Origin of the sequence: Pseudarthrobacter oxydans (assembly GCF_030812335.1) — a bacterium.
Lineage (GTDB): Bacteria > Actinomycetota > Actinomycetes > Actinomycetales > Micrococcaceae > Arthrobacter > Arthrobacter oxydans_B.
Map to the genome: position 1 here is coordinate 1 of NZ_JAUSSN010000011.1, position 115343 is coordinate 115343.

The 115343-nt window shown below is 67.4% G+C and carries 96 protein-coding genes and 2 pseudogenes (1 of these 98 running past the window's edge); 54 read left to right on the forward strand and 44 right to left on the reverse strand.

The window, feature by feature from the left end:
* A pseudogene (locus J2W14_RS17060) lies at positions 1-398 on the forward strand (hypothetical protein); the annotation flags it as partial.
* 11 nt (positions 399-409) lie between these two features.
* Here J2W14_RS17060 and J2W14_RS17065 read toward each other — a convergent pair.
* Positions 410-778: a ClpX C4-type zinc finger protein gene (locus J2W14_RS17065; RefSeq protein ID WP_307464709.1), complete on the reverse strand. Its 369-nt coding sequence runs from the start codon at positions 776-778 to the stop codon at positions 410-412.
* 135 nt (positions 779-913) lie between these two features.
* On the opposite strand from J2W14_RS17065, the gene J2W14_RS17070 reads away from it, so the two are divergent.
* Entirely contained in the window at positions 914-2158 is a 1245-nt protein-coding gene (locus J2W14_RS17070; RefSeq protein WP_307464711.1) for an MFS transporter, read from the forward strand.
* Positions 2159-2176: 18 nt separating this feature from the next.
* Here the strand turns inward: J2W14_RS17070 and J2W14_RS17075 are convergent, their stop codons facing one another.
* The 4 genes from J2W14_RS17075 to J2W14_RS17090 are packed head-to-tail and all read right to left on the reverse strand — an operon-like array spanning position 2177 to position 6093.
* Positions 2177-3265: a glycosyltransferase family 4 protein gene (locus tag J2W14_RS17075; RefSeq protein ID WP_307464714.1), complete on the reverse strand. Its 1089-nt coding sequence runs from the start codon at positions 3263-3265 to the stop codon at positions 2177-2179.
* Positions 3262-4191, reverse strand: coding sequence for an alpha/beta fold hydrolase (locus J2W14_RS17080; RefSeq protein ID WP_307464716.1), 930 nt, complete (start codon positions 4189-4191; stop codon positions 3262-3264). Before J2W14_RS17080 ends, J2W14_RS17075 begins: the two co-directional genes overlap by 4 nt.
* Before the next feature lie 10 nt (positions 4192-4201).
* A complete protein-coding gene (locus tag J2W14_RS17085; protein ID WP_307464718.1) occupies positions 4202-5080 on the reverse strand; it encodes an aldo/keto reductase in 879 nt (292 codons plus the stop codon).
* A gap of 50 nt (positions 5081-5130) precedes the next feature.
* A complete protein-coding gene (locus tag J2W14_RS17090; RefSeq protein ID WP_307464720.1) occupies positions 5131-6093 on the reverse strand; it encodes a sugar-binding transcriptional regulator in 963 nt (320 codons plus the stop codon).
* A 189-nt stretch (positions 6094-6282) separates the two neighbouring features.
* Here J2W14_RS17090 and J2W14_RS17095 point away from each other — a divergent pair, with 189 nt between their 5' ends.
* The 3 genes from J2W14_RS17095 to glpK all read left to right on the forward strand — a co-directional run bounded on the left by J2W14_RS17095 (position 6283) and on the right by glpK (position 10499).
* The gene (locus tag J2W14_RS17095; RefSeq protein ID WP_307464997.1) at positions 6283-8025 is read left to right on the forward strand and encodes a glycerol-3-phosphate dehydrogenase/oxidase; all 1743 of its coding nucleotides are present in this window, start codon (positions 6283-6285) and stop codon (positions 8023-8025) included.
* A 155-nt stretch (positions 8026-8180) separates the two neighbouring features.
* A complete protein-coding gene (locus J2W14_RS17100; protein WP_307464722.1) occupies positions 8181-8933 on the forward strand; it encodes an MIP/aquaporin family protein in 753 nt (250 codons plus the stop codon).
* A 51-nt stretch (positions 8934-8984) separates the two neighbouring features.
* Positions 8985-10499, forward strand: coding sequence for a glycerol kinase GlpK (gene glpK / locus J2W14_RS17105; RefSeq protein ID WP_307464723.1), 1515 nt, complete (start codon positions 8985-8987; stop codon positions 10497-10499).
* Between the two features lie 60 nt (positions 10500-10559).
* Here glpK and J2W14_RS17110 read toward each other — a convergent pair whose 3' ends face one another.
* The 3 genes from J2W14_RS17110 to J2W14_RS17120 are packed head-to-tail and all read right to left on the reverse strand — an operon-like array spanning position 10560 to position 17330.
* Entirely contained in the window at positions 10560-13703 is a 3144-nt protein-coding gene (locus tag J2W14_RS17110) for an efflux RND transporter permease subunit (RefSeq protein WP_307464725.1), read from the reverse strand.
* 1 nt (position 13704) lies between these two features.
* The gene (locus J2W14_RS17115; protein WP_307464727.1) at positions 13705-14157 is read right to left on the reverse strand and encodes a hypothetical protein; all 453 of its coding nucleotides are present in this window, start codon (positions 14155-14157) and stop codon (positions 13705-13707) included.
* The gene (locus J2W14_RS17120) at positions 14154-17330 is read right to left on the reverse strand and encodes an efflux RND transporter permease subunit (protein ID WP_307464728.1); all 3177 of its coding nucleotides are present in this window, start codon (positions 17328-17330) and stop codon (positions 14154-14156) included. Before J2W14_RS17120 ends, J2W14_RS17115 begins: the two co-directional genes overlap by 4 nt.
* A 740-nt stretch (positions 17331-18070) precedes the next feature.
* Here J2W14_RS17120 and leuS point away from each other — a divergent pair.
* From leuS to holA, 5 genes are all read left to right on the forward strand, one after another.
* Entirely contained in the window at positions 18071-20602 is a 2532-nt protein-coding gene (leuS, locus tag J2W14_RS17125) for a leucine--tRNA ligase (RefSeq protein ID WP_307464729.1), read from the forward strand.
* A gap of 82 nt (positions 20603-20684) precedes the next feature.
* Positions 20685-21713, forward strand: coding sequence for a DegV family protein (locus tag J2W14_RS17130; protein WP_307464731.1), 1029 nt, complete (start codon positions 20685-20687; stop codon positions 21711-21713).
* A gap of 153 nt (positions 21714-21866) precedes the next feature.
* Positions 21867-22778, forward strand: a complete 912-nt coding sequence (locus J2W14_RS17135) for a helix-hairpin-helix domain-containing protein (protein ID WP_307464733.1) — start codon at positions 21867-21869, stop codon at positions 22776-22778.
* A gap of 274 nt (positions 22779-23052) precedes the next feature.
* On the forward strand, positions 23053-24798 hold the full coding sequence (locus tag J2W14_RS17140; RefSeq protein WP_307464735.1) for a ComEC/Rec2 family competence protein: 1746 nt from the start codon (positions 23053-23055) through the stop codon (positions 24796-24798).
* The gene (gene holA, locus J2W14_RS17145) at positions 24732-25745 is read left to right on the forward strand and encodes a DNA polymerase III subunit delta (RefSeq protein WP_307464737.1); all 1014 of its coding nucleotides are present in this window, start codon (positions 24732-24734) and stop codon (positions 25743-25745) included. The genes J2W14_RS17140 and holA overlap by 67 nt, the downstream gene beginning before the upstream one ends.
* A gap of 158 nt (positions 25746-25903) precedes the next feature.
* Here the strand turns inward: holA and rpsT are convergent, their stop codons facing one another.
* Together rpsT and J2W14_RS17155 are read right to left on the reverse strand one after the other, a co-directional pair.
* A complete protein-coding gene (gene rpsT / locus J2W14_RS17150) occupies positions 25904-26164 on the reverse strand; it encodes a 30S ribosomal protein S20 (RefSeq protein ID WP_226775157.1) in 261 nt (86 codons plus the stop codon).
* Between the two features lie 173 nt (positions 26165-26337).
* Positions 26338-26967, reverse strand: coding sequence for a type II toxin-antitoxin system PemK/MazF family toxin (locus J2W14_RS17155; protein ID WP_307464740.1), 630 nt, complete (start codon positions 26965-26967; stop codon positions 26338-26340).
* Between the two features lie 190 nt (positions 26968-27157).
* Between J2W14_RS17155 and lepA the strand changes: the two genes are divergently transcribed.
* Complete coding sequence (gene lepA / locus J2W14_RS17160; protein ID WP_307464742.1) at positions 27158-29011, forward strand: translation elongation factor 4; 1854 nt, start codon at positions 27158-27160, stop codon at positions 29009-29011.
* A 36-nt stretch (positions 29012-29047) separates the two neighbouring features.
* Positions 29048-30286 (forward strand): radical SAM family heme chaperone HemW, encoded by a 1239-nt coding sequence (hemW, locus tag J2W14_RS17165; protein WP_307464745.1) that lies wholly within the window; start codon positions 29048-29050, stop codon positions 30284-30286.
* Between the two features lie 96 nt (positions 30287-30382).
* Here the strand turns inward: hemW and J2W14_RS17170 are convergent, their stop codons facing one another.
* The gene (locus J2W14_RS17170) at positions 30383-30802 is read right to left on the reverse strand and encodes a DUF4870 domain-containing protein (protein WP_307464747.1); all 420 of its coding nucleotides are present in this window, start codon (positions 30800-30802) and stop codon (positions 30383-30385) included.
* 143 nt (positions 30803-30945) lie between these two features.
* Positions 30946-31797 carry a DUF3097 domain-containing protein gene (locus tag J2W14_RS17175; protein ID WP_307464749.1) on the reverse strand — a complete coding sequence of 284 codons (852 nt, stop codon included), beginning with the start codon at positions 31795-31797 and terminating at the stop codon, positions 30946-30948.
* 232 nt (positions 31798-32029) lie between these two features.
* Between J2W14_RS17175 and hrcA the strand changes: the two genes are divergently transcribed.
* From hrcA to J2W14_RS17190, 3 genes are all read left to right on the forward strand, one after another.
* Entirely contained in the window at positions 32030-33043 is a 1014-nt protein-coding gene (gene hrcA / locus J2W14_RS17180; protein WP_307464751.1) for a heat-inducible transcriptional repressor HrcA, read from the forward strand.
* Positions 33044-33152: 109 nt separating this feature from the next.
* The gene (gene dnaJ / locus J2W14_RS17185; RefSeq protein WP_307464753.1) at positions 33153-34280 is read left to right on the forward strand and encodes a molecular chaperone DnaJ; all 1128 of its coding nucleotides are present in this window, start codon (positions 33153-33155) and stop codon (positions 34278-34280) included.
* A 2-nt stretch (positions 34281-34282) separates the two neighbouring features.
* Complete coding sequence (locus J2W14_RS17190; RefSeq protein ID WP_307464755.1) at positions 34283-35101, forward strand: 16S rRNA (uracil(1498)-N(3))-methyltransferase; 819 nt, start codon at positions 34283-34285, stop codon at positions 35099-35101.
* 107 nt (positions 35102-35208) lie between these two features.
* Here the strand turns inward: J2W14_RS17190 and J2W14_RS17195 are convergent, their stop codons facing one another.
* The gene (locus tag J2W14_RS17195) at positions 35209-36108 is read right to left on the reverse strand and encodes a GerMN domain-containing protein (RefSeq protein ID WP_307464757.1); all 900 of its coding nucleotides are present in this window, start codon (positions 36106-36108) and stop codon (positions 35209-35211) included.
* Positions 36109-36554: 446 nt separating this feature from the next.
* Between J2W14_RS17195 and J2W14_RS17200 the strand changes: the two genes are divergently transcribed.
* The 5 genes from J2W14_RS17200 (at position 36555) to J2W14_RS17220 (ending at position 42079) form a co-directional block, all read left to right on the forward strand.
* Complete coding sequence (locus tag J2W14_RS17200) at positions 36555-37643, forward strand: PhoH family protein (protein ID WP_307464758.1); 1089 nt, start codon at positions 36555-36557, stop codon at positions 37641-37643.
* Positions 37640-38113 (forward strand): rRNA maturation RNase YbeY, encoded by a 474-nt coding sequence (gene ybeY / locus J2W14_RS17205; RefSeq protein WP_307464760.1) that lies wholly within the window; start codon positions 37640-37642, stop codon positions 38111-38113. The genes J2W14_RS17200 and ybeY overlap by 4 nt, the downstream gene beginning before the upstream one ends.
* Entirely contained in the window at positions 38110-39441 is a 1332-nt protein-coding gene (locus J2W14_RS17210; RefSeq protein ID WP_307464763.1) for a hemolysin family protein, read from the forward strand. Before ybeY ends, J2W14_RS17210 begins: the two co-directional genes overlap by 4 nt.
* Positions 39425-40384 carry a GTPase Era gene (gene era, locus J2W14_RS17215; protein WP_307464765.1) on the forward strand — a complete coding sequence of 320 codons (960 nt, stop codon included), beginning with the start codon at positions 39425-39427 and terminating at the stop codon, positions 40382-40384. The genes J2W14_RS17210 and era overlap by 17 nt, the downstream gene beginning before the upstream one ends.
* Positions 40385-40621: 237 nt before the next feature.
* Complete coding sequence (locus tag J2W14_RS17220; protein WP_307464767.1) at positions 40622-42079, forward strand: LCP family protein; 1458 nt, start codon at positions 40622-40624, stop codon at positions 42077-42079.
* Positions 42080-42132: 53 nt separating this feature from the next.
* On the opposite strand, the gene J2W14_RS17225 is transcribed toward J2W14_RS17220, so the two are convergent.
* Positions 42133-44085 (reverse strand): M13 family metallopeptidase, encoded by a 1953-nt coding sequence (locus tag J2W14_RS17225; RefSeq protein WP_307464768.1) that lies wholly within the window; start codon positions 44083-44085, stop codon positions 42133-42135.
* Between the two features lie 253 nt (positions 44086-44338).
* On the opposite strand from J2W14_RS17225, the gene leuA reads away from it, so the two are divergent.
* The 3 genes from leuA (at position 44339) to J2W14_RS17240 (ending at position 47772) form a co-directional block, all read left to right on the forward strand.
* Positions 44339-46078, forward strand: coding sequence for a 2-isopropylmalate synthase (gene leuA, locus J2W14_RS17230; RefSeq protein WP_307464770.1), 1740 nt, complete (start codon positions 44339-44341; stop codon positions 46076-46078).
* A 108-nt stretch (positions 46079-46186) separates the two neighbouring features.
* Positions 46187-46942, forward strand: coding sequence for a DNA repair protein RecO (gene recO / locus J2W14_RS17235; protein WP_307464772.1), 756 nt, complete (start codon positions 46187-46189; stop codon positions 46940-46942).
* A gap of 2 nt (positions 46943-46944) precedes the next feature.
* The gene (locus tag J2W14_RS17240; protein WP_307464774.1) at positions 46945-47772 is read left to right on the forward strand and encodes an isoprenyl transferase; all 828 of its coding nucleotides are present in this window, start codon (positions 46945-46947) and stop codon (positions 47770-47772) included.
* Positions 47773-47805: 33 nt separating this feature from the next.
* On the opposite strand, the gene J2W14_RS17245 is transcribed toward J2W14_RS17240, so the two are convergent.
* Together J2W14_RS17245 and J2W14_RS17250 are read right to left on the reverse strand one after the other, a co-directional pair.
* Complete coding sequence (locus J2W14_RS17245; protein WP_307464776.1) at positions 47806-48843, reverse strand: alpha/beta hydrolase; 1038 nt, start codon at positions 48841-48843, stop codon at positions 47806-47808.
* Positions 48840-49862 (reverse strand): alpha/beta hydrolase, encoded by a 1023-nt coding sequence (locus J2W14_RS17250; protein WP_307464779.1) that lies wholly within the window; start codon positions 49860-49862, stop codon positions 48840-48842. Before J2W14_RS17250 ends, J2W14_RS17245 begins: the two co-directional genes overlap by 4 nt.
* Positions 49863-49929: 67 nt before the next feature.
* Between J2W14_RS17250 and J2W14_RS17255 the strand changes: the two genes are divergently transcribed.
* On the forward strand, positions 49930-51003 hold the full coding sequence (locus tag J2W14_RS17255) for a quinone-dependent dihydroorotate dehydrogenase (protein ID WP_307464781.1): 1074 nt from the start codon (positions 49930-49932) through the stop codon (positions 51001-51003).
* 136 nt (positions 51004-51139) lie between these two features.
* Here the strand turns inward: J2W14_RS17255 and J2W14_RS17260 are convergent, their stop codons facing one another.
* A complete protein-coding gene (locus J2W14_RS17260; RefSeq protein WP_307464783.1) occupies positions 51140-51739 on the reverse strand; it encodes a DUF3043 domain-containing protein in 600 nt (199 codons plus the stop codon).
* Between the two features lie 106 nt (positions 51740-51845).
* On the opposite strand from J2W14_RS17260, the gene J2W14_RS17265 reads away from it, so the two are divergent.
* From J2W14_RS17265 to J2W14_RS17285, 5 genes are all read left to right on the forward strand, one after another.
* Positions 51846-53276 carry a dipeptidase gene (locus tag J2W14_RS17265; RefSeq protein WP_307464784.1) on the forward strand — a complete coding sequence of 477 codons (1431 nt, stop codon included), beginning with the start codon at positions 51846-51848 and terminating at the stop codon, positions 53274-53276.
* Between the two features lie 172 nt (positions 53277-53448).
* Complete coding sequence (locus tag J2W14_RS17270) at positions 53449-53838, forward strand: HesB/IscA family protein (RefSeq protein WP_307464786.1); 390 nt, start codon at positions 53449-53451, stop codon at positions 53836-53838.
* Positions 53839-54037: 199 nt separating this feature from the next.
* The gene (ctaC, locus tag J2W14_RS17275; protein WP_307464788.1) at positions 54038-54910 is read left to right on the forward strand and encodes an aa3-type cytochrome oxidase subunit II; all 873 of its coding nucleotides are present in this window, start codon (positions 54038-54040) and stop codon (positions 54908-54910) included.
* A gap of 10 nt (positions 54911-54920) precedes the next feature.
* Entirely contained in the window at positions 54921-56645 is a 1725-nt protein-coding gene (gene ctaD / locus J2W14_RS17280; protein WP_307464790.1) for an aa3-type cytochrome oxidase subunit I, read from the forward strand.
* Entirely contained in the window at positions 56642-57043 is a 402-nt protein-coding gene (locus J2W14_RS17285; RefSeq protein ID WP_307464792.1) for a cytochrome c oxidase subunit 4, read from the forward strand. Before ctaD ends, J2W14_RS17285 begins: the two co-directional genes overlap by 4 nt.
* A 105-nt stretch (positions 57044-57148) precedes the next feature.
* Here J2W14_RS17285 and J2W14_RS17290 read toward each other — a convergent pair whose 3' ends face one another.
* The gene (locus tag J2W14_RS17290; protein WP_307464793.1) at positions 57149-57442 is read right to left on the reverse strand and encodes an HPr family phosphocarrier protein; all 294 of its coding nucleotides are present in this window, start codon (positions 57440-57442) and stop codon (positions 57149-57151) included.
* A gap of 191 nt (positions 57443-57633) precedes the next feature.
* On the opposite strand from J2W14_RS17290, the gene J2W14_RS17295 reads away from it, so the two are divergent.
* Positions 57634-58401 (forward strand): GntR family transcriptional regulator, encoded by a 768-nt coding sequence (locus tag J2W14_RS17295; protein ID WP_307464999.1) that lies wholly within the window; start codon positions 57634-57636, stop codon positions 58399-58401.
* Between the two features lie 150 nt (positions 58402-58551).
* On the opposite strand, the gene qcrB is transcribed toward J2W14_RS17295, so the two are convergent.
* From qcrB to ctaE, 4 genes are all read right to left on the reverse strand, one after another.
* Positions 58552-60231, reverse strand: coding sequence for a cytochrome bc1 complex cytochrome b subunit (gene qcrB, locus J2W14_RS17300; protein ID WP_307464795.1), 1680 nt, complete (start codon positions 60229-60231; stop codon positions 58552-58554).
* The gene (gene qcrA, locus J2W14_RS17305) at positions 60209-61279 is read right to left on the reverse strand and encodes a cytochrome bc1 complex Rieske iron-sulfur subunit (protein ID WP_307464797.1); all 1071 of its coding nucleotides are present in this window, start codon (positions 61277-61279) and stop codon (positions 60209-60211) included. The genes qcrB and qcrA overlap by 23 nt, the downstream gene beginning before the upstream one ends.
* Positions 61280-61381: 102 nt before the next feature.
* Positions 61382-62167 carry a cytochrome bc1 complex diheme cytochrome c subunit gene (qcrC, locus tag J2W14_RS17310; RefSeq protein WP_307464799.1) on the reverse strand — a complete coding sequence of 262 codons (786 nt, stop codon included), beginning with the start codon at positions 62165-62167 and terminating at the stop codon, positions 61382-61384.
* Between the two features lie 86 nt (positions 62168-62253).
* Positions 62254-62928 carry an aa3-type cytochrome oxidase subunit III gene (gene ctaE / locus J2W14_RS17315; RefSeq protein WP_442512637.1) on the reverse strand — a complete coding sequence of 225 codons (675 nt, stop codon included), beginning with the start codon at positions 62926-62928 and terminating at the stop codon, positions 62254-62256.
* A 112-nt stretch (positions 62929-63040) separates the two neighbouring features.
* Here ctaE and trpD point away from each other — a divergent pair, with 112 nt between their 5' ends.
* On the forward strand, positions 63041-64099 hold the full coding sequence (gene trpD / locus J2W14_RS17320) for an anthranilate phosphoribosyltransferase (RefSeq protein WP_307464802.1): 1059 nt from the start codon (positions 63041-63043) through the stop codon (positions 64097-64099).
* A 62-nt stretch (positions 64100-64161) separates the two neighbouring features.
* Here the strand turns inward: trpD and J2W14_RS17325 are convergent, their stop codons facing one another.
* Both J2W14_RS17325 and J2W14_RS17330 read right to left on the reverse strand, forming a co-directional pair.
* Positions 64162-64443: an Lrp/AsnC family transcriptional regulator gene (locus J2W14_RS17325; RefSeq protein ID WP_307464804.1), complete on the reverse strand. Its 282-nt coding sequence runs from the start codon at positions 64441-64443 to the stop codon at positions 64162-64164.
* Positions 64444-64542: 99 nt separating this feature from the next.
* Positions 64543-64983 (reverse strand): DUF3054 domain-containing protein, encoded by a 441-nt coding sequence (locus J2W14_RS17330; RefSeq protein ID WP_307464805.1) that lies wholly within the window; start codon positions 64981-64983, stop codon positions 64543-64545.
* A gap of 193 nt (positions 64984-65176) precedes the next feature.
* Here J2W14_RS17330 and J2W14_RS17335 point away from each other — a divergent pair, with 193 nt between their 5' ends.
* A complete protein-coding gene (locus J2W14_RS17335) occupies positions 65177-65653 on the forward strand; it encodes a VOC family protein (protein ID WP_307464807.1) in 477 nt (158 codons plus the stop codon).
* Positions 65654-65810: 157 nt separating this feature from the next.
* On the forward strand, positions 65811-67991 hold the full coding sequence (locus J2W14_RS17340; protein WP_307464808.1) for an elongation factor G-like protein EF-G2: 2181 nt from the start codon (positions 65811-65813) through the stop codon (positions 67989-67991).
* Positions 67992-68137: 146 nt separating this feature from the next.
* On the opposite strand, the pseudogene J2W14_RS17345 reads toward J2W14_RS17340, so the two are convergent.
* A pseudogene (locus J2W14_RS17345) lies at positions 68138-68425 on the reverse strand (phytase); the annotation flags it as partial.
* A 414-nt stretch (positions 68426-68839) separates the two neighbouring features.
* Between J2W14_RS17345 and J2W14_RS17350 the strand changes: the two are divergent.
* Positions 68840-69610, forward strand: a complete 771-nt coding sequence (locus J2W14_RS17350; protein WP_307464810.1) for a sigma-70 family RNA polymerase sigma factor — start codon at positions 68840-68842, stop codon at positions 69608-69610.
* On the opposite strand, the gene J2W14_RS17355 is transcribed toward J2W14_RS17350, so the two are convergent.
* Positions 69568-70509 carry a glycosyltransferase family 9 protein gene (locus J2W14_RS17355; protein WP_307464811.1) on the reverse strand — a complete coding sequence of 314 codons (942 nt, stop codon included), beginning with the start codon at positions 70507-70509 and terminating at the stop codon, positions 69568-69570. The two genes, J2W14_RS17350 and J2W14_RS17355, sit on opposite strands and share 43 nt — an antisense overlap.
* 96 nt (positions 70510-70605) lie before the next feature.
* Here J2W14_RS17355 and J2W14_RS17360 point away from each other — a divergent pair, with 96 nt between their 5' ends.
* The 7 genes from J2W14_RS17360 to J2W14_RS17390 all read left to right on the forward strand — a co-directional run bounded on the left by J2W14_RS17360 (position 70606) and on the right by J2W14_RS17390 (position 77373).
* Positions 70606-71157, forward strand: a complete 552-nt coding sequence (locus J2W14_RS17360; RefSeq protein ID WP_307464813.1) for a D-glycero-alpha-D-manno-heptose-1,7-bisphosphate 7-phosphatase — start codon at positions 70606-70608, stop codon at positions 71155-71157.
* The gene (locus tag J2W14_RS17365; RefSeq protein WP_307464815.1) at positions 71154-72230 is read left to right on the forward strand and encodes a glycosyltransferase family 9 protein; all 1077 of its coding nucleotides are present in this window, start codon (positions 71154-71156) and stop codon (positions 72228-72230) included. The genes J2W14_RS17360 and J2W14_RS17365 overlap by 4 nt, the downstream gene beginning before the upstream one ends.
* Positions 72227-73243: a glycosyltransferase gene (locus J2W14_RS17370; RefSeq protein ID WP_307464818.1), complete on the forward strand. Its 1017-nt coding sequence runs from the start codon at positions 72227-72229 to the stop codon at positions 73241-73243. Before J2W14_RS17365 ends, J2W14_RS17370 begins: the two co-directional genes overlap by 4 nt.
* The gene (locus tag J2W14_RS17375; RefSeq protein WP_307464819.1) at positions 73240-74517 is read left to right on the forward strand and encodes a glycosyltransferase; all 1278 of its coding nucleotides are present in this window, start codon (positions 73240-73242) and stop codon (positions 74515-74517) included. Before J2W14_RS17370 ends, J2W14_RS17375 begins: the two co-directional genes overlap by 4 nt.
* Complete coding sequence (locus tag J2W14_RS17380; RefSeq protein ID WP_370871339.1) at positions 74514-75209, forward strand: D-sedoheptulose-7-phosphate isomerase; 696 nt, start codon at positions 74514-74516, stop codon at positions 75207-75209. Before J2W14_RS17375 ends, J2W14_RS17380 begins: the two co-directional genes overlap by 4 nt.
* Positions 75206-76582, forward strand: coding sequence for a PfkB family carbohydrate kinase (locus tag J2W14_RS17385; RefSeq protein WP_307464821.1), 1377 nt, complete (start codon positions 75206-75208; stop codon positions 76580-76582). Before J2W14_RS17380 ends, J2W14_RS17385 begins: the two co-directional genes overlap by 4 nt.
* A 77-nt stretch (positions 76583-76659) precedes the next feature.
* Positions 76660-77373: an SDR family oxidoreductase gene (locus J2W14_RS17390; protein ID WP_307464823.1), complete on the forward strand. Its 714-nt coding sequence runs from the start codon at positions 76660-76662 to the stop codon at positions 77371-77373.
* Here the strand turns inward: J2W14_RS17390 and J2W14_RS17395 are convergent.
* Positions 77339-78496 carry a glycosyltransferase family 9 protein gene (locus tag J2W14_RS17395; protein WP_307464825.1) on the reverse strand — a complete coding sequence of 386 codons (1158 nt, stop codon included), beginning with the start codon at positions 78494-78496 and terminating at the stop codon, positions 77339-77341. The genes J2W14_RS17390 and J2W14_RS17395 overlap by 35 nt on opposite strands.
* A 353-nt stretch (positions 78497-78849) precedes the next feature.
* Between J2W14_RS17395 and rfaE2 the strand changes: the two genes are divergently transcribed.
* Positions 78850-80391, forward strand: coding sequence for a D-glycero-beta-D-manno-heptose 1-phosphate adenylyltransferase (rfaE2, locus tag J2W14_RS17400; RefSeq protein WP_307464827.1), 1542 nt, complete (start codon positions 78850-78852; stop codon positions 80389-80391).
* A gap of 98 nt (positions 80392-80489) precedes the next feature.
* On the opposite strand, the gene J2W14_RS17405 is transcribed toward rfaE2, so the two are convergent.
* Positions 80490-81398: an SRPBCC family protein gene (locus J2W14_RS17405; RefSeq protein ID WP_307464828.1), complete on the reverse strand. Its 909-nt coding sequence runs from the start codon at positions 81396-81398 to the stop codon at positions 80490-80492.
* A gap of 108 nt (positions 81399-81506) precedes the next feature.
* On the reverse strand, positions 81507-82238 hold the full coding sequence (locus tag J2W14_RS17410) for a hypothetical protein (protein WP_307464830.1): 732 nt from the start codon (positions 82236-82238) through the stop codon (positions 81507-81509).
* Between the two features lie 233 nt (positions 82239-82471).
* Between J2W14_RS17410 and arfB the strand changes: the two genes are divergently transcribed.
* Both arfB and J2W14_RS17420 read left to right on the forward strand, forming a co-directional pair.
* Positions 82472-82894, forward strand: a complete 423-nt coding sequence (arfB, locus tag J2W14_RS17415; RefSeq protein WP_307464832.1) for an alternative ribosome rescue aminoacyl-tRNA hydrolase ArfB — start codon at positions 82472-82474, stop codon at positions 82892-82894.
* Positions 82895-84312: 1418 nt separating this feature from the next.
* A complete protein-coding gene (locus tag J2W14_RS17420; protein ID WP_307464834.1) occupies positions 84313-84756 on the forward strand; it encodes a hypothetical protein in 444 nt (147 codons plus the stop codon).
* A 1453-nt stretch (positions 84757-86209) separates the two neighbouring features.
* Here the strand turns inward: J2W14_RS17420 and J2W14_RS17425 are convergent.
* Together J2W14_RS17425 and J2W14_RS17430 are read right to left on the reverse strand one after the other, a co-directional pair.
* Complete coding sequence (locus J2W14_RS17425) at positions 86210-86905, reverse strand: hypothetical protein (RefSeq protein WP_307464835.1); 696 nt, start codon at positions 86903-86905, stop codon at positions 86210-86212.
* A gap of 284 nt (positions 86906-87189) precedes the next feature.
* The gene (locus J2W14_RS17430) at positions 87190-88611 is read right to left on the reverse strand and encodes an FAD-binding oxidoreductase (RefSeq protein ID WP_307464837.1); all 1422 of its coding nucleotides are present in this window, start codon (positions 88609-88611) and stop codon (positions 87190-87192) included.
* Positions 88612-88911: 300 nt separating this feature from the next.
* On the opposite strand from J2W14_RS17430, the gene J2W14_RS17435 reads away from it, so the two are divergent.
* Entirely contained in the window at positions 88912-89748 is an 837-nt protein-coding gene (locus J2W14_RS17435; RefSeq protein WP_307464838.1) for an alpha/beta fold hydrolase, read from the forward strand.
* On the opposite strand, the gene J2W14_RS17440 is transcribed toward J2W14_RS17435, so the two are convergent.
* Positions 89733-92147 carry an excinuclease ABC subunit UvrA gene (locus J2W14_RS17440; RefSeq protein WP_307464840.1) on the reverse strand — a complete coding sequence of 805 codons (2415 nt, stop codon included), beginning with the start codon at positions 92145-92147 and terminating at the stop codon, positions 89733-89735. The genes J2W14_RS17435 and J2W14_RS17440 overlap by 16 nt on opposite strands.
* A gap of 133 nt (positions 92148-92280) precedes the next feature.
* On the opposite strand from J2W14_RS17440, the gene J2W14_RS17445 reads away from it, so the two are divergent.
* From J2W14_RS17445 to J2W14_RS17455, 3 genes are read left to right on the forward strand one after another with little or no spacing between them, the layout of a single operon-like run.
* Entirely contained in the window at positions 92281-93501 is a 1221-nt protein-coding gene (locus J2W14_RS17445; protein WP_307464841.1) for a type III polyketide synthase, read from the forward strand.
* Positions 93502-93549: 48 nt separating this feature from the next.
* Positions 93550-94206, forward strand: coding sequence for a class I SAM-dependent methyltransferase (locus J2W14_RS17450; protein ID WP_370871343.1), 657 nt, complete (start codon positions 93550-93552; stop codon positions 94204-94206).
* Positions 94199-95332: an FAD-dependent oxidoreductase gene (locus tag J2W14_RS17455; RefSeq protein ID WP_307464845.1), complete on the forward strand. Its 1134-nt coding sequence runs from the start codon at positions 94199-94201 to the stop codon at positions 95330-95332. The genes J2W14_RS17450 and J2W14_RS17455 overlap by 8 nt, the downstream gene beginning before the upstream one ends.
* 62 nt (positions 95333-95394) lie before the next feature.
* Here J2W14_RS17455 and J2W14_RS17460 read toward each other — a convergent pair whose 3' ends face one another.
* Positions 95395-95805, reverse strand: a complete 411-nt coding sequence (locus tag J2W14_RS17460) for a nuclear transport factor 2 family protein (RefSeq protein WP_307464848.1) — start codon at positions 95803-95805, stop codon at positions 95395-95397.
* A 71-nt stretch (positions 95806-95876) separates the two neighbouring features.
* Between J2W14_RS17460 and J2W14_RS17465 the strand changes: the two genes are divergently transcribed.
* Positions 95877-96977, forward strand: coding sequence for a hypothetical protein (locus J2W14_RS17465; protein WP_307464849.1), 1101 nt, complete (start codon positions 95877-95879; stop codon positions 96975-96977).
* Positions 96978-96986: 9 nt separating this feature from the next.
* On the forward strand, positions 96987-97649 hold the full coding sequence (locus J2W14_RS17470; protein WP_307464852.1) for a peptide deformylase: 663 nt from the start codon (positions 96987-96989) through the stop codon (positions 97647-97649).
* A 63-nt stretch (positions 97650-97712) separates the two neighbouring features.
* Here the strand turns inward: J2W14_RS17470 and J2W14_RS17475 are convergent, their stop codons facing one another.
* On the reverse strand, positions 97713-99800 hold the full coding sequence (locus J2W14_RS17475; protein ID WP_307464853.1) for a S9 family peptidase: 2088 nt from the start codon (positions 99798-99800) through the stop codon (positions 97713-97715).
* Positions 99801-99919: 119 nt separating this feature from the next.
* Between J2W14_RS17475 and J2W14_RS17480 the strand changes: the two genes are divergently transcribed.
* The 4 genes from J2W14_RS17480 to J2W14_RS17495 all read left to right on the forward strand — a co-directional run bounded on the left by J2W14_RS17480 (position 99920) and on the right by J2W14_RS17495 (position 103159).
* On the forward strand, positions 99920-100795 hold the full coding sequence (locus J2W14_RS17480; RefSeq protein ID WP_307464855.1) for a methyltransferase domain-containing protein: 876 nt from the start codon (positions 99920-99922) through the stop codon (positions 100793-100795).
* A gap of 158 nt (positions 100796-100953) precedes the next feature.
* Positions 100954-101415: an NfeD family protein gene (locus J2W14_RS17485; RefSeq protein WP_307464857.1), complete on the forward strand. Its 462-nt coding sequence runs from the start codon at positions 100954-100956 to the stop codon at positions 101413-101415.
* 96 nt (positions 101416-101511) lie between these two features.
* The gene (locus J2W14_RS17490) at positions 101512-102510 is read left to right on the forward strand and encodes an SPFH domain-containing protein (RefSeq protein WP_307464858.1); all 999 of its coding nucleotides are present in this window, start codon (positions 101512-101514) and stop codon (positions 102508-102510) included.
* Between the two features lie 301 nt (positions 102511-102811).
* Positions 102812-103159 carry an RNA polymerase-binding protein RbpA gene (locus tag J2W14_RS17495; protein ID WP_024367218.1) on the forward strand — a complete coding sequence of 116 codons (348 nt, stop codon included), beginning with the start codon at positions 102812-102814 and terminating at the stop codon, positions 103157-103159.
* 111 nt (positions 103160-103270) lie between these two features.
* On the opposite strand, the gene J2W14_RS17500 is transcribed toward J2W14_RS17495, so the two are convergent.
* The 10 genes from J2W14_RS17500 to pafA all read right to left on the reverse strand — a co-directional run.
* Positions 103271-104020, reverse strand: a complete 750-nt coding sequence (locus J2W14_RS17500; RefSeq protein ID WP_307464861.1) for a polyprenol monophosphomannose synthase — start codon at positions 104018-104020, stop codon at positions 103271-103273.
* A 440-nt stretch (positions 104021-104460) separates the two neighbouring features.
* Positions 104461-106134 carry an amidohydrolase gene (locus J2W14_RS17505; protein WP_307464863.1) on the reverse strand — a complete coding sequence of 558 codons (1674 nt, stop codon included), beginning with the start codon at positions 106132-106134 and terminating at the stop codon, positions 104461-104463.
* Positions 106135-106222: 88 nt separating this feature from the next.
* Positions 106223-109117, reverse strand: a complete 2895-nt coding sequence (locus J2W14_RS17510) for a DEAD/DEAH box helicase (protein ID WP_307464865.1) — start codon at positions 109115-109117, stop codon at positions 106223-106225.
* Positions 109118-109141: 24 nt separating this feature from the next.
* Positions 109142-109936 (reverse strand): twin-arginine translocase subunit TatC, encoded by a 795-nt coding sequence (gene tatC, locus J2W14_RS17515; RefSeq protein WP_307464867.1) that lies wholly within the window; start codon positions 109934-109936, stop codon positions 109142-109144.
* A 49-nt stretch (positions 109937-109985) separates the two neighbouring features.
* Positions 109986-110255: a Sec-independent protein translocase subunit TatA gene (tatA, locus tag J2W14_RS17520; RefSeq protein ID WP_307464869.1), complete on the reverse strand. Its 270-nt coding sequence runs from the start codon at positions 110253-110255 to the stop codon at positions 109986-109988.
* Positions 110256-110290: 35 nt separating this feature from the next.
* Complete coding sequence (locus tag J2W14_RS17525; RefSeq protein WP_307464871.1) at positions 110291-110668, reverse strand: hypothetical protein; 378 nt, start codon at positions 110666-110668, stop codon at positions 110291-110293.
* 26 nt (positions 110669-110694) lie between these two features.
* Positions 110695-112707 (reverse strand): helix-turn-helix transcriptional regulator, encoded by a 2013-nt coding sequence (locus J2W14_RS17530; RefSeq protein WP_307464872.1) that lies wholly within the window; start codon positions 112705-112707, stop codon positions 110695-110697.
* A gap of 149 nt (positions 112708-112856) precedes the next feature.
* Positions 112857-113252 carry an FKBP-type peptidyl-prolyl cis-trans isomerase gene (locus J2W14_RS17535; protein WP_307464873.1) on the reverse strand — a complete coding sequence of 132 codons (396 nt, stop codon included), beginning with the start codon at positions 113250-113252 and terminating at the stop codon, positions 112857-112859.
* A 44-nt stretch (positions 113253-113296) separates the two neighbouring features.
* Positions 113297-114235, reverse strand: coding sequence for an FKBP-type peptidyl-prolyl cis-trans isomerase (locus tag J2W14_RS17540; protein ID WP_307464875.1), 939 nt, complete (start codon positions 114233-114235; stop codon positions 113297-113299).
* 112 nt (positions 114236-114347) lie between these two features.
* Positions 114348-115343 carry the 3' portion of a Pup--protein ligase gene (gene pafA / locus J2W14_RS17545; RefSeq protein ID WP_307464876.1) on the reverse strand. 369 nt of this gene lie beyond the right edge of the window, so only the last 996 of its 1365 coding nucleotides appear in the window; its start codon lies beyond the right edge, outside the window — the gene reads right to left on this strand; it ends in the stop codon at positions 114348-114350.

The following is a 115343-nucleotide window of genomic DNA, read 5'->3' on the forward strand; positions in this document are numbered from 1 at the left end:
CCAGCAAAGACAAACCACCCGGCTGGACCTCACCCTCCGGCCGGTACTATCCCAGCGAACAGCAGGACTGGGAACCACCCGACTGGCCACCAAACATTTTGAAGGCCGGCGAAGGCTTCGACGAAGAAGGCCCGCCCGCGCACCCGGGCTGGGATCCCGACCTGGACCTGCCCGCGCACCCGGGCTGGGATCCCGACCTGGACCTGCCCGCGCACCGGGGCTGGGATCCCGACGTGGACGCGCCCCCGGACCCCGGCCGGGACCCCAACTTGGAACTGCCGCCGGACCCTTTCCCTGACTGGTACTTGTTCGCGGCCGGGCACCAATTCCCTGCAGCAGTCCCGGCGGATCCGCCCTGGCCAGCGCCCTTGAAGGCCCTTTCCAGGGATGTCATCTAGTCCAATCTGGCTCAGCGGCCATCCGGGGACCGAAAGCGTTCCCACGCTGACTGGCGGGTCATGCCCAATGCAGCGCCAATGCGTGCCCAGCTGATACTTCTTTGTCGGGCGATCCCCACCCAGGCACATAGCCGCTGTTCGACTTGCGCGGCGACTGCGGAAACTTCCGGCAGGTGTGCGAGCAGTTCTTCATCAGTCATTTTCGCCCAGGGATCCTCTGCCGGTGAGCTGTCCGTGCCGCTCAAGAGCTTGACGGATGACCTGGCGCAGTCCCCGCAGATGGCGACACCCGGACCAGCCACCAGGCGACGCATACTGCTGGCTGGTCTTGCACAGAAGCTGCACATCACCGGGCCTTCAAGTGGCAGTTCGACTTCCACGTCATTCTCCTTGAGCACGTTGGCTAAAGATATTCAGTGTAGTTGACTTGTCAGGCTGATCCTGACACATTGTCAGGCGTGACCTTACAGCCAGTCGTAGATGCAGGGAGCCGGCCGCCCAACAAAACACCACTGATGCGGCTGGTTGCGTTCCGGAAGCTGTGGATGTCCAGCGCGTTCGAGGGTGCGGGCGATGGAGGAAGCCGCGTCGTGATCCCGATCATTGCTGTCTCGATGCTTGGTGGTGGCGCTCTGGAAGTGGGAATCATCAACGCCCTGAGCCTGAGTGCCTTCCTTGTCCTGGGCGTCCCAATCGGTGTCTGGGTGGACAGGCTTCGCCGACGGCGGCTGATGATCGCTGCGGACGTGTTCCGGGTACTGGTCGTCCTTAGCGTTCCGACGGCCTTCATGACAGGTGCGATGTCGATCGGGCATCTGCTGGTCTGCGTGGCGCTGCTCAGCGTCGCCGATGTCGTGTTCACCACCGCCCATGGAGCCTTCGTCCCTTCCGTAGTGGACCGCGAGCAGGTCAGCGACGCCCACGCCCGGCTGCAATCGGCCGCCAGTCTGGTCGCCGTCGGCTCCCCGTCCCTGACGGCGGCGCTGCTCATCGTCATCGCGGCACCGTTCGCCCTGGTATCGGCGGGGATCTCCTACGCTTTGTCCGCCCTGACCCTCGCGAGCATCCAGGTCGGTGAGGACGTCAAGCCGCCCCGGCACCACGAAGGGTTCTGGCCGGCGGCACGTGCCGGGCTGTCCTTCACCATCCACCACCCGGTGCTCAGAGGTCTCTTCCTGTCCGGCATGGTCCTCAACGCGGCCACCATGTTCGGCAGCGCCGCCACCGCGGTCTACGCCCTCGGCGTCCTGGGGCTCAGCGCCGCTGTTTTTGCGCTGCTTAGCACCTTCGCCGCCCTGGGCGGTTTGGCGGCCTCCTTCGCAGCACCGGCCATCCTGAAGAAATTGGGCATCGGGACGACCAGGATTCTCGCCGGCATCGCCTGCGTCCCGATCGTCGCGCTGACGCCCCTGGCCGCGGTCCTGCCGTGGTTCCCGGCCCTCTGGCTCGGCGCCTCCACGTTTGGGTGGGCCTTCCTCGTCGTGGTCATCTCGGTGGCAGGAGCCGGCCTCGTCCCGCGCATCGCTCCGGCCCACAGGCTAGGAACCGTCATGGCGAGCAGCCGACTCTTTGTCCTCGGAATTATGCCGCTCGCCAGCCTCGCCGGGGGCGCGCTGGCCGCATGGATAGGTGTCCAACCCGTGCTCTGGATCTGGGCCCTGCTCGCCGGTGCCTCTGTCGTCCCGATCGTCTTTTCGCCGATGCGGACCTGGCGGGAACTTCCGGCGGAATCAGACGCCGAAGCCCCCGTTACCGGCTGACTCCGGACGAGGCAGCAATCAGAAGCCCGGGCGGCGTGCGCGCAGCGCCACGGCCTCTTCGGCGACGTCCAGCAGCCTGCGGGCCGACTCGTCCCAGCTGAAGTCCGCGGCGCGTTCCACCGAGCGGCGGGACCGGGCCTTCCACAGGTCCGGTTCCTCAAGCTTCCGGACCGCGGCGGCGAACTCCGCCGGGGAATCAGCGTGGACGTAGCTGACGGCGTCGCCGCCCACCTCGCGGAAGATCGGGATGTCGCTGGCGATCACGGGCGTGCCGTGCGACATAGCTTCAACGAGGGGCAGACCGTAGCCCTCCGCCTTGGACAGGCTAATCAGCGCCGTGGTGCGGCCCAGCATGGCCTCATACTCGGCGTCGGTCACGCCGTTGTGGAAGACGATGTCGGCGCCCGCCGGTGCCAGGGCTTCGAGTTCGGCCCGGCGATCGGGGGTGATCCGGCTGAGTAGGTGCAGGGTCATGTCCGGGAGCTCCGCCATGCCCCGGATCATGGTCTCGACGTTCTTGTATGGCATGAAGGAACCCATGTACAGCAGCGTCTTGTCCGCCCCCGCTCCGGGGTCCCGCGGCGTATGGCCGTGTTGCGGGGCGTTCCCGACGATCCGGACGGGACGCTGGGTCAGCCGGTACTTCGAGATCAGCGCGGCGGTCGTGGAACTGATGGTGGCGACGACGTCGGCCCGGTTCAGCAGCAGCCGCTGCGGCCAGAATGCCTTGTGGTACAGCCGCCAGAGGACCCGGACCGGAGCCGGCAGGAAGCCGGGGGGTGCCGGGTGTTCGTAGTAGATCAGGTCATGCAGGGTCAGCACCAGGGCGTACTTCCGGCCCCAGCTGCCCATGGTCTGCATCGGACACACGACAACGTCGGCGCCGAGCTTGTTGACCCGCCCCGCGACGAACAGCTCGGCCGGGGACAGGGGGCTGTTGATTAGGGTGTACGGCACATCCGGAAGCAGGGCCAGCTGGCGGACGTCGCTGATCAGCATGGAGACATCGGCGATTTTTGCCGTCGCCTCGATCAGGCTGGACCCGTAGCGGCTGATGCCGTCATGGTGGTCCAGCCGGGTGAAGCGGGCATCGATGAGGATTTTCACGCGGAATGGTCCTTCAGGAAGCTGCGGATAAAGCCCGCGGCGGGTTCCGGGGTTTCGTAGTGGATCAGGTGGCCGACGCCGGGGATGACGTCGAGGTGCGCGTCCGGCAGCAGGGCCAGCAGCGTGTGCTGGTCCGGCAGTGCGGCGATCTCGTCCTTTTCCCCGGCGATCAGCAGCACGGGAAGGGTCAGGCTGCCGGCCACTTCCGCCACGTTGCTGCCGACCGAGGCCTTGAACGCTTCCAGCAGGCTCTCCCGGTCCGCAAACGCGGAGAAATAGGCGCTGTGCTGGGCATGCACAAAACGGCGGAGCTGCTTGTCCCGGGTCTTCGCCATCGTCTCGCTCATGACCCGGACGATCAGCTGGCTGCGCAGCAGGCCCTGCCCCAGGCCGCGGGGAAGGCGCGCGGCGGCTTCGTAGTACAGGACGGCGAACTTGGTCATGAGCCCCTTGGGCCCCTCCAGCGCGGGGGCGGCGATCGGGTTGACCAGGATCAGCTCGGAGACCGTGCCAGGGTGCGCCGCCACGTAGTGGCTCGCGACAATGGAGCCAAAGGAGTGGCCCAGCAGGACCGTGTCGGGCCCCAGACCCAGGGCGCCCATGAAGTCCGCGACGAACCGGCCGTAGCGCTCAACGCTGTGTTCGGCACCGACGAAGGCGGCAGAGCTGCCGAAGCCGGGGAGGTCCGGCATGATCAGCCGCATCTCGGGGAGCTGGTCGGCCACGCGGAGCAGGCCATGGTGGTCGCCGCGGAAGCCGTGGATGACCAGGATGGTCCGGGTCTCCGGAGTCACCCGGACCGGCTCGTAGCTCCAGTACGCGACCCTGGTGCCGTCAAGAACCACCTCGGAGGCATGGGTGCGGGCCTCGAGCCCGGCGCTGAACAGGGGAGTGGTGGGGGAAGGCTCGGTGGCCACGTGTTCCATTCGATAAGTCCTAGTTGACTGAGTCCGGGTTGGATCCGGTGCGGAAGCCACGTTCCAGACCGGACAGGGCGTCCATGGCGGCGGCGTCGAGGCTGAATCCGAAGACGTTCAGGTTTTCTTTGATCCGGGCGTAGGAGCTCGCTTTGGGGATGGCGACATGGCCGAGCTGGACATGCCAGCGGAGGATGATTTGCGCCGGTGTCTTGCCGTGCGCCGCGGCGAGGTCGAGCACCACCGGATCCTGCAGGACCTGGCCGCGGCCCAACGGACTCCACGCCTCCGTGGTGATGCCGAGCTCGCCGTGCAGGGTGCGCAGCTCCTCCTGCTGGAGCCAGGGGTGCAGTTCGATCTGGTTGACGGCCGGGACGACTTCCGCGGTCTGCAGCAGACGGTCCAGGTGGGCCGGCTGGAAATTCGAGACCCCGATGGCCCGCGCCCTGCCTTCCCGGTAGAGCGTCTCCATCGCGCGGTAGCTCTCGGGATACAGCCCGCGCTGCGGACAGGGCCAGTGGATCAGGTAAAGATCCACATATTCCAGTCCGAGGTTCGACATGGACGTGTCGAAGGCACGCAGGGTGGCGTCATAGCCCTGGTCGTCGTTCCAGAGCTTGGTGGTGACAAACAGGTCCTCGCGTGAGAGCGAAGGGGAGGACTCGCCGGAACCGCCGCGGGCGTCGTCGGTGCTCACGAAACTCGACAGCGAGCCAATGCCCCGGCCAACGCCCGTCTCGTTGCCGTACATGGCGGCGGTGTCGAAGTGCCGGTAGCCGGCCTCCAGTGCCATGGTCACGAGTCCGGCGGCTTCCGCGGGGGGTACTTTGTAGAGTCCGAACCCCAACTGGTCGATCAGTACTCCGTTGTTGAGGCTAAGCCGCGGCGAGGGTTTCATAGCATCGACTTTACCGACTCCGCCGGCGGGACTGCCCACGGCGGGCCGGTTCAGGACAACCCGTCAAAGCTGACCAGCCGGCGGGCGCTGGCCTCGTCGAGGATCAGGTCTGTGGCCAGCCCCGCGGCCAGGGCGCCGCGCAGGCCGTTGATCTTGGAAGCGCCCGACACCACACAGATCCGACGCCGGACCTGGCGCAACTGCGCCAGGTCCGGGCCGGTGGAGCGTTCGTTGAGGGTGATGCCGTCAGAGGATCCGTCTGCGCGGAAGAAGACGGTCGCCACATCGCCCACGACGTCCGAGGAGGCCAGGACCGCCAGGTCGTCTTCGTCGAGGTAGCCGCCCGCGTAGACGTGGCTGGGGTAGTCGGCGTCGACCGAGCCGACGCCGAATATGGCGATGCTCATGCGGGCCTGCAGTTCAAGGATCCGTTGCACACTGCGCTCATTCCACATGGCCCGCTTCGTCGCGGCGTGGTCGAAGAACGCCGGGACCGGGAACTGTTCCACCCGCGCCCCGTAGGCGCTGCCAAAGCGCCGCATGATGTCTGAGGCGTAGGTGATGCCCGTGGTTTGCATGTTGCCTGCGCCGTTGAGTTGCACGATCACACTGTCATGGGTGATCTTCCGGGTCAGGTGCCGGCTGACAGCGCTCAGGGTGGAGCCCCACGCGACGCCGATGATGGCATTGGAGTCGACCAGCGGGCCGATGGTACGCGCGGCCTGCATCGCTACACGGTCCAGTGTTTCCGCCTCATTCAGCGTGTCCACTACCGGAACGACGTGCACATCGACCTTGTATTCGGCGCGGATCATGCTTGCCAGTTCGGGGCCCGTGTCCAGCGGACTGCGGATCTGGATCTGCACCAGCCCCGATTCCCGAGCCGAGGAAAGCAGCCGGGACACGGTGGACCGGGACGTGCGGAGCTCGCGGGCAATCGCGTCCATGGTCAGGTCCTGCAGGTAATACAACTGGGCCGCGCGAAGGGCGTCGGAACTGCGTGAGGGTGTCATCCCATTTCCGTTCTGCACGTTTGTGCATAGTGCTTGACTCCATTTTCCATTAGTCCAAACAATAGTGTTGAACGGCGCCGCGTGGCGCGCCGCACAGGACCAAACCCAGAGGAGCAGTTCTTGGGACAGAAGGATTCAGCCCGCACCCAGGCGTCGGCCGGCGAGCGAGCATCGGTGCAGAAGCTGCGGATGCGGCCCCACGCCCAGGTGCTGATCATCGGCGGCGGCATTAACGGAGTGGGCACGTTCCGGGACCTGGCCCTGCAGGGTGTGGACGTCGCCCTCGTGGAGCGCGGTGATTACTGCCAGGGGGCCAGCGGCGCCTCCTCACACATGATCCATGGCGGCATCCGCTACCTCGAGAACGGCGAGTTCCGACTCGTCCAGGAATCGGTGGTGGAACGGAACCGGCTGCTGCGCATCGCCCCGCACTACGTCAAGCCGCTGCAGACCACCATCCCCATCTTCAGCACCTTCTCCGGCATCCTCGCCGCTCCGCTGCGTTTCCTGACGCACAGGCAGCAGGGCGCCCCGAAGGAACGCGGGGCCGTCCTGATCAAGCTCGGCCTGAGCATGTACGACTTCTTCTCCCGTGACGGCGGCGCCGTCCCCCGCCACCAGTTCCGCGGCCGCAAGCGGGCCCTGGCGGAACTGCCGCGCCTGCACCCGGGCATCAAGTATGCCGCTACATATTTTGACGCCTCCGTCCACAACCCGGAGCGCCTGACCCTGGACGTGCTCCAGGACGGTGAGAAGGCCGGCGCCGCCGGCGCCAGTGACGCCCGCGCCAGCAACTACCTCTCCCTCGTCTCCGTCCGGGACAGTGCAGGAACCGGGCGCCCCGGAAGCACCGTGGAACTCCGCGACGAGCTCACCGGTGAACTGTTCGACTTCTCCGCGGACGTCATCGTCAACACCACCGGCGCCTGGGTCGACCAGACCAACCAGGCGATGGGCGCGGCGTCGGCGTTCATGGGCGGCACCAAGGGATCGCACATCGTGCTGGACCACCCGGAGCTGCTGGCGGCCTGCAACGGTCGCGAGATCTTCTTCGAACACACCGACGGCCGGATCGTGCTGATCTACCCGATGGGGGACCGGGTCCTGGTGGGCACCACGGACGTCGACGCCGACATGGCGGAGGACGCCGTGTGCACCGAGGGGGAGATCGACTACTTCTTCGACCTGATCGGCCACGTCTTCCCGGACATTCCAGTGGACCGGGAGCAGATCGTCTACACCTTCTCCGGTGTCCGCCCGCTGCCCCGGCACGACGCCACCCAGCCCGGCTTCGTCAGCCGCGACTACCGGATCGAACGCCGCGCCGGCGCCACACCGGCCGCTGGAGCAGGACATGGCGGCGGCGCCGTCGTGCTCAGCCTCGTCGGCGGAAAGTGGACCACGTTCCGGGCCCTCGCCGAACACCTGAGTAACGACGTCCTCGCCGAACTCGGGATGGAGCGGAAGGTCTCGACGGCGAAACTCGCCATCGGCGGCGGCGCCGGCTTCCCCGACAGCGAGGACGGCGTGCAGCGCTGGATCAAGGCGCACATGACCGCCGGACGCGACGCGGACCGCACGGCCGGGCTGCTGACCCGGTACGGCACCCGCGCCGAGGAAGTCATCGGCTTCCTCGACGGCACCCCGGGAGCCGCCCCGGACCGGCTCCTGCACTCGACCCGAGAACTCAGCGTCCGCGAACTGGAGTTCATGGCCCGGAACGAGCAGGTCGGGCACCTGATTGACGTGCTGATCCGCCGCACCTCCCTCGCCTTCCGGGGGCTGGTGACCGGCGAGCTGCTGAACGAGGTCGCCGACATCCTCTCCGGCCCGTTGAGCTGGGACACGGCGACGCGTTCATCCGAGATCACCCACGCTCAGGAGGTGCTCAAACGGTTCCACGGCGTCCAGGTCCACAGCCTGGTCTCCTGATAGACCTCGGCGCCCGGACGGGGGACGTCCGGGCGCAAGGACTGCGTGGTCCCCTGGGGGACCGGCGCAGTGGCCGGCCGGCGGCGCCAACACGTCGCCGGCCCAACAGCCCTCAAACTCGCGAGGGCTGACAACAGAAAATAGAGGAGTCAAAGATGTCTCTTGGAATAGTTTTCCTGTCCGAAGTATTCGGTACCGCAATGCTGACCCTGCTGGGCTGCGGCGTTGTGGCAAACGTTGCACTCAAAGGCACCAAGGGCAACAACGGCGGGTTCCTGATGGTCACCTGGGGATGGGGCATCGCCGTCTTCTCCGGCGTTTACGTTGCCGCCATGTCCGGGGCCCACCTGAATCCCGCCGTGACCTTCGGCCTGCTGCTCAACCGCAAGACGGAATACGCACCGGGTGTCCCGGTCGACGTCGCCTCCACCCTCACCTACTTCGGCGGTGAACTGCTCGGTGCCTTCCTCGGCGCCGTGGTCATGTGGCTGGCCTACAAGCAGCACTTCGACGCTTCTGATACGGAGCCCGCCAGCCAGCTGGCCGTGTTCTCGACCGGTCCGGCCATCCGCTCCGTCCCGTGGAACCTGATCACGGAGATCGTCGGCACCTTCGTCCTCGTCTTCGTCATCCTGACCTTCGGCGGGACGCCTTCGGGGCTTGGCCCGCTCGCCGTGGCCCTGCTCGTTGTCGGTATCGGCGTCTCCCTCGGTGGCCCCACCGGCTACGCCATCAACCCGGCCCGTGACCTTGGCCCCCGCATCGCCCATGCCCTGCTGCCCATGAAGGGCAAGGGATCCTCGGACTGGAGCTACTCCTGGATCCCCGTTGTCGGACCCCTGGTCGGAGGAGGCCTCGCCGGTCTCGTCGCAGCAGTCGTCCCGATCATCGCCACCGCAGCCGCCTAACCCACCCGCTACGCACTCATTCAACTGCCAGCCCAAGACAAGGACGTCAACATGAACCAGTACGTAATCGCCATCGACCAGGGCACCACCAGCACCCGCGCCATCGTGTTCGACCACAGCGGCAACATCGTCTCCTCGGGGCAGATGGAGCACGAACAGATCTTCCCGCAGGCAGGCTGGGTGGAGCACGACCCCGCCGAGATCTGGAACAACACCCGTGAGGTCATCGCCTCCGCGTTGTCCAAGGCAAACCTGACCCGCCACGATATCGCCGCCGTCGGCATCACCAACCAGCGTGAAACCGCGGTCGTCTGGGACAAGACCACCGGCAAGGCCATCTACAACGCGATCGTCTGGCAGGACACCCGCACGCAGCCGATCGTGGACGAGCTGGCCAAGGACGGCGGACCGGAGCGGTTCAAGCAGAAGGTCGGCCTGCCGCTGGCGACCTACTTCTCCGGCACGAAGATCAAGTGGATCCTGGACAATGTCGAGGGTGCCCGCGCCAAGGCCGAGGCCGGGGACCTGGTCTTCGGCAACACCGACTGCTGGGTGCTCTGGAACCTCACCGGCGGGATCGACGGCGGCGTCCACGTCACGGACGTCACCAACGCCTCCAGGACCATGTTCATGGACCTGGAGACGCTCTCCTGGGACCAGGAGATCCTGGACGTCTTCGGCGTTCCGGCCTCCATGATGCCCGCCATCAAGTCCTCCTCCGAGGTCTACGGCACGGTGCACACGTCCCAGCTGCTGCGCGAGGTCCCGGTCGCCGGCATCCTGGGCGACCAGCAGGCCGCGACGTTCGGCCAGGCCGCCTTCGACGCCGGTGAAGCCAAGAACACCTACGGCACCGGCTGCTTCCTCATCTTCAACACCGGTGAGGAAATCGTCCACTCCAAGAACGGGCTGCTGACCACGGTCGGCTACAAGCTCGGCGACGCCGCACCGCACTACGCGCTGGAAGGTTCCATCGCCGTCACCGGTTCGCTGGTGCAGTGGCTGCGTGACAACCTCGGCATGCTCAGCAGCGCCCCGGAGATCGAGACCCTGGCGGCCTCGGTCGAGGACAACGGCGGCGTGTACATCGTGCCGGCGTTCTCCGGCCTGTTCGCCCCGTACTGGCGGTCCGACGCCCGCGGCGCGATTGTCGGGCTGACCCGCTTTGTGAACAAGAACCACATTGCCCGGGCGGCGCTGGAGGCCACCGCCTTCCAGACACGGGAGGTGCTCGACGCCGTCAACGCGGACTCGGGGGTGCCGCTGACGGAGCTGAAGGTCGACGGCGGTATGGTCGCCAACGATGCGCTGATGCAGTTCCAGGCGGATATCCTCGGCGTACCGGTGATCCGGCCCAAGGTCGTGGAGACCACGGCGCTGGGCGCCGCCTACGCCGCCGGTCTGGCCGTCGGCTTCTGGAAGGACCTCGGCGAATGTTCGGCCAACTGGTCCGAGGACAAGCGCTGGGATCCGAAGATGGAACAGTCCGAGCGCGAGCGCCAGATGCGTCTCTGGAAGAAGGCCGTCACCAAGTCCATGGACTGGGTCGACGACGACGTCAAGTAGCCTTCCGGCACAGAGGAGAGCTCCGGTCAGCAAATGCTGGCCGGAGCTCTCCTTTGTGCTCTAGACCGCCGCGACCGGTTCGGGCTGGCGCGGCCCGCGCTGGCGGGCCGGTCCCTTCTTGGCAAAGCGCAGGTAGAGCGAGGGAACAATGAACAGGTTGACCAGCGTCGAGGTGACGAGCCCGCCCAGGATCACCACCGCCATCGGATGTTCAATCTCATGACCCGGAATGTTCCCCATGACCACCAGCGGCACGAGCGCCAGGGCGGTAGCGAGGGTTGTCATCAGGATCGGGGACAACCGCTCGGCCGCTCCGCGCAGCACCAGGACCCGCCCAAAGGGCACTCCCTCGTACTTTTCCAGGTGCTGGCAGTGGTTGATGAGCAGAATTCCGTTGCGGGCTGCGATCCCCATCAGAGTCAGGAAGCCAACTAGCGACCCCAGCGAGAGAATACCGCCGCTCAAATGAGCCGCAATGATGCCGCCCACGAGTGCCGCCGGCAGCGTCAGGATCGTCAGGATCGCCAGCCGCCAGCTGCGGAATGCGGCCTGGAGCAGCAGGAAGACAACGATCACAGCGCCGACCGCGTAAAGCAGCAAGCGCTGCGAGGCGGCCTGGCGCTCTGCGTATTCGCCGAGGACAACGGCTTCGTAACCGACCGGGAACTCAACTGACTTCATTTCCGACTCGAGCTTCTGGACTACCCTGGCCAGGTCGCCTTCCTTGACGTTGGCGCTGACATCGATCCGCCGGGATCCCTCTGAACGCTCGATCACGTTCGGTGTGGGCTTGACCGAAATGGTGGCCACATCGGCCAGCCGGATCTTCTGGCCGCCCGGCGTATCGAGCGGAAGGTTCTCAATACTGGTGACGCTTGTCCGGGTCTCCGGAGCGCTCCACACCTGAACGTCATAGGCCTTGCCGTCCCGGTAGATGTCACCGACTTCTTCGCCTGCCACCAGGGTCGCCGCGGCCCGGCGCACGTCTCCGGGCTTAAGTCCGTAGCGGTTCGCCGCCTCCAGGTTCACTTCCACGTTGATTTGCGGAATGTTCGCCTGGAGAGCGACCTTCGCACCCACTGCGCCCTCGATGCCGCCCAGGATGGTCTTGAGCTTGTCAGCCTCCTTGCGCAGCGTATCGAGATCGTCACCGTACACCCGGATGACGACGGCGTAACCGGTGCCGGTCAGGACCTCGCGGATGCGCTCCTTGAGGTACGTCTGAACGTCCCGGACGATGCCGGGGTAGCCGTCAACAACTTCCTGGACTGCCGCGAGGGTTTCGTCATACGGGACGGCGGGGTCGACGCTGATCCAGTTCTCACCAAAGTAAACGCCCACCACTTCGTCGGCGTTAAAGGCCTGTCCCGTGTGCGCCCCGCAGTTGTTCACCCCCGGAATGGTCATGAGTTCCTTGCAGGCCAGCTGGCTGACCCGGACTTCCTCCGAGTTGGAGGTGCCGGGCTGGGTAAGCCAGTGCATCAGGAAATCGCGTTCCTTGAAGGACGGCAGCAACGACTGGCCCAACAGCGGGGCCGCCACGATGCCAATGACGCCAAGCGCGCCCAGGGCAAGGTAGCCCGGAACAGGCCGCAGGACGAGGGGCCGAAGCGCGTTGGCGTACCAGCGCTTGAGCACCCTCACGACCGGCGGGTCGCGATCCTCCAGTTTGGCGTTGCGCAGGAAGATGTACGCCATTGCCGGTGTCACGGTCAGAGCCACCAGCATGGAGGCCATGACCGCGAGGGTATACGAGGTGGCCAGCGGCCTGAAGAACGCCCCCGTCAGCCCGTCCAGGAAGAAGATTGGCACTGTGGCCGCCACGATAATCAAGGTGGCGTAAACGATCGGTCCACGGACCTCGAGCGAGGCATTGACCACCACCCTGGCGGTGCTTTCGGTACCGCCGCTGGCCCGGTGCTGGCGGAGCCGCCGGACGATGTTTTCGACGTCGATGATGGCGTCGTCCACCACCACCCCGACGGCAATCACCAAGCCCGCCAGCACCATGGTATTTATCGTGCCCCCGGTCCAGTACAACACCAAGGCCGCGGCCATCAGGGACAGTGGGATCGCCGTCACACTGACCAGTGCGGTCCGCCACTGGAAGAGAAACAGGCTCAGGACCAGGATCACCAGAAGGGTTCCAAGCAAGAGCGCAACGCCAAGATTGCCCAGGGATTCTTCAATGAAGGTCGCAGGCCGGAAGATCGCGGTGTCCACGGTGATCCCGGTGAGGCCGGGTTCGAGTTGCTTCATCGCGTCCTCGACGCCGCGCGTGACTTCCAGAGTGTTGCCCCATGGGAGCTTCTCGACGATCAGCATCAGGCCCGGACCGCCGTTGATGACCGCGTCGCCGATCAGCTGCTGGTGGTCTTCCACGACATTCGCAACGTCAGAGAGCCGGAGCGGCGTCTGGCCCTCCCGGTCTTCGACCGCGACCTTCGCCAGTTCCTCAGGGGACGTGATGGGCTGGACGTGCCGGATGCCCAGGGCCTGGCTGGGAGTATCGAGGGCTCCGCCGGTGCCGATGAGCGCCCCAGGGGAGTACTGCAGCAGCCCCGCGTCGAGCGCGTCACCGGTGGAGGTCATCACCGTTTCCAGCGAAACGTTGTGGGCCGCCAGCTTGTTGGGATCAACCTGGACCTGAAGCATTTGGAGGCGTTCGCCCCAGATCGCCACGTTGGCCACTCCGGGAACGCGGAGCAGATGGGCCCTGACGTTCCAGTAGGAGATCATGGACATTTCGATCAGGGACCGCGTGTCCGAGGACAGCCCGATCTTCATGACCCGGCTGGTCGAGGAAAGTGGCTGCAGCATCAGCGGCGGCGCGGCCCAGGTGGGGAGGGTCGGTATGACGGTTGCCATCCGCTCTGACACGAGTTGCCTGGCGGTTAGCAGATCCGTGCCGCTCTTGAATTCCATCACGATTGAGGACAGCTGCGGGACCGACTTCGACCTCATGTGGTCAAGGCCCACGATGCCGTTGAAGGCCTCCTCCAGCGGAACAGAAACCAGTTCCTCGACCTCTGCTGCGGTGAGTCCCAGGCAGGCAGTCTGGACTTCGACTTTAGGCGGGGCGAACTCGGGGAAAACGTCCACCGAGGCACCGCTGAGTTGCCCGCCGCCGACAACCATCATCGCCGCGGCGAGGGCAATGATGATCGACCTGAACCTGAGGCTGGCTGCGACTATCCGGCGCATGTCATTTGCCGGTGTTGAACTCGGCGCCGAACAGCTCAGCCGCGCCTACTGTGACCACCTGGGTTCCCGCCGGAGGTCCGGCGGTGGCCGTGACCACGCCGGCCTCCACCCTGCTCACGGCGAGCTCCTGGCGTTCGTAGACCCTCGGCGCCGGGTTGGTGTAAACCCATGTCTTGCCGTTGGCGTCGTACATCAGCGCCCCGTAGGGCAGCTTGATCTCTGTTCCCGAGCCAGCCGTAACCGGCTCGGTTTTCAGTTCCAGCCGATCAATGCCCCGCTGGGTCAGCGTGAGCTTAGCGATGCCGGTGTCAGCGTTCTTTTCCACCTTGGCAGGGGCTTCACCGGCGGCCGGCGGTGCGACGGCGGGCGTAGCGCAGCCCGGCAGGGAGAATGCGAGGGCTGCACAGACGACGGCTGCCAAAGATATGCGCCGTGGGGATTTTAGGCTGGTCATTTTGCTTCCACCTTTTCCTGCATGACGGGCTGAACGGGGACTTCCGCTTCGTAAACTTCCGACCACTCTTCCGGGGCGGTCCGCGGACCGAACCAGACGGCCAGGAGGGGGAACACCAGCAGCGCCACCAGCGTCGCGGTGATGAGGCCGCCAACCACGATCAGCAGCATCGGGGCGACCAGGGCCTCGCCGACGCTGCCGCCAAGCAGAGCCGGCGGTATCATGACCGCGACGGTGATCAGGGCTGCTTTGAGGACTGGCGCCACCCGCTCACGGGCCGCGGTCAGCACCTGTTCCGTACGGGGCGTTTGTGGCGCCGCCCGCCACAACTCGTCTGCCCGGGCTGAGAGCAGCACCGCGTTACGGGCCGTGACGGCCAGCACCGCAGCAACGGCAGTGAGTGAAAGCCAGGAGATCGACGCCGCACCCAGCCACGCGGCGAGGAACGAACCTGACATGGCCGCCGGCAGGGCAAGGAAGACAGCGAGCGCAAGCTTCCAGCTCCGCACCGCGGTCTGGAGCAAAAGCAGGATTCCCACCAGGGCTGCTGCTCCGAGCCACAGCACGAGAGCGTCAGCTGCGCGAAGTTCGCTGTATTTTGCGGGGATTTCGGCGTGGTACTCAAGCGGGAACTGAACCTGCTTTATGGCCGCTTCGATATCGCGGTGGACGTCGGCCAGGGGCCGTTCGGTGATGTCGGCCACGATGTCGATCCGCCTGGAGGTGGCGTCGTGCTGGATGACCACTTCGTTGGGAACCATCCGGACCGCGGCGATCTCGCCCAGCTGGACGTGTCCGCCGTCGGGGGTGTCCAGGAGCAGTTCTCGGATGCTGGTGAGATCATCCCGGACGTTCACCGCACCACGGACCACGACTTCGAACACTTTCTGTTGCTCGAACAAGTTGCCCACGATGACACCCTGCATCAGGGTCGCGGCGGCCCGGCGGGCGTCACCGGGCTTAATGCCCACGCGCTGGGCTGCCTCGAGATTGACTTCGACTTCCACGATCGGGTTCATCGCCGCCGCGTTGATCGTCGGGTTCTGCACGCCGTCGATCTTTTGCAGCGCCTTCCGGACGTCTTCGGCCTTTTCGCGCAGGACCGGCATATCGGTTCCATAGACGCGCACCGCGAAGCGCGGCTCCATGCTGTTGCGCATGTCGCCGACTTCCTGCTGTGAGTAGTTCGTGACGTTGTTGGAGATACCGGGGTAACCCTGGACCACGTCCCGTACCGCTTGCTCAGTTTCGCTGAAATCGGCGTCTGCAGCTATGGACACCCAGAGCTCGGCGGAATTGTTTCCGACCACCTGGTCCGAGGTGATGGCACGGCCGATATGGCCACCCACCCCGCTCACGCCCGGCAGTGCCCGCAGTTCCTCCGAGGCTTTCGAAGCGACCCGGCGGACTTCGTCGGTGGACGTACCGGCCATGGTGTCCCATTGCACCAGCAGCGTCCGGTCCGGAAGCGTCGGGACGACGGGCCGGTTGGCCACCAGCTGGGATCCGGCGGCGAGGCCCAGGGCACCGATGACGGCAACGGCCACCAGGCTGAGGGTGCGGCGTGAACGGGCACCATCGAGGACCTGGTTGTAGCGGGCCCGGGCGCGACGGGTTGCCGCATCCTCGGCCCGGCGTACGGGTTCCCGGGGCAGCAGCATCTGTGCCAGGACCGGCGTCACGGAGAGGCCGACCAGGAGCCCCGCTGCGAGGGCAAGCGCCAGCGACCAGAAGAGCGGATGGAAGAAGGAGCCGCCGACACCGGGTACAAACAGCGTCGGGATGAGGGCAACGACCATGATGAGTGAGGCGTGGAAGAGTGGAGTGCGGACGCCCCGGGCCACGTCCGTGATGCGGGACCTCAGGGTTGCCTCCGTTTCAGTTGCCACCGTGGTCAGGGGTCGGCGGCGCTGTGCCTGGAGGTCCTCCACAACGTCACCGACGATCACGGAAACGCCGAGCAGAATGCCCACGAGCACCGTGATGTTCAGCATCGCGTTTTGGGAGTACAGCACCACGGCCGCCGTCATGACCGTCACTGTGAGGGCTATCAGCGCGATCACAGCGACGCGCCAGGAGCGGAAGAGCAGCCAGAATAGCGCCACCGCAATCAGAAGGCTGAGCAGCAGCGCCGCACCAAGACCGTCCACGGTGTCCTGAACGGCAGTGGCGGGACGGAACACGCTGGTGTCGACGGTGATGCCGGTGAGCCCGGGACCCATGTCCTGCAGGGCTGCCTCGACATCGCGGGTCACATCCACCGCGCTGGTTCCCGGGAATTTTTCAACCACCAGCATCAGGCCTGCATCCTGGCCAACGACTGCGTCGCCGATCAGCGGCTGATGGTCTTCCTTGACGTTTGCAATGTCGCCCAGCACCATCGGCTGGGGCGCGTCCTCCACGCTGACCTTGGCCAGATCCGCCGGGGTGCGGATGGGAAGGACGTGCTGGATGCCCAATCGCTGGCTGGGGGACTCCACGAAACCGCCGGTGCCCGGAGTGGACGCCTCAAGGAAGCTCAAGGGGGAGACCCAGACCGCATTGCCGGCGGTCTTGATGATCTGTTCCAGGGTGATGCCCCGGTCGCGCAACTGGGTGGGAGTGACCTCCACCTGAAGCTGCTGTTCACGCTGGCCCCAAATGGACACGTTCGCTACCCCCGGAATGCCGACCAGGCGCGGTTTGATCTTCCAGCGAGCCAGGACGGACATTTCAATACCGGAGAGTTGCGTGGAATTCAACCGGACCATCAGCACGCGGCTGGTTGAGGACGTCGGCTGCATGATCAGCGGCGGGGACGAGACGTTCGGCAGGGCGTGGGCTTGGGTCATCCGTTCCGCCACCAGCTGCCGGGCGCGGAGCAGGTCGGTGCCCGGCTCAAAGACCAGTTCAATCGATGAAAGCCCCGGTACGGATTTGGACCGGATCTCATCCAGCCAGGCCACCCCGTTGAGGAGGTCGGCCTCCATCGGGGAAGTGATGAGCTGTTCCACCTCAACAGCGGACAGGCCCAGGGCTTCGGTCTGAATCTCAACATGCGCCGGTGCGAACTCCGGCAGGGTATCCACAGCGATGCGGGGAACGTTCACGACCCCGAAGGCAACGAGTCCGCCGGCGAGGGCCAGAACAAGGATACGGAAGTGCAAACTGAAGCGGGTTATCCAGCCGAACATGGCTAGGCCATTTTCTGGTGGCATCCGGCAGCGTCGATGCGCTCCGCCGGGAGAATTAATTTGTGCAGCACTGAAACTCGGAAGGGATTCATGGCAGGCTCCTCAACCCGAAATAAAATGACAAATCCCCGAGGGATCTTGGGAGAATAGTGTGCCTGTTCGCGGTCTTTGGCAAGACCGCTGGATTACGGGTATCGACGGGCATTTGGAGGATTCGGAAGATCAAGGAACTGACATTTCAACGGGTGTTCAGGACTACGTGGAGCGCCCCATATCAACCTCTTGGACGGCCGAAGTACTACCTGCTGAGTTGTGCGAACTACTCGCGCGAAATCTTCCGCCACTCGCCATTCAGGTAAATGGACTAAAAGTAAGTACTGCTGTTCTTCAGGTCCGGTTTATAACAATTCGGGCGCATGCCGCGTCCGCCGATTTCTCTCCTGCGATCCGGGCTGTTCAGCGTCGCCCTGGCCACAGCGGGAACAGGGAGGGGCCAGGCTCCACCCGCCGGGCGGCCGAGGCGCTAAAGTAGTTCTATGCGTACGATCCTTCTGCTTAGTTAGCCGCCCGGCATTCCGAGGAAAATTCGGACTGTCGAGCGGCCGCCCCTCCGTGTCGAGGGGCTTTTGTGCGTCTGGGCCATTTCGGGACCGGCGGCAGGGGGCAGGGGCCGAGCGCAACGGGCCCCGCTAGTACAGACTTGACGGTAATCAGGCTTGAAGAAACAGAAGAGGCCAGCAGTGAGCGTTCAGCCGGAGACAGAAACCGGAACAGCAGGAGTCGGGACGGACGGCCCTGAGGAAGGTGCCTACAGCTTTACGGCAATCGAAGCCAAGTGGCCGCAGGTCTGGGAAGACCTCAAGGTCTTCACGCCCGTCGACGACGGTTCGAAGGAACGGCGGTACGTGCTGGACATGTTCCCGTACCCCTCCGGAGATCTCCACATGGGCCACGCCGAGGCGTTCGCCATGGGCGACGTCGTCGCGCGTTACCTGCGCCAGCAGGGCTACGACGTGCTGCACCCGATCGGCTGGGATTCCTTCGGGCTGCCCGCCGAGAACGCGGCCATCAAGCGCAACGCCCACCCGAGCGAGTGGACCTACGCCAACATCGAGACCCAGGCGGCGTCGTTCAAGCGCTACGCCATCTCCGCCGACTGGTCCCGCCGGATCCACACCTCCGACCCGGAGTACTACCGCTGGACGCAGTGGCTCTTCAAGCGCTTCCACGAGCGCGGCCTGGCCTACCGCAAGAATTCCCCGGTCAACTGGTGCCCCACGGACCAGACCGTGCTGGCCAACGAACAGGTGGTCAACGGTGCCTGTGAGCGCTGCGGCACACCCGTCACCAAGAAGTCGCTGAACCAGTGGTACTTCAAGATCACCGACTACGCCGACCGGCTGCTCGATGACATGGACGAGCTGCGCGGCCACTGGCCCGAACGTGTCCTGGCCATGCAGAAGAACTGGATCGGACGGTCCGAGGGCGCACACGTCACCTTCGTGATCGAAGCCGACGGCGGAAAGCCCGCCAAGGACGTCACGGTGTTCACCACCCGCCCCGACACCCTGTACGGCGCGACGTTCTTCGTCGTCGCCGCGGACGCGCCGATCGCCGTCGAACTGGTCACCGAGGAACACGCCGCAGCCCTGGACGCATACCGCGAGCAGGTCAAGGCGCTCTCCGAAATCGAACGCCAGTCCACCGAGCGGGAAAAGACCGGCGTCTTCACCGGCCGTTACGCCATCAACCCGCTCAACGGCGAAAAGCTGCCCGTCTGGGCGGCCGACTACGTGCTGGCGGACTACGGCACCGGCGCCATCATGGCCGTCCCGGCCCACGACCAGCGCGACCTCGACTTCGCCCGGACCTTCGGCCTGCCCGTACGGGCGGTGCTGGACACCGGCGAAGAGGATCCCGCCGTCAGCGGCACGGCGACCTCCGGCGAGGGAACCCTGATCAACTCAGGTGCCCTGGACGGCCTGCCCAAGGCAGAAGCCATCCCGGCCGCCATCGGGATCCTGGAGCAGCAGGGCACGGGCGAGAAATTCGTGAACTTCCGCCTGCGCGACTGGCTGCTCAGCCGGCAGCGCTTCTGGGGCACCCCGATCCCGATCATCCACTGCCCCGCCTGCGGGGAGGTCCCGGTCCCGGACGAGCAGTTGCCCGTCACCCTGCCGGCCGACCTGCGCGGCGAGGACCTGTCCCCGAAGGGCACGTCGCCGCTGGCCGCCGTCGAAAGCTGGGTCAACGTCGAGTGCCCCAGCTGCCACGGCCCGGCCAAACGGGACACGGACACCATGGACACCTTCGTGGACTCCTCCTGGTACTTCCTGCGCTTCGTCTCGCCGCAGTACACGGACGGCCCGTTCGATCCGGCGAAAATCAACGACTGGATGCCGGTTGGCCAGTACGTGGGCGGCGTGGAGCACGCCATCCTGCACCTGCTCTACGCGCGGTTCTTCACCAAGGTCATCCACGACCTGGGCATGATCGACGCCGACGAGCCGTTCAGCGCGCTCCTGAACCAGGGCCAGGTGCTCAACGGCGGCAAAGCGATGAGCAAGTCCCTGGGCAACGGCGTTGACCTAAGCGAACAGCTGGACAAGTACGGCGTCGACGCCGTCCGGCTCACCATGATCTTCGCCTCCCCGCCGGAGGACGACGTCGACTGGGCCGACGTCTCGCCGTCGGGCTCCGCGAAGTTCCTGGCCCGCGCCTGGCGCCTGGGCCGGGACGTCACGAGCGCCCCCGGCGTCGACTTCGCCACCGGCGACCGTGCCCTGCGTGCCGTTACACACCGCACCATCGCCGACGCGGAAGCCCTGCTGGACCACAACAAGTTCAATGTGGTCGTGGCCAAGCTCATGGAGCTGGTCAACGCGACGCGTAAGACTATTGACGCAGCCGGCGGAGCGGGCGGCGCCGATCCGGCCGTCCGCGAAGCCGTCGAGACCGTTGCGGTCATCCTGAGCCTCTTCGCGCCGTACACGGCCGAGGATCTCTGGAACGTGCTGGGGCACCCCGCCTCGGTGGCCAACGCCGGCTGGCCGACGCACGATGCGGCCCTCCTGGTCCAGGACACGGTGACCGCCGTCGTCCAGGTCCAGGGCAAGGTCCGGGACCGGCTGGAAGTCTCGCCGGAGATCAGCGAGGACGAACTGCGGGAGCTGGCCCTGGCCTCGGAAAACGTCCAGCGCGCCCTCGACGGCCGTGGGATCCGCACGGTGATCGTCCGGGCGCCTAAACTGGTCAACATCGTCCCGGCCTAACCGGGAGGCGGCCGCCGGCACACACCGGCGGCCGGCCGATACCGCGAGTCCGTCAGCACATGCAGACAGCAGGAGGTCCTCCTTGCCCCACCGCGACCCCGCAGGGTGGCTGAAGGAGCGCCTCAGCGGGCTCCGGCAGGCCAAACCGTCAGCAGAAGGGTCCGCCGCCGGTCTCGAGGCCGTCGTGCGGACAGCCGTCGTCACGGACTCCGCCGCGGCACTGCCGGCCGACTGGGTCCATGCCGCCTCCGTCGACGGGCGGCTGTCGATCGTCCCGATGCCGGTGATGGTAGGGGCGGAAATCTACGGTGAGGGCGAGGACGACATCGCCGAGACGATTGCCTTGGCCCTTGCCAGCGGCAAGCCCGTGAAGACCTCGCGCCCGTCGCCCGGACAGTTCGAACATGCGTACCTGGCAGCCCAGCGGAATGGCTATGAGTCCGTCGTGTCGCTTCATATTTCCGGGGAGCTCTCCGGAACGGTGGACTCCGCCCGGCTGGCTGCCGCCCGCGTGGACATTCCGGTGGAGGTCCTGGACTCACGCACCGTCGGCATGGCGCAGGGGATGGGTGTCCAGGGCGCCGTTGCCGCGGCGGCGGAAGGCGCGGCCGCAGCGGACGTGCGTGCGTTCGCCGAGCATGAACTCGCCCGCACCAAGGTGTACTTCTACGTGCCGAGCCTGGAACAGCTGCGCCGTGGGGGACGGATCGGCGCCGCGGCATCACTCTGGGGAACCATGTTCTCGATTAAGCCCATCCTCGCGGTGGAGGACGGCAAAGTCATTCCGCTGGAGAAAGTGCGGTCGGCGGCGAAGGCCATCGCCCGGCTCCAGGAGATCGTTGTGGCCGACGCCGCGGGTCGGCCCCCCGGGCAGGCCCGGCTCGCCGTCCACCATTTCGGCAACCCGGCCGAGGCAGAACAGCTCGCGGCGCAGCTGGCCCAAGCGGTTCCCGGCTGTGCGCCCGTCCAGATCAGCGCCCTTCCCGCCGTGCTGGCGGCCCATGCCGGACTCGGTGTGCTGGCGGTGATCGTGGGGGAGAGCAGCACCCCGGCGGTCCGGGACATGCCCGCAGCGCCCGAGCCCGCCGCTCCGGAGTCAGGCGCGCCGTAGTCCGCCGCGCCGCAGTCCGCCGCGCCGCAGCTTTATCCCGCGGGTACGCGGTATCCACATAAGACCTGCGGGGCCCTGCCCGGCGGTTTTCCGATATCCACATACGACCCGCTGCCCCTGAACGGCGTGGCCGGAGCTTCGTACGATGGGCGCATGCCGCGCCACACTCCTGGAGACCCGCCCGCCGCCGAACCGGGCCGCGCCGACCACAGGCTGGCGGCCGCCGTTCGTCCGGGCGCTGTTCGGATAGGCGCGGGGTCGGCCCTGCTCGACGGACCGCCCTTCGCGTCACGGTCCGGAACGCAGCATGATCCCGGCCCCGACCATTCGCCGGTCCGCAGCCCCCGCATCAGGTGGCGCACCGGGCGCCGCGCCGCGGCGTTGCTGTGCCTGCTGGCCACAACGTTTCTCTGCTGGTTCTGGTGGCAGGCGGCGAACGCCACAGCGGAGGTCAGCCCGCTCAGTTCCATCAACCTAACGGAAGCCGGCGGACCAGAGGACCCGGAGCCTGAAGCTGGACCGTCAGCAGTCCCGGACAATTCTCCAGGCGACGGCGACGGCGACGGCGATAACGGAAACGGGGCCGGAGGGGCCACCCGCGACAGCGTGATCGTGCATGTCGCCGGCGCGGTTGCCCGGGCCGGCATCGTGGAGCTGCCGCGGGGAAGCCGCCTGCACGAGGCCATCGCAGCGGCCGGAGGCGGTGCCCCCGGCGCAGATCCGGACCAGCTCAATCTCGCCGCCGTCCTCGAGGACGGGCAGAAGGTCCTGGTGCCGCGGCAGGGCGAAACCGGGCCGGACGCGTCCGCCCCGGCGAGTGACGCGAGTGACGCGGGCGCCCGGGGAAGCCCGGGCAGCGGCTCCGCCCCCGCGGGAAAGATCAACTTGAACACGGCCGGAGCCGAGGAACTGGCCACCCTCCCGCGGGTGGGCCCGGTCCTTGCCCAACGGATCGTGGACTGGCGCAAGCAGCACGGCAACTTCCAGCGGGTGGAGGAGCTGGACGCCGTGGACGGGTTCGGGCCTAAGCTGCTCGAAGGCCTGCTGCCCCTGGTCCGGGTGTGAGGGCGTGCCGGACATGGAACGTGCGAGTCGCTGGCAACTGTACGTCGATGCGGCGGTCAGCCGGACACCCGGGAACCACCCGGCGCCGGAGCCCGCGGCGGACCCCCAAGCCCCAGGGGACCCCCGAGCCCCGGGGCACACGCAGATTCTGGCGGAATTCCCCCAGGGGGTCCGGCAGCGTCGACGCCATCTGGAGGTCCGCGGCTGGCTAGCGTCATTCGCAGTCCGCGGCCGCGCCGGTCCGGCCCGGGAGGACACCCTCCGCCGGACCGATGTGCGTCTGATTCCCCCGGCGGTCCTGGTCTGGGCAACGGCCGCTGCCGGACACTACATGCATCCCGCGGCGCTTGCCGCCCTCTGTCTGACCCTCGTGGCGTGTTCGGCACTGCTGTTGCTCAGGGCCGTATCCACCGCCTGGGTACGACGGCCCGGGGCACGGCCGCCCGGGGCACCCGCACACCGGAGCTTCCACGCGACGATGGCCGGCGCCCTGCTGCTGGCCGCTGCAGCGGGCGGCCACGGCGCGGCCGACTCCGCCCGCCGGCACGAAGGGGCTGTGGCCGGTGCAGCCGCCGCGAACACAGCCGTTGCGGTGGAAGTGGAGATAACCGGCTCGCCCCGGCAACTCAGGACGCCGGGGCGTTCCGGACTCGCGGACCGGTGGGCGGTCCCGGCCACCCTGATCGACATGACCTTCGACTCGCACCGGGTCCAGGCACAGGCCAGGTTGCTGATCCTGGGCGGCGCCGACTGGGAACATGCAGCCCCGGGTCAGCGGATCCGCACGACCGGCAAACTCAAGCCGCCCGCGCCGGGACAGCCGGAAGCGGCAGTCCTCTCGGCCAGCTCCGCCCCGCTGACACTCGGGGCGGCCGCGCCCTGGCAGCGGGGCCCGGCCGAACTCCGCGACCGTTTCACCAGGGCCGCCGGACACTTCGACGGTGACGCCCGGGGACTCCTGCCGGGCATGGTCACCGGTGACACCCGCCTCTTGGACGCGGAGCTGGACGCGGCCATGAAGTCCGTCGGCATGACCCACCTGACGGCCGTCAGCGGCGCCAACTGTAGCCTCGTCTTGGGCGCCCTCCTGCTGGCCGCCCGAAGCCTGCGGTTCAGCCGGGCGTTCGCAGCGGTCCTCTGCCTCACGGGGCTGGGCCTGTTTGTCCTGATGGTCGGACCGGAGTCCAGTGTCCTGCGGGCCGCCGTAATGGGCGCAATCGGGCTCGTTGCCCTCGCCGGCGGCCGGCCCGGGCGGGGCCTGAGCTTCCTGTGCCTCGCCGTGATTGGACTTGTGCTGGCCCAGCCGGGGCTCTCGACCAGCTTCGGATTCCTGCTCTCCGTGCTGGCGACCCTCGGAATCGTGGTGACGGGCAGGCCGATCATGGCTTGGTTCCCGGCGGCGGTGCCGCGCTGGCTCGCCGCGGGGCTGGCTGTTCCGCTGTCCGCTCAGGCGTTCTGCGGACCGGCGGTCGTCCTCCTGCAGCCGCAATTCTCCACCTATGCCCTGCCCGCCAACATGGCCGCCGCCGTCCTCGTCGCACCGGTCACGCTGCTGGGGACCGCGGCCGTGCCGCTGATGCCACTGGCCCCGGCCCTGGCCGCCGCGCCGCTGGGTATCGCTGCGGCTTTCGCCACCGGGGTCGGAGCAATCGCCCGCTGTTTCGCCGGGCTGCCCGGGGCGGTCCTCCCGTGGCCGGAAGGGGCGTTTGGCGCCGCCACAATGACACTCTTCTCCGCCTGTACCCTCGCCGCCTGGTGGCTGACTTTCCACCCCGCCCGCACCGTCGCGCTGGCCCGGGCGGCGCATGAACGGACAGTGGCCCTGCTCAACCGATTCCTGCCCCGCGGCAACGGCCTGCGGGCACCGCCGGGAGGGTCACGGCCCGGCTTGGTGCACCGCCCGGGCCGTGGCAGGCTTAGAGTCTGCAAACAATTTTCCGGGAGGAAACCTCAGTGGCTGCTGCCCAGACCCCACGCGCACGGTCCGCCGCGTCGAACACCGCCACCTGGCGCGACGTGACCCCGGCCGCCGTCGTGCTGGTCGGCGGACCGGAAGACTACCTGGGGTCCCGAGCAATGGACCGCATCCGGGCGCAGGTCCGCGCCGCAGCCCCCGACGTCGAAGTCACCCGGCTCAATGCCGGCAACTACGAGCCAGGCTCCCTCGCCATGAACGTCAGCCCGTCCCTCTTCGGCGAGCAGAAGCTCATCGAGGTGGAGGGCCTGGAGGGCATGAATGATGCCTTCCTGGCTGACGGGCTGAAGTACCTCGCCCGCCCCGAGCCCGACGCCGTGCTGGTCCTCCGCCACAGCGGCGGCGTGCGCGGCAAGAAGCTCCTGGACGCCGTCAAGGCCGGCGGGTGGCCGGTGGTGGACTGCCAGCCCCTGAAGAAGGACGCCGACAAGGTCGCCTTCGTGACGTCCGAGTTCAGAGCCGCGTCCCGGCGCATCGATCCCGACGCCGTGCACGCCCTGGTCAACGCCGTCGGCGCCCACCTGGCTGAACTTGCCGCCGCCTGCAGCCAGTTGATCGCCGATGCCGCCACCGGAGTGGATACCGCCATGGTGGACCGGTACTACGGGGGCAGGGTGGAAGCCACTGCGTTCAAGGTCGCCGACGCCGCGATGGCCGGCAACGCCCCGCTGGCACTGTCCACCCTGCGCCACGCCCTCGACACCGGGGCCGACCCCGTGCCGCTGGTGGCCGCGCTGGCCTCGAAGCTGCGCACCCTCGCCAAGGTTGCCGGCGCCCAGGGCTCCTCGTCGCAGATTGCCAAGCAGCTGGGCATGCAGCCCTGGCTTGTCGAGCAGGCGCAGCGGGAGGTGCGGCGCTGGACTCCGGAGGGGCTCGTCCGGTCCATCCAGGTGACCGCCGAGGCCGATGCCCAGGTCAAGGGCCTGTCCCGGGATCCGGTCTACGCCGTCGAACACGCCGTGACCGTGATTGCGACGTCCGTGCGCCGCTGACGCCGGGCCCCGCGTGCGCTTCCCCCGGGACGGGCGCCGGCCGGGCCATGATTTGGGCTAACCCGTGATTTTCCCGGCCACAATGTGCGGCTTAACTGGAAGTGGCCGGCACCCGAGGGTGCCGGCCACAATCATCAGTTCAAATGAACTGGAAACCTTTAGAGCGCGTTGACCTTCTTGGAGATGGCCGACTTGCGGTTTGCAGCGTTGTTCTTGTGGAGAACGCCCTTGCTGACAGCCTTGTCCAGCTTGCGGCTGGCGGAAAGCAGCGCGGTCGCCGCAGCATCCTTGTCGGTGGACTCAACGGCGGTGTTGACGGCGCGGATGGCCGTCTTCAGCTCGGACTTGACTGCGTTGTTACGCAGGCGTGCCTTCTCGTTGGTGAGGATGCGCTTCTTCTGGGACTTGATATTAGCCACGTGTGAACTCTCTTTTTCAATGCGGAAAATGGTCTAGAGGGCTTTCAGATTGGCCATTGACTGAGCGGCGTGGGGATACCTATGGCGACCAACCATCTGTGGCCGTCGACCTGCACGGACACACAGCTGTCAATAGTAGCAGAGAGGCCGGCGGAGTGGCGATTTAGCGGCGTTCAGCTCCAGCCGTGGCGGCTCTGCAGGACTGCAGCGACGCGGCGGAAACTTCCGGCGTCGAGGATGGCGCCCTCGCGCCGGACATCACGCGGGTTGATCTGCAGGACACGGTCCAGTTTCGCCTCGCTGGGACGCCATTGCCGGTCCCAAGGGCCGGTGCCGATATCCACGTAGTCGTCGGCGCGGCGCGCGTCGCCGTCGTGGTCCTTGCTGGTCAGCATCAGGCCGAGCAGATAGCGGCCGCTTGTGCCCACCAGCAGCACCGGGCGGTCCTTGCCCTGCGAGTGGTCCTCTTCATACGGCACCCACGTCCAGACGACTTCGCCCGGCTCCGGGCGGCCATTGGGGGAGGGTGCGTAGCTGACCTTGGCCGTTCCGCGGAAATCGCCGGGATAGGCGCTGGCCAGGCCGACGGCGGCGCCCCGGCCTGTCCCCGGGCGTCCGCCGGCTTTCGTGCCGGTCGGTCCCGGCTGGGCCTTCGTCCCGGACCTGGCCCGTGTTCCGGGCTTGGCCTTGGTGCCGGCCGGCCTGGCCGTGCCGGAGCTGCCGGGCGCTGAGCCCGGGCGCCCCTCCAGGAAGCGCAAGGTGCTGCGGATTGCATTGCCGATCGAGCGTAAGTTCCAAGCCATGGGGAAACAATACCGGCAGCGCACCCGGCCGGGCGGCAGCCGGGCGGCCGGCCGGAGGCGGGGATGCACTCCCACGGGCCCGGACGTGGGAGACTATAGGTGCAGAGATGCGGCGCCTCGCAGGCTGGGAAACCAGCCCTGCGCCGATCTGTGCAAAAGCCAACAGTATTGCCAACAGTAAGGACCCTGCGTGTCTCCCATGGCCCGCACCGCCCCGGTGCCCGCGGCAACAGATCCGGACATCATCCGGAACTTCTGCATCATTGCGCACATTGACCACGGCAAGTCCACACTGGCCGACCGGATGCTCCAGTACACCGGCGTGGTCCAGTCCCGTGACATGAAGGCCCAGTACCTGGACCGCATGGACATTGAGCGCGAACGCGGCATCACCATCAAGTCCCAGGCAGTCCGTATGCCCTGGGAGCTCGACGGGGTCAGCTACGCGCTGAACATGATCGACACGCCCGGACACGTTGACTTCACCTACGAGGTTTCCCGCTCGCTCGCGGCCTGCGAAGGCGCCGTGCTGCTGGTCGACGCGGCCCAGGGCATCGAGGCCCAGACCCTCGCCAACCTCTACCTGGCGATGGAAAACAACCTCACCATCATCCCGGTCCTGAACAAGATCGACCTCCCGGCGGCCCAGCCCGAGAAATATGCGGCGGAACTGGCCAACCTGATCGGCGGCGACCCCGACGAGGTGCTCCGCGTCTCCGGCAAGACCGGCATGGGCGTCGAGGTCCTGCTCGACAAGATCGTCCGCGACCTCCCGGCCCCCAAGGGTGACCCCAACGCCCCGGCCCGTGCCATGATCTTCGACTCGGTCTACGACACCTACCGCGGCGTGGTCACCTACGTCCGCGTGGTTGACGGCATGCTGCACCCCCGCGAACGCATCCAGATGATGTCCACCCGCGCCACCCACGAACTCCTCGAGATCGGCGTCAGCTCCCCGGAGCCGACCCCCTCCAAGGGCCTTGGGGTCGGTGAAGTGGGCTACCTCATCACCGGCGTGAAGGACGTCCGCCTGTCCAAGGTCGGCGACACCGTCACCAACCTCGCCAAGCCGGCCTCCGAATCCCTCCCCGGCTACGCCGATGCCAAGCCGATGGTCTTCTCCGGCCTGTATCCGCTGGACGGCACGGACTACCCGGTGCTCCGCGATGCGCTCGAGAAGCTGATGCTCAACGACGCCGCCCTGGTGTACGAACCGGAGACGTCCGCCGCGCTGGGCTTCGGCTTCCGCGTGGGATTCCTGGGCCTGCTGCACCTGGAAATCACCCGCGAGCGGCTCGAACGCGAATACAACCTGGACCTCATTTCCACCGCCCCCAACGTGGAATACGAGGTCACGCTGGAGGACAAGAAGGTCGTCCACGTGACGAACCCCAGCGAATACCCCACCGGCAAGATCGCGGAAGTCCGCGAACCGATGGTCGCCGCCACCATCCTGGCGCCGAACGAGTTTGTCGGCGCCATCATGGAGCTGTGCCAGAGCCGGCGCGGCGTCATGGGCGGCATGGACTACCTCTCCGAGGACCGGGTGGAGATCCGCTACCGCCTGCCGCTGGCCGAGATCGTCTTCGACTTCTTCGACATCCTCAAGTCCAAGACCCGCGGCTACGGCTCGCTGGACTGGAAGGCCGACGGCGACCAGGTCGCCGACCTGGTCAAGGTCGACATCATGCTCCAGGGCGAACAGGTGGATGCCTTCTCCGCCATCACACACCGTGACAAGGCCTACGCCTACGGCGTGATGATGACCGGCAAGCTGCGCGAACTCATTCCGCGGCAGCAGTTCGAGGTCCCGATCCAGGCCGCCATCGGTTCCCGGATCATCGCCCGGGAAAGCATCCGCGCCATCCGCAAGGACGTGCTCGCCAAGTGCTACGGCGGTGACATCACCCGAAAGCGCAAACTGCTGGAAAAGCAGAAGGAAGGCAAGAAGCGCATGAAGATGGTGGGCCGCGTCGAGGTCCCGCAGGAAGCCTTCATCGCCGCCCTCACCACGGACGAATCCAAGGACAAGGCCAAGAAGTAGCGGTGCCAGTGAAAACTATGCAGGCAGGTCCGGACCGTGCCTAGCGCCCTCCCGCTGGGCGACCCGGCGCCGCCGGACGGGCTGTTGCCGGCCCAGGCGCTGGAAGGCGCCGCAGACCGGGCCTTCGGGCTGTATGTACACGTCCCGTTCTGTGCCGTGCGCTGCGGTTACTGCGACTTCAACACCTACACCGCCACGGAGCTCGGCGGCGGGGCCTCCCAAGACGCCTACGCCGGCACCGCCGTCGCGGAGGTCGACTTCGCGGCGGCGGTCCTGCAGCGCAGCGGCCTGCCGGCGCGCCCGCTCAGCACGGTCTTTTTCGGCGGCGGAACACCCACGCTGCTCCCCGCCGCGGACCTGGCCCGGATCCTCACCACCGCCATCGCGGCATGGGGTCTCGAACCCGGCGCGGAGGTCACCACCGAGGCGAACCCGGACTCCGTCACCCCCGATTCCCTGCAGCTGCTGGCCGACGCCGGCTTCACCCGGGTATCCTTCGGCATGCAGTCCGCGGTGCTGCACGTCCTCAAAGTGCTGGACCGCACCCACACTCCCAGCCGGGTGCCCCAGGCGGTCCAGTGGGCCAGGGAGGCCGGCCTCGCCGTCAGCCTTGACCTGATCTACGGGACGCCCGGGGAGTCGCTGGCCGACTGGCGCTACTCGCTGGAGACGGCACTGTCCTACGGTCCCGACCACATCAGCGCCTACGCGCTGATCGTCGAGGAGGGCACCAAACTCGCCGCGCAGATCCGCCGCGGCGAGGTTCCGGGAATCGACGACGACGACCATGCGGCCAAGTACGAACTCGCCGACGAACTCATTTCGGCCGGCGGGCTCTCCTGGTACGAGGTCAGCAACTGGTCCCGCACCCCGGAGCAGGCCTGCCGCCACAACCTCGCCTACTGGCGGGGGGACGACTGGTGGGGGATCGGCCCGGGCGCGCACTCACACGTCGGCGGCGTGCGCTGGTGGAACGTCAAGCACCCCACCGCGTACGCCAACCGCCTCGGGTCCGGGCTCTCGCCGGCCGCCGGCCGGGAAACCCTCGATTCGGAGACCCGTAACGTGGAGCGCGTCATGCTCGAAGCGCGGCTGAACTCCGGGCTGGAGATCGCCAGCCTCGGCGGGCTCGGTGACACCGGGCGGCACGCCGTCGCCGGACTCATCGCCGACGGCCTCGTGGATCCCGTGGCGGCCTTCCGCGGCAGCCTCGTCCTGACGCTCAAGGGCCGGCTGCTCGCCGACGCCGTGGTCCGCAGGATCCTGCCGGACTGACACCGGCCGTTCGGAACTGAACTCAGGCCCGGCGGGAAGGCTCAGATCACGCGACCGTCCAGACCGGACGTCCCGGTCAGGGCAGGGGCTGCGGGCCTACTTGATCCAGCGGAGGTTGTACTCGTAGCGGTGCGGCTGGCCGCGGTTGACGTGGATGCCGGCCGCGACCGAGAAGCACGTCACGGCAATCCAGATGACCGTAGCCAGGACCGCGAAGATGTTGCCCACCACCGGAACGAAGACCAGCAGGTTGCACACCACGGCAGCAATCGTGGGGGGCAGCGTGAAGTTGAGGGCTTCCTTGGACTCCTGCGCCGTGAACGGGCCGCGGTCCTTGAAGATCAGGTAGATCAGCAGCGAGGGAACGCAGCCCAGGATGCCGCCGAAGTGCGCCAGCGTGGCCCACTGCCGGTCCTCGTTTGCCGTCAGCGGCAGCGCATTTGCGGGAACGCCGTGGTACGGGGGCTGGCCATGGCCGGCCTGGTTGCCAGTGTGTTCGCGTGCGTCATCTGCCACGGTGTCGTCCTTCGGATTGCGGTGGTGCGTTGCTGCCTGGAGGTGCCAGGGCTGCGCCGGGAGCGTAGCCGCCTTATCAAGAATACTTGCTCGGGCGCGGAATCACCGATCTTCCCGCTGGCGGAGGTGCGCGGCGGGGCGCTTCAGGGGACGGTGAGGAAGTCGATGACCTCCTCCACCCGGCCCAGCAGGGAGGGTTCCAGATCCGCGTAGCTCCGGACCGCACCAAGAAGCTTCTGCCAGCCCAGGCCGATGTCCTCCTTGGTGCTGTGCGGCCAGCCGAAGGCCATCAGGATCCCGGTCTTCCAGTCCACGCCGCGGGGGATCACCGGCCACCTCTCGATTCCCAGCACGGCGGGCCGGATCGCCTGCCAGACATCCACGTAGGGGTGGCCGACGATCAGGACGTTGCCGGCCGCGCCGGGGGACGCCATAACCGCCGCGGCGATCCGGGATTCCTTGGAATCGGGCACCAAGTGGTCCACCAGGACGCCGAGCCGGCGCCCGGGCCCGGGCCCGAAGGCCGCGACGGCACCGGCCAGGTCATCAATGCCGTGCAGCGGCTCGACGACGATGCCCTCCACCCGGAGATCGTCGCCCCAGACCCGTTCGACGAGCTCGGCGTCGTGCTTGCCCTCCACCCAGATCCGGCTCGCTTTGGCCACCTGGGCGCGCTGGCCGGACACCCGGACGGAGCCGGAGGCGGTTCTGGTGCCGCCGGCGGGTGCCGCGGCGGCCCGGGGCGCCGGCGGCATCAGACGGATCGGCTGGCCCTCCAGCAGGAAGCCGAAGCCGAGGCGGAAGGACCGGGATTTGCCGCGCCGGTCTTCGAGGGCGACCACGACCATACCGCCGGACTTCTCCACCCGGGTGACGGCCCCCACCCAGCCGGACTGCACATCCTCGAGCACCATTCCGCGCTCCACCGGCACTTCAGGCAGTTGGGTCTTGGCGGGGGCGGCCAGGTCCTGGGGGCCCCAATTCTGGTACGACATCGGTTACACACTGCTTTACGCTCGGTTTGCTGCGGCGGGCTGTGCCCGAAAACACCCGCCCCAGGAGGAACGCCCGGAGCGGATTCAATGCTAACAATGCGGCGACTCATATTAGACTGGTTAGCACTTAGGCATGTCGAGTGCTAATCACCATGTCTTGGTGCCGGAACAGTGTCCGGCGCGGCCGGCGACCGGCGGCACCGGATGCGGGACAGTCGAATGGAGGTGGAGCGTGAGCGAACCACGCAAGCTCGAAGTGCTGCGCGCCATCGTGGAGGACTACGTCCATTCACGGGAACCCGTCGGCTCCAAAGCCCTCGTGGAGCGGCACCACCTCGGGGTGTCCAGTGCCACGATCCGCAATGACATGGCGGCCCTGGAAGACGAGGGCCTGATCACGGCGCCGCACACCAGCGCCGGGCGCATCCCCACCGACAAGGGCTACCGGCTCTTCGTGGACCAGATTTCGGCGGTCAAGCCGCTCTCACCGGCGGAACGCCGCGCCATCCAGGCCCTGCTGGAGGGCTCCGATGACCTCGACCACGTCCTCGACCGGACCGTGCGGCTGCTCGCGCAGCTGACCAACCAGGTCGCCGTCGTGCAGTACCCCCACCTGAGCCGGGCCAAGGTCCGGCACATCGAATTCGTCCTGCTGGCGCCCCGCAAGGTGCTCGCAGTGCTGATCGCGGACACCGGCAAGGTGGAACAGCGCGTCATCGACGCGGGGCAGGAACTTTCCGAGGAGGTCCTCTCCGAACTGCGCACACGGTTCCTCGGCAGCCTCTCGGGCACCCCGCTGAACCTGCTGCCGCAGACGCTGCAGTCGGTCATTGCCAGCTGCCCGCCCGCGCGGCGCAGCGCCGCGCAGGCGCTGGCCCGCGGCCTGGAGGCGCTGGCCACCAGCAGCCGCGAGGAGCGCATGGTCATGGCCGGGACCGCCAACCTGGCCCGCTCCAACGTCGACTTCCCGCTCAGCATCGGCCCGGTGCTGGAAGCCCTCGAGGAGCAGGTGGTCATGCTCCGCCTGCTGAGCGACATGGCCGAGGACCCGCGGGGCGTGACGGTGAGCATCGGCCGGGAAAACCCCTACGACGGACTCGCCGAGGCCTCCGTGGTGGCGACCGGCTACGGCCCGGACGCGACAGCGAAAGTCGGTGTGCTGGGCCCCACCCGAATGGACTATCCGACCACCATGGCCGCCGTCCGGGCCGTGGCCCGCTACCTTTCGCGGATTCTCGGCCCCTGACGAACCGCGCAGACCCGGCTGGCCTGACGGCCCGACGGGCCGACACCAGACTTCTTGCCCCTAACAGGCAGTGCCCCACCGGCAGTACAAAAAGGAAGAGATACACATTTTGAGCAGCCATTACGACGTTCTCGGAGTCTCCCGCGAAGCTACCGGAGAAGAGATCAAGAAGGCCTACCGCAAGCTCGCGCGGACCCTCCACCCGGACGTGAACCCGGGGGACGATGCCTCGGACCGCTTCAAGGCCGTCACCCACGCCTATGAGGTGCTGTCCGATCCGCAGAAACGCCGGATCTACGACACCACGGGCAACGAGAACGGCACCGACAACGGCTTCGGCGGCGGTAGCTACGCCGGCCAGGGCTTCGCATTCCAGGACATCTTCGAGACCTTCTTCGGCGCCGGCGGCCAGGCCGGACCGGCTTCCAGGGTCCGCCGCGGCCAGGACGCCCTGATCAGCGTCCGGATCGACCTCCGCGACGCCGTGTTCGGCGTCAACAAAAAAATTGAAGTGGACACGGCCGTCACCTGCCCCACCTGCGACGGCTCGTGCTGCCGTGCGGGCAGCCACCCGGAACGCTGCGACATCTGCGGCGGCAGCGGCCAGGTCCAGCGCGCCGTGCGTTCCATCCTCGGCCAGGTCATGACCACGGCCCCGTGCGGGTCCTGCGAGGGCTTCGGCACCGTCATCAAGGACCCCTGCAACGAATGCGCCGGCCAGGGCCGGATCCGCAGCAGGCGTTCCCTGACGGTCAAGGTTCCCGCCGGTGTCGCCACCGGCACCCGCATCCAGCTGTCCGGGCAGGGCGAGGCCGGACCTGCCGGCGGCCCCGCGGGCGACCTCTACGTCGAGATCCGGGTCAACAACGACGCCACGTACGTGCGCGACGGCGACGACCTGCACGCGAGCCTCAACATCCCCATGACGGCCGCCGCGCTGGGCACCGAGCTGACCCTCGACACCTTCGACGGCCGGCAGGAGATCGATGTCAAGGCCGGCACCCAGTCCGGCGAGGTCATTACGCTCCGCGGGCTCGGCGTCACCCACCTGCGCGGCTACGGCCGCGGCGACCTCAAGGTCCACCTCCAGGTGGACACCCCCGCCAAGCTCGACGCCGCCCAGGAGGATCTGCTCCGCCAGCTCGCCAAGCTGCGCGGGGAACAGTTCAGCGAAGGAAAGCTCGCCGCGAGCGGCGGTGTCTTCGCGAAGCTTCGGGACCGGCTCGGTAACCTGTAGCGGTGAGCAACCCGGTCTTCTTCACCGCCCCCGGCACCCTGGACGGGCTGGCCCCCGGTTCCGTCTTCGTCCTTGACGGTCCCGAGGCCCGCCATGCGGTCACGGTGAAGCGCCTTGGCGTGGGGGAGACCGTGGACATCGCCGACGGCGCCGGAAAACGCCTCACCGGCACCGTGGCCGCCGTCGCGCCCGGCGAACTGTCCCTGGAGTGCACCGGACTCGCCGAAGAGCCCCGGCCCGCGGTGCGGCTCGTCCTGGTCCAGGCCCTCGCGAAAGGCGACCGGGATGAACTCGCCGCCGAAACCGCCACGGAACTGGGGATCGACGCCGTCGTCCCCTGGCAGGCGGAACGGTCGATTGTCCGCTGGAAGGCCGAACGCGCGGCGAAAGCCCACGCCAAGTGGCAGTCCGTCGTCACGGCGGCGGCCAAGCAGGCACGCCGCGCCTGGATTCCCCAGGTCCGCCCCGCCGTCGACGGCGCCGCGCTGCAGGCGGCGGTGGCCGCGGCCGACCTGGCCATCATCCTGCACGAGGACGCCGTGCGTCCGCTGCGCCAGGTGCTGGAGGCCTGGCTCGCGGCCGGCCCGGCCGGCGGCTCCGGCGGCGGCACGGCTGCCGGCGGGACTGCCGTCGACGGGGCAGGCAAGGGCCGCGAGGTGCTGCTGATCGTCGGACCCGAGGGCGGCATCAGCCCGCGGGAAGTGACCCGGCTCTGCGACGCCGGCGCGGTGACGGCCCTGCTGGGGCACCATGTGCTGCGCTCGTCCACGGCCGGTCCGGCCGCCACGGTCCTCGCCAGCGACATCCTCGGCCGCTGGTAGCGCCCGGCGGTCCGGTCCGCCCCTAGAAGGCGATCGACTGCTCCGTAACCGCCGTTCTGAGGGTTCAAAAGGGCCGTTGCGGAGCAGTCGATGGTAGGGGTTTTCCGCTATTTGACCGTGAACCCGCGGGTGTCGACGTTCAGATCCTCGGCCGGGTTGCCCTCGTCGAGCTGCGACACCCGGACCTCATAGTTGCCCGGTCCCAGGCTGACCGAGAGGCCGAACGCTCCCGACTGGCCGGCCTCGGCCGAGGCCGTGACTGTCCCGTCCAGGTACCTGGTCTCGACGCTGCCGTCGATGCGCAGGATCTCCCACTTAAGTTTGCCGCCCGGAGCGGTGCTGCGGCCGGAGATCTTGACGGCGCCGTCCTCCACGGAGGTCCCTTCCTGGGGATCAATGATCCACACGGGGGCGACCATGCCGGCGCTGCGCGCCGTCGGGGAGCCAAGCCGGACGTGGTTGAAGGCGACGTAATCGGTATGCCCGTCCACGAGCACCACCACCTGGATCTGCTGGCCGGCATCGATCAGCCCCGCGCTGGCCGCGGCGGCCGTCGCGGTGTAGACGAGCTGCTGGACCGCGCGCTCGGCCATGGCCGGGTCCACGTTGCTGTTGAAGGCGTCGGCGGACATGTCCACCGTGATGACGTTCTTGCCCGAAATGGAGCTCGCCAGTTCCTTGGGGTTCTGCCACGGGGTGAAGAAGTCCGGATCGAGCGGCTTCTCGGACATCATGACCCGGAGAGCCCGCGTGACCGGGTTGTCCTGTTCCGGAACGTCACGGAACTCCCGGTAGAGGAACATGCTGTCGTTGCTCCGGCCGATCCAGTACACCGGCGCCTTGTTGGACGCCTGCGTCGTTTCCAGCGGCGCGCTCGTGGTCGGCGCCGACGCCTGGGCAGACAGGACCTGCGACGGGGCACTGGAATCCGTTATGCCGGTCTGGGGCGTGGCCACGCAGCCGGTGAGGGCCAGGGCCAGCGCTGCGGGCAGCGCCAGCAGCGGCATGCGCGGACGTGTCCGCCTGCCTGCCGCTGTGTTCCCAGTCCCGCGATCCCTGATGGCCGTTGCCTTCCGCTTTTCGTCTTCTTGGTGTTCTACCGCCTCCGGCCGGACTCAGAAGCCGCGACGGAGGCCGGTTTCCAGCATGGCATATGGGTCCGGCGGGAACGCCGGGATTCGGCCGGCCGGCGGGAACTGCAACGGGAACGATATGAGGCCGATACGAAGTTGATACCTAAAACCGGGAACGGCGCCGTATGACGCCGGGCGGCGGCCCGACAAGCCGTCCCGCCCGGCGCGGTGCGAAGCCCCGCACTGGCGTAAGATAAAAGGACCCGCTGACCCCCGGAACCAGAAGGCGCGCACCACTGTCACATCAAGCGCCGTCGGGGCCGGATCAGCGGACAGACCATTTTCGACTGGAGGGGACCAGAGGCCCGCGGGCCAACACCATGACTGAAGCAGCGAACGGCAAGGCCCGGATCAGCGCCGGAGAGCGCGCCGCAGGTGAATTTCCCCACTCCCTACCAGGGCTGCGGACGGAGGTGGTCCTGTTCGACAACTCCGATCAGATGGTCCAGTCCCTTGGCAGTCATGACGAAGCCCTGCGCTTCATTGAGGCCCAGTTCCCGGCCGTCGACTTCCATGTCCGCGGCAACGAACTCGCCATCAGCGGGCCGGCCGCCGACGTGCCGCGGATCATGCGGCTGCTTAACGAGGTCCGGGGACTCGTCGCCCGGGGCACGGTCGTCACCCCCTCGGTCCTGCAGCAGCTCGTGTCGATGCTCCGGAGCCAGTCCCTGCAGAACCCGGTCGAGGTGCTCACCCACAACATCCTCTCGAGCCGCGGCAAGACGATCCGGCCGAAGACGCTGAACCAGAAGAACTACGTGGACGCCATTGACGACAACACGGTGATCTTCGGAATCGGCCCGGCCGGTACCGGCAAGACGTACCTGGCGATGGCCAAGGCCGTGCAGGCACTGCAGCAAAAGGAAGTCACCAGGATCATCCTGACCCGTCCTGCCGTCGAGGCGGGGGAGCGGCTGGGATTCCTTCCCGGCACGCTCAGTGACAAGATCGACCCTTACCTGCGCCCGCTCTACGACGCCCTGCACGAAATGATGGACCCCGAGTCCATCCCGCGGCTGATCGCGGCCGGCACGATCGAGGTCGCCCCGCTGGCCTACATGCGCGGACGCACGCTCAATGACGCCTTCATCATCCTGGACGAGGCGCAGAACACCACCCCGGAACAGATGAAGATGTTCCTCACCCGGCTGGGCTTCGGCTCCAAAATGGTGGTCACCGGCGACGTCACGCAGGTTGACCTGCCCTTCGGGACCCGGTCCGGCCTCCGCATCGTGGAGGACATCCTGCAGGGCATCGACGACGTCAACTTCACCGTCCTGGACGCCTCCGACGTCGTCCGGCACCGCCTGGTGGGCGACATCGTCAACGCCTACAGCGTCTGGGACGAGATCCAGCGGAACCGGGTCAAGCATTCCGTGGCCCGCGACAAGCGGGAGGAACGCGCGTGAGCATCGAGGTCAACAACGAATCCGGGATCACCGTCGATGAGGCCGAGCTGGTCCAGCTGTCCCGGTTCATTTTTGAACGACTCTTCATCCACCCGCAGGCCGAACTGTCGATCCTCCTCGTGGACGAGCCGGCCATGGAGAAGCTGCATATCGAGCTGATGGACGAGCCGGGCTCGACGGACGTACTCTCGGTGCCCATGGACGAGCTGACGCCGGGCACCCCGGACAAGCCCACGCCGCAGGGCATGCTCGGCGACATCGCCATCTGCCCGCAGGTCGCGGAGGTCCAGGCGATGAACGCCGGCCACTCCACCCAGGACGAGATGCTGCTGCTCACGACCCACGGCATCCTGCACCTGCTCGGCTTCGACCACGCGGAGCCGGAGGAGAAGGAGGAGATGTTCGGCCTCCAGCGCGAACTGCTCGCTGCCTTCACCGGTAAAGACGCCCCCTCCGAGACGATGCAGTGACGCCACTGATTGTTGCCGGCATGGCGCTGGTGTTCCTCAGTTTTGCCGCGTTCCTGACCGCGGCCGAATCCGCCTTCAACTACCTTTCCCGGCACGACGCCGAGGCCGCGATCCTGCACAGCCGCGGTACCGCGCTCAAGCGCATCATGGCCCAGCCCGTGGCGCACATGCGGGCCCTGCGGTTCTGGCGGATCTGGTTCGACATGGCCTCCGCCGTCGCCGTGACGGTGCTGCTGAACAGCCTGCTCGACAACGTCTGGCTCTCCGGGCTGATCGCCACCGGCGTGATGGCCCTGCTCGGCTTCGTGATCGTCGGGGTGTCCCCCCGGCAGCTCGGCCGGGTGCACTCGGCCGGCCTGGTCCGCTTCAGCGCTCCGCTGATCCGCTGGCTCTGCTGGGTGCTGGGTCCCATTCCCGGCTGGCTCGTCACCCTGGGCAGCGCGGTGGCGCCCGGGGCGCCCGCGGACAACGAGGCCTTCTTCAGCGAAGAGGAATTCCGTGAGCTCGTGGACCGGGCCACGGAGTCCGACGTGATCGAGGACAACGAGGCCGAGATGATCCAGTCGGTGTTCGATTTCGGGGACACCCTGGTCCGCTCCGTCATGGTGCCCCGCACCGACATCCTTTGCATCGACTCCGGGTCCAGCCTGCACCGGGCCATGTCGCTGTTCCTGCGCTCGGGCTATTCCCGGATCCCCGTCATCGGCGAGAACACGGACCAGGTCCTGGGCATCGTGTACCTCAAGGATGTGGCCGCGGTCATCCACAACCTCGCCCCCGGGGAGGAGCCGCCGGTGGTTGACGAGCTCGCCCGCGAGGTGCGCTACGTGCCTGACTCCAAACCGGTGAGTGAACTGCTGCGCGAACTGCAGAAGGAATCGACGCACGTCGCGATTGTGATCGACGAATACGGCGGCACGGCCGGGCTTGTCACCCTCGAGGACCTCATCGAGGAAATCGTCGGTGAGATCGTCGACGAATACGACACCGAGAGCGCGGAAGCGGTGGAACTCGGCGACGGAAGCTACCGGGTGAGCGCCCGGATGAGCATCGAGGACCTCGGTGAGCTGTTCGACCTTGAGCTCGACGACGACGAAGTGGACACCGTGGGCGGCCTGCTCGCCAAGGCCCTCGGCCGGGTGCCGATTGTCGGCAGCACCGTCGAGGTCCACGGCCTGTCCCTCCGCGCCGACCGGCTTGAGGGCCGGCGGAACCGCGTCAGCCACATCATTGCCTCGGCCGTACCAACAGTAGAAACTGACCTTGAAGACCTACTCGACGAGGCCGCACCAATCCAACAGGGAGTCTCACGTGAGCAAGCAGAATAAGTCCGACGGCGAAGCGCCCGACGCCGGCTACCGGGCCGGTTTCGCGGTGCTGGTCGGGCGGCCCAACACGGGCAAGTCGACCCTCACCAACGCCCTGGTCGGCCAGAAGGTCGCGATCACCTCGGCCAAACCGCAGACCACGCGCCACACCATCCGCGGCATCGTGCACCGGGAGGACGGGCAGCTGATCCTCGTCGACACTCCGGGCCTGCACCGCCCGCGCACCCTGCTCGGGAAGCGGCTGAACGAACTCGTGGCGGACACCCTCGCCGAGGTCGACGCGATCGGCTTCTGCCTGCCGGCGAACGAGAAGATCGGCCCGGGCGACAAGTTCATCGCCGCCCAGCTCGCCGCCATCGGGAACAAACCGGTCATCGCCATCGTGACGAAGGCCGACACGGTGGACCGCCAGGCCCTCACCGAACAGCTGCTCGCCGTCGACGCCCTGGGCCGCGAGGTCCTCGGCGAGGACGGCTGGAGGGACATCGTCCCGGTCTCCGCCGCCGATGGCTTCCAGGTCAAGACCCTTGCCGACGTGCTGATCGGCCTGATGCCGCCGTCGCCGCCGCTCTACCCGGACGGCCACCTGACGGACGAGCCGGAAGCGGTGATGATCGCCGAACTCATCCGGGAGGCCGCCCTCGAGGGCGTCCGCGACGAACTGCCGCACTCCCTTGCCGTCGTCGTCGACGAGATCGTTCCGCGGGAGGGCAGGCCTGACGACAAGCCCTTCCTCGACGTGCGGGTCAATCTCTACGTGGAACGTCCGTCGCAGAAGGCCATCATCATCGGCAAGGGCGGCGCCCGGCTCCGTGAGGTCGGCACGAACGCCCGCAAGGCGATTGAGGCGCTGCTCGGCGCGCGCATCTACCTGGACCTGCACGTGAAGGTCGCCAAGGACTGGCAGCGGGACCCGAAGCAGCTCGTCAAGCTCGGCTTCTAGCCTTATCCCCGGCGCCGGCGAGGCCCGCGCCGCTCCCATGGAGTCCGCCATCGGGCAATTCCCAGATTCGGACTCTAAAATGGGCTGACCCCTGTTGTGAAAGAAGGCTCAACTGTGTCTCGACCCCGTGAAGACCGCGCAGACGGAACCGGACCCCCGGTTCGGTCAGGTTCTGCTGCCCGGCACACGGATGATCCCGCCGTCGGTCCGGCACGGCACCTGGGACGCATCCGCCGCATGCCCGGCTGGCTGAAGATGGGTACCGCCGTGGTCTCCATCCTGCTGGTGGGTGTCCTCGCGTTCAGCGCCTACTGGGTGCTCCGGTTGCAGGGCAATATCAGCAAGGCATCCCTCGGCGCCGGCAGCGACAAGACCGAAGGCGCCCTGGACGACTCGCGGGACCGGATGCAGATCCTCATTCTGGGCTCGGACACCCGGGACGGAAAGAACTCGAAATACGGCACGTCCGACGACGCCACCGGGTTCGGGCACTCCGACGTCATGATGCTGATGGACATCTCGGCGGACAACAAGCGGGTCAGCGTGGTCAGCTTCCCCCGCGACCTGCTCGTGGACACGCCCGCCTGCACCGACCAGGAAACCAAACAGGAATTCCCGGGGCAGGAGAACGTGATGATCAACGAGGCCATGTCGGAGGCCGGCATCGGCTGCGCCGTCGACACGGTCAACAAATTGACGGGCCTGGAGATTGACCACTTCATGATGGCCGACTTCAACGCCGTCAAGGAGCTCTCGAACACGGTGGGCGGCGTGGAGGTCTGCATCAGCGACGCCGTGTACGACCCGGATTCGAAGCTGCGCCTGCCCAAGGGGACCTCCACGGTCCAGGGCGAGCAGGCACTGGCCTTCCTGCGCACCCGGCACGCCTTCGCCGACGGCGGCGACCTCGGCAGGATCAAGGCACAGCAGGGCTTCCTGTCCGCCCTGACGCGGAAGATGAAGGATGACGGCACGATGTCCAACCCCGGCAAGATGCTGGAGATCGCCGACGTCGTGACCAGGAACCTGACCATCGACGAGGGGCTCGCCTCCATCCCGACGCTGCTGACGGTCGGGAACCGGCTGAAGAACATCGACGTCGAAAAGGTCGCCTTCGTGGCGGTCCCGACCGTGCCCGCCGTGAGCGACCCGAACCGCCTGCAGGTCGCGGAGCCCGCTGCGTCCCAGCTCTTCGCGGCGCTGCGCAAGGACATTGACCTCACGGACCCGACGGCGCCGCCGAGCCCGTCCCCGTCCCCGGACCCCAGTGCCAGCGCCAGCGCCGAGCCGACACCCAGCGAGACGGCCCCCGCCTACGACAAGGCGCTGCAGCCCGTCATGGTCGCGAACGGGTCCGGTGTCCCGGCGCGGACCCAGGAGATCCTCCAGGCCCTCACCACCGGCGGTTTCACCGAACTCGGCCAGCTGGCCGCTCCGCCGGTCGCAGCGACCGCCATCTATTACGGTGCCGGCTATGAGGTTGTGGCCGCCGATGTTGCCGCCCTGCTGGGCATTCCGGCGACGCATGTGCTCCCGGCCGCCGGTGTCGCCGGCGTCCAGGTCTACCTGGGCAGCGACCTGGTGGGCGGCACCCCGGGTGCGGACGCGGGCGTGCAGCTGCCCCCGGACATCGTCAACCAGACCGCCGGTGACGTCGTCTGCCAGCAGGCCAACCCGGCGCTGATCTCCCGGTAGCGGCGCCCCTGAAGCCACACAGAGGGCCGGCCGGACCGTAACGCCGGGGGTGACTACCAGATGCTGACGCGCGCCTCGGCCGGCATCCACATGCCGTCCTGCTCCGCCGTGCCGAAGGCCTCGTGGAAGGCGTCCAGGTTCTTGGCGATCTGGTTGGTGCGGAACTCATTGGGGGAGTGCGGATCCGTGGCGAGCCTGCGGATCGCTTCCTCGGTCCGGATGACCTGCCGCCAGCCGGCAGCCCAGGACGCAAAGAAGCGCTGCGCGCCGGTCAGGCCGTCCAGCACCGGCGGCTCCTGGCCCTCGAGGCTGATCAGGTAGGCCTTGTAGGCAATCGTCAGGCCGCCGAGGTCGCCGATATTCTCGCCCAGGGTCAGTTTGCCGTTGACGGTGTGCCCGGACGCCGCGGCGGGGGAGAGCGCATCGAACTGGGCCACCAGCCTGGCGGCCAGCGATTCGAAGGCGGTGCGGTCCTCTTCCGTCCACCAGTTGCGGAGCAGCCCGCTGCCATCGTACTGGGAGCCCTGGTCGTCAAAGCCGTGGCCGATTTCGTGCCCGATGATGGCGCCGATGCCGCCGTAGTTGACGGCGTCGTCGGCGTCGGCGGTGAAGAAGGGCGGCTGCAGGATCGCCGCGGGGAAAACGATCTCGTTGAGCAGGGGGTGGTAGTAGGCATTTACTGTCTGCGGTGTCATCAGCCACTTTTCCCGGTCCACGGGCTTGCCCACCTCATCAAGGTGCCGGTCGACGTCGGCGTTGTGCGCGCGCTCCACATTGCCGAGCAGATCCGACGGGTCGATTTCCACCGCGGAGTAGTCGATCCACTTGTCCGGGTAGCCGATCTTGGCCCGGAAGGAGTCGAGCTTCTTCAGGGCCTCGTGTTTGGTGTCCTCGCCCATCCAGGCCAGGCCGGTGATGGATTCCCGGTACGCCTCGATCAGGTTCGCGACCAGCGTCACCATCCGGGCCTTGTGCGTCTCCGGGAAGTGCCGGGCCACGTAGATCTGGCCCACGGCCTCGCCCAGCGCGGCCTCGACGACGGCGACCCCGCGCTTCCAGCGGTCCTTGTTCCGCGGAGTGCCGCTGAGGGTGGTGCCGTAAAAGCCGAAGTTGGCGTCCACGAACGCGGAGGAGAGGTACGGTGCGGCCGCGCTGACGACGCGCAGGGCAAGCCATTCCTGCCAGGCGGACAGCGGCTCGGAGTCCAGCAGGGCCGCCGCCCCGGCGAAGAAGTCCGGCGTGCTCACGACCAGTTCGGCGCGCTTCTCCGGCGTGATGGCGGCGGCGTCGAACCAGGCCGTGAGGAGCGGGAAGAGCTCGGTGGCCTGATCGGCGGATTTCAGGTTGTACGTCTTCTGCGGATCCCGCAGGGTGACTTTGTCCCAGTGGTGGCCGGCCAGCGCCGTTTCCAGTGCCACGACCCGGCCGGCCGCCGCCTCCGGGTCGGCGACGCCGGCGAGGGTGAAAACGGTTCCCACATGGTCCTGGTAGGCCTGGACCACCGCGGCGAACTTCTCGTCGCGGTAATACGATTCATCCGGCAGGCCCAGTCCGCCCTGGCCGGTGTAGAGCAGGATCCGGTCCGGGTTGCCGGCGTCGGGGGCGGGATAGATGTAGAAGAGGCCACCCACGTCCGCGCGGAACAGGCGCCCGGAGAGAGCCACGAGGTCGGCGACCGTCTGCGTGGCGAACACCTCGGCGAGCCGCGGCCGGACCGGGTCCAGTCCTTTGGCCTCCACCGCGGCCTCATCCATGAAGCTGTTGTAGAGGTCCCCGATCTTCTGCTCGATCCCGGTGGACTCCGCGCCGCGGGCGGCCGCGTCCAGGATGATCTCCTTCACCGCAAGCTCCGAGCCGTCCCGCAGCGCCGTGAACGTGCCCTCCAGGGGCCGGTCGTCCGGGATCTCGGTGCTCTGGAGCCAGGTGCCGTTGACATGCTGGTACAGGTCATCCTGCGGCCGGACACTGGCGTCGATATTGGGCAGGTCGATCCCCGAAAGTGGCACGGATGCTCCTTTGAGAGGCAGCCCGGGACCGCCGTGTTACGGGTCGCCGGGTCTGCATGGTGGACGTTACGGAGGTGTGGCTCCTTCATCTTACGCACCCGTGTTACTGTGAAAAGGTGCGCGCAGAACTGCTTCTTCTTAGCTGCCGCGGCGAGGCCTCAGACGCGATCTAGCGCAAGGCCCACCCTCGCTGCGGAGTTTGTGTTGCCCGGCCACCCTTTCATCAGGAATCACAGAAAAGGCCCCGATTGTAATGCGAAACGCACAGAAGCCCTCAGGAATGCCCGTCCACCGCTACGTCCCGTTCCAGGACCTGATCACGGTCGAACTGCCGGACCGCACCTGGCCGGACAAGGTCATCACCAAGGCCCCGCGCTGGTGCGCCGTGGACCTGCGTGACGGCAACCAGGCCCTGATCGACCCGATGAGCCCGGCCCGCAAGCTGAAGATGTTCCAGCTGCTGGTCCAGATGGGCTACAAGGAAATCGAAGTCGGGTTCCCCTCCGCCTCGCAGACGGACTTCGACTTCGTCCGCCAGCTGATCGAGGGCAACCACATCCCGGACGACGTCACGATCCAGGTCCTGACCCAGGCCCGCGAGCACCTGATCGAGCGGACCTACGAGTCCCTCGTCGGCGCCAAGCAGGCGATCGTGCACCTGTACAACTCGACGTCGGTCCTGCAGCGCCGGGTCGTCTTCAACCAGGACGAGGACGGCATCCTGGACATTGCCCTGCAGGGTGCGCGGCTGTGCAAAAAGTACGAAGAGACCCTGCAGGACACCCACATCACCTACGAGTACTCGCCGGAATCCTTCACCGGGACCGAGCTGGAGTACGCCGTCCGAGTCTGCAACGCCATCGCCGACGTGTTCGAGGCCTCCGCCGACAGCCAGGTCATCATCAACCTGCCGGCCACGGTGGAAATGGCCACCCCCAACGTCTACGCCGACTCCATAGAGTGGATGAGCCGGAACCTGCACCCGCGGGAGGGCATCATCCTGTCCCTGCACCCGCACAATGACCGCGGCACCGGCGTCGCGGCCGCCGAGCTGGGCTACCTGGCCGGCGCGGACCGGATCGAAGGCTGCCTGTTCGGCAACGGCGAGCGGACCGGCAACGTGGACCTGGTGACGCTGGGCCTGAACATGTTCGTCCAAGGCATCGACCCGATGATCGACTTCTCCGACATCGACGAAGTCCGCCGCACCGTTGAGTACTGCAACCAGCTGCCCGTGGCTGAGCGCGCCCCGTACGGCGGAGACCTCGTCTTCACCGCGTTCTCCGGCTCGCACCAGGACGCCATCAAGAAGGGCCTGGAAGCCCTGGAGAAGGACGCGGCTGCCGCCGGCATGGACGTCGCCGACTACGCCTGGCAGGTCCCGTACCTGCCGGTTGACCCGAAGGACCTCGGCCGCAGCTACGAGGCCGTCATCCGGGTCAACTCCCAGTCGGGCAAGGGCGGCGTCGCCTACCTGCTGAAGAACGAGCACAACCTGGACCTGCCGCGGCGCGCCCAGATCGAGTTCTCCGGGGTCATCCAGAAGCAGACCGACACCGTGGGCGGCGAAGTCAGCGGCGCCCAGCTCTGGCAGGTCTTCCAGGATGAGTACCTGCCCTCCGGCTCCGCCGACGAGCAGTGGGGCCGCTACGCCCTCGGCCCGTTCAGCACCGAGACGGACGAGGACGGTTCCATGACGCTGCACGCCGCGCTCAAGATCGACGGCACCCCGGTGCACCGCACCGGCACCGGCAACGGTCCGATCGCGGCGTTGCTGAGCATCCTGCGCGAAGACGGCGTCGACGTCCGCGTGCTGGACTACAGCGAACATGCCCTGTCCGAAGGCGGCAGCGCCCTCGCCGCGGCCTATGTCGAATGCGCCGTGGGGGAGCGGGTGCTGTGGGGCGTCGGGATCGACGCCAACACGTCCACGTCCTCGCTCAAGGCCGTCATCTCGGCCGTGAACCGCGCCATCCGGGACGCCCGCGCCTGAGCCGGCCCTCATTACTGCGCCGCCGGGTCCTCCGGCGGCGCAGTCTGCCTGAACTGCGGTGTTTCCCGATAGGCAGCGTTTCCTTCAAAGACAGTGCGAAGATTAACCGTGGCCCATCCCTCCTCCTTTGCCTCCCGCGCCTACCGTGATGACGGCGTCATCCTGCGCACCCACAAGCTGGGTGAAGCGGACCGCATCATCACCATCCTCACCAAGCACCACGGCCAGGTCCGCGCGGTGGCCAAGGGCGTCCGGCGCACGAGCAGCCGCTTCGGCGCCCGGCTGGAGCCCTTTATGGTCGCGGACCTCCAACTGATCTCCGGCCGCACCCTGGACATCGTTACGCAGGCGGTAGCCAAAGGGGCCTACGGCGGCAACATCGCCGCGGACTACGGCCGCTACACCGTCGCTGCGGCCATGACGGAGACGGCCGAGAAGCTCACCGACGTCGACGGCGAAGCGGGCACCGCCCAGTACAACCTCCTCGTCGGGGCCCTGGCATCGCTGAGCCGCGGGGACCACAGCCCGGAACTCATCCTCGATTCGTACCTGCTGCGCGCCCTCGCCACCGGCGGCTGGGCGCCGAGCTTCACCGACTGTGCCCGCTGCGGGGCCCGTGGTCCGCACACCGCGTTCTCGGCTCCGCTCGGCGGCATGGTGTGCGCCGACTGCCGCCCGCCGGGATCGCCCGCGCCGGCGGCGGAAACCGTTGTGCTGCTCGGCGCGCTGCTCACCGGGGACTGGGCGACGGCGGACGCGTCCGTCCGCGTGCACCGCCGGGAGGCCGCCGGCCTCGTGGCCAGCTACCTGCAGTGGCATCTGGAACGTGTCCTCAAATCCCTCAAACATGTGGAGCGAACGTAACTGTGGCGTTGGGTAAAAAGAAGAATCCGGTCCGGCAGCGGAGCGCCCCTGTGGTGCACCCGTACCCGCACGCCTCCGGAGCCGTGCCCCCGGCGATTCCGGCGGAGTTCATTCCCCGCCACGTCGCGATCGTGATGGACGGCAACGGACGCTGGGCCAACCAGCGCGGCCTGCCCCGGATCGAAGGCCACAAGGCGGGGGAGCCGGCCCTGCTGGACGTCGTGGCCGGGGCGATCGAGCTCGGCATCGAGTACGTGAGCGTCTACGCCTTCTCCACCGAGAACTGGCGCCGCTCGCCCGAGGAAGTGCGCTTCCTGATGGGATTTAACAAGGATGTGCTACGTCGGCAGCGCAACCAGCTCGATGAGTGGGGCGTCCGGATCCGCTGGTCCGGCCGGCGCCCCCGGCTCTGGGGCTCGGTGATCCGCGAGCTGGAGGAGGCCGAGGACTTCACCCGCGGCAACAGCACGTGCACGTTGAACATGTGTGTTAACTACGGCGGACGCGCCGAAATCGCGGATGCGGTGTCCGCGATCGCGGAGGAAGTCGCCGCCGGGCGGCTGAAACCGGGTGCCATCACCGAAAAGACGATCCAGAAATACCTGGACGAGCCCGACCTTCCCGACGTCGACCTGTTCCTGCGCAGCTCCGGCGAGCAGCGGCTCTCCAACTTCATGCTGTGGCAGTCGGCGTATGCGGAGTTCGTCTTTATGGATACGCTGTGGCCCGACGTGGACCGGCGCACACTGTGGGACGCCGTCGAGATCTACGCCCAGCGGGACCGCCGGTACGGCGGTGCGGTGGACGCGGCCCCTGCCGCCCCGGCCTGACCCCCCAGGGATCCGGCCTGGGTGTCAGCCCCCTCAGCCCGGGTAGAGGCTGAGCCAGAGGACGAGGTCGTCGTAGGCCTCCTGCCGCACCGCGCGGCGGGACAGGAAGATGTCATGGATCGCTCCCGGGTACCGGAAGACCGCCGTCCGGCGGCCCAGCCTGAGCGCGCTGCGTGCCGTTTCCTCGACATCGATCACGGCGTCGAGTCCCATGAGTTCCTCGGACCATTCCGCCTGGATCCGGGTGCGTCCGGACAGCATGACCAGCACCGGCGGGCGGATGTCGAGCCGCTGCGCGACGGCCGCGTGGCCGGCCAGGACTGCCTTCATCCAGCCCGGCCGGACGGGGAACGATTCCCGCGGACGCCACGCGGGATCCAGGACCCATTCGCCGTGCGCGGTGCCGCCCACGCTGTCCCAGTAGCCGGGCATGCTGGGCATCAGGAGCACCCGGCGCGGATCCGCGCGCGCCAGCGGTTCCACCAGATGTACCGCGATGTTCCGGATCAGGCTGCTGCCCTGGAGTTCCAGCCAGGGAGCATTGAGGACCAGCGTGCCCAGCTTCCCCGGATTCCGGTCCGCCCACAGCGCTGCCACGAGACCGCCGAGGGAATGCGCGAGCAGGTGCACCGTCGGCGCCGCGGAGGTGCCGGTGCGGCTGGCGATGTCGGCGCCGATCGCTGCCAGCGCTGCTGCGATGTCCTCGTCGTAGATGGCCAGGTCGGTGGTGTAGCCGGGGGTCTGCCAGTCCCGGAGGCTGCGCCCGAACTTCCGCAGGTCCAGGGCATAGAAGTGGAAGCCGCTGGCAACGAGGTGATCGGCGAGTTCGGCCTGCAGGAAATAGTCCGCCCAGCCGTGCAGGTAGAGAACCACCTTCGCCGGTGCCTGAGTCCCAGGCACGGCCGGGCCCGGAGCCGCCACCCATGCCGCAGTTCCGTCCGGTCCGGCGTGCCGGACCAGGGTCGCGACGACGGGGCCCTCGTCGTCCGGCGCCAGGGGCAGTTCCAGGCGTGCGAAGCGGCTGCCCAGCACATCTTCCCGCCACAGCGGCCGCACTCCGGCGAGCGTCACGCGGGGCCGCCGTCGTCCAGCACGTACGCCCGGAGCCAGCGGGCCAGCCGGGCGTAGGCGTCGGCGCGGACGCGCGGGGCGGACAGGAACACATCATGCAGGGCGCCGTCGATCCGTTCGAGCGTGACGGTCCGGCCCAGGCTGAGCGCCCGCAGGGCGATGGTGTTGACGTCCAGGACCGCGTCGGTGCGCCGCATGGACTCCTTCCAGAACATCCCGGTGGCGCTGGCTCCGGAGATCAGCACCAGAATGGGGACGTCGATGTTCAGTCCCCGCGCCACCCGCGACTGCCCGCTGAGGACCGCGCTCAGCCACCCGGCCCGGACCGGGAACGCCCGGGGCGGGCGGTAGTTGTCATCCAGGGTCCATTCGCCCTCCGCGGCGCTGCTGATGCTGCGCCAGTAAAAGCCGCGTTCGGGCAGCCGGATGACGGCTTCGGGCCGGAACCGCGCGAGCGGCTCCACCATCGTCCGCGCCGCGCGGCGCACGGCCGGACTGCCGTGCATTTCCAGCCACGGGCTGTCGAGGATCAGCTGCGAGACCATGCCCGGATGCCGGCTGGCCCACAGCGCGGCGATCAGCCCGCCGGTGGAGTGCCCCATCAGTGCCACCGTCGGCGCGGCTTCAGCGTCGGAGTGCAGGGAGGCGATGATGCCAATCGCCGCGGTGATCTCGGCGTCGTAGTCGTCCAGGTCGGCCACATAGCCGCCGGGTGCGCCGGCGTGGAGGCTCCGCCCGTGGTTGTGCATGTCAAGGGCGAAGAACGCGAAGCCCTGGCCGGTCCAGAATTCGGCGAGTTCCTCGTTGAAGAAATAGTCACTCCAGCCGTGCAGGAACAGCACGGCGCGGGGCCGGCCCCCGCCGGCTTCACCCTTTCCGGCCGGAGCCCCGCCGGCGGCAGTCCCTGCGCCGGGAACGTGCCGCACCAGCGTGGCGGTCCGCTCGACGCCGTCGGGCCCGGCGGCCGCGACGGTGCAGGCCTCGAAGTCGTCGCCGAGGATATCGGGCACCCAGTCCATGGCTTCATGCTAGCGCCCGGTGGCCTGCGGGTTTGGTCTGGGCGCCCGGAACCGCAAAACTAGAGCCATGCGCGTATATCCGACCTTCTTCCGGCTGGCCTTCTCATGGATGGACGCCGAACGCGCCCACAAGATCGGCTTCAAGGCCATCCGGCTCGTCCACTCCTGCGGCGCCGGACGGGTGCTGCAGAAGTTCACCGCCCCGGCGGCGTCCCTCCAGACCCAGGCGTTCGGCCTGACGTTCCCCTCCCCGTTCGGCCTGGCGGCCGGATTCGACAAGGAGGGCCACGGGATTGAGGCCCTCACCGAGCTGGGGTTCGGCCATGTCGAGGTCGGCACCATCACCGGGCAGGCCCAGCCCGGGAACCCCGCGCCGCGGCTCTTCCGCCTGGTCGAGGACCGTGCCGTGATCAACCGGATGGGTTTCAACAATGACGGCGCCGCCGCCGTGGCGCCCCGCCTGAAGTCCGCCCGCGCCGCCCTGCAGCGCCGCCACCCCGGCGTCCGCCCGGTGATCGGAGTCAACATCGGCAAGAGCAAGGTCGTGGAACTTGAAGACGCCGTGGCCGACTACCTGGTCAGCGCCCGCAGCCTCGCGCCCGCCGCCGACTACCTCGTGGTCAACGTCAGCTCCCCGAACACCCCGGGCCTGCGGCTGCTGCAGGATGTCGAAACCTTGCGCCCGCTGCTGACCGCCGTGGGGGAGGCGGCGGACCAGGCGTCCGGACGCCACGTTCCGCTGCTGGTCAAGATTGCCCCGGACCTCAGCGATGAGGACATCGACGACGTCGCCCGCCTGGCACTGGACCTGAACCTGGACGGTATCATCGCGACCAATACCACCGTCGCCCGCGCCGGGCTCTCCTCCAGCGCCGACAAGGTGGCGGCGTGCGGTGCCGGAGGGCTGTCCGGCGCACCGCTGAAGCGGCGGTCGCTGGAGGTGCTCGCCCGGCTGAAGGCGGCCACCGGTGGCAGACTGACCCTGGTTTCCGTGGGCGGCGTCGAAACCGCGCAGGACGTCCAGCAACGGCTCGACGCCGGCGCCACCCTCGTGCAGGGATACACGGCGTTCCTCTATGAAGGACCGTTCTGGGCCGCCCGGATCAACCGGCTCCTCGCGAAGCACCCGTCCCGGCGCTGAGCCGCCCTACACCGCACCGACCACACCCGTCCCGGCGCTGAGCCGCCCTGCACCGCACCGACCGTCCCCGGCTGCCGGGGGGACGACAAAGCCCCCGGCAGTCAGACTGCCGGGGGCCCTGTGTTGATGGCGTGAGTCAGGCGGGGTATTCGCCGCGTTTGACGAGGGGCTTGGGAAGGCGCAGGCGGCGGAACTGCAGCGAACGCATGGAGCCGTACCAGACGGTGCCGCGTTCCACGTCCCCGAACTTCTCCTCCAGGCGCTTCTTGAGCTTCCGGGACAGGATAAAGACGTCGACGAAGACCGCCAGGAACATCACCCAGAACCCGCCCAGGACGTAAATCATCTGTTCGCTGGTGGACGGGACGAGGAGTGAGACGATCACGAAAATGAGCGCGCCGAACATCAAATATTCGCCGAGGCTGAAGCGGGCGTCCACGTAGTCACGGGCGAAGCGCTTCTGCGGGCCCTTGTCGCGCAGCGGCAGGAACCTCTCGTCGCCGGTGTCCATGGCCTGCCGCATCTTGAGCCGCTGCTCCTGGACCGCTGCCCGCTCGGCGGCCTTCGAAGCCTTGCGGTCCTCGGGCACGAGCGGCCGTTTGCGGGCCGCCACCTGCGCGCTGCGCTTGGGCGTGGGCGCGCCCTTGCCGAGGGCGGTGTCCCGGGCTGCTGCCCCGGCCGCCTGCTGGTCAACTATGTCCTGCGCCGATGGCGCTTCTTTTTTACGTCCAAACACCCCTTCAGAATACCCCGGTGCGGCGCGCGCGAGACCCGGCCCACAGGTCAGATGACGCGCTGTTGCCCTGTTTGAAGTGATCCGCGGCACCGGTAGTGTTCTGGCCATGACTCCATTACCCGCGGGGAACCCGCAAACCGCCACTGCCCGGGTCGGAAATGTCGACACCGAGGCCCTCCGCCAGGCCGTTACCGAATTGTTCGACACCACGATCGCCCAGCTGACGGAGCTCGTCGCCATCCCGGGCATCGCCTGGCCCAGCTTCGACCCCGCACCGCTGAACGCCAGTGCCGACGCCGTCGCCGACCTGGTCCGTGCCAGCGGCTTCGACGAGGTCCTGATCCTGCGCTGCGACAAGGAAGACGGGACCCCGGGCGGCCCCGCCGTCGTCGCCCGCCGTCCGGCCGCCGCAGGCAAGCCGTCCATCCTGCTGTATGCGCACCACGATGTGCAGCCCACCGGAGACCTGGCGCTGTGGGAGACGGAGCCCTTCACCGCCGTCGAACGCGACGGGCGGCTGTACGGGCGCGGCGCGGCCGACGACAAGGCCGGGATCCTCGCGCACATCGCGGCCTACTCGGCCGTGACCCGGGTGCTGGGCGACGACCTGGGCCTCGGCGTGACCTTCTTCTTCGAGGGCGAAGAGGAGGCCGGCTCGCCGACCTTCCGGACCTTCCTCGAAACCCACCGGGAACTGCTGAGCGCCGATGTGATCGTCGTGGCCGACTCCAGCAACTGGAAGGTCGGCATCCCCGCGCTGACCACCAGCCTCCGCGGCCTGGTCGACGGCACCATCGAGGTCAAGGTCCTGGACCACGCCGTCCACTCCGGCATGTTCGGCGGCCCCGTGCTGGATGCCCCGACCCTGCTCTCCCGGCTGATCGCCACCCTGCACGATGATGCGGGCAACGTGGCGATCGCCGGGCTGGCCAGCCGGGACGACGTCACCGTTGACATCTCCGAGGAGCAGTACCGCGCCGACGCCTCGGTGCTCGACGGCGTCCGGCTCGCCGGCACCGGGACGATCGCCTCGCGGATGTGGACCAAACCGGCGCTGTCGATCATCGGCTTCGACGCCCCGGCCGTGGACGTCGCCTCCAACACCCTCCTGCCCCGGGCACGGGCCAAGTTCAGCCTGCGGCTGGCGCCCGGACAGGATCCGGCCGAGGCGATGGACGCCGTCCGCCGGCATGTGGAAGCCAACGCGCCGTTCGGCGCCCACGTCGTCTTCACACCGGGAGAGAGCGGCAACGCCTTCCTCACCGACACCTCCTCCAAGGCGGCCAGCGTCGCGATGTGGGCGCTCGGCGAGGCGTGGGGCGTGCCGGCCGTGGAGACCGGCATCGGCGGCTCCATTCCGTTCATCGCCGACCTGACCGAGCTGTACCCGGACGTGCAGATCCTGGTCACCGGCGTCGAGGACCCCGATTCCCGGGCGCACAGCGCGAACGAGTCCCTCCACCTGGCGGACTTCCGGAACGCCATTGTGGCCGAAGCCCTGATGCTGGCCCGCCTGAATGAGGAAGGACTGGCCTGAGCGGACCGGCCGGCGGTGCGCCCCGGGGAACATCCTGCCGGCCGGGACGGTTACGTCAGGAGTTAGAGCTACAGGGCTGATCGACGTAGCATGTAGCTATAGCCCGTACCGTTCAAGTAGGGGCGGGTGCCGCGGGAGCGGCGCCGCCACCACCGTCGTTAGAAGGTAGGCCATGAGCACTACAACCAATGAAAACAGCGCCGACAGCACCGCCACGGCGGGCGAGGAACTGGCAACGCACGAGGTCAAACTGACCGACGTCGCCGCCGGCAAGGTCCGCAGCCTGCTCGAGCAGGAAGGCCGCACCGATCTGCGCCTCCGCGTGGCCGTGCAGCCCGGCGGTTGCTCTGGCCTGATTTACCAGCTCTACTTCGACGAGCGGCTCCTCGACGGCGACGCCGTCCGCGACTACGACGGCGTCGAAGTTGTGGTCGACAAGATGAGCGTCCCGTACCTCAGCGGTGCCAGCATCGACTTCGAGGACACCATCTCCAAGCAGGGCTTCACCATCGACAATCCCAACGCCGGCGGCTCCTGCGCCTGCGGTGATTCCTTCCACTAAGGCCGGGCTGTCTGCCCGGCCTTAGTGCCGCAGGATTCACAACGAGCGGACCCGGTAAAAAGGTCCCGACGCACGGCGCGGACATGTGGGCGAAAACTCGCGGGGAGCGGTAAGCTCTACACCGAGTAGTAAAACTTTTCGTGTGCCCTGACCGCCATTTTGCGGCCCGGGCAACAGCAACAAGTAGGAAGGGCCGTCTGTGAGTTCGCAGAACCGAACCGGCAGCCGACGCAAACAGATCACTACGATCACTGGCTTGGCACTCGCCGGCGCGTTGGCTTTGACTGGATGTTCACCAGAGGTACAGAAAGGGTGGCTGCCCACCGAGCGTGGCACCACCAACCACACTGACCGCATCATGGACCTCTGGGTCAACTCATGGATTGCCGCCCTGATCGTGGGCGTCATTACCTGGGGCCTGATGATCTGGTGCATCGTCGCCTACCGCCGCCGCAAGGGCACCGTCGGGTTCCCGCGGCAGAACAGCTTCAACCTGCCCCTTGAGGTCTTCTACCTCACGATCCCGCTGTTCATGGTCCTGGTGTTCTTCTACTTCACCGACCGCGACCAGCAGGCGATTGACAACCGCGCCGAGCCGGCCGACGTCGTCGTTGACGTCCGCGGCAAGCAGTGGGCGTGGGACTTCAACTACAAAAAAGGCGACGTCATCCGCGAGGATGTCCACGAAGCCGGCGTCCAGGCGCACCTCACCGGCGAGGAAGTGGACAAGGAAAAGCTGCCCACCCTGTACCTCCCGGTCGACAAGTCGGTTGACCTCGAGCTGAACGCCCGCGACGTCATCCACTCGTTCTGGGTCCCCGCCTTCCTGCAGAAGCGCGACATGATCCCCGGAAAGACCAACTACATCAGGTTCACCCCCACCAAGGAGGGGACCTACGACGGCAAGTGCGCCGAACTCTGTGGCGAATACCACTCCGAAATGCTGTTCCGCGTGAAGGTCGTTTCCGACGCCGAATTCCAGGCGCACCTGGAGAAGCTGCGCCAGGACGGCAACACGGGCCTCCTCGGCGAAGAGTACGACCGCAACCCGGCCCCGACCGAAACCAAGTAAGGGGAGCGACGTGGCAACTACCTATTCACAGCCCACCGGGATCCTTGAGGCTCCCGTAGTACCGAAGTCCAAGGGACGCATCGTCGTCAACTGGATCACCACGACCGACCACAAGACGATCGGGTACATGTACCTGATCGCGTCCTTCGTGTTCTTCTGCTTCGGCGGAGTCATGGCGCTGCTGATCCGCGCCGAACTCTTCGAGCCCGGCATGCAGATCCTGCAGACCAAAGAGCAGTACAACCAGCTGTTCACCATGCACGGCACCGTGATGCTGCTGATGTTCGCGACCCCGCTGTTCGCCGGCTTCGCCAACGTCATGATGCCGCTGCAGATCGGTGCCCCCGACGTCTCCTTCCCGCGGCTGAACGCACTGGCCTTCTGGTTCTTCCTCTTCGGTTCGACCATCGCCGTGTCCGGCTTCATCACGCCGCAGGGTGCGGCGTCGTTTGGCTGGTTCGCGTATGCGCCGCTGTCCAACACCACGTTCAGCCCGGGCGTGGGTGGTGACCTCTGGGTCTTTGGCCTGGCGCTGACCGGTTTCGGTACCATCCTCGGTGCGGTCAACTTCATCACCACCATCATCTGCATGCGCGCCCCGGGCATGACGATGTGGCGGATGCCGATCTTCACCTGGAACATCCTCGTCACCTCCATCCTGGTCCTGATGGCCTTCCCGCCGCTGGCCGCGGCACTCTTCGCCCTCGGTGCGGACCGCCGCTTCGGAGCCCACATCTTCGACCCGGAGAACGGCGGCGCCGTCCTCTGGCAGCACCTGTTCTGGTTCTTCGGACACCCGGAGGTCTACATCATCGCCCTGCCGTTCTTCGGCATTGTCTCGGAGATCTTCCCGGTCTTCAGCCGCAAGCCGATCTTCGGCTACAAGGGCCTGGTCTACGCAACCATCTCCATCGCAGCGCTGTCCGTGACCGTGTGGGCCCACCACATGTACGTCACCGGCTCGGTCCTGCTGCCGTTCTTCTCCTTCATGACGATGCTCATCGCCGTGCCAACCGGCGTGAAGTTCTTCAACTGGATCGGCACCATGTGGCGGGGATCGATTACCTTCGAAACCCCCATGCTGTGGAGCATCGGCTTCCTGGCGACGTTCCTCTTCGGCGGACTGACCGGCATCATCCTGGCCTCCCCGCCGCTGGACTTCCACGTCTCCGACTCCTACTTCGTGGTGGCCCACTTCCACTACGTCGTCTTCGGCACCGTTGTCTTCGCCATGTTCGCCGGCTTCTACTTCTGGTGGCCGAAATGGACCGGCAAGATGCTCAACGAGCGCCTTGGCAAGATCCACTTCTGGATGCTGTTCCTCGGGTTCCACGGCACCTTCCTCATCCAGCACTGGCTGGGCGTTGAGGGCATGCCCCGCCGCTACGCGGACTACATGCCGCAGGACAACTTCACCTGGATGAACCAGTTCTCCACCTACGCCTCCTTCCTGCTGGGCGCCTCGCTGATCCCGTTCTTCTGGAACGTCTACATCACCTGGCGCAGCAACGAGCGGGTCGAAGTGGATGACCCGTGGGGCTTCGGCGCCTCGCTCGAGTGGGCGACCTCCTGCCCGCCGCCGCGCCACAACTTCACCTCGCTGCCGCGGATCCGTTCGGAGCGTCCCGCCCTGGACCTTCACCACCCCGAACTCTCCCAGTCATACACCGTCGAATCTCCTGCCCCGGCAGCAGCAACGCTCGGTAACGCCGACCAGAAGGATCAAGCCCAGTGAAAATCGAATCAAGGCTCTTCGGATTCGGAGTCTTCTTCTTCGTCCCGGTCGCGATCATCTACGGATTCCTGACCGAATGGACCGAGTGGGTCGGCACCCTTGGTGTTCTCCTGCTCGGGGGCCTCTCGCTCATGATCGGCGCCTACCTCGCTTTCACCGCCAAGCGCGTCGGGATGCGTCCCGAGGACCGCAGCGATGCGGAGATCCACGAGGGCGCCGGTGAACAGGGTCACTTCAGCCCCTGGAGCTGGTGGCCGCTGGTCCTCGGCCTGGCCTCGGCCGCAGGATTCCTGGGCCTGGCCATCGGGTTCTGGATCGTCTACATCGCGGCCGGTCTTGCACTGGTCGGCCTGGTCGGCTGGGTCTACGAATACAGCCGCGGAGACCACGCGCACTAACGTCCGTAAGGACACATACTGACCAATAACGACGGCGGGCCCCACCATTTGGTGGGGCCCGCCGTCGTTGATGGCTGGGGAGCCCGTGCAGGGCTGCTGTGGAGCTCAGCGGGACCGGGCGGACTCCAACACTGCCCGGAGGCCGTCCAAGGCCGCCTCGACGTCCCTGGTGCTGCAGCGCTCCGGAATAGCGCCGGGGGCCACGGCCAGTTCCACCTTGCAACCGTACTGGAAGTCCTCGGTCATGACTTCCAGCAGCGAGCGGGCATCCACCGCCGGCCTGCCGTCCCTGCTGATGGTGACGGGCAGCCCGGTTTCCAGGACAGCGCGGACGAAAAGCGCTGCAGGCCTTGCATGCAGTCCGACGTCGGCCTGGACGACTGCGTTCCGTACTGGCAACGGGGCTCCCTTGTCTCAAATGGTGGCGGTGGTGGGGCCGGCGGGGAACCGGCGCATTTAAGCCTAGCCGGGGCAGCGTTCCCGGGCGAACCAAGACAAGCGGGTGGTCTAGACCTGCGGGGGTGTGGCTTAACCTTGAGGTATGACTCATTCCGGAAGGCAGCGCAGTGGCGGCCTCTGACGCGGCACGCATGGTCGGCGAGATCGACCGGAACAACGGCACGCCCATCTACGTCCAATTGCGGGAAATCCTCAGGACCCACATTGTCAGTTCCTGTCCGCCCGGGTCGGCGCTGCCCTCCGAACGGGACCTCGCCGAGCGTTTTGGCCTGGCCCGGATGACGGTGCGCCAGTCCATCGACGCCCTCGTCGGCGAGGAAGTCATCGAGCGCGTGGTGGGCCTGGGCACCTTTGTCCGGAAACCCAAGCTGGACCTGCAGGTCAAGCTGACCTCCTACAGCGAGGAAATGCAGCGGCGCGGCATGGTCCCGGCAGCCAAGGTCCTCAGCTTCGAGCAGATCGGCGCCAGTGCCTTCCTGGCCCGGGAACTCCAGCTCGAGGAGGGGACGCCCCTGGTGCGGTTCCGCCGCCTGCTGCTGGCCGACAACGAGCCCATGAGCGTGGACGAGAACTTCATCCCGGCCCACCGCGTGCCCGGACTGCTCGACGGCGAACCGCCCACTTCCCTCTACAACGTCCTCAGTGAACGCTACGGGCTGGTGATGGAGTGGGGGGAGGACATGATCGAGGCCACGGCCGCCTCGCCGTCCACGGCCCGCCTGCTCAACGTCGAGGTCGGTTCGCCGCTGCTGAAGATCCAGCGCCACGCCTTCGTGGCCCGCGCCATGGTGGACTACTCGGTGTCCTACTACCGGGCCGACCGCTACAAGCTCTGGGTGCCGCTGCAGCGCCCCGGCGTCCGCCCGACCCGCAACTACGCCTCCGGCTACCGCCCGTAACTGCAACGCGGGGTCACGTCGCGCCCGTTGAACCCTTCGGGATGGGCGCGAGGTGACCCCGCGTTGCCTGCCGGAGTCCTGGAGCTCCAGAGGAACGCAGAAAGGCCCGGTCCTGATGGACCGGGCCCTTCTGGTGTTCACTGCAGCTGGCTAGCGACTGAGCGTCTTCTGGGTGTCGCCTGACTCGATTGCCTCGTGGGCGCCGTGGTGGCCGTGGGCCGCCTCGAGCTCAGCGGGCGTGGCCGGGGCAACCCGGTCCTCGAAGAACCACTGCGACAGCTTCGCGCGGCGCTTCTCCTTCTTGTCAACGACGCCGTTGGCGTTCGGCTCCGCGGGAAGCGGAGACGGCGACTCGAAGCCGACGAGCTTGTAGCGCTTGTACTCGTCCAGCGGGGCGTGGACCTCGATGAACTCGCCGTGCGGCAGGCGCACGATACGGCCGGTTTCGCGGCCATGCAGGGCGATCTCGCGGTCCTTGCGCTGCAGGGCCAGGGCAACACGCTTCGTGACAATGAAGGCGATGACCGGGCCGATGAAGAACAGTGCCCGCAGCCAGTAGGTCACATCGTTCAGCGACACGTGGAAGTGCGTGGCGATGAGGTCCGAACCGGCAGCTGCCCACATAACGCAGTACCAGACGAAGCCGGCCATGCCGATGGCCGTGCGCGTCGGGGCGTTGCGCGGACGGTCCAGGACGTGGTGCTCGCGGCCGTCCTTGGTGATCCACCGTTCGATCCACGGGTACATGAACATCACGGTGAAGAGGATTCCCGCCGGCACCAGGGCCGGGAGCAGAACGTTGAAGCTGAAGACCTGGCCGAACCAGACCTGCTCGACGCTCCAGTTACCGATGGTGCCCGGCATGAGACGGAGTGCACCGTCAACGAATCCGATGTACCAGTCAGGCTGGGTGCCGGCCGAGACGGGGGAGGGGTCGTAAGGGCCGTAGTTCCAGATCGGGTTGATGGTGAAGAACCCTGCCATGAGGGCGACAACACCGAATACGATGAAGAAGAATCCGCCGGCCTTGGCCGCGTACACCGGGCCAAGGGGGTAGCCGACGACGTTGCCGTCGTTGCGTCCCGGGCCGGGGTACTGGGTGTGCTTGTGCACGACCACCATAAAGAGGTGCATCACGATCATCAGGAGGATGAGCGCCGGGACCAGCAGGATGTGGAGCATGTACAGGCGGCCGATAACCATGGTGCCGGGGAATTCACCGCCGAAGAGGAAGAACGAAATGTACGTTCCGATCACCGGGATGGACTTGATCACGCCGTCGATGATGCGCAGGCCGTTGCCGGAGAGCAGGTCATCGGGGAGGGAGTAGCCGGTGAAGCCGGCAGCCATCGAGAGGATGAGCAGCACGCTGCCCACCACCCAGTTCATTTCACGGGGCTTGCGGAAAGCGCCGGTGAAGAAGACACGGAGCATGTGCACGGAGACCGAAGCGACAAACAGCAGCGCGGACCAGTGGTGGACCTGCCGCATGAACAGACCGCCGCGGACATCGAAGGAGATGTCCAGCGAAGAGCTGTACGCGACGGACATTTCGACGTTCTTCAGCGGCGTGTAGGAGCCCTGGTAGTGCGTCTCCGCCATCGAGGGGTCGAAGAAGAACGTCAGGAACGTGCCCGAGAGGAGCAGGATGACGAAGGAATACAGCGCCACCTCACCGAACATGAAGGACCAGTGGTCGGGGAAGACCTTGCGGCCGAATTCACGGAGCATCCCGGAACCGCCGACACGCTCGTCAACGAAGTTGGTGATGCGGCCGCCCTTCGTCTTGGCGACGAAGGCGGGGGCACTAGGCGTTGATGTTGCGGACATGCTGCTCACGCTCCCAGTAGCTCGGTCCAACAGGTTCATGGAAGTCGCTGGTGGCGACCAGATAGCCTTCGGAGTCCACCGCGATGGGCAGCTGGGGCAGAGGGCGGCTGGCCGGGCCGAAGATAACCTTGCACTGCTGGGTCAGGTCGAAGGTTGACTGGTGGCACGGGCACAGCAGGTGGTGGGTCTGCTGCTCATACAGGGCAACAGGGCAACCAACGTGGGTGCAGATCTTGGAGTACGCAACAATCCCGTTGTACGCCCAGTCCTCGCGGCCCGGGGAGGGGTGAAGCTCCTCCGGGTTCAGGCGCATGAGCAGAACAACAGACTTGGCCTTCTCGTTCAGCTTGCCTTCGTGCAGTTCGTTCAGCCCATCAGGGATGACGTGGAACGCGGAGCCGATGGTGACATCCGCGGCCTTGATGGGGGTGCCATCGGGGTCGCGGGTGAGCCGCTTGAGCTTGCCGTCCTGGGGGGCCCACATGGTGTGTGCCAGCGTATTGTCCGGACGCGGACCCAGATCACCGAAGATGGCGAGGGCCGGCAGGGGAGCCAGCGCCACGGCGCCCAGCAGGGTGTTGCGGATCAGCGGACGGCGCTTGATGCCGGTTTCCTCGGCGATGTCGTCGACGATCCGGACAGCGGCCTGGCGGTCTTCCTCGGTGCGGATGGCATGGCGCTCTTCCGAGACTTCATGGTCCGGCATGAGGGCTTTGGCCCAGTGCACGATGCCGGTGCCGATGCCAAGCATGGCAAAGGCGGTGCCGAGGCCCAGCAGCATGTTCTGCAGCCGAATCGTAGCGATCCCGGTGTCGTCTCCCAGATCGATGGCGAAGTACGCCACCAGGAATATCAGCGTGCCAACGACCGAGGTCCCGAACAGAAGGGCTACCTGCCGTTCTGCTCGCTTGGCGGCCTTCGGGTCCGTGTCAGCCAGGCGCAAACGATGCGGAGGAAGTCCAGGATCCTGGAACTTCTCCACCTCATTCTGACCAGCCCTAGCTACGGTGCCCGAGTGGTTCGGACTGCCGTCACTATGGTTGCCCATAATTCGCCTCATCCCTCTCTCGTCTCGGCAAGTGCCGAGTTAGCTTTCAATTCAAACTGCTGACGGGTCAGCAGAAAACTCTTACAGGTGCAACAGGTTGGCTTAGGACGTCCGGGACGTCAGCCAGATAGTAAAGGCAATGATGACGCCCAGGCCGGCGATCCAGACAAACAGGCCTTCCGACACCGGTCCCAAAGCACCCAGATCGGCGCCGCCAGGTGAACCGTTGGCTTCGATCTGCTTCAGGAAGGTGATGATGTCGCGTTTGCCCTCGGGGCCGACATTTGAGTCGCTGAAGACCGGCATGTTCTGCGGGCCGGTGACCATGGCTTCGTAGATGTGCTTTTCGGAGACACCGCTCAGGGCCGGAGCGAATTTGCCCCGGGTCAGCGCGCCGCCGGCAGCAGCAGCGTTGTGGCACATGGCGCAGTTCACGCGGAACAGCTCGCCGCCGTTGGCGGCGTCGCCCTGGCCATCAAGGACATGTGCCTCCGGGATGGACGGGCCGGGGCCGAGCGAGGCAACGTAAGCGGAGAGCTGGTGCGTCTGCTCCTCGTTGAACTGGGCGGGCTTCTTGTAGGCCTGCGGGCCGTTCATCTGCATGGGCATGCGGCCGGTGCCGACCTGGAAGTCGACGGCGGCAGCGCCGACGCCAACCAGGGAGGGGCCGTCTTGGGACCCGCTGGCGCCCATGCCGTGGCAGGTGGCGCAGTTGGCGGCAAAGAGTTTGCCGCCTTCCTCTGCGTCATTTGCGCTGAAGCTGGTGGTGGCCTTGGCCTGGTTGACGGTGGTGGCTACGGCGTACAGCCCACCAGTGACCAGGAGGCCCATCAGCAGCAGTGCAATTGCTGCTAGCGGGTGACGTCGCTTCTGCGAGAGTGCCTTCACGTGGTGGTTCCTTTTTTCGATCCTGCGTTGGCTCCGGGAGCCACTTCTTGAAATTCTGCCTCTTGTAGAAAAAGAGTCAAGTCTTGCTACTTGAGGACGTAGATGACCAGGAAGAGGCCGATCCAGACGACGTCGACGAAGTGCCAGTAGTACGAGGTGACAATCGCGGAGGTTGCTTCGAAGTGGCCGAACTTCTTCGCTGCGAAGGAGCGGCCCATGATGAGGAGGAAGGCAACCAGGCCGCCGATAACGTGCAGGCCGTGGAAGCCTGTGGTGATGTAGAACGCCGAACCGTAGGCGTTGGAGGAGAGTGAGACATGCTCGGAAACGAGCATGGCGTACTCAGTCGCCTGGCCGGCCACGAAGAAGGCACCCATGACGAATGTCAGGGTGAACCATTCGTTCATACCCCAGCGGGTGAAGCTGAGGGGGCCGCCGCTTCGTCGCGGCTGAAGCCGCTCAGCGGCGAAGACGCCCATCTGGCAAGTAAAGGAACTTGCCACGAGGACGATCGTGTTGATGAGCGCAAACGGGAAGTTGAGCTTGGCTGTCTCGTCGGCCCACATCTGTCCGGAAGTCGAACGGAGTGTGAAGTACATGGCGAAGAGACCGGCGAAGAACATCAACTCACTGGACAGCCAGACTACGGTTCCTACAGAAACCATGTTCGGGCGATTCAGCGTCGGGTGCGCCGGGGTACTGGGGGCATGGGTCGCAGATGTCACATAGACATTATGTCTATAAAACTCCCTCCTGCCCAACGCAAACCGCGTTTTGGGGGGACTTTTTCTACAAAGACGCGAATTCGCGCGGAAAAGTTCCCGGACCCGTCCACATTGGTCTTTGCAGTGCGCACCTCGATAGCATCAGAACGTGACTTCTCAGGCATCTGCACAGGCGGCAGTCAACACGTGGCCGCGGCTCATCAACGCTCTCATTGACGGGACGGATCTCACCACCGGCAACACGGAGTGGGCGATGAACTCGATCATGTCGGGGGAGGCCACCCCGGCCCAGGTCGCGGGATTCCTCGTGGCCCTGCGGTCCAAGGGCGAGACCGTGGATGAACTGGTCGGCCTCGTCGAGGCGATGATCGCGAACGCGAGCCCCATTGAGATAGCAGGGCAGAAGCTGGACATCGTCGGAACCGGGGGAGACCAGCAGAACACGGTGAATATTTCCACCATGGCAGCGCTGATCGCGGCCGGCGCCGGCGCCAAGGTGGTTAAGCACGGCAACCGTGCAGCGTCGTCGACTTCCGGGTCCGCGGATGTCCTCGAGGCCCTGGGGGTCCGGCTGGACCTGCCGATCCCGCGGGTGGCTCTCAACGCGGAAGAGGCGGGCATCACGTTCTGCTTCGCCCAGGTGTTCCACCCCTCGATGCGCCATGCCGCCGTCGCCCGCCGGGAACTCGGCGTGCCGACGGCCTTTAACTTCCTGGGCCCCATGATCAACCCGGCCCACGTTCAGGCCTCGGCCGTGGGGGTGGCCAATGAGCGGATGGCTCCGCTGGTGGCCGGAGTCCTGGCCAAACGCGGCAGCCGCGGGCTGGTGTTCCGTGGGAATGACGGACTCGACGAACTCACCACCACCGGACCGTCCCGGGTCTGGGAAATCCGGAACGGGGCCGTGACCGAGGAAATGTTCGATCCGCGCGACCTCGGCATCCGCCAGGCAACCCTGGAGGAACTGCGCGGCGGGGACGCCGCCGCCAACGCCGCCGTCGTGCGGTCCGTGCTGGCCGGCGGCCCCGGTTCGGCGCGCGATGCTGCCCTGCTCAACGCCGCGGCCGGACTCGTGGCCTTTGACCTGGATGCTGTCGGACCGTTCAGTGAGCGGATGGCCGCCGCGTTGAAGCGCGCGGAAGAGTCCATCGAGTCGGGTGCAGCGGCGGCCGTACTGGACCGGTGGGTCGCACTCTCGCGCAGTTGAACAGTCCGGGGGAACACCAGCCGGCGGGGCGGCTCAGCTGCCGGGCGCCGGCCTGCAGAATCCTACTGTTCGAACCCGAGGGCGAAGGCCGCGTCGAGGTCGTGCTGGGAATAGGCCCGGAAGGCGATCTGGGTGGTGGTGTGGACAACGCCGGGAACCTTGGAGAGTTTGTCCGCGATGACGTCGGCAAGATCGTCGTGCTTCGGGACCCGGGCGATGGCGATGAGATCCCATTCGCCGGTCACCGAGTAGACCTCGCTGATGCCCTGGATGGCGGAGATCTCTTCCGCGGTCTCCGGGATGCGGGAAGCGTCTGTCTTAATCAGGACGAAAGCGGTGACCACGTGTGAGCCTTTCCGGATCTGTTGCGCCGTTGCCGGCCAAGTGCAGGCGCCGGGCGGTACTCCACCGGGCCCCGGCCATGTCCCTGCAAGCCTAGTCCATTACGCCCCGCGGCGGCGTGTGTTGAACCGCCGGACGGCGGCGGCCAGGAGGCGGTATCCGAGCAGCAGAAGGCCCAGGCTGAGCAGCGCCACGATGACGAACGGCAGGACCACGGTCTGCCCGGTGACGGCCCGCAGGAGCATCCCGACAGTGACCGTGCCGAGCCAGACGCCGACGCCGGCCGGCAAGAGGGCCAGGGGCGCGCGCCACACACGCAATGCCAGCCAGGCGAGGGCCGCGCCCACGAGGAAGGGCCACGCCGTGGAGAATACGCCGAGGACGATGTCCCCGCGCTGATGGGCGTCCCGGCCGATGGCCGCGAAGACGAGAATCAAGGCGGCATCAGTGCAGGCTGCCAGCACTGCCGTCCGGCGTGCCGCCGTTCCCGGCGCGGAGGAGGTGGCGGCAGGACGGGGGAGCGGGGGCGTTGCGGAAGGCATGCTCCAAGCGTAGCCCGGCGGGCTGGAGGGAAGCAGATCCGGCGTTCGTCGTTACGGTCACGCGGGGGGAGGCCGGTCAGGCGGGGCCTTTCGTTGTGCCGGTTATCCCGCGGGACTAGGCTCGGGCTGACAACCCCGCGCTGCCGCCGGATTCCGCCTCGCGGCACGGGCCCGACGGAAAGAGGACAAGACCGTGGCCGAGAAGATCACCACCTGCCTGTGGTTCGACAACCAGGCGGAAGAAGCCGCCGGGTTCTACACCTCCGTCTTCGACGGAGGGAAGGTACTGGATGTCTCCCGCTACGGCGAGGGCGGTCCCGGCCCGGCCGGCCAGGCGATCACCGTGCGGTTCGAAATCGAGGGGCGGACCTTCACGGCCTTGAACGGCGGACCGGCCTTCACCTTCAACGAGTCGGTCTCCTTCGTCATCGATTGCGCCAACCAGGCGGAAGTCGACCGCTACTGGGACGCCCTGCTCGCGGGCGGCACCGAAAGCCAGTGCGGCTGGCTCAAGGACCGGTACGGCGTCTCATGGCAGGTGGTCCCCTCCGCGCTGGGCGGGCTGATCGGGGGCCCGGACCCGGAGGGGTCCCAGCGGGCCATGCAGGCCATGCTGGGAATGCGGAAGCTTGATATCGCGGCGCTGCAGCAGGCCTACGACGGTAAGTAGGTAGGGACAGCGGCCCCGCACAGCACCGGCGCTGGGCGGAGTTGGCCGTTGCGTCTTGCCGTCGGTTCCTCCCAGGGTGTCCAATCCATATAGACAGCGGCACGCTTCACGGAGGCCGGCGGTTCGGCTCCCGACGGATGCAATCCAGGAGGTTCCCATGGCCACGAAAGACGCCAAGGTTCCGGCGAAGACCGCCGGCCGGGGCACATCCGAACTCCGGCGCGCCGACGCCTCCGATGTCCGGCCGCCCGAACAGCCGGGGTTGCTCCGGAACGTGGCGCTGGTTGGCCATTCGGGCGCCGGGAAGACGATGCTGGCCGAGGCGCTGCTGGCCGCAACAGGTGTGATTTCGCGGAAGGGCTCTATTACCGAAGGCACCACCGTGAGTGACTCGGAGCCTGCCGCGGTCCACCAGCAGCGCTCCGTCGCACTCTCCGTGGTGCCCGTACTGGTTGGCGATGTCAAGGTGAACCTGCTCGATACGCCGGGCTACCCGGACTTCATCGGCGAACTGCGGGCCGGGCTTCGGGCGGCGGACGCGGCGCTGTTTGTCGTCTCGGCGGTCGACGACATCGATGCTGCCACCACGGCCCTATGGGGAGAATGCCAGCGCGTTGGGGTGCCGCGGGCGGTGGTGATCAGCCGGTTGGACCACCCCAGGGCGGACTTCGACGCGGCGCTGGAGAAATGCCAGCGGGCGTTCGGCGACACGGTGCTGCCGCTCTACCTGCCAGTGCGCAACGGGGCGGAGGTCACCGGACTGCTTGGCTTGCTCTCGGGCACTGTCTCGGAAGGGCCGGCGGACGGGGCGCTGCCCCTGTCCCGGAGGGCCGACGACGTCGAACGCGCCGCCTCTGCGGCGGCGCGGGGAGCGCTCATCGAAGGGATCATCGCTGAAAGCGAGGATGAAGCGCTGATGGACCGGTACCTCGGAGGCGAGGACATCCCTGCCGAGGTCCTTATCGGCGACCTGGAGACGGCCGTCGCCCGGGGTTCCTTCCACCCGGTCATCGCCACGTCCGCCGAGACCGGCGTCGGACTGACGGAACTACTGGACGTTGTGGCACGGGCCTTCCCCCCGCCAACCGAACACGGGGGTCCGGCGGTGTCCCACCTTGACGGCACACCGGCCGCCACACCGGACTGCGACGCCGCGGGGCCGCTGCTCGGTGAAGTGGTGCGCACCAGCATCGACCCGTTCCTGGGCCGTGTCTGCCTGGTCCGCCTCTTTTCCGGCACACTGCGCGAGGACACGGCCGTTCATGTGGCCGGGCACGGTCTGGCGGACCGGGGCCACGCCGACCACGACAGTGACGAGCGTGTCTCCCACGTGTATTCGCCGCTGGGATCCAGCCTGCGGCCGGTGCCGTACAGCGTGGCGGGGGACATCTGCGCCCTCACGAAACTGGGGCCGGCCGAGACCGGCGACACGGTATCGGCCAAGGACATGCCGCTGCTGATCCAGCCGTGGGAGTTGCCGGACCCGCTGCTGCCTGTTGCCGTCGAGGCGGCCTCCCACGGCGACGAGGACGCCCTCGCCCGGAGCCTGGGAAAGGTCGCCGCCGGGGACCCGGCGCTCCGGGTGGAACGGAACGCCGAGACGCACCAGCTCATCCTCTGGTGCATGGGCGAGGCGCACGCGGACGTCGTTCTGGGCAGGCTGCGCGATCAGGGCGTGAACCTGCAGACCGTCGACGTCGTCACCCCGCTGCGGGAGACGTTCGCCGGGCGCGCGGCAGGCCACGGCCGGCACGTCAAGCAGTCCGGCGGCCACGGCCAGTACGCCGTCTGCGATATCGAGGTGGAACCCCTGGAACGCGGCGCCGGTTTTGAATTCGTCGACAAAACCGTGGGAGGGGTCATTCCGGGACCCTTCATCGCCTCGGTGGAGAAGGGCGTGCGGGCGCAGATGCAGAAGGGCGTCTCGGCCGGTTTCCCGGTGGTGGATATCCGTGTGACCCTGCTCGGCGGCAAGGCCCACAGCGTGGATTCTTCGGACGCCGCCTTTCAGGCGGCGGGGGCGTTGGCCTTGCGGGAGGCCGCGGCCGCCGGGAGCATCCAACTGCTGGAACCCGTCTCGGCGGTCACCATCAGCGTGTCGGATGAGCATGTGGGCGCGGTGATGAGCGACCTGTCATCGCGCCGGGCCCGGTTGACCGGAACGACGTCGACCGGGGGAGGCCTGACGGAGATCACGGCCGAAGTGCCGGACCAGGAGCTCCTGCGGTACACGATCGAGCTTCGCGCCCTGACGTCGGGAAGCGGCCGTTTCGACCGAAGCTACCTGCGGCACGAGCCGGTGCCCGCTGCCGCCGCCCGTGCCGCCACCAAGGACTAAGGACCCGTCCGGGACGCACGCCGGCACCCCCGGCAAGTGGCCTATTTGAGGACAGAACTGAGGGGGACGTACTGTCCACGGAACTGCGGCTGGTTCCGGCGTCAGGTTCCGCGCCGTATTTCCAGACGCCGGTGCCCTCCTGCCTACTACAGGTGGCCGAGCTCATCGTCAGCGACGCAGCTCTCGGTGATGCTGCTGACCGGCAGCGTCCTGACGGGGACGGCGTCGACCTTGCCTGCCCCGTCATCGACCAGCTCGAATTGCTCGACCGATCCGGGCCTGTTGGGGGTCACGAAGGCATAGAACTTTCCGCTGGCCCTGCTGCGGTACGTGCAGAAGCCGTAGTTGGGTGCCTCCGTCCCGATGCTGCGGGATGCGACCGGTGACAGGGTCCTGGCTGCGGTGTCCAGGGACCAGAGAGACAGCGTGTTGTTCGACCGGTTGTTGCCCCGACCAGGACCAGTGACGACCCCGACGACGGGAAGCCGGCCCTGAGGTCAGGGTTGCCGATCATGCCGTCAGGCCGGAAGTGGATCAACGTACCGTTCATGTCGAAGACGCCGATCCCCCCGCCGGACGTGGACTTCTTGTCAGCGATGACCACGCTGTTGGCCGGGTCGGCGGGACCGGCCCGGGTTCACAACCGACCAAGGCGGGGGTGCCCAGCGCAGCGGCGGTGAGCAATACCGCTAAAGATCGGACGTGCCGGCCATTGTAAACACCGCGTCACGCTGTTTAGCACACCGGACGGGAACGAAGAAGCATTGAATTATAAGCAAGCTTATGTTTTCCTGCTTCTAAGTCTTGCCACGGGCTTACTCCGAATCCATGGTCAAAGGAACGCGGACATGGTTGATTTCACGGAATTTTCGGCACCAAACGGGCAAATCCGGCAGGCCTTCGAGAACCAGCTCGTCGTGGACTACCTCGATCTGGCGGAGTCCCTGGCAGCTCGCTTCGCAGGCAGGGGCCGCGATCGCGAAGACCTGATCCAGGTGGCCTATCTGGCGCTCGTGAAGGCGGCGCGCGCCTTCGACGAATCCAAAGGCACCAGCTTCCCGGGATTTGCCGCCCCGACCATCACGGGGGAGCTCAAACGCTATCTGCGCGATCGGTGCTGGGTCGTCCGGCCCCCGCGGCGTGTCCAGAACCTCCGTACCCAGCTTCTGCGCGAGGGGCCCGAACTGGCCCAAGCCCTGGGCCGGACTCCGACTGCGGCGGAACTGGCGCAGGAGATGGGCGTTCGTGTCCAGGACATCCGGGAGGCGACGGCGGCCGCGTCCAGCATGCGGCCGGATTCCCTCGAGGCCACCGCCGGCGCTGGCGAGGGTCCGCCGCTGGCGGAGGCTCTCGCGGAACAGGATCCGGCGTTCGAGCGGCTGGACGAGCTCATCTGCCTGACTCAGGCCATTCGGGAACTGCCCGTTGACGAGCGGGAGCTGCTGTACCGCCGGTACTTCTGTGAGGAGAACCAGACCGACCTGGGCAAACGGTTCGGAGTGTCGCAGATGCAAATTTCCCGCCGCCTCTCAGGAGTGCTCGTCCGCCTGCAGCAGCGGCTCTCCGAGGGGGAGTCTCAAAGAAGCCGCAGATCCCGGACCGCGTCGAGCACTTCCTGAGCTGAGACGCCCAACAGTGCCGGGTCCGGATCGGAGGCGAAAATGTCGCCTCGGCGAAGCTCAGCCTTGGTCAAAGCGATGTGCGGCCCGGGCGGTGGACCCCATTCCTCGGGCGTGGCGGGCCCGAACAGCACTACGGAGGGCCGTCCGTAGGCGGAGGCAAGGTGGGCGGCTCCGGTGTCGGCGGAAACCACCAGGCGCGCGCTGGCCACCAGGGCTGCGAATTCCCTCAGCGACTGGGTGCCAGCCAGGACGGCCGGCGATGCTATCCCGGCCCGGCCCGCAACGTCCAGAGCCCGGTCCCTCTCGGCAGCGCCGCCGGTAAAGACCACGGTGTGGCCAGCGGTTTGCAACCGCCGGGAGACGTCGGCGAAGCGGCCGGCAGGCCATAGCCGGCTGCCGTAAGCAGCACCCACATGGACGATCGTGGCCCCGGGCGGTTGCGCGGGGACGTCTGGGTTGGCGATGAACAGGTCCTGCGGGTCGGCGTCGATTCCATGCCACTTTAATAGCCGCGTCCAGCGCTCCCGCTCATGGATGCCATCGCGCCACGGTGGCCCCACGGTCCGCTCCGACCCGTGCGAGATCGTCGTGTTTGGCAGGAGTTCCTCAATGCGGAGCTGGCTCTCGGGCCCGCGGCCGTGCAGGTTGACCGCAATGTCCACCGTCCCGGGCCTCAGGGCCAGAGGCTCGTCCAACCCGTGGGTCGCCAGCAGCTCGAATCCGCCCACCAACGCAACAGCGTCCCCGAGCCAGTTCTGCGCCGCATACAGCAGTTGATGCTGCGGGTACGCCCGGCGTAGGGCATGCAGCGCCGGGACGGCCACCAGCAGGTCGCCGAGCTTTAGCGCCCGCAGGACCAACAGCACCGGTCGGCCATTTCCGCGGAATCCACCCATCGCAGCCGCCCTTCCTGGTTCGTTAATTTCGGAGTCTAGTCCGGCGCCGCGGCTGCGCGTTGTTTAGCCGACGCATCATGGGGGAACGGGGCAGTTATGGAACCTTCTTCCGGACTACGGCTGAAAGCTGTCCTGTTCGACCGGGACGGCACCCTTGTCCGCGACGTGCCCTACAACGGAGATCCGGACAGGGTGCGCCCGATGCCGCAGGCGAGGGTGGTGCTGGACTGCCTCAGGGCCCAGGGCATCGCCACCGGCGTGCTCAGCAACCAGTCCGGGATCGGCCGCGGCGTACTGACCGTCGGCCAGGTCGCCGCTGTGAACGTACGGATTGAACAGCTGCTGGGCCCCTTCGATGTCTGGGATATCTGCCCGCACCGGCCCGAAGACGGCTGTTCGTGCCGCAAACCGGCGCCGGGCCTAATCCGCCGGGCCTGCCGGCGGCTGGGTATCGCACCCGGGGAGGCAGCTTACATCGGAGACATTGGATCAGACATTGAGGCGGCCCGGGCGGCGGGGGTGCGAGGCGTGATGGTCCCCACAGCCTTGACCCTGCCTGCTGAAGTCGACGCCGCACCGGAGGTGGCTGCCGACCTGCGATCCGCGTTGGTCCTGCTGTTGCCGGCAGCCGGTCGGAGCGTCCCGTGAGCCGCGTACTGGTTGCCAGGCTTGACGGAGCGGGCGATGTGCTGCTGGCGGGACCGGCAGTTCGCGCAGTGGCCTTCGGCCGGCGACCGGACGGCGGGGCTCCTAACGATGTCGTCGTCTTGTGCGGTCCGGACGGGGAGTCTGCCGCTTTGCTGCTGCCCGGCACTTCGGAGGTCTACAGCTGGAGCTGCCCGTGGATCGTGAAGCCGGCCCCCGGGGTCGACGGACGGCACCTTGAGACGCTTGCCGCGTTCGTCCGGGACTCCAGGATCGACGAGGCCGTCATCCTGACATCGTTTCATCAATCGCCGTTGCCGCTTGCCCTGCTCCTGCGGCTGGCAGGCGTGGACCGCATCACGGCCGCCTCGACGGACTATGCCGGCAGCCTCCTGGACGTCCGGTTGCGGCCGGGCGAGGACTTCCCCGAAGACCAGCCAGAAGCGGAGCGGGCCCTCGGCATCGCGGCCGCAGCCGGCTTCCGGTTGCCCCCGGGAGACGACGGCAGGCTCCGCGTCAAGGACTATCCCGACGTGCGCCCGTTGGTCGGGGACGAACCCTACGTCGTGGTCCACCCCGGGGCTGCTGCCCCGTCACGGGCCTGGCCCCCGCTGCACCACGCGGCGGCTGTGGAACTGCTCGAAGGAGCAGGGCACCGCGTCGTGGTGACCGGCGGCAGCGGCGAAACCGGACTGACAGCCACAGTCGCCGGACCGTCCGCCTTGGACCTCGGGGGGCGTACAGACTTGAGGACGCTGGCGGGTGTGCTCGCCGGAGCGGAGGCCCTGGTGACTGGGAACACCGGACCGGCGCACCTCGCGGCCGCGGTGGGGACACCGGTGGCGTGCTTGTTCTCCCCGGTCGTGCCCGCGGTCCGCTGGGCACCCTACGGTGTGCCGCTGGAAATCCTCGGAGACCAAAGCGCGCCCTGCAGGCTCAGCCGCGCAACAGAGTGCCCCGTCGCCGGGCACCCGTGCCTGTCCTCCGTGGCTCCCGAGCAACTGGTCGATGCGGTGGAACGACTCATCAGCGGAGTGCCCTCGCTGTCTACCCGCCGAAAGGTGCGCAACCCATGAAAATACTTCTCTGGCATGTCCACGGCTCGTGGACTGATGCGTTCGTCCGCGGCAGCCATGAGTACCTCCTGCCCGTGCTTCCCGGGCGCGGGGCCTGGGGTTTGGGCCGGGCAGGCCGTCCTTGGCCATCGACTGTCCGTGAGGTCCGGCTCGATGCGCTCGATGCGGACAGCGTCGACGCCGTCGTCCTGCAGCGTCCGGAGGAACTGGCGGAGGTGTACCGGGTCCTGGGCCGGAGGCCCGGCAAGGACCTGCCGGCCGCCTACGTGGAACACAACAGCCCCAGAGGGGACGTGCCGAACACAGTTCACCCTCTGGCCGACCAGCAGTCCATTCCGGTTGTCCACGTGACGCACTTCAATGAACTGTTTTGGGACAACGGCTCCGCGCCGACGATCGTGATCGAACACGGCATCCCCGACCCGGGCCCCCGCTACACCGGCGAGATCCCGGAACTCGCCGCCGTTGTCAACGAGCCGGTCCGGCGGCGGAGGGTGGCCGGAACGGACCTTCTGGGCCGATTTGCCGAGGCCGCGCCAGTGCGGATCTTCGGCATGGGCAGCGACGGGCTATCCGACGTCGCGGGTCTCTCGGCACCAAGGCTCACGGTCCGCGGGGACCTGCCAATGGAAGAGCTGCACCGTGAAATGTCACGCTGCCGGGTCTATCTCCATCCCTTTCGCTGGACATCCCTGGGCTTGGCGCTGCTCGAAGCCATGCAGCTCGGAATGCCTGTGGTGGTCTTGGGGACCACGGAGGCGGTGCGCGCGGTGCCGCCTGAAGCGGGAGCGATTTCAACCAATGTGGACGAACTTGTCCGCGCCGCGCGTCTGCTCATCGACGACCCCCAGGAGGCGCGCCGGCGGGGCGCGGTAGCCCGCGAGGTGGCGCTGGACCGCTACGGCCTGCCCGCTTTCCTGGCTGCCTGGGATGCCTTGCTGGGGGAGTTGTCCAACCCGCGGTTTCGGACCGGACGTGTTCTCGAGCCACCCCATGAAAGGACAAGCCAGTGAGGATTTCCATGGTTTCCGAGCATGCCAGCCCGCTGGCGGCCCTCGGCGGTGTTGACGCCGGTGGCCAGAACGTCCATGTGGCGGCCCTGTCCGAGGCGCTGGCGAGGCGGGGCCACCTCGTGACGGTGTACACGAGGCGGGACGCGGACGACCTGCCGCGCAGGGTACGAATCAACCCGCGCCTCGAGGTCGTCCATCTCCCGGCCGGCCCGGCTGCCCCCGTACCCAAGGACGAACTCCTTCCCTTCATGGGGGAGCTGGCCGAGGGCCTCCAACGCGACTGGGAGCACCGGCCGCCAGACCTGGTCCACGGGCATTTCTGGATGTCCGGCCTCGTGGCCCTCGCCGCGGCCCGCCCGGGACCAGCCGGGGTCCCCATCCCGGTGGTCCAGACCTTTCACGCGCTGGGCACGGTCAAACGGCGCCATCAAGGTACCGCAGACACGAGTCCGTTCGAGAGACGGTGGCTGGAACCCACCGTCGGGCGCAGGGCAGACCGGATCATCGCCACCTGCTCCGATGAAGTGGTCGAGCTGAAGGCGATGGGGATCCCGGCGGAGAGAATCTCGATAGCCCCGTGCGGGGTGGACCTGGACCTCTTTCCGGGCTCCGCGCCGGCCGACCGGTGCGACCGAACCCACCGGATTCTCTCGGTGGGGCGTCTAGTGCCGCGCAAGGGCGTCGACGTCATCATTCGGGCCTTGTCGCTCATACGCGCGGCAGGCCTTCGCGACGTCGAACTCCTCGTCGTCGGCGGCGACGGTGACGCCACAGCGACGGAGGCGGACTCCGAAGTCCGCCGCCTGCTGGCCATCGCCGCGGAGCAGGGCGTGCGACAGCAGGTCACCTTTCGGGGACAGGTGCCCCGACAGGCCATGCCGGGCATCGTCCGCAGTGCGGATGCGGTCGTTTGCACCCCCTGGTACGAGCCCTTCGGCATCGTCCCCCTCGAAGCGATGGCCTGTGGCATCCCGGTGGTAGCCGCTGCCGTGGGCGGTCTCAAGGACTCGGTTGTGGACCAGGTCACCGGGCTGCACGTGCCGCCCCGGGATCCGCACGCAACCGCTGGGGCTCTCATCCGGCTACTGTCCGAGCAGGGCCTGCGGCAGGACCTGGGCCGCGCCGGCCAGCAGCGTGCCCGGGCACTTTACAGTTGGGACCGGGTCGCCGCCGAAACGGAGGCGGCCTACCTGCAGACGCTCACCGAGGTCAGCGCCGGCACGCCGCGCGGTGTACCGGGCCGGCTGCATCCAGTGGAAGGAGCAGCGCTGTGACCGCCGAATGGCCTCTGACGGAGCCGCAACTCTGGGACCCGTTCGCGCCCCGGGCCGGGGCGCCGGGAACCCCTGACCGGATGGTCGATGGACGGGCTGTTCCGGACCCCGCCGCGGCCGTCGAGGCCCACCTGTGCAATGTGTTGCCGGCCCTGGAATCCCTGCGCAGCCACTCGCCAAAACTGGTCAGCTGGGGCCAGGAACTCGCCCGCCGGCTGCTGGCCGGGAACCGCTTGCTGGCCGCCGGGAACGGAGGGTCCGCCGCGGAGGCCCAGCACCTCACGGCCGAGCTCGTGGGGCGCTTCGACGGCGAAAGGGCCCCGTTTTCCGCCATATCCCTGCACGCCGACACCTCGGCTGTAACAGCCATCGCCAATGATTACGGGTTCGAAGAACTCTACGCACGGCAGGTTCGGGCGCACGGCCGCCCCCGGGACGTCCTGATGCTCCTCTCCACCAGCGGCAACAGCCCAAATCTGCTCAGGGCCGCGAAAACTGCAAGCCGCATGGGAGTCAGCACCTGGGCCTTGACCGGTCAGGGACCGAACCCGCTGTCACTCAGCTGCGACGAATCAATCGCCATCGATGGGCCCGCGGCCAACGCCCAGGAGTGCCATCTCATCGCCGTGCATGCCATTTGCCGGGCATTCGACGCCGAGGTGCAGGGAACGCGACAGGGGGTACGGCCATGAGGATCGTCGTTGCCGGCGATGTGCTGCTCGACGTTGACCTGGACGGCGCGGCCACCCGGCTCTGCCCTGACGCGCCGGTCCCCGTCGTCGACGTGTCGACCGTGAGGGGGAGAGCTGGAGGCGCCGGCCTGGTGGCCCGGATGCTTGCGGGCGAGGGACACCGGGTATGCCTCGTGACAGCAATTGGCGGGGACGACCCGGGGCGCCGGCTCCTTCAGGAACTAGGCGGAATCACCGTGGTCGCAGGGCGCTCGGGTGCCCCGACCCCGGTCAAGACCCGGCTCCGGGCGGACGGCCACCCGGTGGCCCGGTTCGATGAAGGTTGCCTGGACCGTTCCGAGCCCGAAGTGACACCGGACATGCTGACAGCCGTGGAGGAGGCCGAGGTCCTTGTTGTCGCCGATTACGGGCGGGGCCTGACCTCGAACCCGTCCCTTCGCGCGACCATCGCCCGGCTCGCACACAGCATTCCCGTTATCTGGGACCCGCACCCGGCGGGCGCCGATCCCGTTCCCGGCGTCGCTGTTGTGACGCCGAACCTCTCCGAGGCCCGCGCCGCCGCGGCAGTCATCACGGCGGGGGAGCCGGGCCGGCCTCCCGGGGTAGCAGACATTGCCGGGAGGCTGCTTCGGCATTGGCAAAGCAAAGCGGTCCTGGTCACGCAGGGTGCGAACGGAGCGACGCTCGTGTGCGCTTCGTCGCCGGCGCCCCTGCACCTCCCCGCACCGCGCGCCGCCGTCGCGGATTCCTGCGGGGCGGGCGACAGGCTGGCTGGCAGCCTCGCAGCCCATCTCGTGGCCGGAGAGGGCCTCGAGGAGTCCTGCCGCCGGGCTGTCCGGGACGCCGCCTTGTTCCTGGCAGCAGGCGGGGTCGCCGCCCTGCCTCTTGCGCCGCCGGCGCTGCCGTTTCCGGGGAATGCACCCGACGCGCTGGCTGTGGTCCGCCGCGTACGGGCAAACGGCGGGACCGTGGTGGCGACGGGGGGGTGCTTCGATCTCCTGCATGCCGGGCACGCCCGCACCCTTACGGCCGCCCGGAGCCTGGGGGACTGCCTGATCGTCTGCCTGAACTCAGACGCGTCCGCCCGGCGGATCAAGGGCGCCTCCCGTCCCATCATCGGCCAACAGGACCGGACGGAACTGCTGCTGTCGCTCGAGAGCGTGGACGCGGTCCTCGTTTTTGATGAGGACACCCCGGAACAGGTCCTGGGCCGGCTGCGCCCGGACATCTGGGTGAAAGGCGGGGACTATGACAGCGCCGAACTGCCCGAAGCTGCGCTGGTGGAGAGCTGGGGAGGCCGCTGCCTGGTAGTTCCCTACCACCCCGGGCGCTCCACGACCGGCCTCGCGGCTGCGCTGGCCCGGGTCGGTTGAAAGACAAACCAACTGAAACGAACCGGGTCTGCCGTGCCGTCCGGCAAGACGCAGCCCGGGAAAATGAAAGGAACATCATGAAAAGATTTACGTCACCCGCCCTGCCCGGTGCCGGCCGCGTGGTGGTGAGCGGAGGGGGATCCGGACTCGGCGCCGCCGTCGTGGACGCCGTCCTTGGGGCCGGCGGCACTCCGTTCGTCCTCGACCGCGATGTCCGGAACGTGTCCGCGGCGAAGGCCATCGAGGTGGATGTCGCGGACCGTGCGGCGGTGGTGGCAGCGGTCACGCAGGCGGCGGAGGCTCTGGGCGGGCTGGACGCCGTGGTGACGGCGGCAGGGATTGACCGGTGCGGAAAGCTGGAGGACGTCCCCGCCGACGACTGGGAACAGGTGATCTTTGTCAATCTTCTCGGAACGGTCTCCGTTGTTCGGGCGGCCCTGCCCTACCTGAAGGCTTCGGGGGGCCGCGTGGTCACAGTGGCCTCCACCCTCGGTAAGCGGGCGTTGCCGGAGGCTTCTGCGTATTGTGCGTCCAAGTTTGGCGTGATCGGGTTCAGCCAGGCGCTTGCGGCGGAAACCGGTGCGGAGATCGGGGTGACCACTCTGATTCCGGGCGGCATGAAGACGCGGTTCTTCGATGACCGGGCCGCGCAGTACAAACCCCAGGACGATTCGCGGCTGAACGATCCCGTGAGGGTCGCCCAGGCAGTGATGTTCGCGCTGTCGCAGCCTCCCGGCTGCGAGATCCGTGAACTGCTCATCTGCCACGCGCAGGAGGATTCGTGGCCGTGAACGCCCGCACATCCCGGTAGACGTCGGCCGCGCTGATCCCCGCCAGGAGGGACGAATCGTGCTCGCAGCGGGCAGCCGTCCAGCCCACTTGGGTGATGTCAGCGCCGCATTCAGGGCACCGGGTCGCCCAGGAGAGGTGGATGCGGTGCAGGCTGCGGCCCAGCGGGCCGGCGTTGATGAGGTTTCCCACCCAGTACAGGCTAACGGTCGGAATGCCAAGGGCCTGGGCCAGGTGCCGGGGGCCGCTGTCATTGCCCACGAGTACATCGCAGCTGTCCAGCAGCGCCGCCAGCGTCCCGAGGCCGAACCTGCCGGCCAAGGAAACGACCCGTTCCGACCCGGCGGCCGCCACGACCTCGCCCGCCAGTTGCCGCTCGTCTGCGGTGCCGACGACCACTACACGGCACCCATCGGCGGCGCAGGCCGCGGCGACTTCGCCAAAGCGTTCCGCTGGCCAGCGGCGGCGGGGGTCCGTGGCCCCGGGATGGATTGCCACAACGGGAGTTCCTGGACTGTCATCCTGGCGATGCAGTAGCCCGTCGAGCTGGCCGGCGGTCCTCTCCAGCGGCCGAAGCCGGGCTTCGAGCATGACCGGGGGAGCGCCTGCCAGCCCCGCTACTTCCAGCCCCCGGAGCGGTTCGTGCTGGAAGTAGAGATACGGCACGCTCCGTTCCAGTGGCGCAGCATCTGCCGTCCTTGACCCGACGGTGTGGCGGGCCCCCAGCCGCAGCAGGAACGGATTCGAAAACCGCCCCCCGCCGTGGAGCTGAACGGCCAGGTCGAAGTTTTCACGCTGTAGGGAAGCGACGAACGCCTCAATCGCGGACGGGTCTTCCAGTCCCGGCCGGATGCCCTCTGTTATGGGCAGGACCCGTACATCGCCGACTGGACCCTCGGCGTGACCAAGAAGTTCGGCGTGCCCGGGGGATCCGAGCAGTGTGACATGAGCCCCGGGGTAGGCCGCGGCAAGCGCAGAGACGGCGGGCAGGGCAAACAGGAGATCCCCCAGCCCTCCGCCCCGCAGCACGGCGATCTTCAAGACGTCCGGGAACTTCTCGAGAACAGGGCCGACGCCCCAGCCCTGGATGCTTGCCCCGCCGAATTCCGCCCTGAGGTCTTCCACCCAGCAGTCCTGTCCGTCCGATGCCCATGTGGTCGGCCCACCCTAAATCCCTGCGCCGTGGTTTGGCTAGCACCAGGCGGCGCGACGGTGCCGCGGGGATCCGACTTGTCGGCGGACCCCTCCCGCAAGGTCGATGGCACCCGGCGCGGGGTGTAGAAGCCGCCGTGTGGGGGTAAGAGTCTGCATATGGGGCCCTGTTGCAGGATCGCAGTCCCGGCGGAGGCCCGCCGTGCCAACCGCTTTATGGCGGCCATACCGGGAGGGAATCACATGTCAGCGATAGTCCAGAGTGGCCGCGGTGCCCCGGCGGAAATGCTGAGTACCTTCAATCACCGGCCCGGCTGGGGCATACTATGAGCCGCCCACAACAGCATGACAACGACGCCCTCCGGGCCAGTCTGAGGCAACAGCGCGGCCTGACCGGATGGCTGCCTCGCCAGCTGGCGGCGATGAAGCCGTCCATCGCCGTTGTCGGCGATCTGATGCTCGACGGGTGGTGGTCCGGGTCGATCGACCGGCTCTGCCGGGAAGCGCCGGCCCCGGTGGTGGAAATCGGCCAGCGGCGCTTCGCCCCCGGCGGAGCCGCCAATACGGCCATGAATCTCGCCGCCCTTGGGGCGAAAGTGCGACTCGCCGGGATCACCGGGTGTGACGACGCCGCGGCGGAGCTGCTGGGCCAGCTGAGGGATGCCGGCGTGGACACTACCTATGTGCAGCAGATTCCCGCCGCGGTCACGACCACCAAAATCCGCATCTGCAGTAACGGCCAAGTACTGGTCCGGATGGACGATGTTCAGCACGGCAGCTCGGCGGAGGCCCTGGACCTGCTGGCGCTGTCCATCCCGGAGGTACTGCTGGACCAGCAGGCCGTGGTGGTCTGCGATTACGGCGCCGGAACGCTCAACGGACCGGTCCGGAGCAGACTGGTGGATCTTCTTCCGGGACGCTCGGATGTGCTGGTGGTTGTGGACGCACACCGGCCGCAGGTCTGGGCCGGGGTGAAACCTGACCTGGCTACTCCGAACGCCATGGAAGCGGCTGACATGCTTGGCCTGAAATTCGACGCCGAAACAAACCGGACGGCAGTGGTCGCGGGTCATCGCCAGGAACTACTTGACGCGGCAGGAGCTGATGCTGTGGTTGTCACACTGGACCGGGAAGGTGCTGTCCTGCTGCCCAGGTCCGGGGACGTCCACCGAACCTGGGCGCGGCCGGTCCAGGAAAAGCAGGCCTCCGGGGCCGGTGACACCTTCGTCGCGGCACTGACGCTTGCTCTGGCGACGTCGTTGCCCCTGACCACCAGCGTGGACCTGGCCCAGGCTGCGGCGGATATCGCAGTTCACCGTCCGGGGACCTCCGTGTGCAGCACGGACGACCTCTGCCGGCATCTGGAGGGCTTCGTTGACACCGCCGTCGACGCCGATGAGCTCGCGACACACATCCGACGGCACCGGGAGGAGGGACACCGGATCGTCCTGACTAACGGCTGCTTCGATGTCCTGCACCGAGGCCACACCCGATATCTCAACCAGGCAAAGCAACTGGGCGACGTTCTGGTGGTGGCGCTCAACAGCGACGAATCCGTCCGTCGGCTCAAAGGCCCTGGACGCCCCATCAACAACATCACGGACCGCGCTGCCGTGATCGCCGCGCTCAGTTGTGTGGACTACGTCACCGTCTTCGACACGCCCACGCCCATTCCCCTGATCCAGAAGATCCGGCCGGAGATCTACGCCAAGGGGGGCGACTACACTCCCGAGATGCTGGCGGAAACGGCCGCCGTGGAGGACTACGGGGGCCGGGTCGCCATTCTCGATTACGTCGCGGATCAGTCCACGACTGCGGTTGTGGAGCGGATCCGCAACGGCAACGGCGAACCCAACAGCGGGGACTGACCTGAGTGCCGGTCCCACGTCCGGCCCGAGACGCCCGGTCAAGAGTCCGGCCCGGCGGTTCGTAGGAACAGCCGGGCCGGGCATTAAGTCCGAATGGGTCAGTGCTGGCCCAAGCTTCCTCCGGCCGGAGGGATAGGGCCGGGCCGGTCGCCCAGGCCCCGCTCGCGCTCGCCCTCGCTGGTGGTATCGCTCAGGGCTGTCCCGTCGGATTCGCCTTCGGTGTCAACCAGGCCGTTCGTCTGGTCGAAGGGCTTCGCGTCGGAGCGTCCGACCGTTTCGTCCGCGGGACGGGCCGTGTCGTAAGGAAGTCCCTCGCCGGGGAAGACGCTGCCCGCGGTGCCGGTGGGAGGCACACTTGCCGGCGGCGTGGTGTGGACGGCGCCGGGTGCCGGGTCGTCGGCGGGTTCCTGATGCCGTGTTGCGGCCGCCACCCCTGCGGCGGCCGCGGCCGCGAGTCCGACGCCGGCAACTACTTTGCCGGAGACCCCGGCTTTGCCGCTGTCGCCCCGGGAACCGGCTGCCGCATCAACGCCAGGCGTGCCCGCATGGGCCCCCTCGCTCACGGTTCCGCGCCAGGCGCCTGTCGCGTAGCCCTCATCTTCGATGAAGGTCTTGAACCGGTTCAGGTCGTTCTCGGCCTGTTTGTCCACGACGTTGAGCTTGTCGCCTACTTTTTCGACCATGCCTTCGGGCTCATATTCGAGGGAGAGCTGGACTGAGGTCTGCCCGCCGCCGAGGTCCTCGAAGGACACCGACCCCGCGTTGGTGGCGCCCTCGGTCGCGGCCCACGACACCTTCCGGTCCGGTATCTGCTCCAGGATTCGAGCCTGCCACTGCCGGCGTACTCCCGCGATTTCCGCCACCCACTCAAGGCGGTCGTCGCTGAGCTGCTTGACGCTCTTCACTCCGCCCATGAAGTGGGGAAACTCTTCGAACTGGGTCCACTGGTTATAGGCCACGCTCACCGGAACGTTAACCAGGATCCGCTTTTCAACCTTGGTGCTCACGATGTCTCCTTTGACTGGATTCGGGAACTGACGAGAGACCAACTAAATCGTCAGTATGCTTACCATATCTGCTGGGAGGCGCTCAGGCCAGAGGAGACGTGGGGGTTTTCAACCGCCCGGCGTGGCCGAAGCGCCGGAGGATGCGGCCGCCTGCAGCGGAAGCTTCAGTTTGGACGTCGCGATGGCACTGTCCATTACCACCCGCGTCAGCACGCCAAGGTCGAAGTGTCCCTTGGCCATCGCAAACAGATTCTGGATGGCGATGCCGTAGGCTACCGGCCATTGCTCCGGGTGGGGTGCAGCCTGTCGAACCGAGGGCTGCAAGGAGTCCCAAAGGACCAAATAGCTGCGCGGCGTCCCACTGGCATTGGTTCCCGGAGCGAAACGCGGCACACCGAAGTCAGCCCCGCCCAGGGTGCTCACACTGTGACGGAAAAGCTCGTTGAGGTCTGGCACCTGGCCGCCGTGCTGATTGGCTGCCCCCGCCACCAGACCCCAGACGGAGTACTTGGATTCTGCGAGCGGACGATTGATGGCATCTCCCACGTAGTACTCGTCCCCGTTGGCGCCACCCACGGTCATTACGGAGAGCCCCTGGTACTCCGCGGCGCCCGAGTTGAGCCCTTGCAGCGCCGCGATCTGGCACGCGCGCCCGGCCAGCGCACCAAGCGCGGTCGCCAGGGATTCGACGTGAACGCCACGTTCATCCTTCATGGTCCCAAGCAGCCGCTCAAGGATGATCCGGCCGCCGAGCTGGGCTCCCGCCAACGGGTCGCTGGCGGCAACGGCCGGGGCACCGTCGTGCGGCCCGTCGTTTTTCCGGCTGAACTTTCCGAACATGTTGTCCCCCAACGAGAAGGCCTACCGGGCGGTCACTGGTTGATGCGGTAGACGAATATCCAAGCAATCGAGCCAGCATATGCCGTCAGGAGGACACGATCCAGATATCGGGCCGTGTTGACCCGCGGTGACGGGCGGGACGTCCGTGAGGCACGGGACCGATGTGGTCCGGCGCTGTGAGCCTGCCGGCGGGTGGGGATTTGTTCGCGCCCATAGTGTGCAACGCTGGTTGTATGGATCTGGAGGTGTCGCCCGCGCTCACGATTCCGGCGTCGGAACTCGGCTGGCGGTTCTCGCGGTCCTCCGGTCCCGGCGGTCAACACGTCAACACGTCGGACAGCCGCGTTGAACTTTCGTGGAACGTCGTCGGCTCCGCGGCGCTTTCGGAAGACCAGCGGCTGCTGCTGGTCACGCGTCTCGGAGGACGTCTCGTCGCCGGGGTGATCACGGTGACCGCCTCGGAGCGGCGCTCTCAACTGCGCAACCGTGAGGTCGCCCTGGCCAAGCTCGCCGGTCTCGTGGCAGACGGGCTCGCTCCCGAACCTGCCCGACGCCGTGCGACCAAACCTACCCGGGGCTCGAACCGACGGCGTCTCGCCGCAAAGGAGCAGCGGTCGGCGACAAAGCGGCAACGGCAGCGGCCGTCCGCCGAGTAGCGCCATCGAGCCGGCAGTATTGCGGCCGGGGGGCCGCGGAACTCTTGCAGACGTGAGCGCCGGGGGAGTGGTGATATGGACTCGCATCTTGTGGTTCAACAGTCTCTGGCGGTGGGGGAGTTTCTGCGGCAGCAGCAACGGGCCGTCCGACTCCGCGAGGCACTTGACTTTTTTTCCTGACAATCAAGGCTATATTTCCCAGGGATCAAACCCTAAGCTGGGCCCCACATTCCTCGACCCGGGAGGCTCCTGTGCATCTGTCAGATAGAACCGCCACGACCGCTCAAGCCCGTCACCTGCAAGAGGCGCTCCTGGAGCGTCTGGAGAAAGGCAGGGAATGGGCGACGCCCGCCGTCGAATCCGCCCTCCGCCGCGCTCTGGCGGGGGTTGACAGCGGAATTGATGTGGCATCGCCGCGACTGCAAGCCAGCTTGAGGGCTATTGCCGAAGAACTGGCCGGGGGAGTTGAGACGGTCACCCCCAGACTCCATGAGGGTATCGCGCGGATCATTGCCGATGGCACGCCGCCGGCTTCCACGAGAAAGCACCCAGGGAAAGCGTGGTGGGTTGCCGGCGCTGCCGTGGCGGCTGCGTTGAGCGGGCTGGCAATTTGGCGCGCGTTTCGAAGGCCCGAACCATCGGGAGATCCCAAGCGCCCCTCAGGCACCGAAGACCGCCCGGACCAGATGGGACCTAACCCGCCAAGCCCCCCACACTCGGCGCCCCCGTCCCGCACCTGACATATTGCAGCCCACGTGCAGGGACCTCGGCCGGGGTGCTTCTGATCTCAATGTCGCCTGAATGGAGGCTGAAGCCCCACGGGGGAGAGGTTGCGGCTCCGGATGCTGTCGGCGTAGGCACGCCGCCTGGGACCTCTTTCCAAATGAGGTGGTCTCACCCGCGGCGTTCTTGTGCGCCGTCTTCTCCATGGCGCAGGAAGGCCAGTCCTAGATCTCCGCCCAACTACAGGGGCGGATCAGGGGCGGATGCGGTGCTCCGCGCACGCACTTCCATGGCCTATCTGATCCTGGTCCCGCGGGCCGGGGCTAACCGAGGGGAGGGCGCGTCCATGGGCCGTAGGCCCGCAGACTCCTCAACGGAATTAGATCTACTGGTAACCGTGCATATTCGGCTTCGAACTATTCGGCCCGGTGACCGGCATAGTTCGTGGGCAGCGCTCGCCTGGGTAACACCAGACGAATATGAAACAAAAGCAGTGTCGCCCTTGTGGCCGGAAACACGGTAACCCCGACTCCAACCGTTGCAACCGGGTCGGGCAAATCCGACGGATATGAATCACGAAAAATCATGACTGGAGTAATGACAGGAAGCACTCCTGACTGTGATGATAGTCGTGGCTCGGCCTCACTGGCTGGAGTTCAATGGGGCTGGCACTTCGCTAGCTTGGGAGGATTTGCATGTTTAGAGTCGAAAAAACCGAGGACAGTCTGGTGCCTCGAGTCGCAGATGCCGACGCCGGTGTATATCTCGAATGGTTAGTAACAGGCAGCCGTTACACCACCGAAGTTTTCGAGCTGGTAAATGCTAGTGGGGGAATTCCTTTTACTACCTCGAGAGAATACGGGGTAGATCCTGAAACCGGACGCAAGTCTACCTTGTTCAAATTCATTAGTTTCGGCAGCGCCCCTAGAGCTCAAAGTAGAGCGGAACATCTCGTCAATCGTACGTTTAAAGATGATGACGAAAGGCGATATTGGATGAGGATTGCAACGGAAGCACTGCTAGTCTTCGGAACTTCCTTCAATGGCTTAGAGGCGCCGTATAGCGGATTTACGCGGGTCGAAATGAATGGGCGGAGCTATACTCTTGGAGATTTCGGCTACACGCTAGACCCGAAATAGAACGTTACGGGTCGAACGTGGGGGGAGTGGCTGATTTAGACTAAATACAGCATTTAGGGAAGACTGCTTCAGGTGCAGCAATCACGGTTCAAGCGGGAACTGCACATATCGCTCCGAGTCCTATGCGGCCCTGCAGTTCCCGCTTAGCTGTCGGTTTCCCGTTTGCTGCCCGTCGGCTATTAGAAATACATACCGAATATGGACGCCACGTAAGCAAGGAGCAGTACGTATCCGAGTGCGAAGGTCGTTTGGTAGGGCCATCGAGTGCGGCGAAGTTCCGGTTCACCTACTGAGTGCTGAGCGGCCGTCCGGGGGCGGACCGCCCGAATTGGAGGCAGCTGGACTCGAAAGATGCTCACAGCGAAAACTTGGAGGCTTGCGGCCGCGTAGGCCAGCAAGGGCTGGCCGAGGAAACCGGTGACGGCAGGAAGCAGGAGTTCCACTCCGATGGCTACCACGTTCACTGCCAACTGGAGCCGTTCGAAGAAGTGATCCGCTCGGGATCCTTCCTTGATGGGGAACCGATAGCGTCCGGCTATGCAGACTGCCACTGAAGCAAGGACTATGGCCAGCAGTATCAAAAACCGTTCCATCTGGGTCACCTCCGGCTAGCCGTCGGGGCAGCGCGCTCATGGATACGGGGATCGCAGTGCACTCCAATGAGGTCCCCGCGCACTAGCAGCCACGTCCCCAGGTAGGAGCCTTGCAGATCACCCGTCACGAGACCGACCTTAGTTGTTCGCAGACCCACCATGCGGCAACCGAGGTCAGGCTCGTCAGGATCCCAGAGGAGTCAGACGCGCACCACCTGCGTAGCCGGCCATTGGGACACCGGCGTCGGCGGCGTGTTTGTGAATGACTTGGTAGCAGTACCCAGGTTCTGCATATTCTGCAAGTTCTTCAATCGGATCACTTCTACTTGACATAATGTTGATTATCGGCGTTTAAACGACGGGGTAGAAGTGGATGCCACGGGCGGTGAATGTCCCTTCTGATTCCAGATGTCAGTTTTCGCATTGAACCTGTCAGTGTGCGGATTCTGGGAGATTCTCACTTAAGTTCCCAGCGTGGTTCGTAGTTGTCGAGTACGACCTGCTCGCATGTGGGCTTTGGGAGTCTGCTGGAGCGGGATTTCCTGATGCTTGCCGACTACAACAGCAGCGTTGTCGGCATCGCGTCCCAACCGTTTGTTGTGCTGGCCTAAAGGGTCCAGGGATGCCCGTGGAACGCGAGATGGCCTTGAAGAATCTCGCCACCAATCGCATCCGACGACTTCCCGTGGCCGATCTGTTGATCGACGTCTCTTACTTGCGGGACGGTCCCCGACGCTTCCCTCTCTGGACAACGGGGCTGCTCTGGAGACACTCCCCCGGCTGGATCAGGAATGTTTCGTTCCTCGCCAACGGTCCGGTTCAGGTGGCCTTTCTACAAACCGAGGCGTTGAACTGCCCCCTTAGTCAGTACTTCCGCCCAGCACATCCACGTGCACGTGGTCGAGGTGACGCAGGATCTCGTTGCCGGGGTCAGGTGCGGCGTAGTCCTGCCATTGCCCCCGAGAGCTGTGCGCGCTCCAGAACCGGTCGTCGAAGATGACGTACTGGATGTCCAGGTCCTCGGCATGGGCGACGAGCCAGTGGGCCAGTATCCACCCCTCACGCCGGTTCTCCTCCGTCACCGGGCGGAAGAAGATGTCGATCGCCCGGCCGTCATAGTGCGTCGAGTCCGCTCCGTGCCCCTGTCCGACGCCGCCCGGGGCGAACCCGCCCAGGCTCTGTTCACCGAACACTTCGGTCATGGCTTCGCGCAACTGCTCGGCGCGCGGCGTCAGGCCGGTGACACTCAGCTGCTCTTCCTGGAGGTCGCCGGAGCCTGAGCCCTGGCATGTCAGGCTGGCACCAGCGTCTTCGGGTGGCCCGTCGGCCAGCCGCTGCAACACCGCCCCGTCGATGCCGGAAGTGTCCGGGGTCTCCAGCCCTCGGGCCACGAGCGCTACTGTCGTCGTGGCCAGTTGCGCCTCCTCACGGCGGAGCTTGAACTCTCCCTCCGAAGTTTCGACCGTGCATGCCGGGCCCCCGCGCAGCGGACCGTCCTCGGCGCGCAAGCCGCTGAGCAACCCTGGTCCGAGGAGCACCAGCGTTGAAGCGAGCATCCCGAGCAGGAGAAGGCGCAAGAGCGGCCGGATTGCGCGGCGCCAGCCTCTAGGCGTTGCGCCGCTGGTCATCACGGGTGCAGACGTGTACGCCGCACGCAGGCCTCGTGGGTGCGGGTACGGGCCAGGGCCGATTCGAGGAGTTCAGCGCCAATCACGGAGGTCTTGCCTAAGATGGCGCCCCTTTCGTTCATAGCGATGCTCCAGTTGTGGCAGAGGAAGGGACTGTTGAAGGTTACCTGACGGCCGGCTACCGGTCCCCGGTACGCGCCTGCCTGGCTGTTTCAGGCGGAGGTCGGCACGATGTTGTGGTTGAGGCGGAAAAGGTTGTGCGGGTCGAAACGGTTCTTCAGTGCCACCAGCCGGTCATATGTGTCCGGCCCGTAGGCCTCACGCCCGGCTTCGATGATGTCTTGTCCGGCTTCTGCACCGAGGAAGTTGACGTACTGGCCGTGCTCGCCGAACGGCTGCATGAGAGTGTAGGCGTTCCGGGCGAATGCGCTCAGCCGCTCGTCCTCTGCCGGGTCGGTCCAGAATCCGTAGATGTTCAGCCAGTACTTCGCCGAGCGGTTGGGAAACGCTGTGGCCTCCTCCGGCACGCGCCCGAAGGCCCCTTCCATGTGGTGGATATCGATCCCGGTCCCGAACCAGGTCACCTCGGAGGCGAAACCGACCAGAACGTCGACGGCGTCTTCGTCCATCCGGGAGAATGACAGGTTTTTCCAGTACCCCCGGGCGCCCTTGGGAAAGACGCTGTCCATGGCAGACTGCCACTCCAGCCAGGCGGTCGGCGCGACTTCCTCTTCGTCCGGGGGCGCGGCGGCGCGCAGCTGCTCGATCAGCTCGAGCCCGGGCTGGAGGTTCTCCGAAGCCCAGGCAAAGCCGATGATCATCCACGGCTCCTCCCCCATCTCGAAGTCCGGCGGGAGCACCAGGAAGGAGATGATCGGGTTCATTTCCTCGGGGAGATCCTGCGTCCACCGGGCGAAAGCGCTCAGCGCGCTCTTCCAACGGGTCGGGCGGTAGAAGAAGTTTCCACCCAGTACGGCAGCCGGCAGCGGCCGGGCGCGGAAGGTGAAGGAGGAGACCACCCCGAAGTTCCCGCCCCCGCCGCGCAACCCCCAGAACAGCTCGGGGTTGTCCTGTTCGCTGGCGTGCAGGTGCTCTCCGGTGGCGGTGATGACATCGGCGGAGACCAGATTGTCCAGGCTCAGCCCGTTGGAGCGGGTCAGCCAGCCCACGCCTCCGCCGAGGGTCAGCCCGGCGACCCCGGTGGCGCTGATCACGCCAAGCGGCACGGCCAGTCCGTGAGTGGTGGTGGCCCGGTCCACGTCTGCCAGGGTCGCCCCGGGTTCGACGGTCACGAGCCGGTTTTCCACATCGACTTCCACACCGCGCAACTGGCCAAGATCCAACACGAGGCCGCCGTCGACGGTGCCGTGGCCGGCAATATTGTGCCCGCCCCCGCGAACGGCAAGCGGCAGGCCGGTGCGCCGGGCCGTGTGAATGACGGGATCAATGTCTCCGACGGCTCCCGCGCGGATTACCGCCCGCGGGCGCACGTCGATCATGCCGTTCCATACTGCCCGGGCCTCGTCGTACAACGGATCCTGTGGTTCGATCACCGACCCCGCCAGTTGCCCGCGCAACTCCTCCAGGGCGCGGTCCTCTTCGCCGGCCTGCTCCTCCTGATGCAATGTGCTCATCGGTCTGCTGCCTCCGTGCCAGGGGGGTTGGTACCCCAGGTCCAATAGTGGAATTGATCTCGCCGGGGTCGGCGGTGCAGGGCGATACGTCCAGCCGCCAAGGCACTGGAACAGCTCGCGGTGTCCACAGTATAGATTCGCCCGCGGCGCCGGACAACGGGCAGCAGGCAGCCGCGCCTAGGCACCCCGCGCACAGAAGAGTAAATTACGAATTGACTGCGAGGCGGGCTGCCGAGTGGGGGCTGGTGCCGGCAGCGGCAGGAACGTTCAGCGGCGGCCGGGCGAGACAGGAGGGCCGGAGTGGGCCGGTACGTGAATGCCGGGGAACTTGAAATCTGGACTGAGCAGGTCGGCGAGGGGCCGGATGTACTGCTGATCGGCGGGCTGGGGGACACTGTCGAGTCCTGGCAGTTCCAACTGGACGGGCTGGCGGACCGCTACCGGATGACAGCGTTCGATAACCGGGGTGCGGGCCGCACGGCCATGCCGGCGGGGCAACCGACGGTCGAGGCGATGGCGGACGACGCGGCCGCAGTGCTGCAGGGCCTCAACATCTCCTCAGCGCATGTTGCAGGGTTCTCCGGCGGCAGCATCATCGCCCAGGAGCTTACTCTCCGGCACCCGAAGCTGGTACGAAGCCTGGTGCTGCAGAGCACTTGGCCCGGAATGGACCAGTATATGAAGACGCTCGCCCGGTCCATCCACTGGCAGGCCAAGCTGGCACCGGACGCACGCGCTTTCCTGGAGTTCTTCTTCCTGCTCGTCTACACCCCACGGGCACACAACAGCGGAATGGTAGGCCAGATCATCGAGGACGCCCTCGCCTTCCCGCATCAGCAGTCCACCGAGGATTTCCTGAAGTTCCTGGACGCGTTCGTGGTCCACGAAACGGGAAGCCGGTTGGGCCAGATCAACGCGCCCACCCTTGTCCTTGCCGGCGGAGTGGATCCCATGACCAGGCCGGAACTGGGTGAGGCCGTGGCCCGTCGCATACCGGGCGCACATTTCGAGGTCCTGCCGCTGGAATCCCACCAGCCCTTCCAGGAGATCCCGGACGACTGGAATGCGCGCGTGGACGAGTTCTGGCAGGAGACGGCGAGGCTGAGCACACAGAGACCCGGTCACCGCGCGACGTAAGCCGCCAGGTGCTCGCCGGTGAGGGTGCTGCGGCCGGCGATCAGCTCGGCCGGTGTCCCCTCGAAGACGATCCGGCCGCCGTCGTGGCCGGCGCCCGGGCCGAGGTCGATGATCCAGTCGGCGTGCGCCATGACCGCCTGGTGGTGTTCGATGACGATGACCGACTTGCCGGAGTCCACAAGTCGGTCGAGAAGGCCCAGCAGATTCTGGACATCGGCCAGGTGCAGGCCGGTAGTGGGCTCATCGAGGACGTAGACATCACCCTTCTCGGCCATCTGGGTGGCCAGCTTGACCCGCTGCCGCTCGCCGCCGGACAGAGTGGTCAGCGGCTGTCCCAGGGTCAGGTAGCCCAGCCCGACGTCCACGAGCCGGTCGAGGATCTTGTGCGCCGCCGGCGTCTTCGCCTCGCCGGCACCAAAGAACGCCTCGGCCTCGGTCATCGACAAGGCCAGCACTTCGGCGATGTTGCGGCCGCCCAACTGGTATTCAAGGACTGACGCCTGGAACCTCCGGCCCTCGCAGTCCTCGCAGGTGGACTCGACGGTGGCCATAACACCCAGTTCGGTGAAAATGACGCCCGCGCCGTTGCAGGTGGGACAGGCGCCTTCCGAATTGGAGCTGAACAGGGCCGGTTTCACGCCGTTGGCCTTGGCAAACGCCTTGCGGATCGGCTCAAGAAGGCCGGTGTACGTCGCCGGGTTGCTGCGCCGGGACCCCTTGATCGCCCCCTGGTCGATCACCACCACGCCGTCCCGGCCGGCGACCGAGCCCTGGATCAGCGAGCTCTTGCCAGACCCGGCCACGCCGGTGAGCACGCACAGCATCCCGAGCGGGATATCGACGTCGACATCTTTGAGGTTGTGTGTCGAGGCACCTCGCACCGCGAGCGTCCCGGACGGTTTACGCACCGATTCCTTGACCCTCGCCCGGTCATCGAGGTGGTGTCCGGTGATGGTGTCACTCCCCCGCAGGCCCTCCACGCTTCCCTCAAAGCAGACGCGGCCGCCCTCGGTGCCGGCGCCGGGGCCAAGGTCAATGACGTGGTCGGCGATGGCGATGGTCTCCGGCTTGTGCTCGACGACGAGCACCGTGTTGCCCTTGTCGCGCAGCTGCAGCAGGAGCCGGTTCATCCGCTCGATGTCATGCGGGTGCAGGCCGATCGTCGGCTCGTCGAAGACGTAGGTGACGTCCGTGAGGGACGAACCGAGGTGCCGGATCATCTTGGTGCGCTGGGCCTCTCCCCCGGACAGTGTGCCCGCCGGCCGGTCCAGTGAGAGGTAGCCGAGTCCGATTTCGGCAAACGAGTCGAGCAGGTGCTGCAGGCCCTTGAGGAGCGGCGCGACCGACGGCTCGCTGAGCCCGCGGACCCACCCGGCCAGGTCGCTGATCTGCATCTCGCACAGCTCGGCGATGTTCTTGCCCTGGATCTTCGAGGACCTGGCCTCCGGGCTCAGCCGCGTGCCGTCGCACTCCGGGCAGGCCTGGAACGTGATGGCGCGCTCCACGAACGCCCGGATGTGCGGCTGCATCGCGTCGACGTCCTTGGAGAGCATCGATTTCTGGATCTTCGGGATCAGGCCCTCGTAGGTCAGGTTGATGCCCTCGACCTTGATCTTGGTCGGCTCCTTGTAGAGAAGGTCGTGCATTTCCTTCTTGGTGAAATTCGCGATCGGCTTGTCCATGTCGAAGCCGGCGCCGCTGAAGATGCGGCCGTACCAGCCGTCCATGCTGTAGCCGGGGATCGTCAGGGCACCTCCGGCGAGTGACTTGCTGTCGTCGTAGAGCGCCGTGAGGTCGAAGTCGGAGACGGCGCCCATGCCCTCGCAGCGCGGACACATCCCGCCCAGGTAGACGGCGTTTTGGACAACGCTTTTCTCCACCCTGCCGCCCTTCTCGGTGCTCATCACCCCGCTGGCCTTCCGCGTGGGGACGTTGAAGGAGAACGCCGTGGGGGGCCCCACATGCGGGGAACCCAGCCGGCTGAAGAGGATCCGGAGCATCGCGTTGGCGTCCGTGGCGGTACCCACCGTGGACCTGGGGTTCGCGCCCATCCGCTCCTGGTCGACGATGATCGCCGTCGTCAGCCCCTCCAGGAAGTCGACATCCGGCCGAGACAGGTTGGGCATGAACCCCTGGACAAAGGCGCTGTAGGTCTCGTTGATCATCCGCTGCGACTCAGCGGCGATCGTGGCGAACACGAGCGAGCTCTTGCCCGAGCCTGAGACCCCCGTGAACACCGTCAGCCGGCGTTTCGGGATCTCGATGCTGATGTCTTTGAGGTTGTTCTCGCGGGCGCCCTGCACACGGATCAGATCGTGGCTGTCGGCAACATGCAGCGCACGCGGCTGCCTGTCCGGCTGCGCATCCGGCTGCGTGTCCGACGTCGTAGCCATGCTCATCGTGTCTCCATCTCTTGGGCGGGGCCGCGTCCGCGGTCTCCGCCGGCGTCGTCTGGCTCTATCTAACCAGCTTCGAGCCCGCAGCCGCAGGCGAATCCATTGTCTTCTGCGCCGACCTCACTGAGAATGAACCATGACGGTCTACCTGAGGTCCCTGGAAACTGCTGTCCCGCCCACTGTCCTGATCCAGACGGAGGCACGGGACGTTTTCGCGGCCCAGCCGGGGCTCACCAGGCTAGGCACCCGTCTGGTCAGCACGTGCTTTGATTCCGCCGCGATCGACACCCGCCATACGGCCGTCGCGGAACTGACAAAGAACCACCAGGCCGAGAACCCGCGGTTTTTCAACGCCGGCACGGGGCTGCTCCTGAGCCCCAGCACCAAGGTCCGCAACGACATTTTCGCCACCGAAGCCACCAAACTCTTCATTGAGGCAGCACAGAAAGCCCTGGACGCCTGTCCCGGGATCACTTCCCTGGACATCACCCACCTCGTCACGGTGTCCTGTACCGGGTTCTTCAACCCCGGCCCGGACTACAAAATCGTCCGGGCCCTCGGCCTGGATCCCGCCGTGCAGCGCTACCACCTCGGATTCATGGGCTGTTACGCGGCGTTCCCCGCCCTGCGGGCGGCAAAGTCCTTCTGCGAGGCCGATCCCGACGCCGTCGTCCTGGTCGTATGCGCCGAACTTTGCTCATTGCACGTCCGGACCTCGAACGACCCGGACACCATCATGGGCTCGGCATTGTTTGCCGACGGCGCGGCCGCTGCCCTCGTCACCGCCCAGGAGCGCCCGGACGAACCGGCACTCCTGCAGTTGGACCACTTCGAGACCGTCCTGACCCCGGTCGGCGAGGAATCCATGGCGTGGAACATCGGCGATGAAGGCTTTGAGATGGTCCTGGGGAACTACGTCCCGCACATCATTGATGACCACATCATCGGCGCCCTGGAACCGCTCCTCTCCCGGGAGGGCGCCCTGCAGGGACTCCCCTACCGCGACATCCGGCACTGGGCCATCCACCCCGGCGGCCGAAGCATCCTGGACAAGGTCCAGTCAAGGCTGGAGCTGAGCGACGAGCAGCTGGTCCCGGCCCGTGAGACCCTGCGCAACTACGGGAACATGAGCAGCGCCACCGTGCTCTTCGTGCTCCGGCACATCCTTGATCTGCCGCCGGCGGAGGGTGAGGACGACGGGGCGGAACGGATCTGCTCCATGGCGTTCGGGCCAGGGCTGACGGTGGAAACTGCGCTGTTCACCAAGCTCAGCAGCCCGCGCCGTGAAGACGCGCCAACGCTGGGCGGGGATGCGGCGAAGGCGGAGTCCGCCCAGCCGGAATCGGCCCTGGCCTGAGACCCGGTGCACCTGCTGCGGGAACGTGCGGCGCACGCCGTCGAGGAGATGGACCTGCCCGGCTGTGATCCGGTCCGGCTGGACCGAACCTATGCCCAGTTCGCGCTCGTGAACCGGGCCGTCTCCGGCTGGCGCGGCATCTACCGGAGCCAGCTCAGGCCACGCCTCCGGAAGGGTCCCGCGACGTTGCTGGACATCGGCTGCGGCGGCGGCGACGTGCCGGTGATGCTGTCCCGCTGGGCCGCCCGGGATGGGCTCCAGCTGGAGATCACGGCGATCGATCCGGATCCGCGCGCCAGCCGCTTCGCTGCCGAACGGCACCGGGGCGCAGGCGTGACGTTCCGTCAGTCCACGGCAGCCCAGCTCGCCGGCGAAGGTCTCAGCTTCGACCTCGTGGTGTCCAACCACGTGCTGCACCATCTGCCCGAGGACGAACTCCCGGCGTTCCTGGCCGAGTCCGCCGGGCTCTGCCACGGCAGGGTCATCCACAACGACCTCCGGCGCAGCCCGGCCGCCTATGCCCTCTTCTTCGCCGGCTCCTGGCCCTTCACCGGCTCGTACATCAGGCAGGATGGCCTCACGTCGATCCGCCGCAGCTACACCTCCGCCGAACTCCGGGCGTCCGCTCCCCCGGGCTGGACCGTCATCCGCCGCACCCCCTTCCGCAACCTGCTGGTCCTCGACCGGGACAGGGCTCATGGCTGACGTCCTGGTGATCGGCGGCGGCCCGGTGGGGCTGTTCATGGCCGCGCTGCTGCTCCAGCACGGCGTGAGCGTGCGCGTCCTGGAACAGCGCACCGGCGCCGAACCGCACTCCCGGGCCATCGGCATCCATCCCCCGTCGCTGGACGCGCTGCAGGGCATCGGCGTGGCCCCGGCCATGGTGGCCGAAGGGGTCCCGATCCGGCGCGGCATCGCCGTCGGCGGCGGCCGGACGCTCGCCCGGATGTCCTTTGCCGGGGTCTCAGAGGGCTTCCCGTTCGTCCTTGCCCTGCCACAGTCCCGCACCGAAGCGGTCCTAGAGCAACGCGTCCGGCAGCTCGACCCGGACGCCGTGCACCGCGGCGTTCGGGTCACGGGGCTGCACGACGACGGCGGCCGGGTCACCGCGGACGCCACCGCGGGCGGCTCGGCGGTCCGCTACACGGCGGCCATTGCCATTGCCGCCGACGGTGTCCGGTCCACGGTTCGGCCGCTGCTCGGGACGGCCGTCCGTGCGAAGGATTACCGGGACAGCTACCTGATGGGCGACTTCGCGGACACAACCCGGTTCGGTCCGGACGCGGCCCTGTTCCTGGAATCCGCGGGGATAGTGGAGTCCTTCCCAATGCCGGGGGCGTTGCGGCGCTGGGTGGTGCGCCTCGCGGACCCCGGGGACGGCGGGGACGCCGGCTGGCTCGTTCAAACGATCAGGGAACGCACCGGAATCGACGTCGATCCCGCGAGCAACAGCATGCTGAGCCGGTTTGGCGTCCGGACCCGGCTGGTACGCAGGATGGTGACGGGCCGGACCGTGCTGATCGGCGACGCCGCCCACGAGATCAGCCCGATCGGCGGGCAGGGCATGAACCTGGGCTGGCTGGACGCCGCCGCCCTGGCTCCTTTGGTTCTCGCGTCGCTGGACGGCTCGGACGTGGGGGCGGCGCTACGGAACTTCGAGACCCGCCGCACGGCCGCGGCCGCCCGGGCGGCACGCCAGTCAGAAATCAACATGGCACTGGGCCGTCCCCTGACCGCCGGGCAGTGGGCCGTGCGGAACCGTGCCGTGGCGGCGGCCGCCGCCGTGCCCGCCGTCAACGGGTTCGTGGCCCGCCGGTTCACCATGCAGTAACCGGCGACGGCGGAACGCCGCACACCGCTGGAACGACGGCACCGCCCGAACGACGGCCCGGCTCAGGCAGGCGGGGGCATGAAGTAGCAGTCGTAGCTGTCCTGGCTGACGACCCGGCCGTCCCGGACTTCAAAGACGGACGCGACCCTGGCCCGGATGACCTCACCGGCGTCCCAGTGCGGCAGGTCCATCAGCAGGGTGGCGCTCCACTCGGCCTCCACCACCACACGGCTGCCCTCACACGTCGTGCGCCGCACCACGAACCGCTGCCCGGAGACGACGTCCTGCGTTGCATCCGCCCCGGCCAGGGCCTCGTCCCGGTTCCTGGTTGCACCGGACGGAGCCAGCAGATGCGGCGCCTCGCTCAGGGTGTAGTCCCGGGCCAGGAGCGGGGCGATCTCCGCCGCACCGCCGCCGCCCTCGATAGCGCGCAGCAGCGCGAGGACGCAATCCAAAGGGGCCTGTGAAGTCATGGAACGAGACTATCCGAACGCACCGGCAAGGCCGCGCCCGCACGGGCCTGCGCCCGGAATACACTGGCCCCATGGGCCGCTTCCCCCCGCTCCTGCGACGCCCGGCCGGCGCGAACCGTCACTCCCTGGTCCCCGGATTGGCCGCCAGACTGGCCGCCGCCGGCGCCGCCCTCGCCCTGACCGCCTCCTGCAGCGCCGGTGCATCCGGAACGGGCAGTTCGACCGGCACCGGCAGTTCGACTGGAACCGGCAGTCCGTCGGGCACGCCGACGCCGACGGCAGCGGCCCCGGTCACCGCGGTCATCAATCAGCTCCGCGACAACTACAGCCAGCAGATCATCGCCGTGCAGTTGACCAACAACACCGCCGGGCCGCTGACCGTGCTCAGCGCCGCCGTGACCAGCCCGCTCTTTGCCGGCCCCATCGAGTGGCAGCCGGCGCCCGGCGGCATCGAGCTGCCGCCGGGCCAAACCAAGATCCTGCCGGCACAACTGCGCGCCCCCGCATGCGGAATCCGGACGGCGCCGGCGAACAGGGGCGCGGCCGTGGAACTCCGTATTGCACCGTCCAGCGGCCCCGGTCCCGGTCCCGCCATAGCCGGGCCCGCCACAAGCGTGCCCGCCACAACGGTGCCGGCCACAGCCGGCCACGCCACAACGGTGCCGGCCGCAGCCGGCCCTGCCATAACGGTGCCCGCTGCTGATCCCTATGGGGTGCTGGAACGGAACAACGCGGAAATGTGCCTGGGCCAGGCGGCCGCTGCGGTCGCCGGGCTGCGGCTGGAACCGGAACTCGAGGTCGCTGCCGACGCGCAGAGCGCCGTGCTGACACTTGCCATCACGCCGCGGAGCACCCCCGGGGCCGTGAATCCCGGTTCAACCGCGACCCTGACGATCAACCGGATCGACGGGACCACCTTGCTCGAAGAGGACCCAAGCGCCCCCTGGCCGCGCTCCGTCTCGGTGCACGCTGGCGGCGCCAGCCAGCAGTTCCGGCTGGGGATCCGGCCGGCACGCTGCGATCCGCACGCCGTCGCGGACGACAAAGTGGGCACCCTGCTGCCGTTGCGGGTGTCCGCGGGCGGGCGGGACGGCGTCCTGAAAGTCGACGCCGGAGCGCTGCTGCGTGGACGCATCTACGAGTTCATTACAACGGCTTGCGGACGCCAGTAGTCTGTTGCCATGTTCCCTGACGCCAAGCCCACTGACTTCAGCGCCGCCCGCATCCATGAAACCGTCCAGCAGGTGCTCGCTGCCGGAGTGCTCCCCGCCATTGTCCAGGCCGGGCATCCGGTGTTGCGCCAGCTAGCCGCGCCTTTCGACGGGCAGTTGAGCGGCGCCGAACTGGGCCAACTGATCGACCTGATGCGCAGCGTGATGCACAAGGCGCCCGGCGTGGGCCTGGCGGCGCCCCAACTCGGCATTCCGCTGCAGCTCGCCGTGCTCGAGGACCAGTTCGACGTCGATCCCGAGGTCGCCGCCGCCCGCGGACGGGAGCCGCTGCCGTTCTTCGCCATGCTCAACCCCTTCTACCAGCCGACGAACGCCTCCACTGTGGCGTTCTATGAAGGGTGCCTCTCCGTCAACGGACTTCAGGCCGCCGTGAACCGGCCCGAGTCGGTGCGGCTGGATTTCACCGCGCCGGATGGAACCAGGCAGCAGCGCGAATTCACGGGCTGGCAGGCCCGGATCGTCCAGCACGAAACCGACCACGTGCACGGCATCCTGTATCTGGACCGGGCCGAGCTGCGCTCTATCAGCAGCAACGCCGAATACTCCGCACGCTGGGCGCAGCCCGACATCAGCCTTGCCCGGAAGGAACTTGGGTTCCTCCCGGGCCCGTGACACTCCGGCCGCTCCCCTCAGCCCCGGCTCCCTCAGCCCCGGCTCCCTCAGCCCCGCTCCCCCTCAGCCCCGGGCCGCAGGGGCGGGATTTGCCGCCGTCGGAAGGTGGCTGGACCACCACTGGAGGATCTGGTCGAAGCGCTGCTTGCGGTGGTGCGGCGTCCCGGTCCGTGAGAGTTCATGGTTCTCGCCGGGGAAGACCAGGAACGCGGCCTCCACGCCGAGCTGTTTTAGGGCCGTGAAATACCGCTGGCCCTGCTCCACCGGGCACCGGAGGTCCTCCTCGCTATGGATGATCAAGGACGGTGTGCGCACCTGCTCCACCCGGGCCATCGGGCTTTGCGAAGCCATCTGCTCGGCCGAACGGCCGGTGTACTCCCCGCCGAAGAACCAGCCGATGTCGGAGGAGCCCGTGAAACTCACGGGATCGAGGAACCCGCGTTCCACGATGGCGGCCTTGAAGCGGTGGTCGTGGCTGATGGTCCAGGCGGTGAGGTAGCCGCCGTAGGAACCTCCCATGATGCCGAGCGCAGCGGCGTCGAGTTCCTCGAACTTGCCGAGCGCGCCGTCGAGGAAGGCCAGTACGTCCTCCATGTCCAGGGTGCCCATCTTCTCCTTGATGGCCCGCCCGTGCTGCTGGCCGTAGCCGGCGGACCCGCGGGGGTTGCACATCAGGACGGCGTACCCTGCCGCGGCGTAGACCTGCGCCTCGTCGAAAAGTGCTCCTGTGAACTGCGCAAACGGTCCGCCATGGATGTTCAGCAGGACCGGGTGGGGTCCCTGGCCCGGCGGTTTCACGAGCCAGCCGTGGACGGGGTAGCCGTCGCCGGACGGGACCGTGAGCTCGAGCGGTTCTATGATTCCGGCGCCGGAGCGCAGCGGCGCGGAGAAATCGGTCAGGACACGCAGCTGCCCGCCGTCGACCACGGCGACGTCGCCCGCGGTCGAGGCGTCGGCGAAACTGACCACCAGCGAACCGCCGTTGGCGACGCCACCCGTCACCACACGCTCGCCGCGGACCAGTACCTCGTGCTTCCCGGAGGCCTGGAACTCCAGCAGCTCGACCGTTCCCCGGGCGTTGTTGAGCGGCAGCACCGAGTCGGGACCGCCCGGTTCGAGCCTGCCGTTGCAGCCGAGGTCCATCGTCTCGACGTCGCTCAGGCGGGTGGCGTCGCCACCGCCTGCCGGCATCACGTAGAGCGCGGTGTTGCGCGCCACGAAGTCCTGGCCCGACGGGCCGAGATCCTGGGCGAGGAAGAACAGCCACTGCCCGTCCCGTGACTCGCGGACGGCGTGGACGCTCTGCCGGCCGGTGTTGGCCGGGGCGACCGGTTCCGGCTCCCCTTCTGTTTTCGCTCCTGCGGAGCCCTGCCCCACTGCGATGCGGTAGATGCCGCTCGCGAGATCGTTGTCGCTGCCCTCATGCAGGGCGGCTGTGAAGTAAATGCTGCGCCCGTCGGTGCTGAAGCTCGCGCCGGTGTGGTCGGTGGCAGCGGACGTGAGCTGCCGCGCGGTCGGCAGCAGCCCGGCCGGCGTCCCGCCGGCGTCGGGCTCGGGCCGGCCCGCAAGTGCCGCGGTGCGGGCCTTCAGCGCCCTGCCCTGGGGCGCCACCTTGGGTTCCGCGCCGGGGTCCGGGACGTCGACGAGGAAGAGCTGGACCGGCTTGTCCGCGGTATACCCGACGCCGTTCATCCGGTACTGGTAGTCGGTGATCAGCCGCGCGTCCTCGCCGCCGGCGGAAACCCCCTCGGTACTGCCGTAGCGGCCCTCCTCCGGAGTCCGGGCGCTGTAGACAAGACTCCGGGAATCGGGCGACCAAGCGAACGCCGACACTCCCAGCGGCGCGTCGGTGACGGGCTGCGGCTCGCCGCCGGCGGCCTCCACAATATGGAGCTGGGGTTTGCCGCCGGCCGCGGCGCGCAGGAACGCCAGCACCTGCCCGTCCGGGGAGAAGTCCGGGGCCGTGTCGCGGAACCCGCGGGTCAGGCGGCGCGCGGGCCGGTACGGGTCCAGCGGCACCGTCCACAGCTGGCCAACGTAGGCGTCGGCGTCGAAGTCGGGCCGGATCACGGACACCACGGCACGTGTGCCGTCCGGATGCAGGGCAGGGGCGGAGACGGAATTCAGCAGCGGCAGATGTTCGGATTTCACGTGTGAGAGCCTAGCCCCAGTTTCCCCCACTGTGAAATGGCTCACCCCGGCGGGCGTGGACGCCGGACGGCGCGGCCCTGCCGGCCCGGGCCGGGCACGCCACCCCTAGGATGGACACTATGCCCCCCGCCTCCGCCGCCTCGCTGCTGTGCCCGGTCTGCCGGAACCGCCTCGGATTCAGCGACGACGCCGGCCGCACCCTCGGGTGTCCGGCCGGCCACCGCTTTGACGCGGCGAAACAGGGGTACTTCAACTTCCTCGTCGGCAAAGGCACCGTTTTCGAAGCGGACACGGCAGACATGGTGGCGGCCCGCTTCGATTTCCTCTCCGCCGGCCATTACCGTCCGCTCGCCGCGGCCGTGGCGGAACTGGCGGTCCCGGCCCTCGCCGTCGGAACCGCTGAAACGCCGGGGACGGTGCTCGATGCCGGAACCGGGACCGGCCACTACCTCCGGGCCCTGCTGGACCGTGCGGCGCTGGACCGGACACCCGCCGGGGCTATCGGCCTGGACATCTCGAAGTTCGCGCTCCGCAGGGCCGCAAAACTGAACCCGGAGGCCATCAACCTTGTCGGAGACGTGTGGCAGCCGCTGCCGGTCGCCGACGACGCCGTCGACGTCGTCACCGTGGTCTTCGCGCCCCGCCACGCGGCAGAGTTCGCCCGGGTGCTCCGCCCGGGCGGCCGGCTGGTGGTCGTCACTCCCCGGCCGGGCCACCTCGAGGAGGTGGCAGGCCAGACAGGCATGCTCGGAATCGAACCGGCGAAGGACGAGCGGCTCGCGGCCTCGCTCGCGGGACACTTTTCGGCGCTCTCCGCCGACAACCTCGACGTGCCGCTCCAACTGTCCCCCGGGGATGTCGCCCGGCTGGCGCTCATGGGCCCCGCCGGACACCACCTGGACCGCGGAGCGCTGGCGTCCCTCGCCGCCGGGCTCCCGCCGCTGACCGCCGTCTCGGCCCGGTTCCGGATCAGCGTTTTCGAGCCGCTCCGCTAGTGGCTCCACCAGCGCCAAAGGAGTGTCCGCAGGTAACGACTTGGCCACTTTCACCAAGTGCGTAACCCGGCCCTCCGCAGGCGTTGCCGTTCGGCTTAGGATGGAATCACAGTGACTGAGGGTCTGCACCTGCAGCCCCCGGGGCAAAGGGGGAAAAGATGTTCGAATGGCTACCCGAAAACTGGTGGGCGCTGTGGCTCACGGTGTTCCTGGTGTTTGCCGTGGTGGAGATGATCACCCTCGACCTGTTCTTCATCATGCTCGGCGGCGGCGCCCTCGCCGGACTGGTGGCGGCCCTGGCCGGAGCCGACCTGGGCCTGCAGGTCGTGGCCTTCTGCGTGGTGTCCCTCCTGATGATCGGCTTCGTCCGTCCCGTCGCGCTCAAGCACCTGCATAAAGGTCCGGCCGACCGCCGCAGCAACGTCGAACGGCTGATCGGCGAATCCGCCCTTGTTATGGAGCCGGTGACCGCAACCGGCGGCCTGGTCAAGATCGGCGGCGACGTCTGGAGCGCCCGCTCCGAAACCGGAGTCCTTGCGCCCGGACAGCACGCGATTGTCAGCGCGATCGACGGCGCCACGGCCGTCGTCGCCCCGCAGCCGGAAACCGCCATCCAGTAGCACCCGCAAGAATTCCGGCGGCCGCCACCGGCACCGGGCAAGCGGTGGGAAACCGCCGCACACCATAGCAAGACCAATCTGGGGAATAGGTGATGTATGGATATCGCAGTCGCAATTGTGCTGCTGGTTCTCGTTGCGTTCGTAATAATCGTGCTCGTTCGGGCAGTGCGGATTGTCCCGCAGGCCCGCGCCGGCGTCGTCGAACGGCTGGGCAAGTACCAGCGCACGCTGAACCCCGGCCTCACGATCCTGATCCCGTTCGTGGACCGGCTGCTGCCGCTGCTTGACCTGCGTGAACAGGTGGTCTCCTTCCCGCCGCAGCCGGTGATCACCGAGGACAACCTCGTGGTCTCCATCGACACGGTGGTCTACTTCCAGGTGACCGACGCGCGGGCGGCCACGTACGAGATCGCCAACTACATCCAGGCCGTTGAACAGCTCACCACCACGACACTCCGCAACGTCGTCGGCGGCCTGAACCTCGAAGAGGCCCTGACCTCGCGTGACCAGATCAACGGGCAGCTCCGCGGCGTCCTGGACGAAGCGACCGGCCGTTGGGGCATCCGGGTCTCCCGGGTGGAGCTCAAGGCGATCGATCCGCCCCACTCCATCCAGGACTCGATGGAGAAGCAGATGCGGGCCGAGCGCGACCGCCGCGCCGCGATCCTGACCGCGGAAGGCACCAAGCAGTCCGCCATCCTCACCGCCGAGGGCCAGCGGCAGTCCTCGATCCTGAAGGCCGAAGGCGACGCGAAGGCGGCGATCCTCCGGGCCGACGGCGAGGCCCAGGCCATCCAGAAGGTCTTCGACGCGATCCACAAGGGCAACCCGGACCAGAAGCTCCTCGCCTACCAGTACCTGCAGACCCTCCCGAAGATCGCCGAAGGCTCGGCCAACAAGCTGTGGATCATCCCGAGCGAAGTCGGCGAAGCCCTCAAGGGCATCGGCAACGCGCTGGGCGGCAGCAAGGACGGCCAGTTCAATGACGGGCTGTTCGGCCCCGATTCCGACGCCGCGACGGAACCCGCGGCGACCCGCCCGGCCGCGCCGGCCGCAGGGCCCGCCGCCGGTTTCCCGGGGCACCCGGAGGCCTAGGCGCTTCAACGAAGGAACGGGGAGGCATCCGCGCGGCGGATGCCTCCCCGTTGCGTTGCGCGGAACTCCCCACCCACCCCTGCAGGCTTTACCCGGGGTGCCCTGTTCCCGTATACTTGAATATTTGTCCGGCTGGTTCAGTCCGGCGGAACAATTAAGCTTCGCTAAGCGTTTTATCCTGTGACGATTCATCCGGTTTGGGTCCAGTGAAACGGCGCAATGCAAACAGTAGTCCGGCGCGGTCTCACAGCCCCCGGCTAACGCAGGGCATGACCCTGTGAACCGAATAGAGGGAGAAAAGATGAGCGATCGCAGCCTGCGGGGTATGCGCCTTGGCGCACAGAGCATGGAGACCGAATCCGGTGTCGAGCCGGCTCCGCGCCAGCGGGTCGAGTACCGCTGCGCGGACGGCGAGCAGGTATTCGTGACCTTCTCCTCCGAAGCGGAGATCCCCCCGGTATGGGTGTCGAAGACCGGCAAGGAAGCCTTGCTCGTCGACGGCGAACGCCCCGTGAACCTCAACGAGAAAGCAGTCCGCACGCACTGGGACATGCTCCTGGAACGTCGGTCCCTGCCCGAACTCGAGCAGATCCTCGAAGACCGTCTCACGATCCTGCGTGAACGCCGTGGCGAACGGCGCTCGGCCTAGACAGCCCCGCACCCGCCACTTCAGAGCAAGGGCCGGTCATGCAACGTCATTGACGATGCATGACCGGCCCTTTGCTGTTTCCCTTTCGGGACGAGGTGGTCTGTGGCGGCCCTACCTGGCGGCTTTTTTGCCGGTGAGCTTTCCGGCGAGCGTGTTCCAGCGGGCGGTGAGGCCCCACCGGGTGACATTGATCATCGCTTCGACCACGATGTTTCCGCTCATCTTCGAGTCGCCCAGCTCGCGCTCGACGAACGTGATGGGGCGTTCGACGATCGTCAGGCCGAGCTTGGCGACGCGCCAGGCCAGGTCCACCTGGAAGCCGTAGCCGACCGAGTCGACGGTGTTCAGGTCCAGTTTCTCCAGCGTGCCCCGGCGGAACGCACGGAACCCGCCGGTGACGTCCTTGATCTTGAGGCCCAGCATGATCCGGGCATAGGTGCTGCCCACGCGGGAGATCGCCTGCCGGTACAGCGGCCAGTTGACGACACTGCCGCCGGGCACCCAGCGGGAACCCATGGCCAGGTCGGCACCCTGCTCCACGGCCTCGAGCAACTGCGGAAGCTGCTCCGGCTGGTGCGAGCCGTCGGCGTCCATCTCCACGAGGACGTCGTAACCGGCGTCGAGTCCCCACTTGAAACCGGCGATGTAGGCCGCTCCGAGTCCGGCTTTGCCGGCGCGGTGCAGGACGTGGACCTGGCTGTCCTCAGCGGCGAAGCGGTCCGCCAGCCGCCCGGTCCCGTCGGGGCTGTTGTCGTCGACAACCAGGACATCGGAGCCTGGCACCGCGGTGCGCAGCCGCCCGAGGGTCTTGGGCAACGATTCCAGCTCGTTGTAGGTCGGGATGATCGTGAGGACACGCACAGCGGGGCCTTTCCTTGGAGGGAGCGGTCGAGAGCCGGGCGGTCAGTGCTTAGCTGACACCAGGCGCAACTCTCCATTATAGGGAGTCGCCGGGGCCGCTAAGGCCGATGCCGGTCCCCCGGGCAGGTCCACCCGCCTCGGGCCAGTTGCGGCAGGGCGCGAAAAGCGCCGCCGGAACCGTTTTCTGCTGCGAAGTGGACCCGCCCCCTGGGAGTACCCATGGCCACGATCGAAGAAGCTGCCGCGCTGGCGGCAACCTGGAACTGACCGGGGACGTCCGGAGTCTGCGGCTTACACAACCCTCCGTTGCCCCTCAATGCTACGGGGCGGCCCCGATCTGTCAACCGCTCCGTGACCTGCCGTTTCGTCCGTCATCGCAGGTCAGAGCCGTCTTGTGGCCGGCGAAGTTTCGGGCCGGGCCGGCGCTTCGGCGCCGGCCGTCAGCCCCGGAGCGAGCCGCTGGCGAACAGTTCCCGGCCGTCCTTGACGGTCTGCAGGCACACCGGCTCGGAGCCGGCGTCCAGTGCCGGCAGCAGCGGCGTCCGCGCGCGGGGGTCCGTGCTCCAGGACTGGACCCGGCCGTCGGCCACCTGGACCATGAGTTCCTCGACCTCCCACACGGCGAAGCTGGCGGGGGCGCCGGGTACCAGCTGGCCGGCCATCGGGTTCCGGTACCGGGCGGCCCGCCAGCCGGCGCGGGTGTGGCCGAGGAACGCGGCGCGGGCGGAGATCCGTTCCTCCGGGTTGCTGTGCTGCAGGCAGGCCCGGACGCTGGACCAGGGACGCAAGGGCGTGACCGGGCTGTCACTGCCGAAGCAGATCGGGACTCCCGCGGCGTAGAGGGAGGCGAAGGGGTTCATGCCGCTGCGCCGGGATCCCAGGCGCTGCTGGTAGAGGCCGTCCGCCGCGCCCCAGGCAGCATCGAAGCCGGGCTGCGCGCTGACCGTCACGGAGTAGCTGGCCAGCCGGCGGATGGATTCCGCATCGGCGAGCTCGACATGTTCCAGGCGGTGGCCCGCGGCGCGGACCTTCTGCTCTCCGACGTCGGCCGCCGCCAGGTCCAGCGCGTCCAGTGCGGCGTCGAGGCCGGCGTCGCCGATGACGTGGAAGCCTGCCTGGATCCCCAGCAGCGAGCACGCCGCGAGGTGGGCCGCCGCCTCCGCGGACGAGAGGTAGAGGCTGCCGCGCTCCCCCGCGGCGTCGCTGTAGTCCTCCCGCAGGGCCGCGGGCCGCGAACCGATCGAGCCGTCCAGGTTCAGGTCCCCCGCCAGTCCGAGGACGGGCACGTCCAGGCCGTCGAGGATGGACCGGGCATGTTCCTCGGAGCCGGCCAGTTCGCCCCAGTACGGCAGGATCTCGGGAGCCGCGTCCGGGCCGGTGTTCCAGGCAACGGCGAGCCGGAGGTCCTCGATGCTGCCGATGTGCGGGGCCGCCATTTCCGCCAGGGCCACGTAGCCGTTGGCTGCCGCCTCCGCGAGGGCCCGCTGCTGGTAGCCGCGGAGCGCAGCGGCGGGCAGCCGGCGCGCGGCCAGCCGGGCGGATGTGTGCGCGTCCCGCTTGACCTGGCCGCCCGCCGCGGAGCCGTCCGTATCGTTGCTGCCGGCCGCGCGGAGGCCGGCGGCAGCCGCCAGCGAGGAGGACACGAGCGCCGAGTGCACGTCGACGCGGGAAAGGTAGACCTGCCGCCCGCCGGCGGCGCGTTCCAGTTCCTCGCCGGTGGGCAGGGCGGAGTCCGTCCACTGGGTCTCGTCCCAGCCGTGGCCCAGCACGGTGCCGCCCGCGCCGGAAGCGGAATTGCTGAAGCCGGCAACGGCGTCGAGCAGTTCCCGGGCCGAGCGGACCCCGCCGAGCTGCAGCGAGTCCAGGGCGATTCCCGTTTCGGTGAGATGGACGTGGGAATCGACGAAGCCGGGGGCGAGGAGCGCGCCGTGCAGGTCGATGACCTCCATCGAGGCGTCGGCTATCGAGGTGGCCGCCTGCTCGGAGCCGACCCAGGCGACGGTGTCGCCGTCGACCAGCATCGCCGTCGCAAAGGGGTCGGCGGCGGTGTACACGGAGCCGTTGCGGTACAGCGTTACCTTGTGCGGCGCGGGGGCGGCCGGTGCATCGGTCATGGGTCGGGGACTCCTTATTGCTGGTGGCCGGCGCGGGCCGGACGTGTTCGACGGCGGGATGTTCCGGCCGGGGGGCCGGCCGCGGCGGTCAGGCCACGGAGGAATACGCGACGACGCCGCGCTTGATGAGTTTGATCGCGTCGGCGCACAGCCGCGAGACCCTGGGGTCCAGCGACGGGATCTTCGCCAGCTGGTCCAGCAGGTCGATGACCTGTTTGACCCAGCGGACGAAGTCGCCCGCGGCCAGGTCCGTGCCGCTGAGGACGTCCTGCAGGTGCCGGCCTTTGGCCCACTTGAAAATGGGCCACACGAGGCCGAGTTCGGGTTCACCGGTCAGGGGGAGCTTGCTGGCTTCCTCGACGTCCTCCAGGGCGGACCATTCGCGCACCACGATGTCGACGGCGGATTCCAGTGACACGCTCGGCATCTTGGGCCGGAGCCCGCGGTCCTCACGTTTGGCCTGGTATACCAGGACGCTGGCGAGGGCGGCGACCTCGGCGGCGTCCAGGTCGCTGAAGGCGCCCAGCCGCAGGGACTGCGATATCAGCAGGTCCTTCTCGCCGTAGATCCGGCGCAGCCGCTGCCCGTCGGGGCTGATGGTGAGCACCCCGGCGTCGGAGGTTTCCAGGTAGCCGTAGCTGGACAGGACGCCGCAGACCCGGTCGAAGGTCTTGGCGATGGTGTTGGTGCGGCCCTGGATCTGGCGCACCAGCCCGTCGGTCTCCTGGCGGAGCTTCCAGTAGCGCTCGGACCAGCGTGCGTGGTCCTCGCGTTCGCTGCAGCCATGGCACGGGTGCGCGCGGAGTTCGCGGCGCAGCTCGGCGATCTTCCGTTCCTGGTCCGGCAGGGCGGCGGCGCGGCCGAAGTCGTCATTCCGGCTCGGCGGCGCGGGGGGCCGGTTTTCCCGGAGGGCGTTCCGGACCGAGGACGCCAGGTCGCGCCGTGACTTGGGCACCTTGGCGTTGAAGGATTTCGGGATCCGGACCCGGGTGATGGGAGCCAGCGGCCCTTCCACGTCCTGGGTGCCGATCCGCCGCAGCTGGTTGTCCAGGGTCATCACGGCGGGCCGCGGTTCCCGGGAGTGATGGTCGGAGCTGAGGACGACGGCGAGTCCGGGCGCCCGGCCGGTGGGCACGTCCACCACGTCCCCGGGGAGCAGCCTGCTCAGGGAGTCCTCGGTTACGGACTTCCTGGCCCGGGAGCTGGTCTGGGAGGCGTTCTTCTCGGCGTCGGAGAGCGCCCGCCGGATCCGGGAGTAGTCGGTGAAGTCGCCCAGGTGGCAGCTCATTGCCTTGCTGAAGCCGGCCAGGGATTCCTCGCGGCTGCGGACCTGTTTGGCCAGCCCGACGACGGAGCGGTCGGCCTGGAACTGGGCGAAGGAGGATTCGAGGATCTCCCGGGCCCGGGGCCGGCCGAATTGCGCCAGCAGGTTGATCGACATGTTGTACGTGGGCCGGAAGCTGGAGTTCAGCGGGTAGGTGCGCCGCGAGGCGAGGCCGGCGACGGCCGCCGGATCCGTGCCGGGCTGCCACAGCACAACGGCGTGGCCCTCGACGTCGATCCCGCGGCGGCCGGCGCGCCCGGTCAGCTGGGTGTACTCCCCCGCGGTGATGTTGACGTGCGCTTCGCCGTTGAACTTGTCGAGCTTCTCCAGCACGACGGAGCGTGCCGGCATGTTGACGCCGAGCGCCAGGGTTTCGGTCGCGAACACGGCCTTGACGAGCCCGTCGACGAAGAGCTTCTCGACGACTTCCTTGAAGGTGGGCAGCATGCCGGCGTGGTGGGCCGCCAGTCCGCGGAGCAGCCCGTCGCGCCAGCTCCAGAAGCCGAGCACGTCCAGGTCGTCGGAGGGGATGTCCTGTGCGGCCTCGTCGACGCGCCGGGCAATGATGAGCTGTTCCTGCTCGGTGGTCAGCCACAGCCCGGCAGCGACGCACTGTGCCACCGCGGCGTCGCAGCCTGCGCGGGAAAAGATGAAGGTGATCGCCGGCAACAGGTCCTGCCGGTCCAGGCTGGCGATGACCTGGGGGCGGCTGGCCTTCCGGACCGGGCTGCGCGGGCCGCCCTGCGGTGCATCGTCGCGCTGGTTCCGCTGGCGCCGGACGTTGCGGCCGCCCTGGCCGAAGCGTCCGCGGAAGTTCATCTGGCTCTCGGCGCGGGCCATGGAAAGTAGCTCGGGGTTGACCTCGAAGCCGGGGCGGGCACTCAGGTCGGCGGTTTCCGCGGTGGCGGATACGGCGGACACGGCGGCCTCGCCGGCCGGGGCGATCTCATCGAAGCTGGTGTCGCCGGCGAAGAGGTCCACGATCTTCCGGCCCACCATCACGTGCTGCCACAGCGGCACCGGCCGATGCTCGGACACGATGACGTCGGTCTGGCCGCGCACCGTGTCCAGCCAGGCGCCGAACTCCTCGGCGTTGGAGACGGTGGCGCTGAGCGAGGCGACCTGGACTTCGCTGGGCAGGTGGATGATGACCTCTTCCCAGACGGCGCCGCGGAAGCGGTCCGCGAGGTAGTGCACCTCGTCCATTACGACATAGCCGAGGTTGGCCAGGGTGCTGGAGTCCGCGTAGAGCATATTGCGAAGCACCTCGGTGGTCATCACCACCACCGGGGCGTCGCCGTTGATGCTGGTGTCGCCGGTCAGCAGCCCCACCCGGTCGGCACCGTACTTGTCCGCCAGCTCCGAGTACTTCTGGTTGGACAGGGCCTTGATCGGGGTGGTGTAGAAGGCCTTGAGCCCGCGCTGGAGGGCCAGGTAGATGGCAAACTCCCCCACGATGGTCTTGCCGGCACCCGTGGGGGCGGCCACCAGGACGCCGCGGCCGGCCTGCAGGGACAGGCACGCTTCGCGCTGGAAGTCGTCGAGGTCGAAGGCGAGCGAACGGATGAAGCCGCCCAGATAGGTTTTGGCTTCTGCGGCCCGCTCGACGCTGGCCCGGTAGCGTTCAGACGGCGATTCCGGCCCGGGGATTGAAGACATGGTTCCAGCCTAGTGCGCCAAGGGCTAGAGATTCTCCAGCTCGGAACTGGGAGTCGCCCGGTCCGCGGTGGCTTCGGTCTCCGCGGCCCGTTTGACGGCGCGCCGTTCACGCCGGCGGTCGTTGAGCAGGCACAGTCCGATGGCGGCGAAGAACAGGAGCAGCATCGGCCCGGCAAGGTAGAACATGCTCATCGCGTCCGCGCCGGGCGCGGCCATGGCGGCGAACAGGCAGACCAGGAACACGGTGATGCGCCAGCTCTTGACGAGCTGCTTGCCCTTGATGACTCCCGCCAGGTTCAGCCCGACGAGGACCACCGGGAGCAGGAAGGCGATGCCGAAGGCCAGCAGGAGCCGCAACACAAACGCCAGGTACACCTGGGCGCTGATGAAGTTGGAGCCGCCGGAGGGGGTGAAATCGGTCAGCACCCGGACCGCGTTCGGAAGCACCAGCCAGGCCAGCAGGACGCCGCCCACAAACAGCGGAACGGCGGCCGCCACGAAGGACAGCGCCATCCGGCGTTCCTTCTTGTGCAGGCCGGGGACGATGAAGGCCCACAGCTGATAGAGCCAGACCGGGCTCGCGACGATCAGGCCCAGGAAGACGGATACCTGGATCATGAGGTCGAAAGAGCTGGCCACGCCGTCAAAGTTCAACGTCGCCTGCCGGCCCTCATGTTCATTGAGGTCAGCGATCGGTTTGATCAGTGCCGCAAGCATGGGCTGGTAGACGAGGAACCCGACGACGGTCCCCAGGACGACGGCGATCGCGGACTTGAAGAGACGGTTCCGCAGCTCTTTCAGGTGATCGAGGAGCGCCATCCTCCCCTCGGGGTTCGACCGGCGGCCCATGGTTACTGCCACGCGGTGGCTAGGCGCGGTTCGGCGGCGGAACGTCGGTTCCGTCGCCGGTGCGGGTTTCCGTGCCGGCGGACTTCGGGTGGTTCACGACCCGGCCCTCGACGGGCTCAGTGCCGTCTGTGGTGTCCGTGGCACCGTCCTTCTTCATCTCCCGGACTTCCGACTTGAAGATGCGCATCGACTGGCCGAGGCTCCTTGCCATGCCGGGCAGCTTTGGTGCAGCGAAAAGCACCAATGCCAGAACGATGATGATGATGAGATGCCAGCCTTCAAGCCTCATAGCGGGAGGTCCTTTCGTTTGAATACATCCTACGTCTAACTCAATTCGATGTCGTGTAGCCGCTGGGGCTGCCCGCGGTCCCGCTTGCGCTGGACGCGGCGCCGGCGGCGGGCTTCCTGGCGGGCGACCTTGGCCGCCCGGTAGTCATGCCCCATCTGCACGGGTGAGGCGAAAACGGCGGATCCGGGGTCGGCCGGCGGTTCCGCGTCCGTGCCGTCCGCACCCGGGCCGTCACCGCTGGCCGTGGACGGGGCGGCCGCGGCCGGCAGGGTGGAGAACCGCTCCCCCGCTTCGCCGAGTTCCTTGGCCGTGGCCATGAACTTCCGGAACAACCGGGCGCCGAGCACAACAAAGAACAACAGTGACAGCGCAACGAGCGCTATCCAGATTACGATCCAGGACCACCAAGGCATGCTGAGTAGTCTATCCGCCGCACTGGCTAGTCTTCATAATTGGCCAGGCCGGCGGCCAGCCACTCGCGGGATGCCTCCGCCAGCTCTTCGGGCTGCAGGATCCGGGCCGCCCCGCCGTGCTGGGCCACGAACATCGGCAGCCAGCCGGTGCTGCCGAAGCGGATTTCGGCGAGCAGCCCGCCGCCGGGAAGTTCCGCGGTCCGCTCCGCGTAGTACTCATCGGCCAGGCCGATGCCGCGGCGGGTGAGTTCAACCACCACCACGGTGTCGTCGTCGTTCGGGGTGAAGAGTTTGACGGGGAAACTGCTGCCCGGCGCCGCCGTCTCCGAGACGGGCAGGCCGGTGCTTTCCAGGGCTTCGATCCGGTCCAGCCGGAAGTTGCGCAGCCCCAGCGCGGAATGGCAGTAGGCCTCGAGGTACCAGGTGTTGTCCAGCGAGTAGAGCCGCAGCGGATCGATGTTTCGTTCGGAGACCGTGTCCCGCAGCGGCGAGAAGTAGCGCAGCCGCAGCTGGACGCCGGCCCGGATGGCTTCGCGCGCCGTTTCCAGCGCTGCGGAGTTCCCGGGCCCCACCTCGGGGCCGGAGAGGGCGGCCGCTTTGAGGCCCTCCTCCCCCGCCGCTGCCATGAGCTTGAGCGTGACGGATTCCAGGGCGCTGCCCGCGGCCAGCTCGGGCAGGCCGTTGAGCGTCTCCAGCCCGGTCAGCAGGGCGCAGGCCTCCTCCACGGTGAAGCGGACGGGCCGGTTCAGGTCGAGGTGCTCGGTGATGGTGACGTGGTCATCGTCCCACTGGATGTCCAGCAGGTCGTCCGGGTAGCCCTCGGGCAGGCCGGAGCAGATCAGGATCCGCAGGTCCGCTTCCAGCTCCTTGCGGGTGATCCCGAACTTCTGCGCCACGTCGCTGATGTGCAGGCCCTGGTTGTGCACCAAGAACGGCACCAGCTGGAGCATCCGGGTCAGCTGGTCCTCGGACGTGCGTTTGCGGCCGTGCCGGGGTTTCCCCGGGGAGGAGGCCGCCGAGGAGTCCGCCGGGAAGGCGATCGGCGGGACGGGCGCTGCGGCGAAGTCGGCCGCGGCGGCCAGGCGTCGCCGCACGGAGCTGACGAGTTCGGGCGGGGACACCGCGACGGCCAGGGGTCCGTAGGAGGCGAGTTCCTCGGCGAGCGTCTCGACGTCCCGGAACGGCACGCTGAGGCGGTCCCGGCCCGTGGCGGGCAGCCCGGCGCCGGTGTCGGCCGCGGGGACGGGGAGGGCACGTTTACGGAGTCCGCGCAGCCTGCCGGGCCGGACATCGACGGCGGCTGACCGGACCGGCAGCTCCGCGAGCCCGGCCAGCTCGGCGCGCACGTTGAAGTCCGACGGCGGCGTGAAACTTTCCTTCTCCAGGACGGTCACGGCGGACGTGACGCGGGAGAGGCGGAAGAAGCGCTTGTCCCCCCGGGCCCGGTCGTGGGCCACGAGGTACCACTGGCCGAAGCGGTTGCCGAGTCCCCAGGGTTCCACGAGCCGCTCCTCTTCCTTGCCGGTGCTGCCGGCGAGGTAGCGGAAGCTGACAGGGTGCTGGGCGTGCATGGCCGCGACGAGGTCCTCGAACGCCTGCCCCGCGGGCCGGATCCGCGGCTGGACACCGGCGGGGAGTTCGGCGTCGACCAGGCCGCCGGAGGCCTGCAGCTTGCGTACAGCGTTGAGCGCTGCGGAGCCCAGCGCGGCGTGTTCCCAGAGCTGAGCCGCGAGCATAAGCACGGTGCACTCTGCCGGGGTGAGGCTGACGTCCGGAAGCCGGTTGGAGTCCTTGCCGATCCGGTAGCGGGTGGTGGCCGGATCATCGGAACCCCAGCCCTTGTCCGTGACGGTCTCGACATCGAAGCCGAACCGCCGCAGCTCGCCCTTGTCGCGTTCGAACATCCGGCCGAAGGCGACGTCGGTGCTGCTGGTGTCGTGGTAGACCTTCTCGCGCAGTTCACTGCGGCGCAGGCCGTAGGTGGTGTTGAGCAGGGCGATGAGCAGGTTCAGGAGGCGTTCGGTACGGGAGGCTGACACCCCGCAAGGGTACTAAAGTCCCCGCCCGAAACTGACAAAAGCGCGGCAACAGCCGGAAGAACTTTTCCGATTGTTACCGCGCCTCGTCAAGCAGGACGCCGTCCGGTCAGGACGGCCGCCGGTGGTTCCGCTGAGGGAGCCGGTGGGGACTAGCGGACGGCGACGAGGTCGACGACGAAGATCAGGGCCTCGTTCGGGCCGATCGCTCCGCCGGCGCCGCGCGGGCCGTAGGCCAGTTCGGAGGGGATTTCGAGCCGGCGGCGGCCGCCGACCTTCATGCCCAGCAGGCCCTGGTCCCAGCCCTGGATGACCTGGCCGACGCCGACGCGGAAGTCGAGCGGTGCGCCGCGGCCCCAGGAGGCGTCGAACTCTTCGCCGGTGGACCAGGCCACGCCGACGTAGTGGGTGGAGACGGTGTCGCCGGCCTTGGCTTCGGCGCCGTCGCCCTCGATGAGGTCGGTGATGACCAGGTCGGTGGGCACGGGACCCTCCGGGAAGTCAATTTCCGGCTTCTGGCGGTCAATGTTGCGCTGTCCAAATGACATGGTTGCTCCTTCTAGCGTGGCTTGGGGTGCTGCGGGTGTGGTGGTTACTTGACGCCGAGGATGTCGACGACGAAGACGAGGTCGCCGACAGGCTGGCCACTGTCAGCAGTGGCATCGGGGTACGCGAGGTCCTTGGGGATGACCAGGAGGACACGGGAGCCGACCGTCTTGCCGGTCAGGCCCTGGGTCCAGCCCTTGATGACGCCGGTGAGCGGGAAGGTGGCCTTCTCGCCGCGGTCGAAGCTGGAGTCGAAGACCGTGCCGCCTTCCAGTGCCACACCGACGTAGTTCACGGTGAGGGTGTCGGTTTCCTTGACCTCGGGGCCGGTGCCCTTGATGAGGTCCTGGGAGACGAGGGCGGTCGGGGCGGCGACGCCTTCCACGGAGATCTCCGGGATGCCCTTGTCGTTGTCCTTGACGGTCGGCAGGCCGGCCGGCGGAGTGACCGTTTCGCCTTCGGGCTTGTCCAGGACCTTGGGTGCGTCCTTGGTGGAGAGCACCTTGACGACGAGGAGCTGGGTGGGCTGAGCCTCGGCGCCTTCAGCGGCTGCCGCGCCGGGAACGGCGAGGGCGAGGTGGGTGCCGATCTTAGCGCCTACGAAGGCGTTGTAGATGACGGGGCTTTCGGACTTGAGGTCGTCGGTGAGTTCGAGTTCCTCCGGCTCCCCCGGGAAGGTGTCCTCCAGGGTGGAGCCGTCCTTGCCGCTCAAGGCAACGATGGAGATTGATGCGATCTGGTTGGCCTTGACCCGGTCGCCGTCGCCGTCCTTGACCACCTTGACGGTGGGTTCCGTGACCTCAAGGGGCTTGGTGAATTCAACACCGGGTGCCTTCTTGTCGCCGTTCTCCGTCAGCTTGAGGGAGTCCAGCTTGGCGGTCTCGCCGGCGGACTGGCTGGTGGCTTCCGGGGCGGCTGGTTCTCCGCCGCCGCAGGCGGTCAGCAGCAGCAGTCCGGGAAGAAGAATTGCAAGTAGTCGGCGCACTTAAGAACTTTCGTCGGGGCAGGATGGACGCCTCGCCCCGGCAAGTGCCAGCGGCAAAGCAAGCGTTGGCCGCGAACGGCAACCCCTCCAGAATAACGTGGAAAGCTGGGTATCAGCCCATAGAGTTCAGCAGGGCATCCACCCGCTCGTCCACACTGCGGAACGGGTCCTTGCAGAGAAGGGTCTGGTGGGCACGGTCGTTGAGCTTCAGGTGCACCCAGTCCACGGTGTAGTCGCGGCCCAGTTCCTGCGCCCGCCTGACGAAGTCGCCGCGGAGCTTGGCGCGGGTGGTCTGCGGCGGGGCGTCCACCGCATCCTTGACCGCAGTGTCATCGACCACGCGGCGCACGGCACCGCGGGACTGGAGCAGGTAGTAGAGTCCGCGGGTTCGGGAGATGTCGTGGTAGGTCAGGTCCAGCTGGGCAATCCGGGGCGCGTCGAGGCCCAGGTTATGCCGTGCGCGGTAGTTGTCCATGAGCTTTTTCTTGATCGCCCAGTCCACTTCGGTGTCGATCTTGCTCGTGTCGCCGCTCTCGATCGCATCGAGGGTGCGTTCCCAGAGGTCCAGGATCAGCGGTACGTGGGGGTTATGGGCGCCCTGTTCCGCGACGAAGGCCGTGACCTTGCCCAGGTATTCGCGCTGGATTTCCAGGGCGGTGAGCTGCCGGCCGTTGGCGAGCCGGACCAGCGCGCGGCCGCTGAGGTCATGGGAGATTTCCCGGATGCTGCGGATCGGGTTCTCCATCCGCATGTCACGCATGATGACCCCGGCTTCGATCATCCGCAGGATCAGGTCCACGGTCCCGACCTTGAGCAGCGCCGTGGTTTCGGACATGTTGGAGTCGCCAACGATCACGTGCAGCCGGCGGTAGAACTCAGCGTCGGCGTGCGGCTCATCGCGGGTGTTGATGATCGGGCGGGACCTGGTGGTGGCGGAGGAGACGCCCTCCCAGATGTGGTCGGCGCGCTGGGAGAACGCGAACGTGGCCCCGTGCGGGGTCTTGAGGATCTTCCCGGCCCCGGCGATCAGCTGCCGGGTCACGAGAAACGGAATCAGGATTTCGGCCAGCCGGGAGAATTCGCCGCGCCGCGGGATGAGGTAGTTCTC

Bases quoted from the DNA above. Each gene is read 5' to 3' on its own strand.
- J2W14_RS17070 (WP_307464711.1), top strand. From the start codon at position 914: ATGCGGCTGGTTGCGTTCCGGAAGCTGTGGATGTCCAGCGCGTTCGAG.
- J2W14_RS17080 (WP_307464716.1), bottom strand. From the start codon at position 4,191: ATGGAACACGTGGCCACCGAGCCTTCCCCCACCACTCCCCTGTTCAGC.
- J2W14_RS17085 (WP_307464718.1), bottom strand. From the start codon at position 5,080: ATGAAACCCTCGCCGCGGCTTAGCCTCAACAACGGAGTACTGATCGAC.
- J2W14_RS17090 (WP_307464720.1), bottom strand. From the start codon at position 6,093: ATGACACCCTCACGCAGTTCCGACGCCCTTCGCGCGGCCCAGTTGTAT.
- J2W14_RS17095 (WP_307464997.1), top strand. From the start codon at position 6,283: ATGCGGCCCCACGCCCAGGTGCTGATCATCGGCGGCGGCATTAACGGA.
- J2W14_RS17100 (WP_307464722.1), top strand. From the start codon at position 8,181: ATGTCTCTTGGAATAGTTTTCCTGTCCGAAGTATTCGGTACCGCAATG.
- glpK (WP_307464723.1), top strand. From the start codon at position 8,985: ATGAACCAGTACGTAATCGCCATCGACCAGGGCACCACCAGCACCCGC.
- J2W14_RS17110 (WP_307464725.1), bottom strand. From the start codon at position 13,703: ATGCGCCGGATAGTCGCAGCCAGCCTCAGGTTCAGGTCGATCATCATT.
- J2W14_RS17115 (WP_307464727.1), bottom strand. From the start codon at position 14,157: ATGACCAGCCTAAAATCCCCACGGCGCATATCTTTGGCAGCCGTCGTC.
- J2W14_RS17120 (WP_307464728.1), bottom strand. From the start codon at position 17,330: ATGTTCGGCTGGATAACCCGCTTCAGTTTGCACTTCCGTATCCTTGTT.
- J2W14_RS17135 (WP_307464733.1), top strand. From the start codon at position 21,867: ATGCCGCGCCACACTCCTGGAGACCCGCCCGCCGCCGAACCGGGCCGC.
- J2W14_RS17155 (WP_307464740.1), bottom strand. From the start codon at position 26,967: ATGGCTTGGAACTTACGCTCGATCGGCAATGCAATCCGCAGCACCTTG.
- J2W14_RS17175 (WP_307464749.1), bottom strand. From the start codon at position 31,797: ATGTCGTACCAGAATTGGGGCCCCCAGGACCTGGCCGCCCCCGCCAAG.
- J2W14_RS17195 (WP_307464757.1), bottom strand. From the start codon at position 36,108: ATGCCGCTGCTGGCGCTGCCCGCAGCGCTGGCCCTGGCCCTCACCGGC.
- J2W14_RS17200 (WP_307464758.1), top strand. From the start codon at position 36,555: ATGACTGAAGCAGCGAACGGCAAGGCCCGGATCAGCGCCGGAGAGCGC.
- J2W14_RS17220 (WP_307464767.1), top strand. From the start codon at position 40,622: ATGCCCGGCTGGCTGAAGATGGGTACCGCCGTGGTCTCCATCCTGCTG.
- leuA (WP_307464770.1), top strand. From the start codon at position 44,339: ATGCGAAACGCACAGAAGCCCTCAGGAATGCCCGTCCACCGCTACGTC.
- J2W14_RS17250 (WP_307464779.1), bottom strand. From the start codon at position 49,862: ATGGACTGGGTGCCCGATATCCTCGGCGACGACTTCGAGGCCTGCACC.
- J2W14_RS17255 (WP_307464781.1), top strand. From the start codon at position 49,930: ATGCGCGTATATCCGACCTTCTTCCGGCTGGCCTTCTCATGGATGGAC.
- J2W14_RS17265 (WP_307464784.1), top strand. From the start codon at position 51,846: ATGACTCCATTACCCGCGGGGAACCCGCAAACCGCCACTGCCCGGGTC.
- J2W14_RS17270 (WP_307464786.1), top strand. From the start codon at position 53,449: ATGAGCACTACAACCAATGAAAACAGCGCCGACAGCACCGCCACGGCG.
- J2W14_RS17295 (WP_307464999.1), top strand. From the start codon at position 57,634: ATGGTCGGCGAGATCGACCGGAACAACGGCACGCCCATCTACGTCCAA.
- qcrB (WP_307464795.1), bottom strand. From the start codon at position 60,231: ATGTCCGCAACATCAACGCCTAGTGCCCCCGCCTTCGTCGCCAAGACG.
- qcrA (WP_307464797.1), bottom strand. From the start codon at position 61,279: ATGGGCAACCATAGTGACGGCAGTCCGAACCACTCGGGCACCGTAGCT.
- J2W14_RS17330 (WP_307464805.1), bottom strand. From the start codon at position 64,983: ATGCCTTCCGCAACGCCCCCGCTCCCCCGTCCTGCCGCCACCTCCTCC.
- J2W14_RS17340 (WP_307464808.1), top strand. From the start codon at position 65,811: ATGGCCACGAAAGACGCCAAGGTTCCGGCGAAGACCGCCGGCCGGGGC.
- J2W14_RS17350 (WP_307464810.1), top strand. From the start codon at position 68,840: ATGGTTGATTTCACGGAATTTTCGGCACCAAACGGGCAAATCCGGCAG.
- J2W14_RS17355 (WP_307464811.1), bottom strand. From the start codon at position 70,509: ATGGGTGGATTCCGCGGAAATGGCCGACCGGTGCTGTTGGTCCTGCGG.
- J2W14_RS17360 (WP_307464813.1), top strand. From the start codon at position 70,606: ATGGAACCTTCTTCCGGACTACGGCTGAAAGCTGTCCTGTTCGACCGG.
- J2W14_RS17370 (WP_307464818.1), top strand. From the start codon at position 72,227: ATGAAAATACTTCTCTGGCATGTCCACGGCTCGTGGACTGATGCGTTC.
- J2W14_RS17385 (WP_307464821.1), top strand. From the start codon at position 75,206: ATGAGGATCGTCGTTGCCGGCGATGTGCTGCTCGACGTTGACCTGGAC.
- J2W14_RS17390 (WP_307464823.1), top strand. From the start codon at position 76,660: ATGAAAAGATTTACGTCACCCGCCCTGCCCGGTGCCGGCCGCGTGGTG.
- rfaE2 (WP_307464827.1), top strand. From the start codon at position 78,850: ATGAGCCGCCCACAACAGCATGACAACGACGCCCTCCGGGCCAGTCTG.
- J2W14_RS17410 (WP_307464830.1), bottom strand. From the start codon at position 82,238: ATGTTCGGAAAGTTCAGCCGGAAAAACGACGGGCCGCACGACGGTGCC.
- arfB (WP_307464832.1), top strand. From the start codon at position 82,472: ATGGATCTGGAGGTGTCGCCCGCGCTCACGATTCCGGCGTCGGAACTC.
- J2W14_RS17420 (WP_307464834.1), top strand. From the start codon at position 84,313: ATGTTTAGAGTCGAAAAAACCGAGGACAGTCTGGTGCCTCGAGTCGCA.
- J2W14_RS17425 (WP_307464835.1), bottom strand. From the start codon at position 86,905: ATGCTCGCTTCAACGCTGGTGCTCCTCGGACCAGGGTTGCTCAGCGGC.
- J2W14_RS17430 (WP_307464837.1), bottom strand. From the start codon at position 88,611: ATGAGCACATTGCATCAGGAGGAGCAGGCCGGCGAAGAGGACCGCGCC.
- J2W14_RS17440 (WP_307464840.1), bottom strand. From the start codon at position 92,147: ATGAGCATGGCTACGACGTCGGACACGCAGCCGGATGCGCAGCCGGAC.
- J2W14_RS17445 (WP_307464841.1), top strand. From the start codon at position 92,281: ATGACGGTCTACCTGAGGTCCCTGGAAACTGCTGTCCCGCCCACTGTC.
- J2W14_RS17450 (WP_370871343.1), top strand. From the start codon at position 93,550: ATGGACCTGCCCGGCTGTGATCCGGTCCGGCTGGACCGAACCTATGCC.
- J2W14_RS17455 (WP_307464845.1), top strand. From the start codon at position 94,199: ATGGCTGACGTCCTGGTGATCGGCGGCGGCCCGGTGGGGCTGTTCATG.
- J2W14_RS17460 (WP_307464848.1), bottom strand. From the start codon at position 95,805: ATGACTTCACAGGCCCCTTTGGATTGCGTCCTCGCGCTGCTGCGCGCT.
- J2W14_RS17465 (WP_307464849.1), top strand. From the start codon at position 95,877: ATGGGCCGCTTCCCCCCGCTCCTGCGACGCCCGGCCGGCGCGAACCGT.
- J2W14_RS17470 (WP_307464852.1), top strand. From the start codon at position 96,987: ATGTTCCCTGACGCCAAGCCCACTGACTTCAGCGCCGCCCGCATCCAT.
- J2W14_RS17480 (WP_307464855.1), top strand. From the start codon at position 99,920: ATGCCCCCCGCCTCCGCCGCCTCGCTGCTGTGCCCGGTCTGCCGGAAC.
- J2W14_RS17485 (WP_307464857.1), top strand. From the start codon at position 100,954: ATGTTCGAATGGCTACCCGAAAACTGGTGGGCGCTGTGGCTCACGGTG.
- J2W14_RS17490 (WP_307464858.1), top strand. From the start codon at position 101,512: ATGGATATCGCAGTCGCAATTGTGCTGCTGGTTCTCGTTGCGTTCGTA.
- J2W14_RS17495 (WP_024367218.1), top strand. From the start codon at position 102,812: ATGAGCGATCGCAGCCTGCGGGGTATGCGCCTTGGCGCACAGAGCATG.
- J2W14_RS17505 (WP_307464863.1), bottom strand. From the start codon at position 106,134: ATGACCGATGCACCGGCCGCCCCCGCGCCGCACAAGGTAACGCTGTAC.
- J2W14_RS17510 (WP_307464865.1), bottom strand. From the start codon at position 109,117: ATGTCTTCAATCCCCGGGCCGGAATCGCCGTCTGAACGCTACCGGGCC.
- tatC (WP_307464867.1), bottom strand. From the start codon at position 109,936: ATGGCGCTCCTCGATCACCTGAAAGAGCTGCGGAACCGTCTCTTCAAG.
- tatA (WP_307464869.1), bottom strand. From the start codon at position 110,255: ATGAGGCTTGAAGGCTGGCATCTCATCATCATCATCGTTCTGGCATTG.
- J2W14_RS17525 (WP_307464871.1), bottom strand. From the start codon at position 110,668: ATGCCTTGGTGGTCCTGGATCGTAATCTGGATAGCGCTCGTTGCGCTG.
- J2W14_RS17535 (WP_307464873.1), bottom strand. From the start codon at position 113,252: ATGTCATTTGGACAGCGCAACATTGACCGCCAGAAGCCGGAAATTGAC.